The 112693-nt window shown below is 64.1% G+C and carries 106 protein-coding genes and 6 pseudogenes (2 of these 112 cut by a window edge); 66 read left to right on the top strand and 46 right to left on the bottom strand.

Annotated features, from left to right (window positions below):
- The 8 genes from ligD to EJ077_RS09475 all read left to right on the top strand — a co-directional run.
- On the top strand, window positions 1–117 hold the end of the coding sequence (gene ligD / locus EJ077_RS09440; RefSeq protein ID WP_208701430.1) for a DNA ligase D. It extends 2382 nt beyond the left edge of the window; only the last 117 of its 2499 coding nucleotides appear in the window; its start codon lies beyond the left edge, outside the window; it ends in the stop codon at window positions 115–117.
- A 157-nt stretch (window positions 118–274) separates the two neighbouring features.
- A complete protein-coding gene (locus EJ077_RS09445; RefSeq protein ID WP_208701432.1) occupies window positions 275–562 on the top strand; it encodes a GIY-YIG nuclease family protein in 288 nt (95 codons plus the stop codon).
- A gap of 354 nt (window positions 563–916) precedes the next feature.
- Window positions 917–1825: a Ku protein gene (locus tag EJ077_RS09450; protein WP_135916490.1), complete on the top strand. Its 909-nt coding sequence runs from the start codon at window positions 917–919 to the stop codon at window positions 1823–1825.
- The gene (locus EJ077_RS09455; RefSeq protein WP_208701434.1) at window positions 1822–2940 is read left to right on the top strand and encodes a tetratricopeptide repeat protein; all 1119 of its coding nucleotides are present in this window, start codon (window positions 1822–1824) and stop codon (window positions 2938–2940) included. The genes EJ077_RS09450 and EJ077_RS09455 overlap by 4 nt, the downstream gene beginning before the upstream one ends.
- A gap of 4 nt (window positions 2941–2944) precedes the next feature.
- Entirely contained in the window at window positions 2945–3646 is a 702-nt protein-coding gene (locus EJ077_RS09460; RefSeq protein WP_208701436.1) for a hypothetical protein, read from the top strand.
- A 90-nt stretch (window positions 3647–3736) separates the two neighbouring features.
- The gene (locus tag EJ077_RS09465) at window positions 3737–4390 is read left to right on the top strand and encodes an alpha/beta family hydrolase (RefSeq protein ID WP_208701438.1); all 654 of its coding nucleotides are present in this window, start codon (window positions 3737–3739) and stop codon (window positions 4388–4390) included.
- 173 nt (window positions 4391–4563) lie between these two features.
- Window positions 4564–5334 carry an exodeoxyribonuclease III gene (gene xth, locus EJ077_RS09470; protein WP_208701440.1) on the top strand — a complete coding sequence of 257 codons (771 nt, stop codon included), beginning with the start codon at window positions 4564–4566 and terminating at the stop codon, window positions 5332–5334.
- A gap of 147 nt (window positions 5335–5481) precedes the next feature.
- On the top strand, window positions 5482–6669 hold the full coding sequence (locus EJ077_RS09475) for a hypothetical protein (protein WP_208701442.1): 1188 nt from the start codon (window positions 5482–5484) through the stop codon (window positions 6667–6669).
- Here the strand turns inward: EJ077_RS09475 and EJ077_RS31585 are convergent, their stop codons facing one another.
- Window positions 6670–6771, bottom strand: coding sequence for a putative RiPP precursor (locus EJ077_RS31585; protein WP_210212161.1), 102 nt, complete (start codon window positions 6769–6771; stop codon window positions 6670–6672).
- Between the two features lie 319 nt (window positions 6772–7090).
- Between EJ077_RS31585 and EJ077_RS09480 the strand changes: the two genes are divergently transcribed.
- Window positions 7091–8596 (top strand): WD40 repeat domain-containing protein, encoded by a 1506-nt coding sequence (locus EJ077_RS09480; protein WP_208701444.1) that lies wholly within the window; start codon window positions 7091–7093, stop codon window positions 8594–8596.
- Window positions 8597–9273: 677 nt separating this feature from the next.
- On the opposite strand, the gene EJ077_RS09485 is transcribed toward EJ077_RS09480, so the two are convergent.
- Window positions 9274–10014 (bottom strand): sulfotransferase family protein, encoded by a 741-nt coding sequence (locus tag EJ077_RS09485; RefSeq protein WP_208701446.1) that lies wholly within the window; start codon window positions 10012–10014, stop codon window positions 9274–9276.
- 213 nt (window positions 10015–10227) lie between these two features.
- On the opposite strand from EJ077_RS09485, the gene EJ077_RS09490 reads away from it, so the two are divergent.
- Both EJ077_RS09490 and EJ077_RS09495 read left to right on the top strand, forming a co-directional pair.
- Window positions 10228–10473: an exopolysaccharide production repressor protein gene (locus EJ077_RS09490; RefSeq protein WP_208701448.1), complete on the top strand. Its 246-nt coding sequence runs from the start codon at window positions 10228–10230 to the stop codon at window positions 10471–10473.
- A 556-nt stretch (window positions 10474–11029) separates the two neighbouring features.
- Entirely contained in the window at window positions 11030–11329 is a 300-nt protein-coding gene (locus EJ077_RS09495) for a DUF1236 domain-containing protein (RefSeq protein ID WP_015316855.1), read from the top strand.
- A 76-nt stretch (window positions 11330–11405) separates the two neighbouring features.
- Here the strand turns inward: EJ077_RS09495 and yghU are convergent, their stop codons facing one another.
- Complete coding sequence (yghU, locus tag EJ077_RS09500) at window positions 11406–12272, bottom strand: glutathione-dependent disulfide-bond oxidoreductase (protein ID WP_208701450.1); 867 nt, start codon at window positions 12270–12272, stop codon at window positions 11406–11408.
- 176 nt (window positions 12273–12448) lie between these two features.
- Between yghU and EJ077_RS09505 the strand changes: the two genes are divergently transcribed.
- A complete protein-coding gene (locus EJ077_RS09505; RefSeq protein ID WP_208701452.1) occupies window positions 12449–13354 on the top strand; it encodes a S1C family serine protease in 906 nt (301 codons plus the stop codon).
- Window positions 13355–13376: 22 nt separating this feature from the next.
- Complete coding sequence (locus tag EJ077_RS09510) at window positions 13377–14345, top strand: LysR family transcriptional regulator (protein WP_208701454.1); 969 nt, start codon at window positions 13377–13379, stop codon at window positions 14343–14345.
- A 17-nt stretch (window positions 14346–14362) separates the two neighbouring features.
- On the opposite strand, the gene EJ077_RS09515 is transcribed toward EJ077_RS09510, so the two are convergent.
- On the bottom strand, window positions 14363–15091 hold the full coding sequence (locus EJ077_RS09515) for an SDR family oxidoreductase (RefSeq protein ID WP_208701456.1): 729 nt from the start codon (window positions 15089–15091) through the stop codon (window positions 14363–14365).
- A gap of 153 nt (window positions 15092–15244) precedes the next feature.
- Window positions 15245–15589 (bottom strand): VOC family protein, encoded by a 345-nt coding sequence (locus EJ077_RS09520; RefSeq protein WP_208701458.1) that lies wholly within the window; start codon window positions 15587–15589, stop codon window positions 15245–15247.
- 188 nt (window positions 15590–15777) lie between these two features.
- On the opposite strand from EJ077_RS09520, the gene EJ077_RS09525 reads away from it, so the two are divergent.
- Entirely contained in the window at window positions 15778–16377 is a 600-nt protein-coding gene (locus tag EJ077_RS09525; protein WP_208702956.1) for a YdeI/OmpD-associated family protein, read from the top strand.
- Here the strand turns inward: EJ077_RS09525 and EJ077_RS09530 are convergent.
- Complete coding sequence (locus tag EJ077_RS09530; RefSeq protein WP_208701460.1) at window positions 16356–17327, bottom strand: LysR family transcriptional regulator; 972 nt, start codon at window positions 17325–17327, stop codon at window positions 16356–16358. The genes EJ077_RS09525 and EJ077_RS09530 overlap by 22 nt on opposite strands.
- 126 nt (window positions 17328–17453) lie before the next feature.
- Here EJ077_RS09530 and EJ077_RS09535 point away from each other — a divergent pair.
- The 4 genes and pseudogenes from EJ077_RS09535 to EJ077_RS09550 all read left to right on the top strand — a co-directional run bounded on the left by EJ077_RS09535 (window position 17454) and on the right by EJ077_RS09550 (window position 20312).
- Window positions 17454–17932 (top strand): annotated as a pseudogene (locus EJ077_RS09535) (carboxymuconolactone decarboxylase family protein).
- Window positions 17933–17999: 67 nt separating this feature from the next.
- The gene (locus EJ077_RS09540; protein WP_208701462.1) at window positions 18000–18776 is read left to right on the top strand and encodes an SDR family oxidoreductase; all 777 of its coding nucleotides are present in this window, start codon (window positions 18000–18002) and stop codon (window positions 18774–18776) included.
- Window positions 18777–18813: 37 nt separating this feature from the next.
- The gene (locus EJ077_RS09545) at window positions 18814–19242 is read left to right on the top strand and encodes a cupin domain-containing protein (protein WP_208701464.1); all 429 of its coding nucleotides are present in this window, start codon (window positions 18814–18816) and stop codon (window positions 19240–19242) included.
- Window positions 19243–19310: 68 nt separating this feature from the next.
- Complete coding sequence (locus EJ077_RS09550; RefSeq protein ID WP_208701466.1) at window positions 19311–20312, top strand: mechanosensitive ion channel family protein; 1002 nt, start codon at window positions 19311–19313, stop codon at window positions 20310–20312.
- Window positions 20313–20315: 3 nt separating this feature from the next.
- Here EJ077_RS09550 and EJ077_RS09555 read toward each other — a convergent pair whose 3' ends face one another.
- The 4 genes from EJ077_RS09555 to EJ077_RS09570 all read right to left on the bottom strand — a co-directional run bounded on the left by EJ077_RS09555 (window position 20316) and on the right by EJ077_RS09570 (window position 22722).
- On the bottom strand, window positions 20316–20804 hold the full coding sequence (locus EJ077_RS09555) for an RrF2 family transcriptional regulator (protein ID WP_208701468.1): 489 nt from the start codon (window positions 20802–20804) through the stop codon (window positions 20316–20318).
- Between the two features lie 174 nt (window positions 20805–20978).
- Window positions 20979–21608 (bottom strand): glutathione S-transferase family protein, encoded by a 630-nt coding sequence (locus EJ077_RS09560; RefSeq protein ID WP_208701470.1) that lies wholly within the window; start codon window positions 21606–21608, stop codon window positions 20979–20981.
- Window positions 21609–21963: 355 nt separating this feature from the next.
- Window positions 21964–22275, bottom strand: a complete 312-nt coding sequence (locus EJ077_RS09565) for a hypothetical protein (protein ID WP_208701472.1) — start codon at window positions 22273–22275, stop codon at window positions 21964–21966.
- Between the two features lie 132 nt (window positions 22276–22407).
- Entirely contained in the window at window positions 22408–22722 is a 315-nt protein-coding gene (locus tag EJ077_RS09570) for an EthD family reductase (protein ID WP_208701474.1), read from the bottom strand.
- Between the two features lie 257 nt (window positions 22723–22979).
- Between EJ077_RS09570 and EJ077_RS09575 the strand changes: the two genes are divergently transcribed.
- Window positions 22980–24602, top strand: coding sequence for an ABC-F family ATP-binding cassette domain-containing protein (locus EJ077_RS09575; protein ID WP_208701476.1), 1623 nt, complete (start codon window positions 22980–22982; stop codon window positions 24600–24602).
- 59 nt (window positions 24603–24661) lie between these two features.
- On the opposite strand, the gene EJ077_RS09580 is transcribed toward EJ077_RS09575, so the two are convergent.
- A complete protein-coding gene (locus EJ077_RS09580) occupies window positions 24662–25102 on the bottom strand; it encodes a hypothetical protein (RefSeq protein ID WP_208701478.1) in 441 nt (146 codons plus the stop codon).
- Between the two features lie 326 nt (window positions 25103–25428).
- Here EJ077_RS09580 and EJ077_RS09585 point away from each other — a divergent pair, with 326 nt between their 5' ends.
- Window positions 25429–25794: a hypothetical protein gene (locus EJ077_RS09585; protein WP_208702957.1), complete on the top strand. Its 366-nt coding sequence runs from the start codon at window positions 25429–25431 to the stop codon at window positions 25792–25794.
- A 64-nt stretch (window positions 25795–25858) separates the two neighbouring features.
- Here EJ077_RS09585 and EJ077_RS09590 read toward each other — a convergent pair whose 3' ends face one another.
- On the bottom strand, window positions 25859–26563 hold the full coding sequence (locus EJ077_RS09590; protein ID WP_208701480.1) for a hypothetical protein: 705 nt from the start codon (window positions 26561–26563) through the stop codon (window positions 25859–25861).
- Between the two features lie 336 nt (window positions 26564–26899).
- On the opposite strand from EJ077_RS09590, the gene EJ077_RS09595 reads away from it, so the two are divergent.
- Window positions 26900–27880: a GlxA family transcriptional regulator gene (locus EJ077_RS09595; protein WP_208701482.1), complete on the top strand. Its 981-nt coding sequence runs from the start codon at window positions 26900–26902 to the stop codon at window positions 27878–27880.
- A gap of 24 nt (window positions 27881–27904) precedes the next feature.
- On the opposite strand, the gene EJ077_RS09600 is transcribed toward EJ077_RS09595, so the two are convergent.
- The 6 genes from EJ077_RS09600 to EJ077_RS09625 form a co-directional block, all read right to left on the bottom strand.
- Entirely contained in the window at window positions 27905–29059 is a 1155-nt protein-coding gene (locus EJ077_RS09600) for an ABC transporter ATP-binding protein (RefSeq protein WP_208701484.1), read from the bottom strand.
- Window positions 29052–30194, bottom strand: a complete 1143-nt coding sequence (locus EJ077_RS09605) for an ABC transporter substrate-binding protein (protein ID WP_127280705.1) — start codon at window positions 30192–30194, stop codon at window positions 29052–29054. The genes EJ077_RS09600 and EJ077_RS09605 overlap by 8 nt, the downstream gene beginning before the upstream one ends.
- The gene (locus EJ077_RS09610) at window positions 30191–31030 is read right to left on the bottom strand and encodes an ABC transporter permease (RefSeq protein WP_208701486.1); all 840 of its coding nucleotides are present in this window, start codon (window positions 31028–31030) and stop codon (window positions 30191–30193) included. Before EJ077_RS09610 ends, EJ077_RS09605 begins: the two co-directional genes overlap by 4 nt.
- A 13-nt stretch (window positions 31031–31043) precedes the next feature.
- On the bottom strand, window positions 31044–31922 hold the full coding sequence (locus EJ077_RS09615; RefSeq protein ID WP_208701487.1) for an ABC transporter permease: 879 nt from the start codon (window positions 31920–31922) through the stop codon (window positions 31044–31046).
- A 222-nt stretch (window positions 31923–32144) separates the two neighbouring features.
- Complete coding sequence (gene htpG / locus EJ077_RS09620) at window positions 32145–34037, bottom strand: molecular chaperone HtpG (RefSeq protein WP_208701489.1); 1893 nt, start codon at window positions 34035–34037, stop codon at window positions 32145–32147.
- Window positions 34038–34408: 371 nt separating this feature from the next.
- Entirely contained in the window at window positions 34409–35293 is an 885-nt protein-coding gene (locus EJ077_RS09625; RefSeq protein ID WP_208701491.1) for a hypothetical protein, read from the bottom strand.
- Window positions 35294–35468: 175 nt separating this feature from the next.
- On the opposite strand from EJ077_RS09625, the gene EJ077_RS09630 reads away from it, so the two are divergent.
- Complete coding sequence (locus EJ077_RS09630; protein WP_208702958.1) at window positions 35469–37490, top strand: ABC transporter ATP-binding protein/permease; 2022 nt, start codon at window positions 35469–35471, stop codon at window positions 37488–37490.
- Between the two features lie 40 nt (window positions 37491–37530).
- Here the strand turns inward: EJ077_RS09630 and EJ077_RS09635 are convergent, their stop codons facing one another.
- Together EJ077_RS09635 and EJ077_RS09640 are read right to left on the bottom strand one after the other, a co-directional pair.
- Window positions 37531–38253 (bottom strand): haloacid dehalogenase type II, encoded by a 723-nt coding sequence (locus EJ077_RS09635; protein ID WP_208701492.1) that lies wholly within the window; start codon window positions 38251–38253, stop codon window positions 37531–37533.
- A 48-nt stretch (window positions 38254–38301) separates the two neighbouring features.
- The gene (locus EJ077_RS09640; protein WP_208701495.1) at window positions 38302–39243 is read right to left on the bottom strand and encodes a DMT family transporter; all 942 of its coding nucleotides are present in this window, start codon (window positions 39241–39243) and stop codon (window positions 38302–38304) included.
- A gap of 210 nt (window positions 39244–39453) precedes the next feature.
- Between EJ077_RS09640 and EJ077_RS09645 the strand changes: the two genes are divergently transcribed.
- Window positions 39454–40344 (top strand): LysR family transcriptional regulator, encoded by an 891-nt coding sequence (locus EJ077_RS09645; RefSeq protein ID WP_208701497.1) that lies wholly within the window; start codon window positions 39454–39456, stop codon window positions 40342–40344.
- A gap of 165 nt (window positions 40345–40509) precedes the next feature.
- Here EJ077_RS09645 and EJ077_RS09650 read toward each other — a convergent pair whose 3' ends face one another.
- The 5 genes from EJ077_RS09650 to EJ077_RS09670 all read right to left on the bottom strand — a co-directional run bounded on the left by EJ077_RS09650 (window position 40510) and on the right by EJ077_RS09670 (window position 48517).
- On the bottom strand, window positions 40510–40917 hold the full coding sequence (locus EJ077_RS09650; RefSeq protein ID WP_208701499.1) for a response regulator: 408 nt from the start codon (window positions 40915–40917) through the stop codon (window positions 40510–40512).
- A complete protein-coding gene (locus EJ077_RS09655) occupies window positions 40910–44512 on the bottom strand; it encodes a CheR family methyltransferase (RefSeq protein WP_208701501.1) in 3603 nt (1200 codons plus the stop codon). The genes EJ077_RS09650 and EJ077_RS09655 overlap by 8 nt, the downstream gene beginning before the upstream one ends.
- Window positions 44466–45566 (bottom strand): chemotaxis protein CheB, encoded by a 1101-nt coding sequence (locus EJ077_RS09660; protein ID WP_208701503.1) that lies wholly within the window; start codon window positions 45564–45566, stop codon window positions 44466–44468. Before EJ077_RS09660 ends, EJ077_RS09655 begins: the two co-directional genes overlap by 47 nt.
- A 289-nt stretch (window positions 45567–45855) precedes the next feature.
- Window positions 45856–47514 (bottom strand): acyl-CoA synthetase, encoded by a 1659-nt coding sequence (locus EJ077_RS09665; RefSeq protein WP_208701505.1) that lies wholly within the window; start codon window positions 47512–47514, stop codon window positions 45856–45858.
- A 109-nt stretch (window positions 47515–47623) separates the two neighbouring features.
- Window positions 47624–48517, bottom strand: coding sequence for a LysR family transcriptional regulator (locus tag EJ077_RS09670; protein ID WP_208701507.1), 894 nt, complete (start codon window positions 48515–48517; stop codon window positions 47624–47626).
- A gap of 100 nt (window positions 48518–48617) precedes the next feature.
- Here EJ077_RS09670 and EJ077_RS09675 point away from each other — a divergent pair, with 100 nt between their 5' ends.
- Both EJ077_RS09675 and EJ077_RS09680 read left to right on the top strand, forming a co-directional pair.
- Window positions 48618–49391 carry an SDR family oxidoreductase gene (locus EJ077_RS09675; protein WP_208701509.1) on the top strand — a complete coding sequence of 258 codons (774 nt, stop codon included), beginning with the start codon at window positions 48618–48620 and terminating at the stop codon, window positions 49389–49391.
- A gap of 73 nt (window positions 49392–49464) precedes the next feature.
- A complete protein-coding gene (locus EJ077_RS09680) occupies window positions 49465–49677 on the top strand; it encodes a tautomerase family protein (protein WP_208701511.1) in 213 nt (70 codons plus the stop codon).
- Between the two features lie 394 nt (window positions 49678–50071).
- On the opposite strand, the gene EJ077_RS09685 is transcribed toward EJ077_RS09680, so the two are convergent.
- Window positions 50072–50986: a transcriptional regulator GcvA gene (locus EJ077_RS09685; RefSeq protein ID WP_208701513.1), complete on the bottom strand. Its 915-nt coding sequence runs from the start codon at window positions 50984–50986 to the stop codon at window positions 50072–50074.
- 214 nt (window positions 50987–51200) lie between these two features.
- Between EJ077_RS09685 and EJ077_RS09690 the strand changes: the two genes are divergently transcribed.
- The 3 genes from EJ077_RS09690 (at window position 51201) to EJ077_RS09700 (ending at window position 53551) form a co-directional block, all read left to right on the top strand.
- Window positions 51201–51398, top strand: a complete 198-nt coding sequence (locus EJ077_RS09690) for a DUF1127 domain-containing protein (protein WP_208701514.1) — start codon at window positions 51201–51203, stop codon at window positions 51396–51398.
- Window positions 51395–52291: an NmrA family NAD(P)-binding protein gene (locus EJ077_RS09695; protein WP_208701516.1), complete on the top strand. Its 897-nt coding sequence runs from the start codon at window positions 51395–51397 to the stop codon at window positions 52289–52291. Before EJ077_RS09690 ends, EJ077_RS09695 begins: the two co-directional genes overlap by 4 nt.
- A gap of 114 nt (window positions 52292–52405) precedes the next feature.
- A complete protein-coding gene (locus EJ077_RS09700; RefSeq protein ID WP_208701518.1) occupies window positions 52406–53551 on the top strand; it encodes a KamA family radical SAM protein in 1146 nt (381 codons plus the stop codon).
- Between the two features lie 307 nt (window positions 53552–53858).
- On the opposite strand, the gene EJ077_RS09705 is transcribed toward EJ077_RS09700, so the two are convergent.
- The 4 genes from EJ077_RS09705 to EJ077_RS09720 all read right to left on the bottom strand — a co-directional run bounded on the left by EJ077_RS09705 (window position 53859) and on the right by EJ077_RS09720 (window position 59698).
- Window positions 53859–54497, bottom strand: a complete 639-nt coding sequence (locus tag EJ077_RS09705; protein WP_208701520.1) for a 4'-phosphopantetheinyl transferase family protein — start codon at window positions 54495–54497, stop codon at window positions 53859–53861.
- Complete coding sequence (locus EJ077_RS09710; protein WP_245458697.1) at window positions 54494–54970, bottom strand: GNAT family N-acetyltransferase; 477 nt, start codon at window positions 54968–54970, stop codon at window positions 54494–54496. The genes EJ077_RS09705 and EJ077_RS09710 overlap by 4 nt, the downstream gene beginning before the upstream one ends.
- Window positions 54967–59085 carry a Pls/PosA family non-ribosomal peptide synthetase gene (locus EJ077_RS09715; protein WP_208701522.1) on the bottom strand — a complete coding sequence of 1373 codons (4119 nt, stop codon included), beginning with the start codon at window positions 59083–59085 and terminating at the stop codon, window positions 54967–54969. Before EJ077_RS09715 ends, EJ077_RS09710 begins: the two co-directional genes overlap by 4 nt.
- Before the next feature lie 202 nt (window positions 59086–59287).
- The gene (locus EJ077_RS09720) at window positions 59288–59698 is read right to left on the bottom strand and encodes a hypothetical protein (protein WP_208701524.1); all 411 of its coding nucleotides are present in this window, start codon (window positions 59696–59698) and stop codon (window positions 59288–59290) included.
- Between EJ077_RS09720 and EJ077_RS09725 the strand changes: the two genes are divergently transcribed.
- The 14 genes from EJ077_RS09725 to EJ077_RS09790 all read left to right on the top strand — a co-directional run bounded on the left by EJ077_RS09725 (window position 59691) and on the right by EJ077_RS09790 (window position 76370).
- A complete protein-coding gene (locus tag EJ077_RS09725) occupies window positions 59691–59936 on the top strand; it encodes a DUF680 domain-containing protein (RefSeq protein WP_208701526.1) in 246 nt (81 codons plus the stop codon). The genes EJ077_RS09720 and EJ077_RS09725 overlap by 8 nt on opposite strands.
- 91 nt (window positions 59937–60027) lie before the next feature.
- Window positions 60028–60999 (top strand): MBL fold metallo-hydrolase, encoded by a 972-nt coding sequence (locus EJ077_RS09730; protein ID WP_208701528.1) that lies wholly within the window; start codon window positions 60028–60030, stop codon window positions 60997–60999.
- Window positions 61000–61030: 31 nt separating this feature from the next.
- Window positions 61031–61510 carry a tetratricopeptide repeat protein gene (locus EJ077_RS09735; RefSeq protein WP_208701530.1) on the top strand — a complete coding sequence of 160 codons (480 nt, stop codon included), beginning with the start codon at window positions 61031–61033 and terminating at the stop codon, window positions 61508–61510.
- A gap of 331 nt (window positions 61511–61841) precedes the next feature.
- On the top strand, window positions 61842–62363 hold the full coding sequence (locus EJ077_RS09740) for a DoxX family protein (protein ID WP_208701532.1): 522 nt from the start codon (window positions 61842–61844) through the stop codon (window positions 62361–62363).
- Between the two features lie 105 nt (window positions 62364–62468).
- The gene (locus tag EJ077_RS09745; RefSeq protein WP_208701534.1) at window positions 62469–63065 is read left to right on the top strand and encodes a BA14K family protein; all 597 of its coding nucleotides are present in this window, start codon (window positions 62469–62471) and stop codon (window positions 63063–63065) included.
- A 118-nt stretch (window positions 63066–63183) separates the two neighbouring features.
- Entirely contained in the window at window positions 63184–63507 is a 324-nt protein-coding gene (locus tag EJ077_RS09750; RefSeq protein ID WP_208701536.1) for a DUF2934 domain-containing protein, read from the top strand.
- 204 nt (window positions 63508–63711) lie between these two features.
- Window positions 63712–63996 (top strand): PRC-barrel domain containing protein, encoded by a 285-nt coding sequence (locus EJ077_RS09755; RefSeq protein ID WP_208701538.1) that lies wholly within the window; start codon window positions 63712–63714, stop codon window positions 63994–63996.
- A 56-nt stretch (window positions 63997–64052) separates the two neighbouring features.
- Window positions 64053–64202, top strand: a complete 150-nt coding sequence (locus EJ077_RS09760) for a hypothetical protein (protein WP_023677295.1) — start codon at window positions 64053–64055, stop codon at window positions 64200–64202.
- Window positions 64203–64379: 177 nt separating this feature from the next.
- Complete coding sequence (locus EJ077_RS09765; RefSeq protein WP_208701540.1) at window positions 64380–70118, top strand: HAMP domain-containing protein; 5739 nt, start codon at window positions 64380–64382, stop codon at window positions 70116–70118.
- A gap of 12 nt (window positions 70119–70130) precedes the next feature.
- Complete coding sequence (locus EJ077_RS09770; RefSeq protein WP_245458698.1) at window positions 70131–72176, top strand: response regulator; 2046 nt, start codon at window positions 70131–70133, stop codon at window positions 72174–72176.
- A gap of 229 nt (window positions 72177–72405) precedes the next feature.
- On the top strand, window positions 72406–73251 hold the full coding sequence (minC, locus tag EJ077_RS09775) for a septum site-determining protein MinC (protein WP_208701544.1): 846 nt from the start codon (window positions 72406–72408) through the stop codon (window positions 73249–73251).
- A gap of 164 nt (window positions 73252–73415) precedes the next feature.
- Window positions 73416–74231, top strand: coding sequence for a septum site-determining protein MinD (minD, locus tag EJ077_RS09780; RefSeq protein WP_127870298.1), 816 nt, complete (start codon window positions 73416–73418; stop codon window positions 74229–74231).
- Entirely contained in the window at window positions 74228–74500 is a 273-nt protein-coding gene (gene minE, locus EJ077_RS09785) for a cell division topological specificity factor MinE (RefSeq protein WP_023774842.1), read from the top strand. The genes minD and minE overlap by 4 nt, the downstream gene beginning before the upstream one ends.
- Window positions 74501–74909: 409 nt before the next feature.
- Complete coding sequence (locus EJ077_RS09790; protein ID WP_208701546.1) at window positions 74910–76370, top strand: hypothetical protein; 1461 nt, start codon at window positions 74910–74912, stop codon at window positions 76368–76370.
- 83 nt (window positions 76371–76453) lie between these two features.
- On the opposite strand, the gene EJ077_RS09795 is transcribed toward EJ077_RS09790, so the two are convergent.
- Complete coding sequence (locus EJ077_RS09795) at window positions 76454–77695, bottom strand: ATP-binding protein (protein ID WP_208701548.1); 1242 nt, start codon at window positions 77693–77695, stop codon at window positions 76454–76456.
- Window positions 77692–78171 (bottom strand): annotated as a pseudogene (locus EJ077_RS09800) (winged helix-turn-helix domain-containing protein); the annotation flags it as partial. The gene EJ077_RS09795 and the pseudogene EJ077_RS09800, both read right to left, overlap by 4 nt.
- A gap of 2 nt (window positions 78172–78173) precedes the next feature.
- Here EJ077_RS09800 and EJ077_RS09805 point away from each other — a divergent pair.
- Window positions 78174–78722 (top strand): annotated as a pseudogene (locus tag EJ077_RS09805) (TolC family protein); the annotation flags it as partial.
- Between the two features lie 58 nt (window positions 78723–78780).
- Window positions 78781–79467 carry an aspartyl/asparaginyl beta-hydroxylase domain-containing protein gene (locus EJ077_RS09810; protein ID WP_208701550.1) on the top strand — a complete coding sequence of 229 codons (687 nt, stop codon included), beginning with the start codon at window positions 78781–78783 and terminating at the stop codon, window positions 79465–79467.
- A 134-nt stretch (window positions 79468–79601) separates the two neighbouring features.
- On the opposite strand, the gene EJ077_RS09815 is transcribed toward EJ077_RS09810, so the two are convergent.
- Window positions 79602–80129, bottom strand: a complete 528-nt coding sequence (locus tag EJ077_RS09815) for a DUF6428 family protein (protein ID WP_208701552.1) — start codon at window positions 80127–80129, stop codon at window positions 79602–79604.
- 42 nt (window positions 80130–80171) lie between these two features.
- Between EJ077_RS09815 and EJ077_RS09820 the strand changes: the two genes are divergently transcribed.
- From EJ077_RS09820 to EJ077_RS09850, 7 genes and pseudogenes are all read left to right on the top strand, one after another.
- Entirely contained in the window at window positions 80172–80525 is a 354-nt protein-coding gene (locus EJ077_RS09820; protein ID WP_208701554.1) for an ArsR/SmtB family transcription factor, read from the top strand.
- Window positions 80522–81229 carry an aquaporin gene (locus EJ077_RS09825; RefSeq protein WP_208701556.1) on the top strand — a complete coding sequence of 236 codons (708 nt, stop codon included), beginning with the start codon at window positions 80522–80524 and terminating at the stop codon, window positions 81227–81229. Before EJ077_RS09820 ends, EJ077_RS09825 begins: the two co-directional genes overlap by 4 nt.
- Entirely contained in the window at window positions 81226–81639 is a 414-nt protein-coding gene (gene arsC, locus EJ077_RS09830) for an arsenate reductase (glutaredoxin) (RefSeq protein ID WP_208701558.1), read from the top strand. The genes EJ077_RS09825 and arsC overlap by 4 nt, the downstream gene beginning before the upstream one ends.
- A pseudogene (gene arsK, locus EJ077_RS09835) lies at window positions 81626–82858 on the top strand (arsenite efflux MFS transporter ArsK). Before arsC ends, arsK begins: the two are co-directional and overlap by 14 nt.
- Before the next feature lie 143 nt (window positions 82859–83001).
- On the top strand, window positions 83002–83883 hold the full coding sequence (locus tag EJ077_RS09840) for an EamA family transporter (protein ID WP_210212162.1): 882 nt from the start codon (window positions 83002–83004) through the stop codon (window positions 83881–83883).
- A 96-nt stretch (window positions 83884–83979) separates the two neighbouring features.
- Complete coding sequence (locus tag EJ077_RS09845) at window positions 83980–85365, top strand: NfeD family protein (protein WP_208701560.1); 1386 nt, start codon at window positions 83980–83982, stop codon at window positions 85363–85365.
- Entirely contained in the window at window positions 85362–86123 is a 762-nt protein-coding gene (locus EJ077_RS09850) for a slipin family protein (RefSeq protein ID WP_208701562.1), read from the top strand. Before EJ077_RS09845 ends, EJ077_RS09850 begins: the two co-directional genes overlap by 4 nt.
- A 156-nt stretch (window positions 86124–86279) precedes the next feature.
- Here the strand turns inward: EJ077_RS09850 and EJ077_RS09855 are convergent, their stop codons facing one another.
- Window positions 86280–87209 carry a LysR family transcriptional regulator gene (locus EJ077_RS09855; protein WP_208701563.1) on the bottom strand — a complete coding sequence of 310 codons (930 nt, stop codon included), beginning with the start codon at window positions 87207–87209 and terminating at the stop codon, window positions 86280–86282.
- 97 nt (window positions 87210–87306) lie between these two features.
- Here EJ077_RS09855 and EJ077_RS32000 point away from each other — a divergent pair, with 97 nt between their 5' ends.
- Window positions 87307–87609, top strand: a complete 303-nt coding sequence (locus EJ077_RS32000; protein WP_245458699.1) for an alcohol dehydrogenase catalytic domain-containing protein — start codon at window positions 87307–87309, stop codon at window positions 87607–87609.
- A 5-nt stretch (window positions 87610–87614) separates the two neighbouring features.
- Window positions 87615–88316, top strand: a complete 702-nt coding sequence (locus tag EJ077_RS09860; RefSeq protein WP_245458700.1) for a zinc-dependent alcohol dehydrogenase family protein — start codon at window positions 87615–87617, stop codon at window positions 88314–88316.
- A 163-nt stretch (window positions 88317–88479) separates the two neighbouring features.
- Here the strand turns inward: EJ077_RS09860 and EJ077_RS09865 are convergent, their stop codons facing one another.
- Genes EJ077_RS09865 through EJ077_RS09875 form a run of 3 tightly spaced genes read right to left on the bottom strand, consistent with a single transcriptional unit; the run spans window position 88480 to window position 92248 of the window.
- A complete protein-coding gene (locus tag EJ077_RS09865; RefSeq protein WP_208701565.1) occupies window positions 88480–90789 on the bottom strand; it encodes a xanthine dehydrogenase family protein molybdopterin-binding subunit in 2310 nt (769 codons plus the stop codon).
- Window positions 90786–91769, bottom strand: a complete 984-nt coding sequence (locus tag EJ077_RS09870; protein WP_208701567.1) for an FAD binding domain-containing protein — start codon at window positions 91767–91769, stop codon at window positions 90786–90788. Before EJ077_RS09870 ends, EJ077_RS09865 begins: the two co-directional genes overlap by 4 nt.
- On the bottom strand, window positions 91766–92248 hold the full coding sequence (locus EJ077_RS09875; protein ID WP_208701569.1) for a (2Fe-2S)-binding protein: 483 nt from the start codon (window positions 92246–92248) through the stop codon (window positions 91766–91768). The genes EJ077_RS09870 and EJ077_RS09875 overlap by 4 nt, the downstream gene beginning before the upstream one ends.
- A 251-nt stretch (window positions 92249–92499) precedes the next feature.
- Here EJ077_RS09875 and EJ077_RS09880 point away from each other — a divergent pair, with 251 nt between their 5' ends.
- The 5 genes from EJ077_RS09880 (at window position 92500) to EJ077_RS09900 (ending at window position 98878) form a co-directional block, all read left to right on the top strand.
- Complete coding sequence (locus EJ077_RS09880) at window positions 92500–93117, top strand: TetR/AcrR family transcriptional regulator (RefSeq protein WP_208701571.1); 618 nt, start codon at window positions 92500–92502, stop codon at window positions 93115–93117.
- Window positions 93118–93744: 627 nt separating this feature from the next.
- A complete protein-coding gene (locus tag EJ077_RS09885; protein ID WP_208701573.1) occupies window positions 93745–94941 on the top strand; it encodes an acyltransferase family protein in 1197 nt (398 codons plus the stop codon).
- 2 nt (window positions 94942–94943) lie between these two features.
- Entirely contained in the window at window positions 94944–96047 is a 1104-nt protein-coding gene (locus EJ077_RS09890) for a glycosyltransferase family 2 protein (RefSeq protein WP_208701575.1), read from the top strand.
- An 8-nt stretch (window positions 96048–96055) separates the two neighbouring features.
- Window positions 96056–97084, top strand: a complete 1029-nt coding sequence (locus tag EJ077_RS09895) for a glycosyltransferase family 2 protein (RefSeq protein WP_208701577.1) — start codon at window positions 96056–96058, stop codon at window positions 97082–97084.
- Between the two features lie 6 nt (window positions 97085–97090).
- Window positions 97091–98878: an ABC transporter ATP-binding protein gene (locus tag EJ077_RS09900; protein ID WP_208702961.1), complete on the top strand. Its 1788-nt coding sequence runs from the start codon at window positions 97091–97093 to the stop codon at window positions 98876–98878.
- Window positions 98879–98933: 55 nt separating this feature from the next.
- Here the strand turns inward: EJ077_RS09900 and EJ077_RS09905 are convergent, their stop codons facing one another.
- Both EJ077_RS09905 and EJ077_RS09910 read right to left on the bottom strand, forming a co-directional pair.
- Window positions 98934–99191, bottom strand: coding sequence for a hypothetical protein (locus EJ077_RS09905; RefSeq protein WP_208701579.1), 258 nt, complete (start codon window positions 99189–99191; stop codon window positions 98934–98936).
- 100 nt (window positions 99192–99291) lie between these two features.
- Complete coding sequence (locus EJ077_RS09910) at window positions 99292–100035, bottom strand: DUF899 domain-containing protein (protein ID WP_208701581.1); 744 nt, start codon at window positions 100033–100035, stop codon at window positions 99292–99294.
- A 289-nt stretch (window positions 100036–100324) separates the two neighbouring features.
- On the opposite strand from EJ077_RS09910, the gene EJ077_RS09915 reads away from it, so the two are divergent.
- From EJ077_RS09915 to EJ077_RS09925, 3 genes are all read left to right on the top strand, one after another.
- Entirely contained in the window at window positions 100325–101545 is a 1221-nt protein-coding gene (locus EJ077_RS09915; RefSeq protein ID WP_208701583.1) for a helix-turn-helix domain-containing protein, read from the top strand.
- Window positions 101546–101581: 36 nt separating this feature from the next.
- Complete coding sequence (locus EJ077_RS09920) at window positions 101582–102214, top strand: DUF5074 domain-containing protein (protein ID WP_208701585.1); 633 nt, start codon at window positions 101582–101584, stop codon at window positions 102212–102214.
- Between the two features lie 102 nt (window positions 102215–102316).
- A complete protein-coding gene (locus EJ077_RS09925; RefSeq protein ID WP_208701586.1) occupies window positions 102317–103147 on the top strand; it encodes an aldo/keto reductase in 831 nt (276 codons plus the stop codon).
- An 82-nt stretch (window positions 103148–103229) separates the two neighbouring features.
- On the opposite strand, the gene EJ077_RS09930 is transcribed toward EJ077_RS09925, so the two are convergent.
- Together EJ077_RS09930 and EJ077_RS09935 are read right to left on the bottom strand one after the other, a co-directional pair.
- Entirely contained in the window at window positions 103230–103601 is a 372-nt protein-coding gene (locus EJ077_RS09930) for an endonuclease domain-containing protein (protein WP_208701588.1), read from the bottom strand.
- A 128-nt stretch (window positions 103602–103729) separates the two neighbouring features.
- Window positions 103730–104037, bottom strand: a pseudogene (locus EJ077_RS09935) (hypothetical protein).
- A 197-nt stretch (window positions 104038–104234) separates the two neighbouring features.
- Here EJ077_RS09935 and EJ077_RS09940 point away from each other — a divergent pair.
- The 5 genes and pseudogenes from EJ077_RS09940 to EJ077_RS09960 all read left to right on the top strand — a co-directional run bounded on the left by EJ077_RS09940 (window position 104235) and on the right by EJ077_RS09960 (window position 108687).
- Window positions 104235–104927 carry a glutathione S-transferase family protein gene (locus tag EJ077_RS09940; RefSeq protein WP_208701590.1) on the top strand — a complete coding sequence of 231 codons (693 nt, stop codon included), beginning with the start codon at window positions 104235–104237 and terminating at the stop codon, window positions 104925–104927.
- A gap of 333 nt (window positions 104928–105260) precedes the next feature.
- Window positions 105261–106762 (top strand): annotated as a pseudogene (locus EJ077_RS09945) (DUF87 domain-containing protein).
- A gap of 72 nt (window positions 106763–106834) precedes the next feature.
- Window positions 106835–107584 carry a hypothetical protein gene (locus tag EJ077_RS09950; protein WP_208701592.1) on the top strand — a complete coding sequence of 250 codons (750 nt, stop codon included), beginning with the start codon at window positions 106835–106837 and terminating at the stop codon, window positions 107582–107584.
- 498 nt (window positions 107585–108082) lie between these two features.
- On the top strand, window positions 108083–108304 hold the full coding sequence (locus EJ077_RS09955) for a hypothetical protein (protein ID WP_210212163.1): 222 nt from the start codon (window positions 108083–108085) through the stop codon (window positions 108302–108304).
- A gap of 74 nt (window positions 108305–108378) precedes the next feature.
- Window positions 108379–108687: a DUF1236 domain-containing protein gene (locus EJ077_RS09960; RefSeq protein ID WP_208701595.1), complete on the top strand. Its 309-nt coding sequence runs from the start codon at window positions 108379–108381 to the stop codon at window positions 108685–108687.
- Window positions 108688–108867: 180 nt separating this feature from the next.
- Here the strand turns inward: EJ077_RS09960 and EJ077_RS09965 are convergent, their stop codons facing one another.
- From EJ077_RS09965 to EJ077_RS09985, 5 genes are all read right to left on the bottom strand, one after another.
- Window positions 108868–109257, bottom strand: coding sequence for a nucleoside hydrolase (locus EJ077_RS09965; protein ID WP_245458701.1), 390 nt, complete (start codon window positions 109255–109257; stop codon window positions 108868–108870).
- Window positions 109258–109339: 82 nt separating this feature from the next.
- The gene (locus EJ077_RS09970; RefSeq protein ID WP_208701597.1) at window positions 109340–110224 is read right to left on the bottom strand and encodes a hypothetical protein; all 885 of its coding nucleotides are present in this window, start codon (window positions 110222–110224) and stop codon (window positions 109340–109342) included.
- A gap of 268 nt (window positions 110225–110492) precedes the next feature.
- Window positions 110493–111473, bottom strand: coding sequence for an ABC transporter permease (locus tag EJ077_RS09975; protein WP_208701599.1), 981 nt, complete (start codon window positions 111471–111473; stop codon window positions 110493–110495).
- Window positions 111470–112654 carry an ABC transporter permease gene (locus EJ077_RS09980; RefSeq protein WP_245458702.1) on the bottom strand — a complete coding sequence of 395 codons (1185 nt, stop codon included), beginning with the start codon at window positions 112652–112654 and terminating at the stop codon, window positions 111470–111472. Before EJ077_RS09980 ends, EJ077_RS09975 begins: the two co-directional genes overlap by 4 nt.
- Window positions 112651–112693, bottom strand: partial view of a sugar ABC transporter ATP-binding protein gene (locus tag EJ077_RS09985; RefSeq protein WP_245458703.1) — the 3' portion only. Its footprint extends 1439 nt past the window's final position; 43 of the gene's 1482 nt are visible here — the last part of the coding sequence; the start codon falls outside the window, past its right edge; it ends in the stop codon at window positions 112651–112653. Before EJ077_RS09985 ends, EJ077_RS09980 begins: the two co-directional genes overlap by 4 nt.

Raw genomic sequence — 112693 nt, forward strand, 5'->3', positions numbered from 1 at the left:
GATGCACCGCAGGATTTGAACTATGCCTCGCTGCCGGGGCTGCTGGAGACGTCGGGCGATCCGTGGGCGGAGATCGATGAGGCCGCCAGGGATTTGCCGGTGTTTGGCCATGTGTAAGCCGGAAGCGTCGGCGCAATCCCTACACTTCGTCATCCTAGGGCGAAGCAAGGAGCGAAGCGACGCGCGCAGACCCTAGGATCCATGCCGTGACATCAGTCATAAGATACAACCGTTCGGAGTGTTCATTGGCAATATCGCAAGGTGATATCGCAGTATGACCGGCTACGTCTATATGACCGCGAGCCAGAAAGGCGGCACCATCTACATAGGGGTTACCAACGACTTGGGCCGCCGAATGCCTGAGCACAAGGAAGGCAAAGGCTCACGTTTCACAAGCCGATACGGCGTGCAACGACTAGTCTGGTACGAGGAGCACTTCGACATTACTGATGCCATCCAACGCGAGAAATCGTTGAAGCGCTGGCCACGCCAATGGAAGGTTGAATTGATCGAGAAGGCCAATCCGGAATGGTTCGAGCTATTTCGCGGGACGGGTTGGTGAGTATTCTGCGCCGTTGCGAAGCTCAAGCGTCGCGGCATGGATCCTAGGGTCTTCGCGACGTCGCTTCGCGACTGCTCCGCCCTAGGATGACGAAGCACCAAGTCCTCTCAGTTCCATCTCCATCGACGCTGCCGACAATTTGAATTATTCTCTTCCTGTGACCCAAAACCCGCCGGAAGGTTTCGTCAGGGATTTGCCGGTATTGTGCGGGGTCGGTGTAGGATTTCCTCGGCGTCGATCGTCCTTCGGACGAAAAGCGCTGCAGAGAGCATGATCCCGAAAAGTGGGAACCGGTTTTCGGACAAGGTCATGCTCAAGCTAAAATGTCAGCGCATGGCCGCGTAGGAGTTCATCATGGCGCCCAGGGCAAGTTGGAAGGGTTACCTCAAGCTCAGTCTCGTCAGCTGTCCGGTGCGGCTATATCCCGCCACCAGCGCCAGCGAGCGCATCTCGTTCAACCAGCTGCACAAGAAGACCCATAACCGCATCAACATGAAGCCGGTCGATCCCGAACTGGGGCTCGTCGAGCGCGCGGATCTGGTCAAGGGCTACGAGTACGAGGACAAGCAGTACATCATCATCGATGACACCGACCTCGACGCGGTGCGCATCGAATCCAACCACACGATGAACATCGAGGCCTTCGTCGACGAGGACGAGGTCGACGTCATCTACCAGGACGCGCCCTATTACATGGCGCCGGACGGGGCCATGGCGGAAGAGACCTTCGCCGTGCTGCGCGAGGCCATGCGCAAATCCGGCAAGCTCGCCATCGCCCGGCTGGTGCTGTCCAGCCGCGAGCGCGTGGTGACGATCGGCGCGCGCGAGAACGGCATGTTCGTGTGTACGTTGAGGAACCCGAACGAAGTGCGTGGCACAGCTGAATATTTCGGCAACATTCCGGCCGGCAAGCCTGATCCGGAAATGCTGCAGCTTGCCGAAGCGCTGATCAAGCAGAAGGAAACCACCTTCGATCCGAAGAATTACGAGGACCGCTACGAGGTCGCGCTGATGGCGATGATCCGCGAGAAGCTGAAGGGCCACAAGCCTATCATCGCGGCGGCACCGGAGCGCGGCAACGTCATCAATTTGATGGATGCGCTGAAGGCCAGCCTGTCGCAGTCGAAGCCGCCGGCCAAGTCGAAGAGCAAGGCCGACGAGGTCGCCAAGCCCGCCGCCAAGAAGGCGGCCGCGGGCGGCGCTGCTCCTGAAAATCCGCTCAAGGCCAACCTGCTCAAGGCGGTCGGCAAGAGCAAGAAATGACCGCACCGGCCGTTGCGGGCACTGTCTTCGGCACGATCGGCGCGCTGGCGGCGTTTCCGCTCCGGCTCGCCGCGCGCGAGGTGGAGCGCCAGCACGGCCAGCTCAGGCGCGGCGTCACCCGGCGCACCACGCATGTCGTGTTCGGACGGGCCTTGTTGGCCAAGGCTGGGATGACGAAAAACGGCGATGCCGAGATTGAGCGCCGCTTCGGCGCCGAGCGCGCGGCCGGGCGCATGCTTCTCAGCGAGAACAGTTTCCTGCGGCTGCTCGGGCTGATGAAGGCGCCAGAGGCGTCTTCGCTGTCGCGCCAGTCGCTGATCGACCAGTCGAGGCTGTCCGGCGCCGATCTCGACCGGCTCAGTCTGTTCGATGCCTTTGAGCATGATGGCGAGCCCTATTCGTTCCGCGACCTGATCCTGGCGCGCAAATATGCCGGGCTGATCGCCGGCGGCGCGACATGGGGCGCGATCGCGCGCTCGGTGCATCGGTCCGGTCCGGTCGCCTCGCTCACCGCCAAGTCGCTCAATGTCGGCTCGGCATTTGGCCGGCCCGACGCGATCTACCTCGAAGGCGGCCAGAGCGAACTCGACGGACAATTGCTGTTCGATCTGGGAGCTGCGGCACAAGGCGACGACACGCTGGAGGAATTGTTCGCCGAGGCCGAAGCGACGGAAGAGGGCGGCGATCACGATGGCGCCGCCGCACTTTACCAACGCTGCCTCGCCATCGATCCAACCGACGCCATCGCCGCCTTCAACCGCGCCAATTGTTTGCGCGGTTCCGGGCGCGTGGCCGAAGCCGCGTACGATTATGCCAGGGCGATAAAACTCGACCCGGCCTTCGTCGAAGCCTGGTTCAACCTCGCGGGCCTGATGAGCGAGCAGGGCCGCGACGCCTCGGCGCGAAGGCATCTGCAGAAGGCGATCGCGCTCGACAGGACTTATGCCGACCCGGTGTTCAATTTGGCGCGGCTGGAGTTTGATGCCGGCAATTTGCTGGAGGCGCGGCGGCTCTGGGTACGGTATCTCGAACTCGATGCGGGGTCGGAATGGGCTGGGGTAGCGGCCAGGGGCGTGCAGTTCGTGGATATGCAACTGGCGCAGTCGACCGGGTAAGGGCGTGGTATTCGATTCAAAAACCATCCGGACAACGGTTGCCGAGGAGCTTCATACCCGTCTCGGACAAAAATGGTTCAAGCCAGGCAGCCCTAGGTTGGAGGTCGCATCAGCTGACAACCTTACGGACTTCAGTATCGAGTTCGATTGCTATGCGGAGCGCCGGTATGGGGAATATGACTCCTCGTTGGTGGCTGTGTTCAAGTGGAAGAAGTTCGCCAAATTATACAAGGACTTTGACCAGTGGTATGAAATCAAGGATCCGGGTTCGGCGCAGTTCAAGACGAAAAGTTCTCGGCAACAGAGCAAGCAATTTCTCCGGGTTTCGGTCGATCATGTTTACTCGAGTTTTTCAGCTCCTGGCCGACGGCCCTTCTGTGCCGTGGACGAGCAGGATGTGGATGGGTTCATAACCCAGTGTGCCGCCGACTTCGACGGCAAGGTCGGCGCATGGATCAGGCAATGGTTCACCTGGGCGTCGGCGCTAAATGTGATGGACGGCAACAAACAGTTGTGCGGCGCGTGGCGAGATGTCGCCTATTTCTGTTTGCTTGAGCAGGTTCATGGGCGTGCGGCTGCTTGCGCATGGATAGGCGGTGTTGATGCAACTGGCTGGCCAGAATATCTGGCTGCCCAGGTGGAATATCTGCAGTCGCAGGTTTGCGGCGAGGTCGTTGAACAGAAGGATCGCGATGGCGGCGCTTGAACACCCCTCATCCGACCTCGCTTCGCGAGGCCACCTTCTCCCACAAGGGGAGAAGGGGTCACCAACGCCGAGCCACCGGAGTTCTATTCCATGACAACCTTCCTCTTCGATGGCCACGACACCGCTCCCGTCACCATCCTGCTTGCGCATGGCGCCGGCGCCTCGATGGATTCTCCCTCGATGACCGCCACCGCCAAGGCACTTGCCGCCGTGGGTTTCCAGGTCGCGCGCTTCGAGTTCCACTACATGGCGGCGCGCCGCTACGGCCAGCGCAAGCCGCCGCCGCGCGCGGAGACGGTGAACCCGGAATACATCAAGGCGATCGCCGATCTCCGGGCCAAGGGCGTGACGGGCAAGCTCATCATCGGCGGCAAGTCGATGGGCGGGCGCGTCGCCTCGATGGTCGCCGACGAGATGTTCGCCAAGGGCGAGATATCGGGACTGGTCTGCCTTGGCTATCCCTTCCATCCGCCCGGCAAGCCTGAGCAATTGCGCACCAAACATCTCATTGGGCTGAAGACGCCGACGCTGATTTTTCAAGGCACGCGCGACGAGTTCGGCACGAAGGACGAGGTCGCGACCTACGGCCTTTCCGATGCGATCGAAGTGATCTGGCTGGAGGATGGCGACCATGATCTGAAGCCGCGCAAGAGCGTGTCGGGTTTCTCGACGGCGGATCATCTGAAGACGCTTGCCGAGAGGGTGAAGGCGTGGGTGGCGCAGCCCTCGGTTTCGTCATCCTAGGGCGAGGCAAGGAGCGAAGCGACGCGTGTCGACCCTAGGATCCATGCCGTGACCTTCGAGAGCCGCCACGGAGCAGAACTCCGGCCCGTCGCATTCTACGCCAGACGTCACGGCATGGATCCACGGGTCAAGCCCGAGGATGACGAAGTGCGGGGCGCCAGCGGCGTGCACCAATGAAGATCGCCTCGTTCAACATCAACAACATCAACAGCCGGCTGGACAACCTCCTCGCGTGGCTCGCCAGCGCAAAACCCGATGTCGTGTGCCTGCAGGAATTGAAGGCGCGCGACACGCAGTTTCCGCTGACAAGCCTCGCCAATGCCGGCTACGGCGCGGTGTGGAAGGGCGAGCCGACCTGGAACGGCGTTGCGATCCTGGCGCGCGGTGCCGAACCCGTGCTGACCCGCGACGCCTTGCCGGGCGACGATGCCGACCGCCAGAGCCGCTACATCGAGGCGGCGGTCAACGGCATTGTCATCGCCTGTCTCTATGCGCCGAACGGCAATCCGCAGCCGGGGCCGAAATTTCAGTACAAGCTCGCCTGGCACGCGCGGCTGGAGGCGCATGCGGCACAACTCTTCGACACCGGCCTGCCTGTGGTGCTGGCCGGCGACTACAACATCGTGCCCGAGCCGCGCGACATCTATGCCACACGCTCCTATGACGACAATGCGCTGGTGCAGCCGGAAAGCCGCGCCGCCTTCGCCGCGCTGCTCGACCAAGGTTGGACCGATGCGTTGCGCAAGAAATATCCGAAGGAGACGCTCTACACTTTTTGGGACTACCGCCGGAACCGCTGGCCGCGCGACGCGGGCTTGCGGCTCGATCATATCCTGTTGTCGAAGACGCTCGCGCGCCGGCTGAAGGGGGCGGGCATTGACCGAGAGGTGCGCGGGCAGGAGGGCGCCAGCGACCATGCGCCTGTCTGGGTGGAATTGGGGTGAGGAACTTCTCGCCCGCTGATCATCAGCGGCGCACGCAGCCCTTTTCCGCAGGTCATCTCTCGCGCTAAGCTGGCTGCCCAGCGAGGGGCCGGCTGATGCATTGCATTCGTGACAACGGCGAGCGGCCATCATCGAAGCCCGTCCGCCATGAGTGACCTCGGCCTCATCGGAATCCTTGTCGCGGCGCTCGCGATCATTGCCGCTGCCGTCATCCAGCTGTTGCGCAAAGCGCGTGTCCGCCGCCGCGCGCTGCGCCGGGCCGACCCTGCCAACGACTACGCCATTCGCACCGACTGGAGCCGCAGCACCGGCACGGTCAACTACTCGTCCTTCGTCTATTTCGATGTCGACCGCGACGGCCGCTACGGGGTGGCCGACCGGCCGATGGCCGGCATCATGGTGCGGCTGTTCGACGGGCAAGGCGGCTTCGTCGCGTCATCGAGGACCAACAATGCCGGCTACGCCAATTTCACCATGTCGGCGTCGGCGGTGACGGCCGCACTCCGCTTGCCCGGCGCCTATCGGTTCTCGGTTTCGGTGCCGCCGGGCTGGCGCTCGCCCAGCGCCAACGAGACGCAGTCGATGGAGTTCCATTTGGCGCCCGGCTCGCCCACCGGGCTGGTGTCGCCGGACCTGCCGCGACCGGTCGGGCTGGCGCCGGTGCGCAGCCTGGCCGGCAGGATGGCGGCAGGCGCCACCGCGACGCTGTCGGTGATGGCGAACGGGCAGGTGCTGGAGCGCCGGGCGCTGGCCCCGGCTCCGGCCTTCCGCTTCGAGCTTGCCGACGAGGCCGACATGGTGGTGATCAGCGGCGGCGGGCTCGACCGCCAGCTGGCGCTGTCACCTTATCCGGCCGATCTCGGTCTGCTTTCGCCACGAGCCCTGGCTGAAGGGGCAGTGCTGCGCACGATCGGCTTCGACGACGTCACCCAGCGCGGCTTCCGCAAGATCCCGTGCGGCCATGCGGGGCTGGAGTGGCGCAACCTGAACGCCATGGCGAAGGATCACACCAAGGACAGCGAGGGCTATGTCAACGGCAATGTCTCGGGCGACCACGTGGCCTATACGAGCAGCGGCTATCCGGCCGAGTTCAGCCGTGAGACGCCATTCGCCTTCCACTCCGTGCTGCTCAGTGTTGCCTGGCTAAAGGCGGAAGGGGAAACGGCGCTGATCGAAAGCTGGCTGGGAGAGCAGTTGGTCGCCAGCGATGAAGTGGTGCTGTCGGCGCTGACACCGCTCCACTACGCGCCGATGCTCGGGGAAGTCACTCGTGTCCGCCTTTCGGCAAGACACTCCTGGCAAATGGTCGTTGACGACCTCGTGCTGGCCGGCTGATTACTTCGCGATCGAGATCACAATCGGGCCGTTGGTCGAGGCCGTGATCGATTTCAGATTGCCCTTCCGGATCAGAATGGGCCGTTCGTAAATCTTCTTCATGATGCAAGCTCTCCACTATATCCCGGGTGGAGTGTGTCATAACCCGGCGGGCTGTCAATATTTCGCCGGGGATGGCTTAGTCCATATCGGCGGCCACCGTGGTAAATTGGACACTAGCCTTTATCGGCATCGTTTGATCGAACCGTAGATCGTGGCCGCGGCGGCGCGATCGGCCTCAAGCTGATTTTCTCGAGCAGGGCCTCCGCGGATCTTCTTCATACCGCAGTGTCTGCGTCCGTCTTCCGTGAGCACGGGCGGCATTTTGCGATGTGCCCATGACGCTGATAGTCTGGTCCAAGGACCTGCGAGGGGGAGCGCGATGAACAGGTTGGCTGACAGGGTGCTGGGGCTCGTCCTGGCGGTGGTCGCGGTCGCCTGTCTGGCTGCGGCCTATCCGCTGATCGATACCCTTGCCGGGCACGGCTTTGCCAGGTTGGACGCGGCCGCGCCGCGTCTGGCGGCCTATTCGGTGGCCGCACTTGCCTGTTTCATCGGTGCGCTGCTGTTCCTGGCGGGCCAGTTGCCCGGCCGGCCCGTGCATGCGGCCGGAGTGCCGCTGTTCGGCAGGGATGCCGAGGTGGAGCCGGCGGGCCGTCCGGGCCTCCGCCGGGCCTTCCTGGTGCTGCCGGTGCTTGTCGTGCTGGCGCTGCTCGGCGACAAGTTCGGCTCGTGGCGGCCGCATGAGGGTGGCCAGGATGTCGCCAGCGCGCCGCCCGTGGAATCCACGCCAAAGCCCGAGCCGCCAGCGCCGGCCCCGCCGCCGGTCGCGGCAAACCCACCGGCCGTACCGGTCCAACCAGCTCCGCCCGTGGTCGTGCCGCCTACGCCGGCGCCGGTCGCGCCAGCGCCGCCTGAGGTCGCGCTCGTTCCGCCGGCAACGGTTGCGCCGCCGCCGCCGGCACCACCGCCGCTGCCGACACTGCCCGAAGGTCATCGTGACGCCGTCGTCTGGCTGGCCGTGGCGCCGGACGGGCGTTCGATCATGAGCGCCAGCACCGACCACACGATCAAGCTCTGGGATATCGGCGGCAAGCACCTGATCCGCAATCTCGGCGTGCACAAGGACATGGCGCGCACCGCGCTCTACATGCCGGACGGCATCAGCGCGCTGACGGCCGGGGACGACGGCGAGATCGTGCAGCGACAACTGGCAGACGGCGCGGTGCTGCATGTCTTCCAATCCGGCCAGAACGGCGGCGTCAACAAGCTGGCGATCAGCCCGGACGGCAAGCGCGCCATCAGCGGGCACGACACCGGCAACGTCATCATCTGGGACCTCGTCAACGGGTCCGTGCAGCATGTGCTGACCGGCCATGACTGGTCGATCAGCGCGGTCGCCATCTCGCCCGATGGCAGGCAGGCCCTGTCGGGCAGCATCGACGGGACGCTGAAACTCTGGGACATCGAAAGTGGCAAGCAGCTGCGCAGCTGGCACGGCCATGAGCAAGGCACCTATGGCGCCGTGTTCACAGCCGACGGGCATCACCTGATCACCGGCAGCGGCGACCTGACGATCAAGGTCTGGGATCTCGACAGCGGCCGCGAGATGAAGCGCTTCGAGGGCCACGAGGGCACGGTCTACGCACTGGCGCTGTCGGCGGATGGCAAGCGCCTGCTGTCGGGCTCGCTCGACGGCACCGCAAGGCTGTGGGACATCGAGAGCGGCAACCAGATCGCCATGTTCGACAGCCAGACCGGGCCGATCTACGCGGTGGCCTTCGCCGCCGACGGCACGGTGCTGACCGGCGGCTACGACCGCACCATCAGGGATTGGCCGGCTACCGGGGGCGACGGCGTCGTGCTGTTTGCGGGTGCGCCTGAGTGAGTGGAGATGTTGCGCCCGGGCAGCCGGAATTCTGAACGCGCCGAGCGCCTGGCCGACACGGACGAGGGGGCGCATTGTTGGGGTGTGCTCGGCGCCCGCGTCAGCCAGGGCGGCTCGTACCGCCGCAACGACACCATCGCACATCGCATGACGGCCGAAACTTCCGCGAAAGCGGAATAGGCAGGGGTTGAAAGGTCCGGCATCCTGACTGGGCATGGTCGGCCAACACCCGACGGGCGTCGACGAGAGACAACCTCTGCGCCTTGCAGCATCGGCCCGGCAACGCCGCAAGGTGCTGACGCCTCTGAAGTGACGGACATGGCGCGTTACCGCGCCGTGAATCGAACCGTGCGGTTTTCCTTCTAGGACCAAGGTCTTGGGCGATGCGCGCAAAGGTCCGAGGGGCCTTGTTCGGTTCCGGCAATGTCCATTGGACGTTCCGCTATTTTATCCAATCGATATATATGATCCTGCCTCGACGCCAGGTCGAGAAGGGGCAAAAACCTGCTCGGACGGCCATCGACCGATGACCGCCCGGCAGGAAAAGCAAGCGCAAAATTGCCGCGAGAGCCGTTGCGAATCAGTGGAACGAAAGCCGCGTCGGTCGTTGAGGTCGTTTGTTTCGGCATCGAAAAACTCGACCCGCTCCATGCAGGCAGGCGCGCCTGGGCTTACGGTCAGCCCAGCCACCACCACAATGCCGCGATCACCACCGTGATGGCCGCTACCGTCAGCCCCAGCATGATGTAGGAGCCCTTGATGATGTCGCGGATGATCTTCTTGATCGTTTCGCGGTCGTTCAGATTGGGGAAGGGGTCGTTCGGTTGCGCCACGTCGAGGAAATGGCAGAGCGGGCCCCAGCCTTCGCTGACCTTGAACACCAGCAGCTTTTCCGGCGGCACGGCCGCCTTCACTTCGTCGACATAGGCGTTATAGCGGGCTACCGCCTTGTCGCGGTCGCCCATGACGCCGGCCAGCGTGCGGCCCCAGATGAGCTTGCGCGACATGTCGCCGAACTTGCGGCCGAACGGGGTGAGCCATTCCAGGATCTTGAACTGCCACAGGTTCTCGGTGAAGTAGATCGTGTCGATCGTGCTTTCGTACCACGCCTCGGCGCCGCGTGGGTGCAATGTCAGCAGCACCTTGGCGTCGGGGTAGGCCACCATCAGTTCGCGCCACACGCAGCAGCCGGGGTTGTCGACCGTGGCGGTGTAATTGGCGAATACCTTGTCCCAGTCCTGCTGGGAGCCGGGCGGGCTGTTGGCCACCTTGCGCCAGAAATCGAGATGGCCTGTGTTGGCCTTGTTCATGATCACTTCCTGCATGTGGTAGCAGGGCAGGCCAAGCTTGTTCAGCGCGGCGAAGGTCGACCATGTGCCGGTGCGGCCGAAACCGGCCCCGATCAATTTGAGCGTCATTCCCCATCCCTCACCGGACTTCTTTTTCCCGATTACCCGGTCCGTGAGCATCAAACTGCTCCTGCCGGCGCCGGCGCGCAACAAAATTCTAGGCGGATGCCGGCGGCCACCGCATACTTGCGTAGTTGCTAAAATAATGAAAGCCTGTGTGCGGGTGCGGAGATTTGGCAGGGAGTCGCCGGGGCTGGGACGGTTCGGCGATCTTGAAGGTTGATGTATTTTGGGCCATTCCTCGTCGGGATGTCGGCGACCACGACCCTTGTCGCGGTCTGGACCTATATGGCTACCGGTTCCTTCTGGGAGGCGCTTGCCTGGACAGTGATGGTTCTGGTTGTCCTGCAGGTCGGCTATTTCGTGCTCGTCCTGGGGCTTATCTACAGGCGCGCACAGGACGTCGTGACAAGCCAGGACGGAGTCAACCAGGTGCCGCCGCTACATCGGGACGGCGTCCGCTTGTAACGAAGAGCCTTGGCTTCGGCCAGGATGACGCTCCCCGCAACGCATTCCTTGGCCAGGAGGATCTCTCAGGGCTTTGCTGATCAGTTTATCGAGCGTAGGCCCACCCTCTGCCAAAACGCGGCGGCCAGGTGGAACGAAGCAGCGATGCGTGCGTTTTCCTGCCGCGGCCGGCGAGGCGCCACCTCCACCGGTCGGTTGAAGGCCCGCTCTGCTCCCGGCAGGGTGGGCCTTTTTTGGAAGGCGAGGTAAAGCAGGGGAACGGCACCCCCTCGCCAGACGTTAGCTGTTACCAAGGTGGGGACGCGGAGCGAATAACCCGACCAAGACATGGCAGGCTGCTTTGCCTCGCAAAGCGTTATTTCTGCCATCCCAGAAACTCGAAGAACTTTTTGGGAATGCGAAGCATATCCGCGTTGATAGTTTCGATTAAATATCTAACAAATTGTGGCATATTGTTGGTCGAATGCCACATTCATTTCACATATAGGGATGGAACCTCCGAGTTGCGTGAGAGTTTTTGCTTGAGGCGGAGCAATTACGAATCATGGAGGTTGTCATGAAACATTATCTTACGAGTGCCGCGGCTGCCATCGTCCTGCTGGGCGGCGTCGGCGCGGCTTTGGCGGACACCATCGTGGTCCAGCCGGAACAGGAAACGGTCGTTCGCGAATACATCAAGAAGGAGCCGCTGGCGTCGGTGAACTTGTTGGGTGTTGAACTCAAGCTCGGCTCGTCGGTACCGGACAAGGTCGAACTGCGTGAAGTTCCCAACGTCAAGTACCGCGTCGCGGTGATTAACGATCAGACCGTGCTGGTGGACCCAGACACCCGTCAGATCGTTGAAGTTCTTCACTGATCCGTCTCAAGTAAATAGCCCATCATCGATTCAACTCGGTGATGGGCTTTTTACGTCGGGCAAGCTACCCCTGAATCTACTCGGCGGCCAGCTTGTCCTGCGTCCTGGTGTCGAAGTCGCTGGCATCATGGCGTTCGTGCAACTGCATGGCCGGTTCGCCGAAGGCGCGATTGACCATGCGGCCGCGCTTTACCGCGGGGCGTTCATCGATCGCCTTCGCCCAGCGCTGCACGTTCTTGTAATCCTGGACCGACAGGAAATCGCCGGAATCATTGTACATCCTGCCGAGCGCCAGCCCGCCATACCAGGGCCAGACCGCCATGTCGGCGACGGTGTAATCCTTGCCGCCGAGATATTCGGTCTCGGCCAGCCGGCGATCGAGAACGTCCATCTGACGCTTCACCTCCATCGAGAAGCGGTCGATGGCATATTCGAACTTTTCCGGCGCATAGGCATAGAAATGGCCGAAGCCGCCACCGAGATAGGGGGCCGAACCCATCTGCCAGAACAACCAGGACAGGACTTCGGCGCGGGCCGGCTGTTCGGCCGGCAGGAACGCGCCGAACTTTTCGGCGAGATAGACCAGGATCGAGCCGGATTCGAAGACGCGCACCGGGGTCTTGCCGCTGTGGTCCATCAGCGCGGGAATCTTGGAATTGGGATTGACCTCGACAAAGCCGCTGCCGAACTGGTCGCCATCGTTGATACGGATCAGCCACGCGTCGTATTCGGCGCCCTTGTGGCCAAGCGCCAGAAGCTCTTCCAGCATCACCGTCACCTTGACGCCGTTCGGCGTCGCCAGCGAATAGAGCTGCAGCGGATGCCTGCCGACGGGCAAATCCTTGTCATGTGTCGGACCGGCGATCGGGCGGTTGATGCTGGCAAAGGTGCCACCATTGGCCTTGTTCCAGGTCCAAACTTTCGGCGGGGTGTAGTCGGTCATGCGGGGCCTCGAATGGTGGGGAGGATGGCAGGTCACCCATAACTAGGGCTGCGGAGAAGGAAGTTCAACTTGTGTTGAACTATTGTCAATGCGGAGCGCGACGCCCCCTTGCAGCATCTCGACCGTGGCATACCTATAGAAGAAGCCGTCAGGCATTCGCATCGCAGGACAAAATCATGACCATCAATCCCAATCCGCGCTCCGTCGTTGCCGTGCGGGCGACCGTTCCGGAGGATGCCTTCACGGCCGGCGCTCTCGGCACGCTCAGGGAAGGCAGCGGCGTCGTCATCAGGGATGACGGTCTGGTGCTGACCATCGGCTATCTCATCACCGAGGCCGATGAGGTTTGGCTGACCGCTCATGACGGCCGCGTCATCCCCGCGCACGCGCTGGCCTACGACCAGGAATCGGGCTTCGGCCTCGTCCAGGCGCTGGCGCCGACCGGTCTGCCGGCGGTGGCGCTGGGCGATGCCGGCAAGGCCAGGATCGGCGACGCGGTGGTGCTTGCCGACGGCATCGGCCGGGCGGTCGAGGCCAAGATCGTCACCAAGCAGGAATTCGCCGGCTACTGGGAGTATCTGCTCGAGGAGGCGATCTTCATCGCGCCGGCGCATCCGTCCTGGGGCGGCGCGCCCTTGTTCAGCGCCGATGGCGCGTTGCTCGGCATCGGCTCGCTGCGCCTGCAGATGAGCCGCGCCGGCGAGGTTGCCGATATCAACATGGTGGTGCCGATCGACCTCTTGCCGCCGATCCTCGACGATCTGCTGACGCGGGGCCAGGTGGCCAAGCCGCCGCGCCCGTGGCTCGGCGCGCTGTCGGCTGAAAGCGACGGCAAGGTGGTGGTGATGAGCGTGACCGACGGTGGCCCGGCGGCCAAGGCCGGCCTGCGCGAAGGCGACGTCATCTCCGAGGTCCGCGACGGCGCAGTCGACGGGCTCGCCGATTTCTATCGCAAACTGTGGGACAGCGGCTCGGCGGGCGCCGAAATCCCGATGCGGGTGGTGCGCGACGGCCGCGAAACCTGGCTGCGCATCAAGTCCGCCGACCGCGGCAGTTTCCTGAAGAAGCCGCAGCTGCAGTAGACCGGGCGATCTCGGCCAGACGATGCATCCAAGACTGCTCAGGACCTTCCTCGCGGTGGCGCGCAGCCGCAATATCACGCGCGCCGCCGAGACGGTTCATCTCGCCCAATCGAGTGTCAGCGACCAGATCCAGTCGCTGGAGGCCGAACTTGGCGCTGCCTTGTTCACGCGCCCGAAATCAGGCCTGGAACTGACGCCGGCGGGGCTGGCCCTGAAGCCCATCGCCGAAGAACTGCTGCGGCTCGACGGCGAGGCGCGAGCAGCAGTTCAGGCGGCATCTGGGCAGACCAGCGGCGCACTGACCATCGGCGCGCTGGAGACGATCGCCTCGGCCCGGCTGGCGCCCTGGCTGCCGGGGTTCCAGGCCAGTCATCCCGAAATCACCGTGCGGATGAAGGTGGCCGACAGCGGCACGCTGCTGCGCCAGCTGGAGGAGGGCGACATCGACGTCGCCTTCTGTTTCGATCGCCGCGACGTTTCGAACGGCGGCGCCGATCAACGCTTCGCCAGGCGCACGATAGCGGCCGAACCGCTGGCGCTTGTCGCCGCGCCGGGGCAGAGCGGGGTTCCGCGCGATTTGGCTGCGTTGGCAGCCAGGCGTTTCGTGGCAACGGAGCCTGGATGCATCTATCGGCACATATTCGACACCGCCTTTGCCGAAGCGGGCATCGGCGCGCCGGAACTCGCCGCCGAAGTCGGCAGCATCGGCGCCATTGCGCGGCTGGTGGCGGCCGGCTCGGGGCTGGGGTTCGTTCCGCGTCTCGCGGTCAGCGACGCGCTGGCGCGTGGTGATCTCACCGAACTGACATGGCCCGGTGAGATGCGAACGGCGCCGCTGACGATGATCTGGCGGCGCCGGCGCGTCCAGACGCCGGCACTCCGACAATTGCTCGCCGCCGCGCACGAAACGCTGGTGCCCGAACGCTCGCGGGCTGATTCAGGTCTTGAATCGGAGAACCGCCCCAAGGTCTTGTTTCCAAACAATTCCTGAAGAGGCGGCGCTTCCGTCTAGACCAGGCGATGCCCGCCCTCGACATGCAGCGTCGTTCCCGTCGTAAAACCATTGCCCATCAGGAAGAAAATCGCGTCGGCGATATCGTCGGGCCGACCGACCCTGCCGACGGGCAGCCGCTCGGCCATCGCCGCAAGCATCTCGGCTTTCCTGTCGCCGGCGACCTGCGCCCAGATCCCGGTGTCGACCCAGCCGGGCGAGACGGCGTTGACGCGGATTGGCGCGAGTTCTATCGCCAGCGCCCGCACCAGCCCTTCGAGCGCGGCATTGACGGCGGCGACGACCGAGCCGCGCGCGGCCGGCCGGTAGGCGGCGATGCCGGAGACGAAGCTCATCGAGCCGCTTACCGCAAGCCGAGGCCCACCGTGCTTGGCGAGCAGCAGCGGGCCGAAGAGCTTGCTGTCGACCACGTGTTGCGCCGCTTTGAGATCGAGTTCCGGCAGCAGCCTATAGGCGCCTTCGATGTCGGCGGCGGTGCTGACGATATGGTCGAGGCCGCCGATCACCGCAAACAACGCCGCGACCTGGTCTTCTCGCGTGATGTCGACAGCTTCAATGTGGAGGCCTGCGGGATTACCCAGCGCCTCGCGGGCCTGCCGCAGCCTGTCCTCGCCGCGCCCGGCGATGATGACTTCAGCGCCAGCCTCGACGCAACGCCTGGCCAGGGCCAGGCCCATGCCGGAGCCGCCGCCGGCGATCAGGATTTTCTGGTTCGAAAGCCGCATTTTGCTCTGCCTTTGCTGGATTGAGACAACGGCAGGGCATTGGCAGGTCGATGCGGAAAGCGGAAACGGAAGAAACCGATGGTGTCATCGGAGATGCCGATGGTTGCAGAGGGAGAGCTTGAACGCCGTCCCTGGGACAAGCTGTTCCCGGCTCTATTCCCGCTCGGCGCTCGCGAACACCACCAGATTCCCGTCGGGATCGCGCATGCGCATGATCCAGAAATGGTCGGCCTTCTCGATCGGGCCGGGTTCGAGCCCCGCATCGACCAGTCTCTGCCGCTCGGGCGTCAGCGGCAGCACGCCGAGCGTCAGCGTCGAGGCGCCGGCCTTGTCCTTGTCCTCGAAGAGCTGCACCTCGGCGCTTTCGGTGAATTGCCACTCGGCCAATCCCGGCATCGGCCGGCGCAGCGGCGGCTTGCCGAAGAGTTTTTCGTACCAGCCAATGCTGGCCTCGAGGTCGGAGCAGCTGACATGGGCGAAAACGGTCTGCACGGCCATCGCGATCCTCCATGGCGATTGCACTCTTTCCGCAACGCGGCGATGGATGGTGCGTTCCATCGCCAAGCGATGGCGGGTTATGTTGCTGACGAAAACTGGCAGTGAACCATGCCATGATGCCGGGACTCGAAACGATGCCGGAGGCCGATGACCGTGACGCCAGCGAAGATAGCAAGGCAGACCCGCTGATGGCGCCGGTCAAGGTCGATCCCGACAAGGTCCGGGAATTCCCCGACGCGGCCAGTTTTTACGCCTGGCTCGGCCAGCACCACGCCACGCAAACCGAAGTGTGGATCAAGGTGCACAAGGTGGGGTCGGGCCTGAAGTCGATCACGCCGAAGGAAGCGATCGACGTCGTGCTGTGCTTCGGCTGGATCGACGCGGTGCGCAAGGGGTTGGACGAGAACAGTTTTCTCCAGCGCTACACACCGCGCGGCAAAAAGAGCATCTGGAGCAAGATCAACGTCGACAATGTCGCGCGGCTCGTCGAGGAGGGCCGCATGACCGCGCATGGGCTGAGAGAGGTCGAGGCCGCCAAGGCCGACGGGCGCTGGGCGCGCGCCTATGGCAGCGGCAAGGAGATGAAAATCCCCGACGATTTGCAAGCGGCGATCGACGCCGAGCCGGCGGCGAAGGCGATGCTGGAAAAACTCAGCGCGAAGAACCGCTTCTCGCTTGCCTTCCGCACCCACAACATGAAGACCGAGGCTGGCCGCAAGAAGAAGATCGAAACCTTCGTGGCGATGCTGAAGCGCGGCGAGACGATCTATCCGCAAGGCAAGAAGTAGGGGTCCTCGGGCGCGGGAATGCGGGTCGATGGCTCGGACGGCAAGGGTGCTGACGACGCCATGAAGATATCGCCGCGGACGGCCTGGACAAGAAAGTCGAGGACTGTCGTCACACGCAACGGTATATTCCGGCGGGATGGGTAGACGACGTTGATCGGCAGGCGCGTCGGCGAAAAATCCGGCATCAGCTTGACCAGCCTGCCTGCTTCGATGTCCGCCCCGACCAGAATGTGGGAGAGCACCGCAAGCCCGGCTCCTCCCAGTGTCGCGCGATGGACGGCCATCGAATTGTTGGCGACCAAACGGGACTCAATGCGCAGGACAACGTCGTCCGCTCCGCGTGAGAACGACCATGAACGGCCGTCGCCGGCACGGCTGTAGCAAATGCAAGAGTGATCCTTGATGTCTTGCGGCGTTCGCGGTGAGTCGCGTCCCTTGAGATAGCCTGGCGAGGCCACCAGAAAGGCTGTCGTCCAGCCGATCCGGCGGCACATCAGGCTGCTGTCACCGGCTGGCCCGAGGCGCACTTCGAGATCGATCGCATTGGCGATGAGGTCGGAAGGCTCGTCCCGAAAGATCAGCTCGACATCCAGCGCCGGATGGCTCTCCAACAGCCCCGCGAGGCGGTCGCCGATGAACAAGCCGAGCGGCGTGGGCAGGCTCAGCCGCACTTTTCCAGAGACGGTTGCCGTTTCGGCGCCGCTGGCCTGGCCGAGCGCTTCGACCGCTTCGAGGACGCGTAGCGCCATAGGCAACATCTGTTCACCCTCCGCCGTCAAGGCGAGCGCGCTCGTCGTGCGGTGCAGAAGGCGCGTCTTGAGATGGGCTTCCAGCGCGGAGACCTGCCGCGATACTGCCGGCTGCGTCAGATCGAGGTCGACCGCAGCCGCTGAGAAGGATTTTGTCTGCGCCACCCGCATGAACGTTCTCAACGCCGATACGACGTCCATCCTCGCCCTCATACTTTTCGACATAAGCCTTATGTCCGCATCCTAGGCGGATGGCGCTTTACTGTCCAGATATTACGGATATTTGTTGTCCTTAAGGACATAAGATATCCTCAAAAAGGAGAGACCATGACACAACGCCTCAACGCCGCCCAGCAATCGCCTGAACTGTTCAAGAAGCTCCTCGATTTCAGCATGGCCGAGGCACATAGCGCCATCGAGGAGAAGACCCGCGACCTCGTCCACGTCAGGGCATCCCAGATCAATGGCTGCGCCTTCTGCCTCGACATGCATGTGAAGGAAGCCACGATCCACGGCGAGAGCGAGTTGCGCCTCCATCATCTCGCCGTCTGGCGGGAATCGCCGCTTTTCGTTCCTCGTGAGCGGGCCGCCCTTGCCTGGACCGAAGCCGTCACCAGGCTCGCCGAAGGCGGTATCCCGGACGAACTCTATGAGCGCGTGCGCGGGCAGCTTTCGGAAAGGAGATCTCCGACCTGACCTTCTCGGTCATGGCCATCAACGCCTGGAACCGTGTCAGCGTCGCCTTCAAGACCGTGCCAGGCTCCGCGGACAAGCTCTACGGCCTCGACAAGGCTGGCCTGAACTAAAACCCTTCCTTTCGGCTCACCATCAATCGATGCGGCGCGAGATCGCGGCCGCAAAACGGAGACCATCATGAAAATCATCATCATCGGGGGCACCGGCCTCATCGGTTCCAAGACCACTGAACGCTTGCGCAAGCAGGGCAGCGAGGTGATCGCGGCCGCGCCGAACACCGGCGTCAACACCATCACCGGCGAAGGCCTGCGGGAGGCACTCCAAGGCGCCGAAGTGGTGATCGACCTCGCCAACTCCCCTTCCTTCGAGGACAAGGCGTCGATGGACTTCTTCACGACGTCAGGCCGCAACCTGCTCGCCGCCGGCAAGGCTGCGGGCGTCAGGCACCATATCGCGCTCTCGGTTGTGGGCACCGAACGCCTGCAGGACTGCGGCTATTTCCGCGCCAAGCTTGTCCAGGAAAATCTGATCAAGGCATCCGGCATTCCCTACACCATCGTTCATTCGACGCAATTCATGGAGTTCCTGGCCGGCATCGCCAAGTCGGGCACGGTTGGCGAGGCCGTGCGCCTGTCGCCGGCCTATGTACAGCCCATCGCGTCCGACGACGTCGCCGATGTGATGGCCGGAGTCGCGCTCGCCGCGCCCATCAACGGCATGATCGAGATCTCGGGGCCTGACCGTGTGCGGATGAGCGAACTCGTCGCTCGCTACCTCAAGGCTGTCGGCGATCCTCGCGAGGTCGTGGCCGATCCGGAGGCGCTCTACTTCGGCGCGAGGCTGAACGACACTTCGCTGGTCTCCGACAACAATCCGCGCCTTGGCCACATCACGTTCGAGCAGTGGTTCGCCGCCTCGGCGCGGAAATCACCGCCGGCAAACGCGGCGGCCTAGGCCCGGGATACCGCTCAATGGAAAAAGGAGTTTTCAAATGATCAAGTCAATCGTCGCCGCCCTCGTCGTGACGGCAGCCCTGGCCGGCCCGGCCGGCGCCACGCAAGCCCCTCGCACTGGCGAGAAGGCGGCCAAGGTCACCCTTGTCTATGAGCACGAACTGCCGAATGTTCCGGGCAAGAGCATCAAGGGCATCCTCGTCGAATATGGCCCCGGCGGCTACTCGCCGGCGCACACCCATCCGAGCTCGGCCTTCATCTATGCGACGGTTCTGGAAGGCTCGATCCGCAGCCAGGTCAATGACGACCCTGTCAAGGTCTACAAGGCCGGCGAGAGCTTTTCGGAGATGCCGGGCGATCGCCACAGCGTGAGCGAAAACGGCAGCAAGACGAAAACCGCAAAGCTGCTGGCGGTCTTCGTGGTCGATACCGCGCAGAAGGAACTGACCTATCCGGTCAAGAAGTAGGCGCAAGGGGCCGGACGCCATTCCTGGCGTCCGGCCCTGCCAGCAAATTCAATCCTGTCGGAGAGCCCATGTTCGGCGATCATCTGGCTCTGGTCCTGATCAACCTTCTGGGGCTCGTCGGCATTGCCGTGTGGTATTTCCAGGGCCGTGGGCGGCCTATGGCGCGCCTGATCGTCCAAATCCTGTTCTTCGCCGGCATGACGGCGGTGCTTGGCTTCAGCGATATCCTGCCGCATTGGATGGGCGAGGCGGATCTACAAGGCTCCGGCGCGTATCTGGCGAAATCGGCGCGCGTCCTCTGGTGGACGCATCTTGCCTGGACGCTTGTCGGCTTTGTGCGCCTTTACATCGTCCTGGAGCACCGGCCGCAAGAGGCGCGCCTGCTCCAGGACCTTGTCGTCGCCGCCATCTATCTCGGCGTGGCGCTGTCGATAACAGGCTTCGTCTTTGGCGCTCCCATCGGCACGTTGGCGGCAACGTCGGGCGTGGTTGCGATCATTGTCGGGCTTGCGCTGCAGAACACGCTTGGCGACGTCTTCTCCGGTATTGCGCTGACGCTGGGCCGACCCTTCACGCTTGGCGACTGGATCATGCTGGGCGACGGCACGGAAGGACGTGTCGTCGAGACAACTTGGCGTTCCACGCATCTGCTTACGGGTGCGAACAATATCGTCGTCCTCCCAAACAGCGTGTTGGCGAAGCTGAGCCTGACCAATCTCAGCCGTCCCGACGAGACGCAGCAAATGACCCTGGCCTTGCGGCTTGCTGCCACGCACGCGCCGCACGTCATCGAGGAGGCCATGCATGCGGCTCTGCGGAACTGCCGACGGATCGTCAAGGAGCCGGCACCGCTTGTCGCGCTCAAGGAGATCGACGCGGCGGCCATCGGGATGGACCTGCTGTTTTGCGTCGCCGGTCCGGGCGACCGGTTGCTTGCGAGGAATGAGGTGATCGACCTTGTCCATCGCCATTGCGAGGCGAATGGCCTGTCGTTTGCGATGTCGCCCCAAAGCTATGCCATCATGCTGCCGGCGAGGGCGGGCCAGCCGCAGGCAAGGATCATGCGTTAATGCTCACCCGGCGCGCTCCAGCACCCATTCGAAGCTGTTCTTCCAGAGCTCCGCCGGAATCTCCTGCGCCAGCGCTTCGGTGAGGTCGGAAAGCCTGACACCGCGCAATTTTGCCCGCCAGGCTTCGTCGGCTTCCCACATGATGCGCGACACCGCGCAAGGGCCGCTTTCACAATAGCCCTGAGGGCGGCATGGGTTGTTTGCACGGATGTTGCTGCACACAAATGTCCGCGCCTTGCCCTCCACCGCCTCCACGATGTCCAGGAAGGTCAGTTCGGCCGGTGCCCGTGCCAGCCGGTATCCACCCGATGGGCCGAGCGTCGTATGGACGAGGCCTGCCTGCGACAGGCTTTGCAACGCCTTGGAAAGATATTCCTTGGGAACGCCGTGGAATTCGGCAAGCGCCTTTGTGGAGAGATAGCGTCCCTCGGGCAGACCGGCGAGAATGGCGCAGCAGTGCAATGCCCATTCGACTTGGCTTTTCAGGATCATCCACGGGTTCCGGGGTCGACGCCGACCAACTCTATTAAGGATATGAAATATCCCTATTCTGCCATGGTGTAAACAGACAGGTTCTGGCGGCAGGATTCAGCCGTTGTCGTCTCAGGGCGGCTTGTTGGCGCGATAAGCGCAACGGCGCTATCCCAAGGGCTGGAAGTACAGAGCCTAGGCGCCGGAATGCGGGTCGATGCCGTAGGGATGGACGGGGTAGCCCTGGCCGATGGCGTCGGCCACGCGGTCGGCCCACGCGGCGAACGCCGGATAGTCCGCGAGCGAAAAGCCGCAATCCCCGGCGCGGTGGCTGTAGGCATAGACGGCGATGTCGGCGATGCTGAAGTCGGCGCCGGCGAGGAACGGCGTCTCGCCAAGGCTGCGGTTCAGGGCGGCGAGCGTGCGGGCTCCGGCTTCGCGTTTGCCGGCAACCATGGCCTGGTTGCGTTCGAGCCGCCCGGTCAAGGTCCAGAAGCGCAGCGAGCCGATGACCGGCTCGACATTGTACTGTTCGAAGAAGAGCCACTGCATGACCTTGGCGCGCCGGTAGCGGTCAGCCGGCAGCAGGGGCGTGCCTTCCGAGAGGAAGGTGAGGATCGCATTGGATTCGGCGATGGCGCTGCCGTCCTCGAGCTGAAGCACCGGAACCGCGCCTGCCGGGTTGAGCGCCAGGAAAGCATCGGTATGGCTCTCACCCTCGAAAATCGAGACGATGCGCGTGTCGTAAGGGATCTTCAGCAGCCCGAGCAAGACCCGGACTTTCCAGCCATTTTGCGATGGCAGATAATCGTGAAGCGTAAGCATGGCGGACCCTCGTGATGGATCAACGATCGCATGGAGCCCTGCCTGCGGACACCCGATTCCTGCGCAACCATCTTATGCGCCTCGGGTGACGGCAGGACCGCCGCGGCGAGGGCAGGACCGCCGCGGCGAGGGCAGGATGCGGCGGATCGTTCCCTTCAACAGGAGGCGAAGATGAGGATCGCAATTCTGGGCGCTGGCATGATCGGCGGCACGGTTGGGCGGCTGTGGGCGCAATTGGGCAGGTGCGGGCTACGCTCGGCATCGCATGGCAGCGTTCAGCGTCTGAATCGGGAAATTGTGCCAACCGATTGTTTTTGCACCTTTCATGACGGGTTTTCAAGGATGATGGCTGCCGTCACTGGTTGAGGTCGACCGGTGTCACACCAAGCAGCTTCAGGGCGTTGGCGTAGGCCCGGATGCCTTGCGCCTGCTTGCTCTCGGCACAGAACCGGTTCGCCTTGTCCTGCAGTGCCGTTGCCTGCGCGATCTGGCTTGCACTGGCGCCGGGTTCGGCCTTGGTCCGGATGGCTCCGTCGAGTTGAAGACCGAGCCGGCTGCAATATTCGCTCCGGGTGACCGCCGCCTCCGCGCCCGATTGTGCGACCGCGAGCAGGGCAAGCGACATCCCTGCCAGGGCACCCATCCATCCGGCCGAACGTCGTTGCATTGCAGGCGAGATCCCGTTGCGTTGTCTGGCGGCCGGTGTCCGGCCGCTACGGGGAGGTTATCGCAGACGATCTTTTCGCCAGTTTTTCCCGGATGTTGAATCTTGTTTCTGGAGTGTGTCTGGAAGCCGGGCTCAGACTTCGTCGGCATCGAACAACAGTATCGTCAGGTCGTCGTCGCTCGGCGCCATTATCCGCCGGTCGGCGGCACAGGCGACGCCGACTTCGCTGGCGAAGGAGGCGCGCATGTCATCGAGACTGTCGAAATACAATGTTCCCACCAGATAAGGCATCTCGCCCGCCGTGAGCTTGACGATCGGCCGCCTGCTGACATCGTAGCGCCGCAGGCCGGGAAGCTTCTTGGCCAGCGGTATGTGAACATCGAAATAGTGCCGGTCGAAGGCGGCCGGATCTGCCGGGGTTTTGTAGATCACGAGCATCTTGGCCATTGCTATGGTTCCTGTCCTGTTGGTGTTGCTGGTCGGGCCGTGCGGGCCGCCGCGCCAAAGTCGTTCGACGAGGGTGGATTTCGACAAGCCGAATGATTTTTGCCTGCGCGGCTGGAAAGCCGACCTTGGGCGGCCTACCGGTGCGCCGCCGTTCGCGCATACCCGCTGCGGCGCTTCTGCCTCTTCCCCCGGCACCGTCATTCGCGTAAGGGCGCGGGCAAATCCCTCCCAGTCGGCTTGAGCCTCCCGGAACTGTCATGATCAGACTTGAAAACATCGGCAAGCAGAATGGCCGTCAGCTTGTCTTCATCGAGGCGTCGGCCTCCCTGCAGAAAGGCGAGAAGATCGGCCTCGTCGGTCCCAACGGCGCCGGCAAGACCACGCTGTTTCGCATGATCACCGGCCAGGAGCAGCCCGACGAGGGCCAGGTGCAGGTCGATCGCGGCGTCACCATCGGCTATTTCAGCCAGGATGTCGGCGACATGGCGGGCCACAGCGCCGTCGCCGAAGTGATGAACGGCGCCGGACCGGTGAGCGACGTGGCGGCCGAGATGGCGGAGCTCGAGGCCGCCATGGCCGACCCCGACCAGGCCGACCACATGGACGAGATCATCGAAAAATATGGCGAGGCGCAGCATCGCTTCGAGGAGCTCGACGGCTATGCGCTGGACGGACGCGCCCGCGAAGTGCTCGACGGTCTCGGCTTCAGCCAGGAGATGATGGACGGCGATGTCGGCAAGCTGTCGGGCGGCTGGAAGATGCGCGTGGCGCTGGCCCGCATCCTTTTGATGCGGCCCGACGTCATGCTGCTCGACGAACCCTCCAACCATCTCGACCTCGAAAGCCTGATATGGCTGGAGCAGTTCCTGAAGGGCTATGACGGCGCGCTGCTGATGACCTCGCACGACCGCGAGTTCATGAACCGCATCGTCAACAAGATCGTCGAGATCGATGCAGGCTCGCTCACCGCCTATTCCGGCAATTATGAATTCTACCAGCAGCAGCGGGCGATCGCCGACAAGCAGCAGCAGGCGCAGTTCGAGCGCCAGCAGGCGATGCTGGCCAAGGAGATCGCCTTCATCGAGCGCTTCAAGGCGCGCGCTTCCCATGCCGCGCAGGTGCAGAGCCGGGTGAAGAAGCTCGACAAGATCGACCGCGTCGAGCCGCCCAAGCGCCGCCAGGCGGTGAATTTCGAGTTCCAGCCGGCGCCGCGCTGCGGCGAGGATGTCGTGACCTTGAAGAACGTGCACAAGGCCTATGGCAGCCGCACCATCTATGAAGGGCTCGATTTTCAGGTCCGCCGCCGCGAACGCTGGTGCATTATGGGGGTCAATGGTGCGGGGAAATCGACGCTGTTGAAGCTGGTGGCCGGCGCCTCCGATCCCGACACGGGCACGGTAGCGCGGGGACCGAGCGTGAAAATGGGTTATTTCGCCCAGCACGCCATGGAACTCCTGGAAGGCGAGCGCACCGTGTTCCAGACGCTGGAAGACAATTTTCCGCAGGCCGGCCAGGCGCCGCTTCGGGCACTTGCCGGCTGTTTCGGATTTTTCGGCGACGAGATCGAGAAGAAATGCCGGGTGCTGTCGGGCGGCGAGAAGGCGCGGCTGGTGATGGCGCTGATGCTGTTCGACCCGCCCAACCTCCTGGTGCTCGACGAGCCGACCAACCACCTCGACATCACCACCAAGCAGATGCTGATCGAGGCGCTGTCGCAGTATGAAGGCACCATGCTGTTCGTCTCGCACGACCGGCACTTTTTGGCCGCGCTTTCGAACCGCGTGCTGGAGCTGACGCCCGAAGGCATCCACACCTATGGCGGCGGCTACACCGAATATGTCGAGCGCACCGGACAGGAAGCGCCGGGCCTGCGGAGCTGATTCGAGTTCGGTAGACGCGCGTCGCATGACCCCATGCGACGCGCGTCTGAAATGATGGCCTATCTCAGCGAGATGGCCAGCCCGCTCAGGTCAGCGTTGACCTGCAGGCCTACCTGTTTGCCCGTGAGTTCGAGCTGGGCGCCCTTGTCGTTTGTCATCACGATCACCTGGGCGCCTTTGCCGAGCGTGCCGCCGCCGCCGGCCGCGCCGTATACGCCGGTCACGTCCCGGGCGCGCCTGATGTGGCGCACGGTGCCGCGGAAATAGGTCTTGGAGACGCCGAAGGCGAGGCCGCCCGAGACGCCGCCGATCGAGATGGGATAGCTTTTACCATGGAAGGTGAACGTCCCTTCGCCGCCGGAGCCGCCGACGAAGAACGCCGCCTTGTAGACGGAGAAACGGATCGTGCCGCTGTCGGCATGCGCGGCGCTGGCCAAGCTGACGCCCGCGGTGGCGATGGCGGCAACGGCGATTGAACGAAATCCGGACGAAATTTTCATGACGAGAGCTCCTCAAAGATCGCCGCTTATCCATCGGCCTGGTACGACGCATATCAAAGTCTAAGCAGAACAGTCTTGCCCCGGCTTTGGTTCCAAGCACAACTTTCCGTTTCGATCCAATCGCGGCTTTTGGATGACTGACGACGGAGGACCGTTTCTGGCGCAAACCAGACATCGTGTCCGAACACATTTTCGCTATCGACACGCAGCGGTCGATTTTCGTAAAGGGCGGATGGCGGTGTTGGCCAGCGACCTGCCCATCGGGCCATGTCCTTGTGGGATGAGAGTTCCGTGTGCTGTCCACAAAGGTTGGGAAAGGCTTCGGGATGAGAATTGCGATGGGGCTTGCAATGTCCGCATTGGCCGCGACGATGGCTGGATGCGCGACCTCTCCGGTCGACTATGGAGCCTCGCTTTCGCAGCAGGACCAGAAATGGGCGACGCCGCAATGCCAGCAAGCCCGGGCGGCGGCTTCGGACTACGCGGTCCGCGAAAAAACGCATCCGGGCTGGGAATTCATCGCCCTTGGCCCCTACGGGCTGGGAATCATAGCGGCCACCAAAGAGGCCGAGCAGAAGCAGCGAAAGCGGTTCGCCCGCGACGTGCATCTGCAATGTTCGAGCCTACCGCTGCCGAAGGAATTGCAGGGTGATTTGGGGCCTGCCGGCCCAGACAAGGCGAAATATCCATAACCGGGAACGAGTGCGGATGCGATCCTTGACGAAAAACCGCTACACGGTTTTTCCCGGGGCTGCTCTAACGTAGCAATCCTTCCGCCTCGAACGTGTCCCAGCCTTCGAGCTTTGGCGCATCGTCCGTTCCCGAATTTCTGGTCTTGCGGGCGTTGCCGCTCCGCTTCCCGGCTCGCGTCAGTGCGGCCTTGCCGGCCGCGCGCCTTCTGTTCTCGGACGCGTCCTTCGCATCCTCCTCCCGCCAGGCGGTCGCCAGGTCACGGTCGAGAATGTCCTCGATGTGCCGAGGATCGAAGACGTGGAAGGTCACGGCCTTGGATCGCCCGCGCATCTTTACGGTGCGCGTGCCGATGCTTTTCAGGCGACCATCCCTGAGCCATTTGTGGCGCTCGCGCGAGGAAATGGTGAGAATGTCCTCGGCCTCTCGCGGTAGCACGGCCAGCGCCTCGATCCCCTCCAGCGTCCTGGAAATGGTTGCCGAGGCGGCCTGGAACGCATCAGCGTCGGCTTGCAGCATGCGCAACACGAGGCGGCCTGTCTCGGCCTTGGCGAACTTCCTCACGGTCCAAGGCAGCCTGGCCCGAACCTCGCGTTCGATCCCCTTCAGGCGCATGGAAGAGCCAAGCGTCGCCGATGGCGGCAGCGGCCATTCGGCGACGATTGACGCGGTGCCCGTGCCTTGCTCGGCCGTGCGATCAGGGGCGGTGGCAATTTTTGCCGCGATGCCGCTCAGGATCTTCCGAAGGGAACCGCGCTTCTTGTCTGCCATGTCTGGTTTTCGCTCATCGGGTGCCTTCGTGGAAGGACAGATCGCACTGCGGACAACCGAAATCAGGCTCAAACAGTTCCCTGGGCATGCGCATTCCCAAGGCCCTGATCACACTTCTCCTCGTCCCATCGACGCCCGATCGACCCTTGGAATGCACTTGGTCCGAGTCGGCGGGCGGTCCTATTAACTCGAGGCCGTGTGTTGGGGGGGCGCCCCTGGATTGCGCGGCCAGCGATAAGCAAGAAATCCGGTGCCGCTTTTGGCAAACACATCGTCCGCTGTTCCAGGATAATGTGCTGGCAGAATAAGCTTGAGACAAGGCGGCTTCGAACAACAATGGCCAGGCGGTTTGCATTTCTCTTGGTTCGCGACTTCACCCTGTCGCCGCTGTCGCTGTTCATCGACACGCTGCGGCTGGCGGGCGATGAGGGTGATCGCAGTCGCAGGATAGAGTTCGACTGGGAGATCGTCGGCGAACGCGGTCTGCCCATCCGGGCAAGCTGCGGCGTCGAATTGCTGCCGACCGGGGGGATCGGCAATCCGGAGGATTTCGACAATGTCGTCGTGGTCGGCGGGCTGCTCGACACCAACCGCAGCCTGAGTTCCGAGAAGGAGACGTTCCTGTTGCGGGCCGCCAGCAAAGGGGTGCCGCTGACGGCGCTCTGCACGGGCAGCTTCGTGCTCGCGCGCTACGGCCTGCTCGATGGCTATAGCGCTGCCGTCAGCTGGTTCCACATCAAGGATTTCCGCAGCCGGTTTCCGGAGGTGAACGCTCATGCCGACAGCCTGTTTACCGTCGACCGGGGCCGCTCGACATGCGCCGGTGGCACCGGCGCCGCCGACCTTGCGGGCCACTTCGTGTCCCAGTTCATCGGCCAGAAGGCGGCCGAAAAGGCCGCCAAGATCCTCGTCCTCGACCGGATCAGAAGCAGCAGGGACGTGCAGCCCGTGGGCGACCTGTTTCCGGGTGCGTCGAGCCGGGCGGTGAAGCGCGCTTTGCTGTTGATGGAGAGCAACCTCCAGGAGACGCTGTCGGTCGCCGAGATCGCAAGCCGCCTGAACTGCTCGCGGCGCCAGCTCGAACGGCTCTTCGGATCGGAACTGGGCATCGGCCCGATGGCCGCCTATCTGGCGCTCAGGGTGCATCATGCGAAGTCGCTGCTGGAAGGCAGCGACCTGCAGATCGGCGACATCGCCTACCGCTGCGGCTTCACCAATGCCGGCCATTTCAGCCGCGTGTTCCGCCAGCAGACCGGCGTCACGCCGACGCATCTCAGGCATCCAAACCGCATGCCCGGCGGAGCCATGATACAATGAAGCCGACGACGTGACGTGCGGCGCCTAGGAAATCCGCCGCCCGCTGTCGTCGAGCAGAACGCAGCCCTCCGGGTCGAATCCGAGGTCGATCGTCTCGCCTTCGCGAAGCACGCGGCCAGTGATTGGCGCGTTGGCGCGGAGGCTGGTCTTGCCGCCGATGTCGATCTCGTAGATAGCGCTGCCGCCCAGATACGAGGCCGAGACGACGCGGCCAGTGAGCCGGTTGACGCCAGTTCCAGCACCGACCGAAAATTTCTGCGGCCGCACCACGACCGTGACCTTGCTGCCGTCGCCGAGCGGCCTTGGGCAAGCCACGTTGATCGTCTGGCCGGTGCCGAGGAGCACCGCCTGGCCGGACCTGCTCACGGTCCCGGCAAGCATGTTGGCCTTGCCGAGGAAGTCGGCGACGAAGGCGGTGGCCGGCGTCTCATAGACCTGCTCCGGAGTGCCGATCTGCTCCACCGCGCCGGCGTTCATCACCACGATGCGATCCGACATGGAGAGCGCTTCCTCCTGGTCGTGCGTGACGAAGATGGCGGTGATGCCGGTTTCCTTCTGGATCTTCTTGATCTCGACGCGCATCTCCTCTCGCATGTTGGCGTCCAGCGCCGATAGCGGCTCGTCCAGCAGCAGCACCTGCGGCTCGAAGACGATGGCGCGAGCCAGTGCGATGCGCTGCTGCTGCCCGCCCGACAGCTGCGACGGCAGCTTCTTCTCGCTGCCCGGCAGCCGCACCATCTCCAGCGCCTTGCCGACCTTGCGGACGATCTCGGGCTTCGGCACGTTGCGGTATTTCAGGCCGAAGGCCACGTTGTCGAACACGTTCTTGTGCGGGAACAGCGCGTAGCTCTGGAAGACCAGCCCGATGTTGCGCTTGTAGATCGGGATGTCATCGACCCGCCGCCCGTCGATCATGATCTGGCCGCCCGAAATGTCGACCAGGCCGGCGATGGAGCGCAGGATCGTGGTCTTGCCGCAGCCCGAGGGCCCGAGCAGGGTGACGAAGCTGCCTTTGCGGATCGAGAGCGAGAAATCGCGCACCGCGACGAACTTGCCGTAGGCGATGTCGATGTCGCGGAACTCGACCGCCGGGCTATCTGCCTCGGCGGCCACGCTCGCGCCGGCTGCCCCGGCCAGGACAGGCCGGGGATGGAATGTCGTGTCCTGGCTGTCAGGCACCTTTCGAGATCCTGTTCCACTGCTTGGTCCAGGCGTCCTCGTTGGTCGCCCAGTAGGTCGGATCGGCGAAGGTCAGCGACTTCATCGTGCCCGTCTTGTCGAACGCCGGCAGCTTCTCGATCTTCTCGGTCAGCTTGACCTTGTTCGGGTCGAGCGACGGCGGATAGCTCTGGCCCTCGGCTACCGCGATCGAGGTCGCCGGGTCGAGCATGAAGTTGATGAGCTCCTCGCACTCGGCCATCGGCGAGCCCTTCAGGATCAGCATGTCCTCCATCCAGGCATAGGAGCCGGCCGGATCGAGATAGCCGATCGGATGGCCCTGGTCCTGCAGCGCGGCGACGCGGCCCGACCAGGCATCGGTCACCACGATCTCGCCCTTGGAAAGCAGGTCCATCAGCTCCGCGCCGGAACTCCAGAACTTCTTGGCGAGGTCGCGCGTCTCGCGCACCTTGGCCCAGATGGCGTCCATGTCCTTGAGGTTGTTGGGATCCTGCCCGGTGGCGAGTGCCGCGTACCAGACCCGCGTCGTCATGTCGGAATAGCCGCCGACCTTACCGGCATATTTCTTGTCGAGCAGCAGTGCCGCACCCTTTTCCTTGGCTTCCTCCGGCGAGATCACCTTGGTGTTGTAGGCGATACCCGTCGTGCCGTAGTCGTAGGGCACGGCCGAAAGCTTTGGCGTCAGCTTGCGGAACGGCTCGATCATCGGCTGCAGCACATTGGCCATGTTGGGAATGTTGGCCTCGTTGATCTCCGAGGTCAGGCCGGCGTTCACATATTTGATGTAGTAATTCACGCCGGAGGAATGGATGACCTGGTAGTCGCCGGGCTTGGCGGTCTTGATCTTGGTAATGATCTCGTCCTCGTCACCGAACGTGCCCTGGACCACCTTGATCTTGGTCTTGGTCGTGTAGGGCTGGAAGGCGAACTTGTCGATCGCGTCCTGCACCGTGCCGCCCCAGCCGTCGAAGCGAACCTCCTGGACCGCGGCGAGCGCCCGGCCCATCCACGGCATGGAGAGGCCCGCCGAAGCTGCCGCGGCGGCGGTCAGCGTCAGGAAAGTGCGGCGGCTCAAATCGCCATTGGCATATCGGTCGTGCAGCCGTTCCAGCCGCTTTGTGGTGGTGAGTTTCATTGTGTTTCCTCCTTTGGTTCGCCACGTCTTCTCAGTTTTGTCAGGCTTTGCAGGATCAGGCCGCCGATCAACGGGATGCCGACGGTCACCAGGATCATCACGGTGCCGAGCGCGTTGATTTCCGGGCTGATCGAGATCTTGAGCATGGAAAGGATCTGGGTGGGCATGGTCTCGACGCCGGCCGGCCGCCAGAACAGGCTGGCCGAAGTGTTGTCGAACGAGATGGTGAAGGCGAGCAGCGCGCCGCCGACCACGGCCGGGATGAGCAACGGCAGCGTGATCTCGCGGAAGGACGAGAAGCGCGAGGCGCCAAGCGACAGTGCCGCCTCCTCATAGACGCGTCGGATGCCGATCATGCGCGCCTGCGCGATCAGCACGACATAGGGCACGGCAAGCAGGATATGACCGAGCACCAGCAGCAGCATGGTTCTCGGCTGGTCGACGGCCTTGATCAGCACCAGCAGGCCGACGCCGAGGATTGTTTCGGGCACCAGCGCCGGCAGGATCACCAGCGTGCTCAGCGCCTGCTTGCCGCGAAATTCGAAGCGCACCAGGGCAAACGCCGTGGTGACGCCGATGGCGGTGGTGACGAGGGCGGTAACCAATGCGATCCACAAGGACGTGCGGAATGCGGCCAGCACCGCCTCGTTGGCCATCAGCTTGCCGTACCATTGCAGGCTGAAGCCGGTCATCGGGAAGCCGCCGAACATCGAGGCGTTGAACGACAGGATCACTGTCGCCACGATCGGCGCGAACATGAAGATGTAGACGCAGATCGTGACGAAGCCGGTCAGCCGCCAGGCCCATCTGCCTTCCTGCTTGCGCTGCGCTTTCATTCGCCCAATTCCATCATCCGCCAAGCCCTTTGACGATCTGCGACATACCCATGTAGCGCGTGTAGACGGCGGCGAAGAAGCCGAGCACGACGAACAGCACGATCGAAAGCGTGGCGCCCATCGGCCAGTTCAGCTCGCCCATGATGGTGTCGTAGATGAGGTTGCCGAACAGCGCGTCGCGGCCTGAACCGAGAAGCTGCGGCGTCACATAGCTGCCGGCGGCCAGCACGAAGCAGAGCAGCAGGCCCGCCGCCAGGCCGGGCAGCGACAGCGGCAGCGTGACCTCGCGGAACGCCTGCGCGCTCGTGCAGCCCATCGAGCGGGCCGCCGAAATCAACGTGCGATCAATGCTCTCCAGGCTGACGTAAACGTTGAGGATCATGTAGGGCAGCAGGAAATGCAGCATGCCCAGGATGACCGCGCCCTCGTTATAGAGCATCGGCAGCGGCTCGTTGATGATGCCCAATTTCAGCAGCGCGACGTTGATGACGCCCTGTTCGCCCAGGATGTTGATCCAGGAAAAGGTGCGGATGGTGAAGCTGATCCAGAACGGCACGATCAGCAAAAGCAAGAGCAGCCATTTGTGCTTGAAGGTCGTGGCCCAGATGAAATAGGCGGGGAAATAGCCAAGCACCCCGCAGAGCAGCGCCGTGATCGCGCCGACCCGCAGCGTCTTCACAAGGAAGCCGGAATAATAGCTGTCGGTGAGGAATTCGTGCCAGTTCGCTGTCGTCAGCGCGCTCGTTTCCACGCCGGCGGTGACGAAGGTGAAGAAGGTGTAGCCGGCCATCACGGCGATCGGCAGCACCAGGAAGAAGATCAGCAGCAGGAGCACCGGTGCGACCAGCATCCAGGCCAGCCGTGGATCATACAATGTCCATCGTCGTTTCATGAGCACCCGGACGTCCGCGCCTTCTTGGAAGCGCTTAATTTGTTCCCGGCGCCAAGATTGGGTGATTGCAAGCGCGATGTCTACACCAGGCGATTGAGCCAGTGGACTTCAGCCCGTCGCCTGCTGCGAGATACATCGAAATTGTCGGTGGACGGGGTCGCTGCGCAACCCCGTCTTGCAACCTCGATCGACACCACGTCGAGGAAGGCTGGTCGGCGCGCCTCAGCCCTTGGAAATACCCCGCGCGATCAGGCGGGCAAGGCGCTCGGAAAACGCCCTGGCGTCCGCCGGCTTGTCGCCGTCGAGCACGCGCGCCTCGTCGTAGAGAAGATGGGCGGCATCGTCCTTGAAGGCCTGCTCGTCGTCGCCGAGGCTGGCGAGCGCCAGGACGCGCTCGTGGCGGGGGTTGATCTCGAGGATCGGTTTGGCCGTCTTGTCGAGGCGTCCGGCGGCGTTGAGCAGCCGCTCGAACTGCCGGTCCGGGCCATGTTCGGGCGCCACGAGGCAGACCGCGCTTTCGGTCAGGCGGTCGGAAGGCTTGACGTCCGACACGGCGTCGCCAAGCGCCGCCTTGACGAAGGCCAGGAAGCCATCGACTTCGGGCGTAGCCGCCGTGTCCGGCCTCTTCGCCTCATCGAGCAAGGGTATCTCGGAAAGTTCGGCCACGCCCTGCGTCACCGACTTGAACGGCTTGCCGTCGAAGTCCGGCGCCATCGACGTCCAGAAACTGTCGACCGGGTCGGTGAGCAGCAGCACCTCGATGCCGCGCGCCTTGAAACCTTCGAGTTGCGGCGAGGCTTCGAGCCGGGCGCGGTCGTCGCCCGCCATGAAGAAGATTGCCTTCTGGCCTTCCTTCATCGCCGAGACATAGTCGGCAAGGCCGCGCCAGCCTTCGCCCGAGGCCGTCGAGCGGAAGCGGGCAAGCTTCAGGAGCTGCTCGCGCCGCTCATGGTCCTCGTACAGCCCTTCCTTCAGGACGACGCCGAAGTTTTCCCAGATTTTCGCATAAGCTTCGGCCTCGTTCTCCGCCAGCTTCGAGAGATCGCCGAGTACGTGGTTGGTCAGACCCTTGCGGATCGCGGCCAGCAGCGGGCTTTCCTGGATCATCTCGCGCGAGACGTTGAGCGGCAGGTCGGCGGAATCGACCAGCCCGCGCATGAAGCGCAGATAGCGCGGCAACAAATCGGCATCGTCGGTGATGAAGACGCGGCGCACATAGAGCTTGATGCGGCCTTTGCGGTCCTGGTCGAAGAGATCGAAGGGACGCGAGCCGGGCACGAAGGCGAGCACCGAGTATTCCTGCCGGCCCTCGGCGCGGAAATGGATGGTGGCGGCCGGCTCGTCATACTGGCCGGCGAGGCTGCGGTAGAAATCGGTATATTCCTCGGGCTTGATCTCGCTCTTCGGCCTGACCCAAAGGGCCGTGCCATCGGCGATGTCGCGAGGCTCGGCGCCGGGTTTCTCGATGAGCGTGATCGGCACGGGCACGTGGCCCGACTGCGATTTCGCCAGCTGCTCGAGCCGGTAGGAGCCGGTATAGGACACAGCGTCGTCCATCAGATGCAGCACGACGCGGGTGCCGCGCCTGGGAGCGGCTTCGAGCGGGGCGGGCGCGATCTCGTAGGAACCCTTGCCATCGGACGACCAGCGCCAGGCCTCGTCGCTTCCCGCCATGCGGCTGATGACGTCGACGCGGGTCGCCACCATGAAGGCGGAGTAGAAGCCGACGCCGAACTGGCCGATGAGCTGCGTGTCTTCGCTGGCATTGCCGGCGCCGACGCGCTCGATGAAGGCGCGCGTGCCCGAGCGCGCGATCGTGCCCAGCGCCTCCGTCATGTCGTCGCGGCTCATGCCGATGCCGTTGTCCTCGACGGTGATCTCCTTGCTGTCGGGATCGGCAGAAATCGAGATGCGCGGCTTGGGATCATCGGCCAGCAATTCCGGATGACTGACGGCCTCGAAGCGCAGCTTCTCGCAGGCGTCGGCGGCGTTGGAAATCAGTTCGCGCAGGAAGACGTCCTTATCGGAATAGACCGAGTGCACCATCATGTGCAGCAGCCGCGAAACATCCGCCTCGAATGCCTTGGTTTCCGTCGCTTTTGTGTCTGTCGTCATTCCAAGTTTCCCACACTGTTCATCCGCCCGCCGCGCCGGGGCGCGTTCAGGACTTCCTTTCAACCATTTTTTGCGGTGCTGGCAACTGCGTTCAGCAGGGCCAGCGCGCCGACGATATGGTGGTGGCGTGCCGGGGCAACAAGAGGGCGCTGGCGCTGACGCTGCCAATCTCCCCCTTGTGGGGGAGATGCCCGGCAGGGCAGAGGGGGGCGCTGTCCCGCCGACTTAACCTATTTGCTGGACTCAGCGGTGGGCGCTCCTTCCAAAGGGTACAGCAATCCGACGCTATCAGACGTCAGCGGGCAGCGCCCCCTCTGGCCTGCCGGCCATCTCCCCCACAGGTGGGGAGATTGGCAGCGTCCGCGCCGCGCTTACTTCCCCGCCATATGGTCGGCAAGCGCCTGCGCCTGGGCAAGCAGTGCGGGGAAGACGGGGTTGTCAGGCAGGCTCTTGCCCATGCAGGCGCGGAAGTCGCTGTCGCCTTTTGCCCAGGCGGCGTCGGCGGCATCGGATGTGTTTTCGTCGCTGTCGCCGGCGGCCTGCTTGACCAGTTTCTGGGCGGCGGCGTCGGCGGCGGTCCAGACCGCGTCGCAGGCGGCGATCTTCGGGACAGGGGGTGTCGCGGGCGCCTCGGCGATCATGACGCTGTTGCCCTTGACCAGCGTGACGACGACCTCCTGGTCGTAGTTCGGCCCGACATCCTGTGCCCAGCCGCCGAGGCGGGCGATCGCCATGTCGGCGCCGTCAGGGGTCTTCAGCTTGAAGTCGAGCGTGCCGGTGAAAGCGGCGTCGCTGCCGATGGCCTGGGTGTAGAAGGCATCGAGCTTCAGCGCCGCGTCGAAGCTGGTGGGCAGTTTGAGATCGGCGTCGGTCTCGGCGGCGCGTGATTGCAGCCAGCGCTCGACCAGACCGCGCGTCGACGCCACGATGCTGGGGCCATCCTCGGTGCCATGGCGCAGCCCGTCCAGCATGCCGAAGCCGACATCGGAGGAACTGAGGCTTTCGATGTTGATCTTGCCGGCCGCCGGAAAATCCTTGACCGTGAAAGGTCCCAGAAGCGTGGAAAGGCGCTGTTCGAGATCGGCGCGCGCCTTGTCATTGGCCGCATCGAGCGTTTCCACGGGAGCGTTGGCGCTTTCCATCGCGGCGATGGCCGATATCGCCTTGTCGCGCGCGGCGATGTAGTCGTCCTCCGGCGACGCCGCATAGGCCGCACCGCTCGCCAGCGCCACTACCAAAGTCCAGACCAGACGCATCGCGGAACCTCCGTTTTTACAAGCTCTTCGCGTGGCTTGGTGGCGATTGTGCGGCGGTGAAGTCATGGCGAGGCGTTGCCGATATCGGGGACGCCGGATCAGCTTTGGCGCCGCCGGCAACCGCCATATCAGGAAGACGATGAAACCTTCCGATATCCAGGCCGTTATGGCGGTTGTGGCAGATATCAAATCCAAACCGAAGCCGGTCGGCGGCGCCAAACCAAACGGTGCCAGGAAGCCCCGCCAGCGGGAGGCCCCCGATGTCGAAGCCGCTTCCGAGGTCGTCGGCGAGCCCGCACCGCCACCGGAGGCGGTGGAACCTGATCCGCAACTGAGCCCCGAACAGGCCGAGCAGGCGCGCAAGAAATACCTGCTGAAGCGGTTCTGGATCAGCGCGCGCGGCTATTGGAGCCGGCGCGGCGACAAGCTCGCCTGGCCGTGCACGATCGGGCTCCTGATCCTGATCTGCGTCAATGTCGGCTTCCAGTACGGCATCAATGTCTGGAACCGCTCGATCTTCGACGCCATCGAACAGCGCAATGCCCCGACAGTCTATTTCCTGAGCGCCGTGTTCGTGCCGCTGGTGCTTGGCAGCGTCAGCCTCGTCGTCGCGCAAGTTTATCTGCGCATGACGATCCAGCGCCGCTGGCGCTCCTGGCTCACCACGTCGGTCATAGGCCGCTGGCTCGCCAACGGCCGCTATTACCAGCTCAATCTCGTCGGCGGCGACCACCAGAATCCGGAAGCGCGCATCGCCGAGGATCTGCGGATCGCCACCGAATCGCCGGTGGATTTCATCTCCGGCGTCATCAACGCCTTCCTGGCCGCCTCGACCTTCATCGTCGTGCTGTGGACGATCGGCGGCGCGCTGACGCTGCCGATCGGCGGGTCGACCGTCACCATTCCAGGCTTCCTCGTCATCACCGCGGTCATCTACGCCGCCATCACCTCCACCTCGATGGTGGTCATCGGCCGGCATTTCGTCGAACTCTCCGAGCAGAAGAACCAGGCGGAAGCGGAATTTCGCTACACGCTGACGCGCGTGCGCGAAAACGGCGAGAGCATCGCCTTGCTCGGCGGCGAGGAGGAGGAGCGCAGCGGCATCGACAGGACCTTCGCCGGCGTGCTGAAGCGGTGGGCGATGCTTGCCGGCCAGCACATGCGCACGGCGCTGGTCTCGCAGGGGTCGAGCCTGTTCGCGCCGGTGGTGCCGGTGCTTTTGTGCGCGCCAAAATTCCTCGACGGATCGATGTCGCTTGGTCAGGTCATGCAGGCGGCGTCTGCCTTTGCCATCGTGCAGGGCGCGTTCGGATGGCTGGTCGACAACTACCCGCGTCTTGCCGACTGGAACGCCTCGGCACGGCGCATCGCCTCGCTGATGATGTCGCTCGACGGGCTCGAACGCGCGGAAGAGAGCGACGCGCTCGGACGCATCAATCGCGGCGAGACCAAGGACGACACGATGCTGAGCCTCAACAACCTGTCCGTGTCGCTCGATGACGGCACCGCCGTGGTCAAGGAAACCGAGGTGGTGATCCAGCCGGGCGAGCGGCTGCTGGTGGCCGGCGAATCCGGCTCGGGCAAGAGCACGCTGGTGCGGGCGATAGCGGGCCTGTGGCCGTGGGGCGGCGGCAGCGTCGATTTCCACCCCGGCAAGCGCATGTTCATGCTGCCGCAGCGTCCCTACATTCCCTCCGGCACGCTGCGCCGGGCAGCGGCCTATCCCGGCGCCGCCGAGGACTGGACGGTTCCCCAGATCAAGGCCGCCCTCGACAAGGTCGGGCTCGGTCATCTCGGCGACAAGATCGACGAAGACGCGCCATGGGACCAGACCCTGTCGGGCGGCGAGAAGCAGCGGCTGGCCTTCGCACGACTCCTCCTGCACGCGCCCGACATCATCGTGCTGGACGAGGCGACGGCGGCACTCGACGAGAAGAGCCAGGAAAAGATGATGGAAACCATCATCCGCGAATTGCCCGATGTCACCATCGTCAGCGTGGCGCACCGGGCCGAACTGGAGGCTTTTCATAGCCGCAAGATCACGCTCGAGCGGCGCAAGGGCGGCGCCAAGCTCGTCAGCGATATCGATCTCCTCCCGCGCAAGCGCAGGGGCTTGCTCGGCCGCGCCCTGTGGGGTTCCGGCGCCTTGGCCGAGAAGTCGCTCGAGCGCGGCGGCATCCCCCATAAAAAGAACTGAAGACGTCCGGCGCGTTCTTGCTCCCGCTGCGGATGGCTAGTCAGGCGCGCAATTCTTGCCTATGCGCCTTCACCAGGTCGGCCATGCTGTCGAAGCGGAAGTCCACCTTCGGCATGTCGCCGGGATGCATCGTGGCGCCAAAACCCTGATCGGCGTGCCGGCGCTGGATCCAGCATGATTTAAGGCCGAGGCCATTGGTCACGGCATGGTCATGGAACAGGCTTTCGGCCGTGTGCAGGACCTCCTTGTCGCCGATCCCGAGCGTCGCCAGCTTTTCCAGCATATAGTCGAAATTCCGGGGTGACGGCTTGTAGGAGCCGATATCCTCCGCCGTGTAGACCGCGTCGAAATCGACGCCGAGTTTCCTGTTGCTGAAGGAGAAGCTCGTATTGTCGACATTGGAGAGGATGGCCAGCTTGTAGTGCCGCTTGAGGTATTGCAGGGCGGGGGCGGTGTCGGCAAAGGCCGGCCAGTCCTTCACGCTCTGGCCATAGGCGATGCATTCCTCCGGCGTGGCCACGACGCCCCATTCCTCGGCGAGCCGCTTGTAAACGACAGCCAGAAGGTCGCAGTAGCGTTTCTGCGGTGTCCAGTTCTGCTGGCTGGATTCATGCCTTGCATGCGCCTGCAGGATGTCGTCGCGGCTCAAGGCGCGGCCCGCCCGCTGGGTCAGCGGCTTCAGGGCTTCGATCATGCCGGATTCCCAATCTATGAGCGTGCCATAGCAGTCGAAGGTCAGGGCCTTGAAATCTGTCAGCTTCATGGGCTTCACTCCCTTGGGGTCGATGGTTGGCGTTTGCGCGGATCGCGATCAATCGGCCGATTGCCCGACGGGCTGCCCGACCGGGCGCGGACCTGCCTTCGATACCGTGCCGCGTGACGACGTCAGCCAGACGCCGAACAACGTCACCGCAAGGCCGAGGACCATCGCCAATGAAAGCGGCTCGCCGAAGAGCAGCCAGGCCCAGAGCATCGTCACCGGCGGGCTGAGATAGATGACGCTGCTGACCTGCGCGGCGCTGTAGAGGCGCAGGCTCGCATAGTAGACGCCGTAGCAGAAGAAGGTCGAAAACAGCACCAGCCAGGCGATGCCGAACTCGAAACGGCCATCGAGCGGCGGCATCAGCCCGCCATTCCATTCGGCGCAAGCGGCAAAGAAGATCGCCGCCGTCAGGCATTGGAGGCACAGGCTCTGGTGGATGGGCATGTTGATGGTACCCATCCGCTTCTGCAGCACGGTCGCCAGGGCAAAGACCATCATGGAAGCGATGGTCACCATGTATGCCCAGGCCGGCGCTGTCCCGAGGCTGAGGCTGTTCAGCGAGACGATCAGCACGCCGGCCACCCCGAGCGCCGTTCCGGTCCATTGCCTCGATGTCAGCCGATGGCCCAGCACGGGCTGCGAAAGCGCCGCGATCGCGAGGGGAACGAGGTCCGAGATCAACGCGACGAGGCCGGTCGGCACGCGCTGGCCGATGGCAAGCGCGAAGCCGCCGAGATAGAGGAACATCATCGCCACGCCGAACGCCATCTGCCGCATCAGGGCGCCTGCGTCGATGCGCGGCCCGACCATGAGCGCGAAGGGCAGAAGGACCAGTCCCGACATCAAGGTCCGCCAGAACAGGACCAGCATGACATCGGCGCTCTCGCTGGCGTAGCGGATGCCGACAAAACCGGAACTCCAGCTGACGACCAGCGCGGCCGCCAGGAGCGGCCAGACCAGGCGGTGGGGCTGATGTTTTGGGAGCGTCATGCGGTCTCTTCGTTGAAGCGGCGGCGGCGGGCGCCAAGCGGATCACTGCCAATCCCGGATGGGGACTTATGGCGGCGCGCATGCGCCTTTGCACATGACAAATTTCGATGCACCCATGAAATAGCCACGAAATCTGGCATACCTATTTGCCTGAGAACCGGTTCCGGGCCAGGACCTGGAGCGTTGGTTTCGATTCGAACGAGGATTGTCATGGCTGGAGTGATGAGCCGCCGCCTGGATGTCGATGCCTTGCGGGCGATGGTGGCGATCGAGAAACATGGCGGCGTCACGCGGGCGGCCGAGATGCTGGGCCTGTCGCAGTCGGCCGTCAGCCACAAGATCAGGCGGCTGGAGTTGAGCCTCGACTGCGACATCCTCAGCCGCAAGGCGAATGCGCCGATGTTCACCAGTTCAGGGCAGGATCTGCTGGGCTATGCGCGGCGCATCCTGGGCATCCATGACGAGGCGATCCTCAGCCTGTCGAAGAGCACGTTGCAAGGCAAGATCGCGCTGGGGATGACCGAGGATACGACCTGCACCGACCTTTCGCGCATCCTTGGCCGGTTTCGCCGGCTCTACCCCGAAGTGAGCGTGCGCACACAAGTGCGGATGAGCCTGGCCTTGCAGAAGCTGCTTACCGAGGGGGCGCTCGACGCGGCCATCATCCAGGTGTTCCAGCACGAGGTCCGCCCCACCGACATCCTGCTCTTTCGCGAGAGCCTGCATTGGGTGAAGTCGCCCGAGCTCATCCTGGCGAAAGGCGACCCGGTGCCGTTCCTGTCCTTCGACGACAACTGCTTCTATCGCCGCTGGGGCCTCGATCTCGGCCAGGACGAGGGAACGGTGTTCGAGATCGTCTTCGAATGTTCGAGTGCCGCCGGCATCATCGCCGGCGTGACCTCCGGGCTCGGCGTCGCGCTGCTCAGCCAGCGGCATCTGCAACCCGGCATGGAGATCGTCGACAAGACGTTCCCCAAGCCTCCGGACCTCGCCTACGTCATCCGCCGCGCCCGCAACGCCCGCAATCCGGCGCTGGAGACGCTGGTGCGGGAGATAGAGGCCGAGGTGCGGCGCCAGGGGACACTGCAGATCGTGGGGTGAGGGGGGCTTTGCGACTCAGCGGAATCTCGTTCTTTCCGTCTATGCGCGCTTGCCGATGCTAAATGTCTGCTTTGCGCCTCAACTTCAACTGTTCGGCCAGCGTGGGCGATCTCCTGGAAGCCGCCGTTATGGGGTCAGCAAAAATCCGGACAAATTGGGATCAACCTACGATCCCGCTTGGGGATCTCCGTTAGGCCTGGCACCCGCACGGAATTTTGCCACAGCCTCGGTTAGCGCCTGCGAGTCTACCGGCTTGGATAGCCTCGGAGCGTGCTGTAACGCATCAGGAAACACTGTCGTGCTGTCATAACCCGTCAGGAAAACGAATGGGATACCTCGCGAGGCAAGCAACTCTGCAATGGGAAAGCTTCGTTCGCCACGTAGATTTACGTCGAGCACCGCACCATCGAGAGTGATGCCGTCGATCTGTTGCAGGGCCTGTTCGACGGAAGCTGCGGGACCAATTACGGCGCATCCCGAATCGGTCAACTGGTCGGAAAGATCAAGCGCGAGCAAGAATGCGTCCTCGACGACGAGGACCTGAAGACCGCTTAACGGAGCTTTCTCATTCATGCATTGCCTGGAGCGGCGGGCGGACTTCCAGTTGCGGCAGCGGCAAATCAAGGACGCACACCAGACCGGACGGCTTGAATTGCAAGTCTACAGTTCCGCCCAACTCGTACTGCAAACTCTGCTGGATGAAAGTGGTTCCAAAATTTTTCTTGGCAGGTTGACTAAGGCTCGGGCCGCCGGTCTCCTCCCAGAGAATTGTCACCCGGTCATGCTTCTGTTCGGGCCAAGAAACCTCGATCCGGCCGCTCTCGACAGAAAAAGCGCCGTACTTGGCAGCATTGCTCGCAAGCTCGAAGAAAACCAAGCCCAGCGTCGCCGCCGCACTCGCATTCAGGCGGATCCTGCGACCATGGATAAGGACATGACGACGTTCCGCGCCGCTATATGGCGAAAGCGTCGCGCGTATCAGTTCCTCAAGATCGGCCCCTTCCCAATTGTGCGAAGACAGGAACTCATGCGTGCGGGCCATTGCCTGTAGCCGTTCCTGGAAGGACGTCGAGAAATCGCTCATCGAACTCGACGATCGGATCATGCGCGAAGTCAGCGCGGTGATCGTCGCGAGGATGTTCTTCACGCGGTGCTGCAGTTCATGCAGCAGCCGCTCTTGGCTGCGCTCCGCCTTTTTGTGGTTGGATATGTCGATCAGCGCTGCGATGGCGCCACGCACTTTGCCGGTTTCATCGAACAGCGGATTGGCCGACATCGTGACGTCGATGCTGCCGCCGTCGGCTCTCGCGATGCGCGCTTCGTAGCCGGGTATGGCCTTGCCTGTGCGCATCGCCATCAGCAGGGGCTGATCGTTCGCGTCGACCGTGGCCCCATTGAGAACCAGGGGTAAGGCGGCCGGCATGGGAATGAGCTTGTCGGCGGTGGCGTGCCCGCCGGCAAGCTCGACCGCGTGGCGATTACCACGGATTTCCTCGCCATTGCCGTCCTCAGCGATGAAGATGCCCACCGGCACCAGGTCGAGCAAGGTTTCCAAGCTCTCGACCCGGTTGCGCAGATCGTGCGAGAGCGCGCCGATCCTTTCCTCCGCCTTCGCGATCTGGGTCACGTCGACGAAGGTGACAACCACGCCGGCAATGACATTGTCCACTGTCCGGTAGGGCAGCACGCGCATGATGTAGCGCCTGCCGCTTTCGGCGCCCTCGACCTGCCGCTCGATCGTGCCCAGCCGGTGCAATACCTGCTCCATGTCGGCCTGCAGACCGTCGGCGGGAAAGCGCGGGCGCACATGCGCCAGCGGCCGGCCGACATCGCTTTCGACCAGTCGGAACAGATCGCGCGCAGTCGGCGTGAAGCTCTTGATACAGAGGTCGCGGTCCAGGAACACGGTCGCGATCTGGGTGCTTTCAAGAAGGTTCGCCATGTCGTTGTTGGCACGGCTCAACTCGTCGACGCGGATGTTAAGTTCGGCGTTGACGGTTTGCAGTTCCTCGTTGATCGACTGCAACTCCTCCTTGGAGGTCTCGAGCTCCTCGTTGGATGATTGCAATTCTTCATTGATGGAGGACAATTCCTCGTTGGAGGATTTCAGCTCCTCGTTGGAAGATTCCAGTTCCTCCGTCGTGATCTGAAGCCGCTCTTTGGTCTCCCTCAACTCTTTTTCGAGTTGGCTGACATTGGCGCTTTCGACATCGTCGGTTGTGTGGATTGGCTCGCTTTCGGACTCCGGCTTGATGCTGCCAACATCGCGGAACACCAACATATAGAGCGGATCCGCTCCGCTTTCGGCAGGCAGCGGCTGCACAACCAGGCTGATGGTCTGGCGTCCGCCATTGGTGCCAATGCTGATCTTGTTCTGGACGGCGGCCTGCCCGGTGCTGACGGCCTTGTGGAGGGCGGCCCGCAAATCCATTCGCATTCCCCGCCGGGCCAGGGCGAAGACATTGTTATCGGGAGCGCCGGCTGCGAGTTCCAGATATTTCCCCGTTCCGCCCGAGCTGTGCATCAACTCGCCGGCCGCGTTGATGACCACATAGGCCGGAGCATAACGGTCGAGAAGCAGCCGTTCAGCCATCTCCTGCAAGCTGCTGGTCGGCGCCCTGAGACGCGTGTGTGGCGCGGCCTGGCGTGCCGCCGCTGCGAGCGGGAATTCAGGCAGCCTCTGAGCCAAAACGCCGCCACGCTTCTGGAACAGACGGCTCGGCTTGTCGATGGTCGCAAACAGTCGCGCGTGACGGGTGACGTTCTCGGAGGAGCCAAGGAAGAGATAGCCGTTGTTGCGCAACGCGTAATGGAAGATCGGCACGATCTTTTCCTGCAGTTCCGGCCCCATATAGATGAGCAGATTGCGGCACGCGAGCAGATCGAGCTTGGAGAAGGGTGGATCGCGCAGCAGATTGTGCGAGGAAAACAGGCAGGCTTCGCGAAGATCGGATGCGACTCGGTAGGTACCATCCTCCCGTGAAAAGAACTCTTTCAGCCGCTTCGGGGTGATATCGGTGGCGATCGTCGCGGGATAGCGCCCGGCGCGGGCAACTTCCAGCGCGCGCTCGTCGATGTCGGTGGCGAAGATTTGCAGGTTAGGCGACGCCGCGCCGCGCGGTGCGTTTTCCTTGAGCAGCATTGCGATCGAATAGGCCTCTTCGCCGGTGGCGCAGCCAGGCACCCAGACCCTGATCGTCTCGTCCGGCTTGCGCCCTTCGAAAAGCTTGGGGATGACCAGACGCTCAAGTGCATCGAACGCCTGTGGATCGCGGAAAAAGCTGGTCACGCCGATCAACAGGTCCTGGAACAGGAGGTCGACCTGCTGCGGCTCTTCGCGCAGCCGCTCATAGAACGCGGTTGGGTCGTCGATCTGCAGCACCTGCATGCGGCGCTGGATGCGCCTTAGGATGGTGTTGTCCTTGTAGCCGCTGAAATCGTGGCCGGTGCGCATGCGAAGCAGCGCGGCGATCCGCGACAACTGTTCCCCGACATCTCGCTTGTGGCGGTCCCGCTCGCCCTCGGTGCGGCTGGAGTGGCGGAAATAGCTGACCAGCTTATCGGCCATTTCCTCCGCCGGCAGCACCATGTCGACGAGACCGCTCTGGACGGCGCTGCGCATCATGCCGTCATATTCGGCGCTTTCCTGCGCCAGCGTGAGCCCGCCGCGCTCCTTGATCGCTCTCAGCCCGATGGTTCCGTCGCTGCCCGTGCCGGACAGGATGACCCCGGCTGCATGCTCCCCCTGCTCCAGCGCCAGAGACGTAAAGAAGTCGTCGATCGGCGTTCGTCTTGCGCGCGTGGGCGCCATCTTGGCGACGTGGAAACGGTGCTTTCCCACGGTCACGGAGACACCCGGCGGAATGACGTAGATCTTGTTTCGCTCGATCTCGATCCCCTCGGCCGCCGGTTGCGTCTCGATCGAGGTGCAGCGTTGGATGATGCTTGCCAACACGCTCTCATGCTCGGCGTCGAGATGCTGGATCACCACATAGGCAAAGCCGCTGTCAGCGGGGACTTCCGGGAAGAATTTCTGGAGCGCCCCGATGCCGCCCGCCGATGCGCCGATGCCGACGATGGGGAAAGACCCATTGGCAGGCGCTACTGTGCGGTCGCCCGGATTAGTCTGTGGTTTTCTCGCCGTTACCTTCTTCGGTGACTGCGCCATTGTCTGTTGCCCGCCTACTTTCAAGGATACGCTCGATTACCCTGGCATCCGCCTCGTATTCCCTGGCCCGTTTGCCCAGTTGCGTGGCGAGTGCGGAGCGGTTCCGCGTCCTTTCGCGCTCGGCCATGCGCCGCGTAAATTCGGCCCGCTGCTGATGCGATCGCAGTAGGCTCCACAAAATCTCGTCGGCCTCGACCGCCTGCGCCTCCATCATCGCGTCCGGCGTGAACGCGTGTCCTGTATGGCACCGATAGCGAACCATGTCACCATCTTCGATTTCCCACAGCGGCCCGTGGCATTCAGGGCATATAAATACCGACAATTCGCCAAGGCGATCTTCATCCTTCATCGTCGAATGCTCCTGCGCGGCGACCGCCGCCTCCAGCCTGACGCCGGGCGGAGCGGGATGGGTTTCACCCGCTGGCTCGGTCGCCAATCTTCCCAGCAAACCGCCCAGTTCTGCTGCTGGCAGGCAGTGATCGACATCGACATAGTGCAATGCATTTTGCACCATGGCTGGCACAAGCGTGTCCTTCGGATTCTGGACGACGGCCAACCCGCCTACGGCCTTGATGGCCCTCAGCCCAGCGGTGCCGTCGGAAAGAGAGCCTGATAGCAGCACGCCGATGACGCTGGCGCCATAGCTAAGGGCGGCCGAGCGGAAAAGCGGATCGATTGCAGGCCGGGCGAGATTCTCACGCGGGCCGCGCCGCAGCATCATGTGATCGTCATGCAGCAGGAGATGGAAGCCGGGCGGAGCCACATAAATGTGCCCGGTCTCAAAAGACGCGCCATTTTTGGCAACCGATGCCTTCAGGCGGCCCGCGCGATCGAGAATCCCCGCCAGATAGCTCGTCTCACCGACATGGAGAACGACAAACACCGCAGCCGACATATCGGCGGGAAGGTCGCTGACGATTTGCTTTAACGGCTCCAATCCGCCAGCGGATGCACCGATAACCACCACAAACCGGTTGGTTTTCGCGGATCGCGGGCGCTCCTGGCTCATCAGATTTGCGTCAGCGGTTGGAATAGCATTGCGATCCTCAGTCATGCAGCACCCAAGGTCGTTCCAATCAACAATGGATGAGGCGAGACTTATGTTCCGCTGTCCGCGGTATCGGTGATTGGCGATTGCTGCCGCGCGGGCGTGTAGATGTGCCTTTATGAGAGGTGCAGAGGCACAGACTCGTTGCAAAGCTGGTTCGTGGACTGACGTCCGCCTTTTCCTTTTTCGGCGACCATCAGCTGACATTCGGCTTTCGGCCAATTCAAGACATTGCATAGTTTCGCCAAGCGCCTGCAATCGGCGCACAACTGGCTCCTATCCTTTCCGTCCCCCGTCACCCCATCCTCTTCTCCACCTCGGCCTTTCTCAGCAAAAACCGCTGGATCTTGCCGCTCGGCGTCTTCGGCAATTCCGTCACGAACTCCACCTCGCGCGGATAGGCGTGGGCCGAGAGGCGTTTGCGGACATGCTGGGCGAGTTCTTCGGCCAGCTCCGGGCTGCCCTTGTAGGCAAGGGCCAGGATGACGAAGGCCTTGACGATTTCGGTGCGCTGCGGGTCGGGCACGCCGATGACCGCGGTCTCGGTGACGGCGGGGTGTTCGATCAGCGCGCTTTCGACGTCGAAGGGGCCGATGCGGTAGCCGGACGAGGTGATGACGTCGTCGGCGCGGCCGATGAAGGAGACCGAACCGTCCGGCTCATATTCCACCGTGTCGCCGGTGCGGTAGTAGCCACCTGAAATGGCCGGGGTTTCGGCCTGGTGGTAGCCGCCGAACCAGCGCAGCGGCGAGTTGGCGATGTCGACGGCGAGCACGCCCGGCTGGTTGGGGCCGAGCTCGTTGCCGGCCTCGTCCAGCACCACCATGCGGTAGCCCGGCATGGCAAAGCCGGCGGAGCCGGCGCGGACGGGATGCGCCAGCCCGTGATGGTTGTTGACCATCATGCCGTTCTCGGTCTGGCCATAATGGTCGTGGATCGGCGCCTCAAGGTGGGCGTCGAACCAGCGGATCACTTCCGGGTTGAGCGGCTCGCCGGCGCTGCTCACCACACGCAGCCGGCCTTTCACGCGCGCGGCGGCGTCGGGGCCTTCGGCGAGCAGCAGGCGGAAGGCGGTGGGCGAGCCGGCAAGGCTGGTGACGCCGAGCCGCTCGATGACGTCATAGGTGCTTTTGGCGGTGAAGGCGCCTTCGTTGAAGGTGGTGGCGATGCCGAGCAGCAGGGGGCCGGTGATGGCGTAATAGAGGCCGTAGGCCCAGCCTGGATCGGCGATGTTCCAGAAGATGTCGTCGGGCCGCAGGCCGATCGCATCGCGCATATAGGCGCCGAAGGCCAGCAACGCGCCGAGCGGCACCGGCACGCCCTTGGGCAGGCCCGTCGTTCCGGAAGTTGACATCATCATGAACAGGTCTTCGCCCCGGCGCATCACCGGCTCGCAGGCCGGCGAAGCGGCGGCAAGCGCTGCGCGGAAATCGATATCGCCCTGACGCAAGGCCTCGCCCGCACCGAGGATGGTGGCGATGTGCGGAGGGTTCGCGACCTCGTCGAGCTTGCCGCGATTGGCCGGATTGGTCACCACCAGCCTGGCGCCGCTGTAGCGGAGGCGATGCTCGATCGCCTTTGGGCCGAAGGCGGTGAATAAAGGCTGGTAGACCGCGCCAATGCGCCAGACGCCGAGGATCAGCGCCACCAGTTCGGGGATGCGCGGCAGCATGCCGGCCACGACATCGCCGGGGCCGACGCCCACTCCCTTCAGCAGATTGCCGACACGTCCGGACATGTCTTCGAGATCCTCGAAGGTGAATTCGCTGAGCTCGCCACTGGCGGAGATCGCCCGCAGCGCCAACCGGTCCTGGCCGGTGTGGCGGCCGCAGCATTCGACATAGGCGTTGATGCCGGTCGCCGGATCGCCTTGCAGCCTGGCAACCTCGGTCTCGATGCGAAAGCCGGCGACGGCGTCTTCATAGCGCGGCAAGCCGGCTTGTGTCGTGGTCATGAAAATCCTCCCTGGCGGTGCGCCATCTCCCCATGGCGCGCTGTCGCGGCGACAATGGCATCAGATGGCGCCGATCGGCAACGATGGATGCAGCCCCGCATCCTTCGCCCTACAAGTTCGCCTCGGCGAAGATGCGCGCCGCCCAGTCGAGGAAGACGCGCAGGCGCGGCGAAAGCTGCCGGTTCTGCGAATAGAGCGCCGACAGCAGTGTCGGCGATGGCGGGTATTCGGCCAACACCTCGACCAGTGTGCCGTCGGCCAAATCCTTCTCGAAGCGATAGCGCGGCGCCTGGATGAGGCCGAGGCCGAGCCGCGCGAGGTCGGCGGCGGTATCGGAATTGTTGGCGGCGACGCGGCCGGGCAGCCGGACCTCGCGGGTCTTGCCGGCGACGGTGAATTCGAAGGGCAGCACTTCGCCGGTGCGCGAGGAGACGAAGCCGATCGCCTGATGGCCGTCCAGCGCGTCGGGGGAGACGGGCGTGCCATGACGAGAAAGATAGGCGGGGCTGGCGCAGGTCATCTCGCGGATCATGCCAAGGCGGCGCATGATCATGCCGCTGTCCGGCGGCTCGCCGACGCGGATGACGCAGTCGACACCCTCGCGCACGAGGTCGACCAGCCGGTCGCTCTGGCCGATCTGCAGGTCGATCCGGGGAAAGCGGCCGAGGAATTCCGGCAGGCGCGGCAGCAGGAAGGTGCGGGTGAGCAGCGTGCTGGCATCGATGCGCAGCAGGCCGAAGGGCTCGGCGTTGCGGAAGGCGGCCTCGGCATCCTCGATCTCGGCCAGGATGGACAGGCAGCGGCGGTAATAGGCCTCGCCGTCCTGCGTGGCGTTCACCTGCCGCGTCGTGCGCTCCAGCAGCCGCGCGCCGAGATGCTCCTCCAGCCGACGGATCGCTTCCGTCGCTGTCGAGCGCGGCAGGCCGAGATCGGCGGCGGCGGCGGTGAAGCTGCGCCGCTCCAGCACGCGAACGAAGAGCCGCATCGTGTCCAGACGATCCATGATCTTTGTTCGCAGTTTCCGAATAGTGATGTCAAGAGGTGGCTGATTATCCGAAGTTGGCGCGGCCTATATCCGTCTCACACAACAAGGAGAGACTTCCATGACATCCAGCCAGACAAGTACGGGCAACCAAACAAGCACGGGCCAAGCCAAAGCGGCGATCGTGACCGGCGCCTCGAAGGGCATCGGCGCGGCGATCGCGCGGCGGCTTGCGCGTGATGGCGTTGCCGTCGTCGTCAACTATGCGCGGGGACAAGCGGAGGCCGAAGCGGTGGTGGGGGCCATCGAAGCCGATGGCGGCAAGGCGATCGCCGTGCAGGCCGACATCGCCGATCCCACGGGCATCGCCGGCCTTTTCGACGCCGGCGAGAAGGCCTTCGGCGGCATCGATATCCTGGTCAACAATGCCGGCATCATGAAGCTTTCGCCGATCGCGCAGGCCGATGACGCCTTCTTCGATACCCAAATCGCGATCAATCTCGGCGGCGTGTTCCGCGGCATGCGCGAAGGCGCGCGGCGGCTGCGCGACGGCGGCCGCATCGTCAATTTCTCCAGCAGCGTCGTCGGCCTCTACCAGCCGGGCTACGGCGTCTATGCCGCCACCAAGGCGGCAGTCGAGGCGATGACGCATATCCTGGCCAAGGAGCTTGGCGCGCGCCGCATCACCGTCAACGCGGTGGCGCCCGGGCCGGTCGAGACGGCGCTGTTCACGGATGGCAAGAGCGCGGCGCAGATCGAGGCCATCGGAAAAATGATCCCGCTCGGCAGGCTCGGCCAGCCCGACGACATTGCCGGCGTGGTGTCGTTCCTGGCCGGGCCGGACAGTGGCTGGGTCAACGGGCAAATCATCCGCGCCAATGGCGGCGTGATCTGAGGAGGCCGCTGCTGTCTGCCGACCTGCTCCATCCCAAACCCTGAAACCAACCTCCAGAAACAAGGAAAAGACCATGCCATTCGCCAATATCAAGATGCCGCGGGCCGCACTTTCCAAGGCGCAGAAGGAAGACCTCATCCATCGCATGACAGCCATGTTCGTCGACTTCTTCGGCGAGGGCGTGCGGCCCTACACGATGGTGCTGGTGGAGGAAGTCGCCGACGGCGGCTATGGCCGCGCCGACGAGGTGTTCATCGTGCCGGAAGCTTTTCGCGCCGAGGAATAGGCCTTCGAACGCGATACCCGTCATATGACGACTGGTCGCCGCGAACGCCAACGTACACTCTGTCCGCGGGGCCTTTCAATGCATGTCGGTTCCCGAAAACCGATGCCCCCTTTGGGGCGGCGTGCATTAGCGGCGGGGGCCAGGTGGGCAGCCCCGAGTTGTCCACCTGTCTCGCTTCGTTCGTCGCTGGAGCCTGCCCAGTCGATGGAACCGGATGCGCTCAGGTGGCTTCGGGCGCCTGGGAGTCGTTGGAGCTGCTCACCTGTGCCGTTACGGCCGACAATTTCTGGTGCTTGGTCAGCACCGGTTTGAAATAGGCTCTTTTCATCGAAGGTCCCCGCCTGGTGTATGGAACATTGGCATGCGAATGCCTGCCGGAGTCAACAGCTTGGGCTCAGGGGTCATTCTTGGGCACGCCGACCCAGTCGGCCGCGATCTCGGCGAACAGCCAGTCGCGGAACGCCCTGACCTTTTTCTGCCGCAGCGCGCCTTCGGGGTAGACGACGTAGTAGCTGGCCGCTGATTTCAGCGCGAGGTCGAAGGGTCGCACCAGCCGCCCGGCCGCGAGGTCGGCCGAGACCAGCGCGCTGCGGCCGAGCAGCACGCCTTCGCCGTGCACCGCCGCCTCGACGGCGAAGGTGGCGGAATCGAAGCGCACGCCGCGTTTGGGGTCGATGCCTTCGACGCCGGCCTGTTCAAGCCATGTCGCCCAGTCGATGCGGAAGGCGTCGTGAATCAGCTTGTGATGCCTCAAATCCGTGGGATGCCGCAGCGGGTGCTCGCCTTGCAGCAGTTCCGGGCTGCAGACGGGGAAGACCTCCTCGTCGGCGAGGAATTCCGCCGTCACGCCGGTATAGCCGCCGCGGCCGTAGCGGATGGATATGTCGATGCCATCGCTGACGAAATCGGCCAGCACGCCCGAGGTCGCCAGCCGCACGTCGATGTCGGGATTGGCGCGATGGAAGCGGTGCAGCCTCGGCACCAGCCAGCGGCCGGCGAAACCGTCCGACGTGCTGACGTTCAGGATGCGCGTCGAGCGGTCTGGCGTGGCCGCGATGGTGGCGGCGGCGATCTGGTCGAGCGCCTTGCCGACCTCTGCCGCATAGGCCGCGCCGACAGCGGTCAGGCGCACTGAGCGCGTGCCGCGATCGAAGAGCTGGATGCCCAGCCTGTCCTCGATGTTGCGGATGGCGCGGCTGACGGCGCCGTGGGTGAGGTTGAGCTCTTCCGCCGCCTTGGAGAAGCTCAAATGCCTGGCGGCCGCGTCGAAAGCGGGCAAGGCGGTGAGGGGCGGCAATCTGCGCGGCATGAGTTCGACCTGTGAGCGTTGCTCACAAATCCTGCACAAAGAGTCGTTTGTCGTCCAGCCTGAAACCGCCCAATATTCAGGCGTACCAAGCATCCACGCCGGGCTACCGGCTTATCGATGCGCTGAATTGACCAGACAAGTGTGAGCGATCGTCATGCTCGCCCGGTGGGCGACATCGGCATTCTTGCGCTTGGCGATACACAGGAGACGAACAATGAACTCGACCCTTGGATCCATCACTGCCGTGGTGAGCGGCCTTGCCGTGCGAAGCGCGGCAGCGTTCGAGCGCCGCCGCACGCTGCGCAAGGTTACCCGGCTTTCCGACCGCCGTTTGCATGACATCGGCCTCGAACGCGACTGGGACGGTTCCATTCTTGCTCACGGAATTCCGGGCAATGGGAGGGCGATATGACCAGCACGTTGATCATCGGCGCGACCGGGCTTCTCGGCAGCGAGATGGCGAAGGCCAGCGCGCGCAATGGCGACAGCTTGCATGTGCTGGTCCGGCCGGCAACATCAGGCAATGGAGAGCGGATGCGCCCGCTGAAGGAGCTCGGCGCCACGGTGCATGTCGGCGATCTCGACGACTATGACAGCCTTCTGCGCGCCGTCGGCAAGGTCGATCGCGTCATCAGCTCGGTGCATGTCGGCTCGGCCAGCGAAATGACGCTGGTGCGCGCCGTCAGGGATGCCGGGGTCTCGCGCTATGTGCCGTCCGCCGGCTTCGGCCTCGACTTTGCCGCCGCCGCACCCGGCTCGATCGAACCGCTCGATCTCAAGCGGGCCGTCTTCGACGCGGTCCGGGAGGCCGATCTGCCCTATACGGTGATCTACACCAACGGCTTCTTCTCGACCTGGGTGGCGACGCTGGGCGACCTGACGCGCTTCGGCTCCTCGCCGCTGCCGCCCGACGAGGTGACGCTCTATGGCGACGGCAATGTGCCGGCGACATTTGTCAGCGAGAAGGATATCGCCGCCGTCACGATGCGCGCTCTGGAGGATCCCAACGCTGTTCGCGGCGAAATCCGCATCGCGCAGAACAAGATCACGCAAGCCGAGATGATCGACCTGTGGCGCCGGGTGAGCGACCGCTCGCCGCGCGTCAAGCAGATGAGCGCCGGGGAGTTGGAGGCGATGATCGCGGCGGTTCCCGGCCTTGGATTGCTGCGCGCATTCTGGATCCGTGGCGAGACCGCGCTCGAGACGGCCACTCCGGAAGCGGGGACGCTCTATCCGGAGCTGAAGTTCGAGACGATTGAAAGCACTTTTGTGGCGATGGCCGGCGCGGGTGGGGGGAGGTTGTGAAGGTTAGGGTTCTTGGCAAAGTCGACACTCTACGGCGGGCGTGGTTGGCTTCCCCAGTGGTTGACCCGACAGCCCATCCAGCCGATAGGTCCGCGCGAACAGCCCGAGACCGCAATGACCGACCTCAAAGATACCACCCGCGCGACCGCCCCCGAGGCGACCTGGCAGGACGATGTCCGCGCCGGTGTGCACCATGTGCGTGACCTCTCCTCCCTGCCGCTCTCGCCGGCCGAACGCGAAGCCGCGCAAGCTGCCGCCGCGCTGCACAAGGTGCGCGCGCCAAAAAGCTATCTCGATCTGATCGACTGGAACGATCCGGCCGACCCGATCCGGGCGCAGGTGATCCCGTCGCCTGGGGAATTGGAGGAGGCGGAGGGCGAACTGGGCGATCCGATCGCCGATCACGAATTCAGCCCGGCGCCGCGCCTCACGCATCGCCATGCCGACCGGGTGCTGTTGTTCCCGACCTATCAATGCGCGGTCTATTGCCGGTTCTGCTTCCGCAAGGAATCGCTGACGTCGATCGGCCGTGGCTATACGCGCGAGGCGCTGGAGCCGGCGCTGGCCTATATAGCGGATCATCCCGAAATCTGTGAGGTGATCCTGACCGGCGGCGATCCGCTGTCGCTGCCGGATAACGCACTGGCCGAAATCCGTGCCCGGATTGGAGCGATTCCCCATGTGCGGCTGTTGCGCATCCACACGCGCGTGCCGGTGGCGCTGCCTTCGCGCATCACGCCAGGGCTGGTCGCGGCGCTGCAAGGCCGGCTGATGGTGACGGTGGTCACCCATTTCAACCACGCGCGCGAGATCACCGATGCCACCGAAGCGGCCTGCCGCACCTTGCGACAGGCCGGCTTCGTGCTGCTCAACCAGAGCGTTCTGCTCAAGGGCGTCAACGATACGGTCGAAGCGCTGGAAGAGCTCTGCCGCGAGCTGATGTACCGGCTGGGGATAAAACCCTATTACCTGCACCATGGTGACCTCGCGCGCGGCATGGCGCACCGGCGCACGACGATCGCGCAGGGCCAGGCGCTGGTGGAAGCGCTGCGCGCGCGCCTGTCGGGCATCTGCAATCCCATTTATGTGCTGGATCTACCGGAAGGCGGCGGCAAGGTGCCGCTCGGACCTTGCCATGTCGAGGCACAGGACGGGGAAAGCTGGCGCATACGCGGGCTGGATGGGAAGGTGAGGGACTATCGGGAGGTGGTCAGCGTTCGGGAAGAACGGCCCTCGAAGAATCCGGCTGCCGGCTCATGACGCCAGGATGTTACTCCTGCTTGCGTCATAGCAACTGTTCATAATGGCCAGCGTCTGCGCCGCCCCTCACCTGCCTGCCGGCATCCTCTCCCGTATAGTGACGGGGAGAGGGGCGCTACCGTCGCCGATTTCGCCAATCTCAAGCGTTGCAGGAAAACCACCGGCGTTGCGGCCGGTCCTCTCTCCCCGTCACTATACGGGGAGAGATGTCCGGCAGGACAGTGAGGGGCGGCGCTGACGCCAAAGATTGCCGCATTCGGCCGGAAACTCATGATGTCGTAACGCAGCAGGAATAGTCGGGCTGACCCTAAACCCCATCACCGTCGACAAACGCCAGCACGACCACGCGCGGGGCAACGCAGTATGCGAGCCGCGCCTTGCGGCCGGTCCTCGTCGTCGCGTGGCCGGTCTCCAAGTTCACGGCGATGTCCTCATAGCCCAGCACCTCGCGGTCCAGCGGATAGGCAGCCTTGTAGACCGCTTCCTTGGCGGCGAAGAGGATGCGGCCGGCAAGCTGCCGGTCGGTCGCGCCCGTCCGGTCGGCGGGCATGGCGACGAGGGCGGAAATCTCATCGGGCAGGGGCAGCGCCGGTTCGACATCGATGCCGAGCGAGCCGACGCCGGCAACAGGCGCAACCGCCGCCACGGCCATATCGTCGTCATGGGCGAGCGAGCCCGTTATCCCTTCGGGCCAGGCGGGCGCACCGGAAGGCGTGCGTAAGAGGGCGAAACCGTCGAAGCCGATATCCGCCAGCAGCCGGTGCGCGATCCAGCGCGCCGCGCCGCTGGCCCGCCGCATGGCCGGCTGGCGGGCGGAGATGGAACGCGCTTCCTCGGGCAACAGATGGGTCTCGTCGCCTTCACGGATGATCCGGCAGCCGGTGCGGACCCCGGCCGGGGCCATGGCGGCCATGGCGCGTGCCAGGGCGATTTCCTCGGGCGTCATCGGTCGCCGGGCGGCAGGACGAGATCGGCGATCATTTCACCGTCCTCGTCGAGCCCTTCCTCGACGAAACCGGCGGCGCGATAAAGCCGCCGCGCCGCCTCGTTCTCCGGTTCGTAGCAGATCGACACGTGCCTAACGTGGCCGAGCCCTTGGATTTCCTCCAGCACCGCCAGCAGCGCGGCCTTGCCATAGCCCCGGCCTTGCCAGGCGCGGTCGACCATGAAGCGGTAGATGCGGGCCTCGTCATCGTCGCGTGGCGCCTCGTACATCAGGAATCCGACAAGCTGATCCCCGGCCATCACCGCGCGCGGCCGCGCGGCCCGATCGGACCGGGCTTCGCGGAGCGAATCCGCATTGCCAGCGACGAAGTCCATCTGCTCCGGAGCCAGTCGCAGGGCCGTGACCAGGGCGCGATTGGCCGGGGTCACCGGGACGATACGGATGTCCACGGTGCCAGGCACGCGGTCCGTCAAGACGCCGATGCTCCGGAGCCCTCGCTGACTGGCTCGACGAACCGGTGCAGCTTGGCCGGGTTGCCGCGCCAGATGGAGTTGGGCTCCAGCTCCTCGCCCTTCATCACGAAGGAATCGGCATCGACCATCGATCCCTTGCCCATCACGACGCCGTAATGGACGAAGGCGGACGGCCCGAGCGTGCAGCCATCGCCGATGCGGATGAAGTCGGACTTGAAGGCGCCTTCCTCCAGCGAATGGGCCTGGATGACGCAGCCTTCGTTGAGCGTGACGTCGTCGCCGATCTCCACCAGCGAGCGCTCGGTCAAATTGGCGCCGCCGTCATAGACGCGCTTGCCCACCTTGACGCCCAGCATGCGCAGGATCATCGGCCGGAACGGCGTGCCGGCGAACAGGCGCACGATGGGCGAATCCGCCAGCTTCCAGTGGCGTTCGTGGCGCCAGAAGGTGACGTCGTAGATCGTCGTTATCTGCGGCTGCAGCTTGCGAAAACCAAGGCTTGCCCGCTCGACGAAGATGTAGAACGGAATGGTGATGGCCGAGGTCAAAAGCACCGCCACGAAGAGCGCGATTTCCGCCCATTCGGTGTAGTAGTTCAGTGCCCGGTCCCAGATCGCCAGCGTGGCGAACAGCATGACCCATTGCGTCGCGATGAACAGCAGGATCGTCACCAGATTGTGACGGTTCTTGTGCGGGATGCGCTTCAGCCGGTCTTCCTCGTCGATACCGGCGATGAGTTCCTTGTCGCGGTTCACCATGCGCGGGATTTCAAAGGGCGGCGAGCCCAGAAGGCCGACATTCTCGCGCAACGGCCCGTCGATCGGGACCATCACCTTGGTGCCGAGCAGGACGTTGTCGCCCGTGCGTCCGTCCGGCGGATAGTAGATGTTGTTGCCGAGATAGTTGCGCTCGCCGATCCGCGTCGGCTCGAGCCGGAACGCGGAAGCGGACTTGTGCATGTTGATCATGAAAAGCCCGTCCGACACCATGGTCTGGGTGCCGATCTCGCACAGGAGCGGGTTTTCGTGCTGCTGGTTGGAGCCGAAATTGGAGCCGGTCTGCACCACCTTGTTGAGGTTCCAGCCGATGGCGCTCATGTAATGGACGATGGCCGAGCTGTCGCCGAACAGCAGCCCGAGCACGCGGGAGTTGCTCGAGAACTCGGCAACCGTCTGCAGCCAGTAGCGGAAGCCGTAAAGCGTGTAGGTGCGGCCGGGTTTCAGGATCAGGCTGAACAGGCGCGGCACCAGCGTCGCGGCGAGGAAGGCGACGGCGATGTAGCCGAAAAGCGTGACTGTGGTGCCGATCGCCACAAGGCCGATCGTCTCCTGATAGTCGTCGCCGACATTCTCCCAATAGCTGTGGAACAGAAGCGGCAGCGGGGTGATGATGGCAAACAGCCCTATCAGCTGCACGGCTTCGTAGAGGAAGCGCCGGACACGGGGAGGATTGACGTTGCGCACCTTGCAATAGTCCGCCGTGGTCGGCACCGCCGGCGAGCCATGCCAGTGTTCGCCGTCGGGGATGCGTTGTCCGCGCTGCAGCGAGGAGGAATGGCCGAGCTGGCCGCCATCGCCGATCGCGGTGTCGATGTCGAGCGTGCAGCCGACGCCCACGAAGGCGTCGCGGCCGATGGTCAGCGGCCCGGTGTGGATATAGCCGGCCTGGGCGCGATAGCCGAGGATCAGCGATTCCTTGCGCAGGATGGTTCGGTCGCCGATCGAAATCAGGTCCGTGCACACGGGCACGGCACGGGATTCGATGACCACGTTCTTGCCGATCCTGGTTCCCAGAAGCTGCAGGTAAAGGCTGTAGAGCGGGCTGCCGCGGAACAGCACGACGGGCGCCGTGCGGATCAAGGTTTTCACCACCCAGAAGCGATAGTAACGCAGGCCCCAGATCGGAAACGCTTCCGCCTTCCAGCGACCGACGAGCACCCATTTGGTGGCAACGGCAAAGCCCGACATGCCGAAGAACACGCCGGCCGAGAGCACCACGCACCTGATGTAGAGCTGCAGCGGTTCGTCGAGCGCGTCATAGACCCAGTTGAGGCCGTCATTGATCGCCCACAGCGCCACGTAGCTGTAGAGCGCGTAAAACAGCAACTGCGCCGCGCCGCAGGTCCAGTAGACGAGATTGGACGCCTGGCGGGTGAGAACGGGGTCGTTGGTGGCCGTCGTCAGCTCTTCCGCCACGCTCAGGTGCTTGGCCAGGCGCGCCACGGTCGGATAGAGATAGATGTCGCGCATCGACGTCGTCGCCCATTCCTTGCGGGTGCGCACGCGGGCGCAGAAATGCGCCATGAGCAGCGAGTTGGCGCCAAGATCGTCGAAGAAATTGTCCTCGATCGACACGTCGTCGAACTTCAGCACGGCGCATAGCGCGTCGGCCAGGAAGCGCTCGTCGTCATTGCCGGGCGCCACCATGGCGCGGTCGGCCGAAAGCCGGACGCTGGTCGGCTTGGGAAGCTGGCGAAGGTCGACCTTGTTGGAGACCGTCATCGGGATCGCCGGCAGTTCCTCCAGGTAGGAGGGCACCATGTAATCCGGCAGCCGCCGCTTCATCGTCTGGGCAATGTCGGCGCGCGAGAGCGCCGGCTGGCCGGCCTTGGGCGCGTAATAGGCAACGAGCTCGACGCGGCCGGGCTCGATCTCCCAGGTGGTGACGGCGGCCTGCGCGATCTCCGGCTGGTCGAGCAGCACGGCCTCGATCTCGCCGAGTTCGATGCGGTAGCCGCGGATCTTGACCTGGGTGTCGATGCGCCCGGCATATTCGATCTCGCCGGCGTCGTTGATCCGGCCAAGGTCGCCGGTGCGGTAGATGCGCTTCGACGGGTTGTTCGGCAGGCCGAGGAAGTCGGCGATGAACTTCTGTTCGGTCAGGTCCGGCCGGTTGAGATAGCCGACCGCCAGCCCGATGCCGGCAATGCCGATCTCGCCCAGTTCACCAGGCTCGGCGAGCTGCGGCAGCGAAGGGTCGAGAATGACGATCGAATAGGTGGGCAGCGGCGCGCCGATAGTCACCGGCCGGTCCGGCGTCAGCGCCCCCATGGTTGCCGTGACGGTCGCCTCTGTCGGGCCATACGTGTTGAGGATCTGCCGGCCGGGCTTCGACCAGCGCACCACCAGATTGTGCGGGCAGGCCTCGCCGCCCACCAGGAGCGTGCGCAGGCTTGGCACATCCGATGTCATGGACGACAGAAGCGTCGGGCTGCAGGCCATGCAGGTGATGTCGTGATGGCGCAGGAAATCGGCGAGCTCTTCGCCCACCAATGGCATCTGGCCCGGTGCCGGGACGACCGTCGCGCCGGCGACGAACGGCACCCAGATCTCTTCGGAGGAAAAGTCGAAGGCGATGGTCATGCCCTGGTAGACGCGATCGCCCGGCCGGTAGCCGTAGGACGCGGCCGCGACGCGGATGAAGTTGACGAAGCTCTGGTGGCGGATGGCCACGCCCTTCGGCCTGCCGGTCGTGCCCGACGTATAGAGGATGTAGCAGATGTCTTCGATTGCATTGGCGGCCGATGCCTTGTGCGGCTTCAGCGGCGCGTTGGACTGGGCCGATATTTCGGCAGCGGCGCTGTCGATCAACAGATGCGGAACCGGCAACTCGCCGGCCCGCGATGCATAGGTGGCGATGGTGACGACCAGGCTGACGCTGGCGTCCTCGATGATGAGCGCCATGCGCTCCTGCGGAAAGGCGGTGGCCAGCGGCACGAAGGCGGCGCCCGCCTTCACCACGGCGAGCAGGGCGACATAGGTTTCCGCGGACCGGTCGAGGATGAGCCCGACGCGGTCGCCCGGCCGCACGCCGCGCTTGACCAGCAGGCGGGCGAACTGGTTGGCTCTGCTGTCCAGCTCCCGGTAGGTCCAGGTGCGGCCCTCGGAGATCACCGCCGGCAGCGTGGCAAATGTTTCGGCGAGTTGCTCGAAGACCTTGTCGAGCCGCTCGTCCGGCTGACCCGCCCGGGCAAAATCGGCGCCTGCCAGGACCTGGCGGCGCGCGTCGAGGGCAATTTCCGCAAGTGCATGGACGCTGTCGGGGCTGGTCCCGGGCTCTCCGCCCGACCTTGCCGCTTCCCTGTCCAATTCGGCGATATCGATACCGTGGTCCATTTCCAAACTTTCTCGTCCTGGCCAAGCCGTCACGGGCACATCTCGGTCATGCCGCCGCGCCGGCAGGCATTGTCGGCTGTGCCGCCGCTGCAATTTGATCGTTGTTGATGGAGGTGGAATGACCGAAGCTTCCAAAACGGAAGATTCCGGAATTCCGACCGGCGATCGCTGACCGCCGGGTCCCTCTTTGGCCGCGCGGTTATCACGGAATCGGCCGCTCCGTCTTCACATGTTCGGGAGCATGGATACGGGGCGTCGCCGGGGCGCGGCCTGTGGCGAGCGACATGCCGGGCAGGGCACCCATCGATCCGTGAAAACCTCGTTGCATTGCCCGTAACCCAACCCCGTGCACCTGTGCGGCGGCCAGATTTCCGGCCGTTGAGGGATTGATATGCCATCCGATCTTTTCGCCAGTTTTTCTGAACTGTTGAATCTTGTTTCTGGATTGTGTCTGGGCGGGCTCGCGCATGCCCGCAACCGCCGGTTTTCCGGCCTTTTGAAAAAATCTTTCGACGCCCGGGAATAAAGCGCGGCGCTTCCGGGTCTTGTCATCAGCGGGGCCAATCGGCCCGCGACGCGAAGAAACGAAACAAGGATTTTGCGAAATGACCAAGCTCGCTCTCAGCGTGGCCGCGATGTTGCTTGCCTCGAGTTCCGCCTTTGCCGGCAGCGACCATGGCGCCAACAATTCCAACCAGCCGGCTGCTCCGGTCGACACCAACGCGACGGCTTCGATCCCTTACACGGCACGTCCCCATGGCGTCGACACCAAGGTGACGACCGGGCCGAAGCAGGGGTCAGTGCAGGACATGATCAACCGGCACAATGACGACGGCATCTGGGGCAACTGAGCGCGCTCCGGTCTTCGAACATCCCCAGGGGCTTGGCCCTGCGTCATTCCAAGCCGTGCCTTTAGCCACCACTCAACAGAGGAGAACCACCATGTTCAGCATGACACGCCGCACACTGCTCGGAACCGCCACTGCCGCCGCTGCCTTCGGCCTGGCCGGCAAGCTTGAATTCACCCGCCCCGCTTTCGCGCAGACGCCGGTGGAGCCGACCATCGGCTTCTACAAATACACGGTCGGCGACATCGAGGTCACCGCCATCTATGACGGCATCTGGAAGAAGCCGCACGACCCGGCCTTCATTAGGGATGTCTCGGTAGACGACACCAAGGCCGCACTCGCCAAGGCGGGTCTGACCACCGACTTCATGCCCATTCCGCTGACCGTCGTGGTGCTCAAGATGGGGGGCAAGCTGATCATGATGGATGCGGGCTCCGGCGTCGGCCAGTGGCAGGCCAACGCCACGCATCTGCCGGCCAACATGGCCGCCGCCGGCATCGACTACAAGGCGATCGATACCATCATGATCTCGCATTTCCACCCCGACCATGTCTGGGGCCTGATGGAGAAGGGCACCAACACGCCGGTGTTCCCCAATGCCGAGCTGATCGTCAACGCCACCGAATACAACTGGTGGACCGACCCGAGCCGGCTGGCCAAGCTGCCCGAGGGCCGCAAGCCGGCGGGCAAGCGCATCGCCGAAAACTTCCCGAAATGGAAGAACTGGAAGCTGGTCGAGGACGGCGCCGAGGTGGCGCCCGGCATCCAGATCATCGCGGCGCCCGGCCACACGCCTGGCCACTCGGTGTATCTCGCAAACTCCGGCAAGGAGCAGCTGATGATCTCGGCCGACACCATGTATGTGCCGGCTTTGCTGGCGCCGCATCCGGAATGGCAGGGCGCTTACGACCAGGATGGACCCACCGCAATCACCACGCGCCACAAGATCATCGACCGGGTGATCGCGGACAACATCCGCATTTCCGGTTCGCACTTCCCGTTCCCGGGCACCGGCGTCTTCGTCAAGGACGGCAATGCCTATGGCTTCACTCCCGGTCAAGTTTGAACGGGTAACGCAAACCCATGCGAGAAAGACAATGAAACAATCCTATCTGGGCAAGCACGCCCTCTACGGCCTGCTCGGCGCCATCGCCGTGCTGACCGTCGTTCCCGTCGCCACGATCATGCCGGCCTATGCGGTCGACGACATCGAGGGCGCCGACGCGCCCGACCTCACCGCCGTCAAGGCCAAGATCGACGCCAAGGACTACAAGGGCGCGCTGGCGGATTTGCGTGATCTCGCGCAGGACAACCAGCAGGCCGACGTCTACAATCTGCTTGGCTTCACGCTGCGCAAGACCGGCGACACCACCACCGCGCTGACCTACTACAACAAGGCGCTGGAGCTGAAGCCCGACCACAAGGCCGCCCGCGAATATCTGGGCGAGCTCTATGTCGAGACCGGCGACATGGCCAAGGCTCAGGAGCAACTGGCCTCGCTGCAGAAGCTGTGCCCCGCCGGCTGCGACGAGCTTGCCGATTTGCAGAAGGCCATCGACACCAAGGTGACGAAGTGAGTTCCCCTCACCCGGATTGCCAAGACCGAATCGCAAAGAGCAATTCGGGGCAATCCGACCTCTCCCCTAGGGGAGAGGAGGGCGAGGGCGCCGGCGTCCGCCTCTTCTCCCCTCGGGGAGAAGGTGGCCGCGAAGCGGCCGGATGAGGGGGCCTTGGCGCCAACCCATCCCCCGTCATCAAAGTTCGGGCGCTCGTGGCTGGCGCCCATTGCCGGAGCCGGCGCCTCTCCCTCGAGCCGGCTCCGGCCCTTTCAAGCCTCACACATTTCTCGCGCGCGATCCCCACGCGCCCGACGGCGCCTGCACGGTGTCAAGACATTGGAGCCCGACCATGACCCTGAACGAACGCGCCGCGAAGCTCACCGGCCTCGCCACCAGACTGCATCTGCAGGACGGGGCGCTGCTTGCCGGCCGCCTGCTTTTGTCCCTCATCTTCCTGCATGAGGGCGCCACGCTCGCCGCCCATTTCGAGGGCGCCGCCAAGGCCATGGCGGCCCTTGGCGTCGGCCTGCCGCTGTTCATCGCCACCGTGGCGCTGCAACTGGGGGCGGGGCTTTCCGTCGCGACAGGCCTGCTGACGCGGCTGGGCGCCATCGGGCTCGCCCTGTTTTGCCTTGCCACGGCCATGCTGTTTCACACCAACTTCGCCAGCCAGAACGAACTGCTGCATTTCGAAAAGGATCTTGCCATTGCGGGCGGCATGTTCGTGCTGGCCGCTGCCGGCGCCGGCAGGGTCTCGCTGGACTGGCTGTTGGCCGGCTATCTCAGGCAGCGCCAGCGCGACAAGGAGATGGTGGCGGCGCTGCTGGCGGTCGAGAACCAGTTTTCCGTGGAGGTGCGACTGCCGGTTTGAGGAGAAACCCAGCCCGCGCGCCCCGCCTACGCACGCTTGCACGCACTGTGCTGGAACCAGGCTCGATGCTCCGCATTCTATAAGCAGGGGCTCAAGGAGCGTGACGTGAAAGCGATTTTGGCACTGGTGGGCGGCTTTGTTTTGACCCTTGCGGTCTTCGGCAGCGGGCTGGGCTTTGCCGCTTGGCTGCTTGCCGCCAAGTCACCGCATGAGGCAAGGCGGACCGTCAGCGTCGCGGAGTTGTGGACCAGGGACGCGCAGCCGGTGAACAAGACGGCGCAGAACCTAGAACGCCTGCCGGCCGACCAGCCCGCGGCGCCCGACATCGCCCCCAGAGAGCAGGCGCCCGACCCGACCGCGACCAGCTCGATCGCGCCTTCGGCTGGAGCGGCCGAACTGCCGGGGCCGCATGTCAAATGGTGCGCCAGCCATTACCGCTCCTACCATCCCGACGACAACACCTACATGTCCTATAGCGGGCGGATGCGCCCCTGCGTCTCGCCCTATCTCGACGCTGGCGCCGAGCAGGGCGTGCAGCCTACGGCCGAAGTCAGCTATGTCGCGGGGGACGCCGCTTCGGCCGAGACGACGGGGCTTTCGGCCGACCATGTCGATTCCTGCTTCAGCCGCTATCGTTCCTACCGGCCCGAAGACAACAGCTACCAGCCCTATTCCGGCGGACCCAGGCGCCAGTGCGAGTAGCGCCAGTTGCCGGGTAAGCCTGGCTGAAGGGCGGGGCTTGTGATCCCGACTATCACGCAAATTTTTGGATCGTTCGCACCGGCGCGGCGTTCATCCCTCACACCAAGGGAGAACTGACATGAACGACGACCGCGACGACAAAATCCGCGACCGCGCCTACGAGATCTGGCAGCGCGAAGGCGGCGGCCATGGCGACCATGACCGGCACTGGCGCCAGGCTGAGATGGAGATCGACAGGGAAGCCGCCCTGCCGCTGACGGCCGACGATGCGCTGCCGCAGACAAGCGAGATCGCCGGCACCGACGTGCTGACAGTGGAGGAACTGGCGATCCGCGCGGGCATTTCGGGCGATGAGGCGCAGGCGCTGATCGACAGGCTCGGCACCGACCGCGCCGCGATCGAGCAGGCCGCGCGCAGCCTCAAGGCGAAGCACGGGCGCTGAACGCGAGGCCTTTCGAAACAATGCGTTGGCGCGGCCCGATGAGAAGATGATTCATCGAGCCGGCGGCGCGAACCCATGACTGCCGAAGTCGGTGTTCTCGTGGAGCGCTATCCTCCGTCATCTGTCCCCCGTCATCCCAGACAATGTCGGAACCCTTGGCCGTCTCGCAGGTTCCTCCTGCCCACCCAACAGGAGATGCAGGCCATGGACCACACCCACCACATCAGGCTGACCGCCGCCGAACTGACCCCGGATGCGCTCGAAGGCGCCACCATCTACGGCCCCGGCGACGAGAAGATCGGCTCGGTCGACCATGTGCATGCCGGCCAGGTCGTCATCGATGTCGGCGGCTTCCTCGGCATCGGCGCCAAGCCCGTGGCCGTGCTGGCCAACGAACTCAATTTCATGCGAGACGAGGATGGCGACATCCACGCCGTGACCAGCTGGACCAAGGACCAGCTGAAACAAATGCCCGAGCACCGCGACTGACAACAGCAAGGGCTCGGCGTCGGCCGGGCCCTTCGTCTTTTCCAAGGGAGAGACCGATGATCAGGAAGCTGAAAGACGGAAAATACCGGCTTTATTCAAGGAAGAAGGACGAGAAGACGGGGAAGCGGCGGAATTTGGGGACGTTCGATACGCGGGAAGCGGCGGAGAAGCACGAAAGGGAGGTTCAGTATTTTAAACGGCATTGAGGGGATGCTAATGCGTGCCTCGGTCTCGTTACTGCAATTGGTGGTGGACAAGAAGCGCTATGGCCAAAGCGTTGCGACGCCGCCAAGCGGCGTGAAACTCGTGTGGAACAAAATAAGCATCCGCGCGTTTGGGCTTTCGGGTTGGTCTGGCCATGGGGTCCGCGTGGGGAGGGGTTTTTGGGCGTATCTCGGTTACCAAAGGAACATCTGGATTCTCGGCAAATACTCAGCGCCCTCAAGGCATTTCGAAACGGAGATTTTTCCGTCCGCATCGAAAACGTCTATGACGGGCTGAGTGGCGAAATCGCAGATACGTTCAACCAAATTGTCGAACTCAATGACCAGGTGACGCGTGAATTCGCGCGGCTCAGCCGGGTGGTCGGCAAAGATGGGCGCATAAGCGAGCGCGGCCATGTCAGGAACGCCAAAGGCAGCTGGGAATCCAGTGTTCGGTCGGTCAACGACCTGATCGAGGACATGGTGCAGCCGACCGCCGAGGTTGCCCGGGTCATCGGCGCCGTTGCCAAGGGCGATCTGTCCCAGACCATGATGGTGGAGATCGACGGGAGGCCGCTGCGCGGCGAATTCCTGCGGATCGGCAAAATCGTCAACACAATGGTCGAGCAACTCGCCTCGTTCACTTCGGAGGTGACGCGAGTGGCGCGCGAGGTCGGCACCGAGGGCAAACTTGGTGGACAGGCGCGGGTCAAGGGCGTGGCAGGCACCTGGAAGGACCTGACCGACAATGTGAACGCGATGGCGACCAATCTGACGAGCCAGGTGCGCAACATCGCGGAGGTGACTACGGCCGTCGCGTCGGGTGACTTGTCAAAGAAGATCACAGTCGACGTGAAGGGCGAGATTCTGGAGCTGAAGTCGACCATCAACACCATGGTCGACCAGCTCAACTCGTTTGCCGGCGAGGTGACGCGCGTTGCGCGCGAAGTCGGCACCGAGGGTAAACTCGGCGGCCAAGCCCGCGTCGAGGGCGTGGGTGGCACCTGGAAGGACCTGACGGACAGCGTGAACCTTATGGCCGCCAACTTGACCGGCCAGGTCCGCAATATCGCCGATGTGACGACTGCGGTGGCGCTCGGCGACCTGTCGAAGAAGATCACCGTCGACGTGAAGGGCGAGATTCTGGAGTTGAAGTCCACCATCAATACGATGGTCGACCAGCTCAACTCGTTTGCCGGCGAGGTGACGCGCGTTGCGCGCGAGGTCGGGACGGAGGGAAAGCTCGGCGGCCAGGCGCAGGTGCGGGGTGTCGCCGGAACCTGGAAAGATTTGACCGACAACGTCAATTCAATGGCGGCCAACCTGACCGGCCAGGTGCGCAACATCGCCGAAGTGACCACCGCGGTGGCTCTGGGCGATCTGTCGAAGAAGATCACGGTCGACGTGAAGGGCGAGATCCTGGAACTAAAGAACACCATCAACACGATGGTGGATCAGCTGAATTCCTTCGCCTCGGAGGTGACGCGTGTCGCACGCGAAGTCGGCACCGAGGGAAAGCTGGGCGGCCAGGCAGAAGTGCGAGGGGTCGGAGGCACCTGGAAGGACCTGACCGACAACGTCAATCTGATGGCGGCCAATCTCACCGGCCAAGTGCGCAACATTGCCGATGTGACCACGGCCGTTGCGCGCGGGGATCTTTCCAAGAAGATCACGGTCGACGTGAAGGGCGAAATCCTGGAGCTCAAGAACACCGTCAACACGATGGTGGACCAGCTCAACTCATTCGCCTCCGAAGTCACGCGCGTCGCCCGCGAAGTGGGCTCCGAGGGAAAACTCGGCGGTCAGGCCCATGTCGAGGGGGTCGGCGGCACCTGGAAGGACCTGACCGACAACGTCAATGCCATGGCCGGCAACCTGACCGTGCAGTTGCGCGACGTCTCCAAGGTCGCGACCGCGATCGCGACCGGGGATCTCACCCAGAAAATCACGGTCGATGCATTGGGAGAGATTCTGCAGATCAAGGATGTCATCAACACGATGGTGGACCAGCTGAACTCCTTCGCATCAGAGGTGACGCGCGTCGCTCGCGAAGTGGGGTCGGACGGTAAGCTTGGCGGTCAGGCACAAGTACGCGGTGGCGCCGGCACGTGGAAGGACCTGACGGACAATGTCAACGCCATGGCTGCCAACCTGACGGGCCAGGTTCGCAACATTGCGGAAGTGACGACCGCTGTCGCGCTGGGCGACCTGTCGAAAAAGATCACGGTCGACGTTCGCGGCGAAATTCTCGAACTCAAGGACACCATCAACACGATGGTCGATCAGCTCAACTCGTTCGCCTCGGAAGTGACGCGTGTCGCGCGTGAAGTCGGTACCGAGGGTAAGCTTGGCGGCCAGGCACAGGTGCGCGGTGTCGCAGGCACCTGGAAGGACCTGACCGACAACGTCAATTCGATGGCCGAGAATCTTACCGGCCAGGTCCGCAACATCGCCGATGTGACGACCGCGGTGGCGCGAGGCGATCTGTCGAAGAAGATTACCGTCGACGTCAAGGGCGAGATCCTTGAGCTGAAGTCCACCATCAACACCATGGTCGACCAGCTCAACTCCTTTGCCGGCGAAGTGACGCGTGTCGCGCGCGAGGTCGGCACCGAGGGCAAGCTCGGCGGCCAGGCACAGGTCGAGGGCGTGGCCGGGACATGGAAGGACCTGACCGACAACGTCAACCTCATGGCGACCAACCTGACCAACCAGGTGCGTGGCATCGCTGATGTCGTGACCGCGGTGGCGCAAGGAAATCTCAAGCGCAAGCTCGCCGTGGATGCCAAGGGCGAGATCGCGTCCCTGGCGGACACCATCAACGGCATGATCGAAACGCTTGCGACCTTCGCCGATCAGGTGACCAACGTCGCACGCGAGGTCGGTATCGAAGGCAAGCTCGGCGGCCAGGCCAGGGTGCCGGGCGCCGCCGGCCTGTGGCGCGACCTGACCGACAACGTCAATCAGCTGGCAGCGAACCTGACCACCCAGGTGCGGGCCATCGCCGAGGTGTCGACCGCGGTCACCAAGGGTGATCTTACCCGTTCCATCAGCGTCCAGGCTTCCGGGGAGGTCGCCGCGCTTAAGGACAACATCAACGAGATGATCCGCAACCTGAAGGATCAGACGCTCAAGAATGCCGAGCAGGATTGGCTGAAAACCAACCTCGCGCGGTTCTCGCGCATGCTCCAGGGCGAGCGCGATCTGGCCACGGTGTCGCGCATGATCATCTCGGAGCTCGCGCCGCTCGTGAACGCGCAGTATGGCCTTTTCTACGTGACCAATCGCGACGAGGAAGAATCCTACCTGGAACTGGCCGCGTCGTACGCCGCCGAGGGCAAAGCCGCGATCCGCCAGCGTGTGGACTTCCGGGAAGGTCTGATCGGTCAAAGCGCAGCCGACAAACGGGCGATCATGCTCGACGATGTACCCTCGAGCTTCCTGCGTATCACCTCGGGCCTCGGCGAAGCACCGCCGGCCAGCGCTATCGTCCTGCCGGCATTATTCGAGGAAGAGGTGAAGGCGGTTATCGAACTCGCTTCGTTCAGTCGCTTCAGCGACACGCATCGCCTGTTCCTCGAGCAATTGATGGAGTCGGTCGGTATTGTGCTCAACACGATCGCCGCGACCATGCGCACGGAAGGGCTTCTCAAGCAGTCACAGCTTTTGACGTCCGAACTGCAGTCGCGTCAGACCGAGCTCACCAAGAAACAGGAAGAGCTTCACGCCACCAACGAGGAATTGCAGGAGAAGGCGCAGCTCCTCGAAAATGAGAAAAAACAGGTCGAGAACAAGAATCTCGAGATCGAAATGGCCAGACGGGCACTCGAGGAAAAGGCCGAACAGCTGGCGCTGACGTCCAAGTACAAGTCCGAATTCCTGGCGAATATGAGCCACGAACTGAGAACCCCGCTGAATTCGCTGTTGATCCTGTCCAACTTGCTCGCGACCAACCAGCAGGGCAATTTGAACGACAAGCAGATCGAATTCGCGCGGACGATCAACTCTGCGGGGACGGATCTGCTCAGCCTCATCAATGACATCCTGGATCTTTCGAAGATCGAATCCGGCACGGTTTCGATCGAGCTCAACGACATGCCGCTCGCCCATCTGCGTCAGCATATGGAGCGAACCTTCCGGCAACTCGCGGCGGACAAGGGACTGCGGTTTACGATCAACATCGATCAGACTCTGCCCGAAACGGTCCGTACAGACGAAAAACGGCTTCAGCAGATCGTCCTCAATCTCTTGTCCAACGCGTTCAAGTTTACGTCCCAAGGCGATGTGACGCTCAGCATCCATGCCGAGCGGACCGGCCGTGGGAACGGCGCGACAGCACTACCCAAGGCGCTGGCAATATCCGTCACCGACACTGGCATCGGCATTCCGGAGGACAAGCAAAAGCTGATCTTCGAGGCGTTTCAACAGGCCGACGGGACCACCAGCCGCAAATATGGCGGCACTGGCCTCGGCCTCTCGATCAGCCGGGAAATCGCCCGCCTGCTCGGCGGCGAGTTGCGTGTCGAAAGCCAGCCTGGAACGGGATCGACCTTCACGCTTGTCATACCCTTCGATGGCCCGCGCAGCAGCAGTCTTGCACCGCAGATCGAGCTTTCGCCGGCTGCCGGGCCCGTTGCGGCTACCAGCACGGCGGGAACGCCAGAGCTCGCCGACGATCGTGATTCGATCGGCCCTTCTGACAGGGTGGTGCTGATCGTGGAGGACGACCCCACTTTTGGCGGGCTGCTGCTTGGTCTTGCTCGATCGGCTGGGTTGAAAGGCGTGCTTTCCACGGCGGGCTCTGGAACGCTGGCTCTTACACGCAAGCTCATGCCCGATGCGATCACCCTCGATCTTGGCCTTTCGGACATTGATGGCTGGGTCCTTTTTGACCTTTTGCGGCACGATCCGAAGACCAGGAACATCCCCATCCACGTTATCTCCGGCGCCGAGGACATAGAGCTTCTCACGCGCCGAGGCGCCGCAAGCGTTTCCAGCAAGCCGGTGTCCGCTGGCGAGCTTACGCGTGTCTTTGACGACATTCAGTCGAGGACGCTCAGGATACAACGCAAGGTGCTGGTCGCCGATCCAGATCCCGAGCGTCGTCTGGCGTTGGTCGAAGCCATTCGCGATGGCGTCACCTCGGTCACCGCGCTGAGCCGCGTTGCGGCTAACGCGGACGGAGGTGATATTGCGGGTTATGACGCTGTCGTGTTCGGATTTGGCCGTTCGGCCAAGGACAACGCCCAGATGCTCGACGAAATCATGTCTCAGTTCGGCGAATTCGTCCCGCGCCTGCTGTTCTTCACGCCACATCCAGATGCCTTTCAGCAGCAGGTCGCCTTGCATCCACCCCTCAGCGATGTTCCGCGTGCCGACAACTTTGCCCAACTTGGGCTATTGATGTCCGCGGCCCTTCCAGGCGACAGGCCCGACAAGGAACTCCTAGCGTCCGAACAACTCGACAACGCCGATCTGGCCGGGGCTAGGGTTTTGATCGTCGACGATGACATTCGCAACATCTATTCGCTGACCAGCGTACTGGAGACCTACGATATCGAGGTGCAGCATGCCGAGCGGGGGCGGGACGGCATAGCCATGCTTGAGGAGGCACCGGACGTCGACGTCGCCTTGATCGATATCATGATGCCCGAGATGGACGGGTACGAGACAATGCGCAGGATCCGCTCACAGCCGAAGATCGCGCACATTCCGCTGATTTCGGTCACAGCCAAAGCGATGAAAGGAGATCGCCAGAAATGTCTGGACGCCGGCGCATCCGACTACATCGCCAAACCCGTTGATCTTGATCTGCTCCTCGCCCTGCTGCGGGTTTGGGTCGGCCGCTCGCGCTCGCGCGCGGGGCCATTCAAGGCAGACGATGATGACCGGATTCTGGTTACGCCTCGGCAGCTTTAGCAGATGGCCGCGATGGAAGCAGAAAGCAGCGAACCGTTCGAAAACCTGGGGCCGGTTCGCGTTCTCGCTGTCGACGACGACGCGCGAAATCTGCTTGCCATAGAGCAGGCACTTGCCGGGGTAGGGCAAGTGATTTGCGCCCAGTCCGGCGACGAGGCGTTGCGCTTTCTGCTCAAGGACGACTTCGCGGTCATTCTGCTGGATGTGCTGATGCCCGGTCTCGACGGTTACGAAACCGCTTCGCTGATCCGGAGGCGCGAACGTTCGAACAACACGCCGATCATCTTCCTGACCGCCATCAACAAGGAAGAAGCGCATATGTTGCGCGGCTATGATGCCGGCGCGGTGGATTACCTGTTCAAGCCATTCGACCCTGTGATGCTGCGGTCCAAGGTTATGGTTTTCGTCGATCTCTATGAGAAGACGAGAGAAATCGAACGGAACGCTGCTCGGGAGCAACTGCTGCTTGAACGCGCGCTGAAGGCGACGTCCGACAAACTCAATGCCGAACGCGCGCTGCGGCATTCCGAAGCCCGGCAGGAGACGATCCTCACTTCGCTCCCGATTTGCTTTCACGCCCGCGCGGCGGAGGCGCCATACGCTGCGAGCTATGTTTCCAAAGGGGTCGAGCGGCTAACGGGATTTTCTCCGGACCGTTTCATGGCGGATCCCGATTTCGGCATCGGCCGGGTCCATCCCGCTGATCGGGACGCAGTGACAAGATCGCTTTCGGCTGCCCACGAGACAGGCTCTTATGCTTGCGAGTTCCGCTGGCGATGCGCCAATGAGGAATACCGGATATTCTTCGACCAGGGTGTGGTCGCCAGGAATGGCGCCGGGCTCGAACTGCTGGGTACCATGCAGGACATTACCGAGCAGCGTCATCTGGAAGGCCAATTGCTGCAATCGCAGCGGCTCGATGCAATCGGCAAGCTGACCGGCGGACTTGCCCACGATTTCAACAACCTGCTTGCGGCGATCCTCTCCGGGCTGAGCCTGCTCGAAAGGCAAGTGAGGCTCGACGGCAAGGCGGCCCAGGTTCTCGACATGACGCGCCGCTCCGCTTCTCAGGGCAAGGATCTCATCCAGCGCATGCTCGCCTTTTCGAGGCGCCAGGAATTGAAGCCGGTTGCCGTGCGCATGTCCAGCCTGGGAGACACGATGACCGGTCTGGTGGCGCCGATCCTGGGTGGTTTGGTGCGCTTCGACTGGCATGTTGGTGACGACATATGGCCGGTGCATGCGGATCCGGCACAGCTCGAGCTTGCCTTGATGAACCTGGTCTTCAATGCCCGCGACGCGATGCCTTCGGGCGGGACAATCTCCGTCAGGGCCGACAATCGCAGCATTGGCCACACCGGCCAGGGGCTTGGCGCGGGCGACTATGTCAGGCTTGCGGTCGAGGACACCGGGACAGGTATCGCCGCGGATATGATCAGCAAAGTGATCGAGCCGTTCTTCACGACAAAGCCGATCGGCAAGGGTACGGGCCTTGGCCTCAGCACTGTCTATGGTTTCGCCAAGCAGTCTGGGGGCACGCTCAGGATAGACAGCGAAGTTGGCCGCGGCACCACCATGGAGCTTTGGTTGCCCCGCTCACGCGGGACGCAAGACGCCGCCAGGGACGAGCCCGTTTTCGAAGCCAGTGCCGTCACGAATTCCGGCGCGGGTCTCCCGGCGACGATCGAGGAACAGTTGCCGACTGTTCTGCTCGTCGACGACAGTCAGTCCCTGCGTGAGTTGACGGCGATGTCGCTGCGGCAATCAGGTTTCGACGTGACGGCGTTTTCCGGCGGCGCCCAGGCTCTGGCCGCCATTGAAAAGGAACCGGAGCGCTTCGACGTCATCGTAACCGACTTCGCCATGCCGCTCATTTCGGGCATCGACGTCATCCGCTTCGCCCGAAGCCTGCGCGCGGATTGGCCAGCGCTTATCATCACGGGCTACGCCGATGGCGAGAAGATCTCGGATCGCCCTCCCGACGTGGCGTTGATAAGCAAACCTTTCGAAGACGCCCATTTGGTTGCTGCCATTCGATCGGCTTCGCGTCGCCGCTGATACCCTGCTTCATGGGCAGCCGCGCCGTGTTCGATTATTCTTTTCCGCATTCTGCAGGCTGGCAGTTCGCCTGTAGCCGTAACTGGACATCAGCTTGTCGTCGGCCGTATCCGCAGGGCGCTTAGCCGACCTACCAATTTCTCGCACCAGCTGCCGAGTTGCGCACTCCGTTAACCATTCGTTAACCATTAGCCCCTAGCGTTTACCTCTCAGTAAGGATTCGCTGGCCGTGACCTTTGCCGCCCCCGTCGAAACAAAATCCATTCGCTTCCGCGCCCGTTCGTTCGTGGCGTTCACGCTCACCCCGGAGGCGCCGATCGGGGCCTGGCTGGAGGGGCTGGATCATTGGATCGGCAATTCGCCGGGCTATTTTGCCGGGCGGCCGGTGGTGCTCGATCTCAATGTGCTGAAGCCCGAGGTCGCCGACATCGCGCTGCTGGTGGCTTCGCTCGGCGCGCGCGGCATCCGGGTCTATGCGATCGAGCTCGAAGGGGCTTCGCTCGGGCTTGACCTGCCGCCGCTGCTCTCCGGTGCCAAGGAGGCGACTTCGGACGGCCTGCTTTCCGGCCGCAAGGGCAAGGCGGAGGCCGTGGAAGAAGCCGGCAGACTGGAAACGGTGTTTTCGGATCGCGGCAAGGACGCCGGCAAGCCCGACGAGGGCAAGGCCGCCGAAATCAAGGCCGAGGCCGGCAAGGGCAAGGCAGCGAAGGCTGGACAGGACGCCGGCGCGACTGACGCGGTGCAGGCCGGCACGCTGATGGTCAAGTCGCCGATCCGCTCGGGCCAGTCGATCTTCCATCCGCATGGCGATGTCATCGTGCTGGGCTCGGTGGCGTCCGGCTCGGAGATCATCGCGGCGGGCTCGATCCATGTCTATGGCACGCTGCGCGGCCGCGCCATCGCCGGCTCGCAGGGCAACCGGTCGGCGCGAATCTTCTGCCGCAGGAACGAGGCGGAGCTGATCTCGGTCGACGGCTGGTACACGACGGCGGAAGAGATGGAAGGCGTCTCGCGCGGCAAGGCCGTGCAGGCCTTCCTCGAAGGCGACATGCTCGCCGTCGTGCCGCTGAACTAGGGCCGAGGGATGCTGGCGCCCGGCTTCACGCTTCCGGCCCGGACAGGCGCCGAGGCACCGCGCGCAAGCTTCGGACCGGTTTGGCATGGCATGATGGCAGGCTCTGACAACAGCCGTGCGGCGCACGGCACAACAAACGACAATAGGCAACGGAGGCTTTTTCCATGGGCAAGGTAGTGGTCGTCACATCGGGCAAGGGGGGCGTCGGCAAGACCACCTCGACGGCCGCGCTGGGTGCCGCGGTCGCCAAGACCGGCAAGAAGGTGGCGCTGGTCGATTTCGACGTCGGCCTGCGCAATCTCGACCTGATCATGGGCGCCGAGCGGCGCGTCGTGTTCGACCTCGTCAACGTCATCCAGGGCACGGCCAAGCTGTCGCAGGCGCTCATCCGCGACAAGCGCGTCGACACGCTGTTCCTGCTGCCGGCCTCGCAGACGCGCGACAAGGACGCGCTGACGGAGGATGGCGTCGGCGAGGTGATCGACAAGCTGCGTTCGGTGTTCGACTATGTCTTCTGCGACAGCCCGGCCGGCATCGAGCGCGGCGCGCAACTCGCCATGCGCTTCGCCGACGAGGCGGTCATCGTCACCAATCCGGAAGTGTCGTCGGTGCGCGATTCCGACCGCATCATCGGCCTGCTCGACGCCCGCACCATGCGCGCCGAACAGGGCGAGCAGATCGCCAAGCACGTGCTGGTCACCCGCTATGACGCGGCGCGCGCCGCGCGCGGAGAAATGCTGTCGATCGACGATGTGCTGGAAATCCTGTCGGTGCCGCTGCTCGGCATCATCCCGGAAAGCCAGGATGTGCTGAGGGCTTCCAACCTCGGTTCGCCGGTGACGCTGTCGGAACCGCTCAACAACGCAGCCAAGGCCTATCTCGAAGCGGCAAGGCGGCTGGAAGGCGAAGATTTGCCGGTGGTCGTGCCCTTCGAACGCAAGGGTTTCCTCGACCGTCTGCTCGGAAGGAGGGCCGCATGAGCATCCTCGACCTCTTCAAGCGGCGCACCAGCGCGCCGGTGGCGCGCGAGCGGCTGCAGGTGCTGCTCGCCTATGAGCGCCGTAGCCGTGGCCAGCCCGATCTCGTCTCCATCCTGCGCGAGGAGATCATGGCTGTGATCGCCAAGCACGTGCAGATCGACCAGGACTACCTCCAGGTCTCGATGGACCGCGGCGAGACCATGTCGACGCTGGAAATCGACATCCAGATCCCCAACAAGAGCGCCGTGCCGCTGGCCATGGCGGGGTGAGTTAGCACGACTGGTTCCTCGCCCCCACGTGAGTGGGGGAGGTGCCTCGCGCAGCGAGGCGGACAGGGGCTGCGCGGCGCTGGCAGGTTCCCTCTACCATTTCAAGGCCGCGCCATCCCCCACTCCGTCTCGGGCTTCGCCCGAGCCGCCTTGCCGGGCGAGCCACGAGTCTCGCCCGTCCTTCGGCCCCTCATTTCATGGCGGCGAGGAATTCCGGCCCGGCGGTGTCCCGGCCGCTCCCCAGTACGCCTTCCACCGACATAGGCACTGGCTGCCCGGCATCCAGATAGCCAATGTGCTTAGTTCACGTTCGCTAACAGGGGCTTCCCCTGCGGAACAGGCGGGAGTAAGGATATATATTAGCAAATTGTTAAATATTCGGTTGAGTATGCGTAAAGGGGAGTTCGCGATGAACTTCAAGAACCTGATCAAGCGTGCTGAAGACGTGGATAACGCACTCCAGGAGTTGCAGGACGATCTGGCGGACGCCCTGGATGCCAGCCTCGACAGCGAATACCAGACGCCAACGGGCGACGATGTCCCCGAAGCCGCGTCAGCCGCCGACGCCTCGCCACCCCAGGCAGACGCGGCGCCTGCGGATGCGGACCTTGCGTGTGGGACGGGCAGCGCCGACACCGCCGAAACCACGCCACGACTGACACCCCATACCCAGACCCGGCTGGCGGCGTTGAATGCCTTCGAGGGGATGTTCCACGACGCCAGGGACTATCTGGATGAGATCAACGGCAAATTGTCGGAAATCTCGACCTCGCATCATCTGACGCGCGAATTCCTCAACATCCTCCATACCGACATTCTTCGCGCCAACGAGCTGGAGCTCGCAAATGCCGGCCTGATCGCGGAGCAGAGAACGCTGTCGGAAAAACTGCACGACACGGCGGCGAAGCTGCGCGAGCGGGACGGCGCGTGCGAATTGCTGCAGCAGCGCGAGACAAGCCTGGTCCAGGACCGCGAGACGCTTCGCACAACGCTTGCTGCGGTAAGGCTCGAACTCGCGGAGGCGGCCAATGCCAGCGCCAAGCGCGACGCGGAATTCGGCGATATCGCCAACCGGCTGACGGCCAGGACGGTCGAGGCCAACCGGCGCTTGCGCGAGAGCAAGATGCTGCGGGAAAAGCATGTCACCCTGTCGGCCGAGCTCGACAAGGTGCTGAAGCGGGAGACCCAGGCGCGCCACAGGCTGGACGAGCTTTCGACAATCCACGCCAGCGAAGCGGCGCGGCTCGCCGAACTGCTGGCCGCGCTCGCAAAGAGCGAGAAAGAGGAGATGCGGCTGCAGAAGTCGCTCGAGGCCACACAGGCGAAGCTGGCGGAAAAGACCGAATCGGCCAGCATGATGGAAGGCGACTGGGAAGCCGAACGGGCTCGCGGCCAGACGGAAGTGCGCGGGTTGCGTTCCGAGATACAAGACCTGGAATCGCGGCTGGAGCGGGCCTCGAACGAGAACAGCGCGGCCGCCGCCGAGATCGCCAGGCTCAAGACCGAGCTGGACGACACAGTGGCCGAAAAGAAGATCGCCGAGGAAAGATTGTCCGCGCTCGCCAATGAGAACGAAACCGACAAGCTGAACCTCTCGAAAGCCAACGCCAATCTTTCGCAACTCGCGCTGCAACAGGCATCCGAGGACATACAACGGGATGTCCAGCGGCAGGAATGCGAGGACCTGCGGGCCGAAATCGCATCGCTCAATGCCCGGATCAAGGAGTTGCTGCCCTACGAGCGGCTCCACAAGGCCACCAACGCCAGATCGCGCGAGGGCGAGGTGGTCGAGATCGCCGCCGTGGTGGCCGAGAAAGCCCGTGCAGCGGGCAGGCGGTCCATCCGCAGGAATCTGCGCGCCACGTCCTAGCGCGCTTCGCATGCGGGGGTTGCGGCCCCATTGCTTGGCGGCATCCCGCTTTGGGCCGCCTTCCACCATGCGGCACCGGGCAATTACACCGCCGCGAACACCACGGTCTGCGCCAACCCGCCACCCTGGCGGTTCTCCAGCGTCACGGTGCCGCCGTAGCGCTCGATGATTTCCTTGGCGATGGCGAGACCGAGGCCGGCGCCGGGAATGAATTGCTGGCGGCCGGGGTCGACGCGGAAGAAGGGCTCGAAGGCCTTGTTGATGAGGTCGGGCGGAATGCCCGGGCCGACATCCGATATGGAGAGCACGGCGCGCCTTTCGGAGAGGTCGAGCGCGACCGTGCAGGCCTTGCCGTGGGTGGCGGCATTGACGATCAGGTTGCGCAGCGCGCGGCGCAGGCCGAGCGCGCCGGCGCGCACCGAAACCTTGTCGAGATGGCCGATGGCGACCGAATGGCCGAGCGTGGCCAACTCGGCCGATATGTCGCGCACCATCTTTTCCAGGTCCAGCGGCTCGACGGCATCCTGGTTGACCTCTTCGCGCACCAGGCGGATGGCGCTGTCGGCGATGCGGTCGAGCTCGTCGAGGTCGTGCAGCCACTTGTCGCGGTCCTCGTCGAGGAATTCGGCGCGCAGCCGCATGCGCGTCATCGGCGTGCGCAGGTCATGGCCGGCGGCGGCCACCAGCCGCATGCGGCTCTCCATGGCGGTTTTCAGCCGCGACGAGAGCTGGTTCAGGGCGTGCGCCGTCGCCTTGACCTCGGCCGAGCCCACCTCCGGCACCGGCGCCAGCACGCCGTCCGAACCGATCTTGGAGACGGTAGCCTCCAGCATTTCGAGCGGTCGGATCAGCACCGCGGTGAAATAGACCGAGACGGCGGTGGCGCCGGCCACGATCAGCGAGATCCAGCCGGCGAGCACCAGCCATTCGCGCCTGGGCGGATCGATATGGGCAATTTCCAGGATCGCCCAACGGCTGTCTGGCAGGCGCATCGAGGCGCGCTGGCCGGGTTCATCCGGTTTGTCGCTGACGACGGCCAGGGCGTCGAAGCCGCGACGGCGCAGCAGATCATTGAGCATCGCCGTCTCCTGCCGGTCCACCTTGCCGTCGGCCGGCCGGTCGCTGAATTGTACCCGCAGCACGTCGGGTATGGGCCCGGGCAGCAGCCGCACCACGAGCTCCATCTGCTGGGCAACCCAGGGCACGACGAGTTCCGGCGGCGGTCCGCCGCCGCGCACGCTGATGACGGCGGCGGTCGCCAGGCCGACGACGCCGACGATAGAGGCGACCAGCAGCAGGATGAGGCGCCGGCGCAGCGAGTTCACGCCTGCGCCTCCACCGTCTCGACGCGCGCGGTGAACTGGTAGCCGCCATTGCGCACGGTCTTGAACAGCGGGCCGTCGCCGGTGTCGGTGAACTTGCGGCGCAGCCGGCTCATCAGCACGTCGACCGAGCGTTCGAGCGGGTCGCGCTCGCGGCCTTGCGTGAGATCAAGCAGCTGGTCGCGCGACAGCAGCCGGCCGGGGCGGTCGAGGAACACCTGCAACAGGTCGAATTCGGCGCCGGTGAGGTCGACGGCCGCGCCTTGCGCATCCGTCACCTTGCGGGTGTCGGGCTTCAGCCTGTAGCTGGGGAAGCGGTAGGCGCGGGGCGGCGGCGCGGGTGCCACTTCCTCCGGCGTCGAGCGCCTCAGCACGGCGCGGATGCGGGCGGTGAGCTCGCGCGGGTTGAACGGCTTGCCGAGATAGTCGTCGGCGCCGAGCTCCAGCCCGATGATGCGGTCGACATCCTCCTTCAGCGCCGGCCCGCTATCCCTTAGTCAGCCTGACGGGAAACATCAGCACGGCGGCTCTCAATCTCGGCGACCTCGGCAAGAATTCGTCGATCGGCTGGTCCTTTGGGCCGGCGCTCAGCGTGCCGCTGTTCAACGCCGGCCAGTTGCAGGCGGCCGCCGACGTTGCCCGCGCGCAGCGCGACCAGTATTTCATCGCCTACCGGTCTTCGGTGCTGACCGCGCTCGAGGATGTCGAGAATGCGCTCGTTGCGCTGGCGCAGGAGCGCATCCGCATCGGCAAGCTCGCCGCGTCGGCGAAATCCTATGGCGATGCGGCGCGGCTGGAAGGCACGCTCTACAAGGCGGGCGAGACCAGTCTTCTCGACGTGCTCGACGCGCAGCGCTCGCTCTACTCGGCCGAGGATTCGCTACTGCAGAGCCGCGTCCTTTTGGCGACCAACTACATCGCCCTCAACAAGGCGCTCGGCGGCGGCTGGGACGGCGCGGTCGATACCGCCAAGCCCGAGATCGTCGACGTCAAGACCGGGCCGCGGCTGGCGAAGGTGGCGGCGCGGTGAACAAAACGTGTAATCCGAACTATTGGTTGTCCGTTTATAGTGTCGTCGAGGCCATGAGATGTCAGCCATCTACGATCTTGCGTCAGGCGTGGTCCGGCGTGTCTATGAAAGGCGCATAGACGCGCCGGCTATCCTTGATGCCGCCACCGATTTTCCGAACGCGGCGAAATTCATCGCCGCCTGGCGTGGCATACGCGACGAAGCGCTCGCGGTGCGGCTGGGCGGGGCGCCGCGCTTCCACGACATCATGGTGGAGCAGGCCGAGATCTCGGCCAATGACGGCCTCGACTGGCGCATGTTCGTGCTCAAGGCCTACGACATCGGGGTTCTCGAGAACCTGGCGCGGATGCCGGTTCTGAGCCAGTTGCTCGCCGAGTGCCCCGAAGTCAAATCGGCGGCCATCTCGTTCCTGGCGCCACGCAAACACATTCCTAGTCATGGCGGACCGTTTCGCGGCATCATGCGCTTTCATCTCGGCCTAGTCATTCCGCGGCAGGCCGATGGCCGCCCCGCGACCATCATGATGATCAATCATCAGGAGAAGCGGATCACGGATGGCGAAGGCATGCTATGGGACGACACCTTCCCGCACGAAGTGATGAACAACGCCGACGAGGCGCGCATTGCGCTGCTGCTCGACGTCTGGCGTCCGAGAATGCCGCTGGACATGGAAATCCTGTCCCGGCTCATCGTGCGGGGCGTGCAGGCGGGGATGCGCCACAGGGGCGTGTCCTTCTCCGGCTGAACCCGGCGGCGCGGCTGCTCTATCCATGGCCAGGAGAAGCGACAGCGATGTCGATCCGGTGACGGTGATCAGGGAAGGCGGGCCATTCTGTTGCCTTGGCGAGTTGCCGGGCGGGCGACTTATCGGCAGCAAGGCTATGCCGAGGCGGAAGGCCCGCAACAGGCCTTGGCTTTTCTCTCTTCCTCGAGCCAACGGTCGCGCGGCTTGCAGCTTGCCGGCCGCGGCGAAAGGTCGACATGCACCGCGCCGTCAACCAGCCGGGGAAGGGCGGCCCGATAAAGCGCGATCGGGCGCGCGCCGTCGCTGACCTCGAAGGTCAGCCGGGCGGAAGGGTCGAGATCGACATGCTCCGTCACCTTGCGGATGATCGCCGAGAATTTTCCGGCCGGCATATGCGTGCGGTCCTCGTCGATGTCCCAGAGCTGCACGAAGATCTCGGCCCAGGATTCGGGATTGGCGCCGCAGTCCAGCGCGGCGAATGTGCCGGCCTTCACCTCGGTGACATGGTAGCCGGGTTTCACCGGCCGGCCATCATGGAAAAACACCAGCTGCCTGTCCTTGTGGCCGGCCAGAAAGTCCAGCAAGCCAGCGATGGTGATGTCATCGGGATCACCGGCGATGGCGGGAGTGGGTTCAATTTCCCGATTGTCAGAGGCGAGCATGTGCGGTAGTCCTTGTTTCAACATTTATAGGATTGTTGAAATATGGATGAACGTCAAGCCCTGTCCGCCTTCGCGGCCCTTTCGCAAGAGACGCGTCTGCGCGTCCTGCGGCATCTGGTGATCGCGGGTCCGAATGGTATTGCCGCGGGCGCCATCGCCGAGAAGGTCGAGGTCTCGGCGTCGAATGTGAGCTTCCACCTGAAGGAGCTTGAACGGGCAGGGCTGGTAAGCGTGCGCCGTGATTCCCGGTCCATGGTCTACAGCGCCGAGTATGAAGCGCTGAGCGGACTGATCCGCTTCCTGATGGAGGATTGCTGCTCCGGAAAGCCGGAAATCTGCGCGCCAGCGCTGGCGCCGGGCTGCTGCGCGGCCGATGAGAAAGAGGCGGTCCAATGAGTGCCGCTCGCCAGTTCGACCTGCCGCGCCGTCTGGTCGCGGAAAGCCTTGGCACGGCGCTGCTGGTGGCCACCGTCGTCGGTTCAGGAATCATCGCGCGGTCGCTGACGACCGACGGCGCACTGGCACTTCTCTGCAACGCGCTGCCAACCGGTGCGAGCCTGGTCGTGCTGATCACAATCCTCGGCCCGATATCCGGTGCCCATTTCAATCCGGCCGTGTCGCTCGCCCTGACGTTTTTGCGCCGGCTGTCGGCCGGCGACTGCGCCTTGTATATGCTGACCCAGCTTGCCGGCGGCATTGCCGGCACGGCGATCGCGCATCTGATGTTCGGCCTGGCGCCGCTGGCGCTGTCGACGCATGGCCGCACCGGCGCCGCGCAATGGCTTTCGGAGGGCGCCGCTACCTTCGGCCTGCTCGCCGTCATCCTGGCCGGCCTGCGCTTCGAACGCGCGGCCGTGCCCTGGCTGGTCGGCCTCTATATCACTGCCGCCTACTGGTTCACCGCATCGACTTCCTTCGCCAATCCCGCGGTCGCGGTGGCGAGGGCATTCACGGACACGTATTCCGGAATCAGCCCGGCAAGTCTTCCCGGCTTCATCGCCGCCGAGTTCGCCGGCGCCGGCTTCGCGCTGGCGTTGATGACGTGGCTGCTGCAGCCGCAATCCGAAATCCAACCTCTTGCCGTCGAGGCCGCGCCATGACCGTCACCATCTACCACAATCCCGACTGCGGCACCTCGCGCAACACGCTTGCCATGATCAGGGCGAGCGGCGAGGAGCCGGTGGTCATCGAATATCTGAAACAACCACTCAGCCGGGACCGCCTGCGCCAGCTTATCGCCGCCATGGGAATTACGGTGCGCGCCTTGCTGCGCGAAAAGGGCACGCCCTATGCCGAGCTTGGCTTGGCTGATCCCAAATGGAGCGACGAGCAGCTGCTCGATGCCATGCTGAGGCATCCGATCGTGATCAACCGGCCGATCGTCGAGACGCCAAAGGGGACGCGGCTGTGCCGACCGTCCGAGCTTGTGCTCGACCTGCTTGACCATCCGGCGACCCACTTCACCAAGGAAGATGGCGAGGTGGTAACCGGTGACCGTGGCATCAAGTAACCAGGGCCTTTCCGACCTCGATGCCTCGGAACGCGCGCCGATAGCCGCAATTGCCGCCCTTGGGGTCACCCAGATCATCGGCTACGGCACGCTCTATTACAGCTTCAGCATCCTCGCAGCCGACATGGCCAGGGATTTGGGGTGGCCAACCGAATGAATTTTTGGTGCGCTTTCGGCCGCCTTGCTGATCGGCGGCCTGACCGCGCCCTGGCTGGGGCGCTGGATCGACGGCTTCGGCGCCGGAAAAATCATGACCGCCGGCTCGTTGCTGGCAGCCGTGGCGCTCGCCGCCTGTGCAGGCGCTCCCAACGCCGTGGCCTTCGTGGCGGCGCTGATCGTCCTCGAAGTGGCATCGAACCTGGTGCAGTACGGCGCCGCCTTCGCGCTGCTGGTGCAGATCAGGCCGCATGCCGCGCAACGCAGCATTACCTATCTCACCCTCATCGCCGGCTTCGCATCGACCGTGTTCTGGCCGATCACGTCGGCCTTGCACGCACATATGCGGTGGCAGAGCGTCTATCTTGTCTTCGCCGGGCTGAACCTGCTTGTCTGCCTTCCGCTGCACGCCTGGCTCTCGCATGGGCTTGCCAAGGGCAGGCGTTCGGCAACCGCGCCGCCACGGCATATCAAGGGATCGCTTCCCGCCTCGGCGCGGCCGCTCGGCCTTGCGCTGATGGTCATTGCCTTCTCGCTGCAGAACCTGATCGCCGCCGCCGTGCTGGTGCACATGGTGCCGCTGCTTTCCGGGCTTGGCCTCGGCGCGACCGCCGCCATCGTGGGAACGCTGTTCGGGCCGTCGCAAGTCTTGAGCCGTTTCATCAACATGGTCTTCGGCGGCAAGCTGTCGCCCTTGATGCTCGCCATTATCTCGGCCAGCCTGATGACAATCGGTGTGGTCGTGCTGGATAGCACCGCGCCTTCCATCGCCGGCGCGATGGCGTTCGCCGTCATCTTCGGCATGGGCAACGGGCTTTTTAGCATTGTCACCGGCTCGCTGCCGCTCACATTGTTCGGCAGCGAGGGCTACGGCCGGCTGCAGGGCCGGGTGATGTCGGCCCGGCTGATCGTCGCCGCCATCGCGCCCTTTGCCCTGGCACTCGCCATCGTGCATATCGGCATTGCCTGGTCGCTCGCGGCGATGGCGCTTCTGGGCGGTGCCGCGCTGCTGGTGCTGGCGGCGATCCCGAGAAAGACCGAGGCGCGCGGTGACCGGGTGTGATGTCCGACGCGTTGCCCGCCGGTTTATGCCATCTGGCCGTGCCCCCATCGAGGCATCCGCGCTGTCTCACGACAGGCGGGCCGGTTTGCCCTATCTCCCATGCCGTCGGCCTTCGCGCCTGCCGGCATGGAGGATGAACCAAAGTGACATCAATGCCGGTTGCCAGCCGCGAGGCAGCACCCTTGCCGGTCGCGGCGCTGATGGGTGCCATGGTGTCGATCCAGATCGGCGCCACCTTCGCCAAGACGCTGTTCCCGGTGATCGGCGCGCAAGGCACGACGACGCTGAGACTGGTCATCGGCGCGCTGATGCTGATCGCCGTGCTGCGGCCCTGGCAGATGCGGCCCTCGCGCGCCACTCTGCCGTGGCTTGTCGCCTATGGCGTGACGCTCTGCGCGCTCAACCTTCTGTTCTATGCAGCGCTCGCCAGGATCCCGCTCGGCGTCGCCGTGGCGCTGGAGTTTTCCGGTCCGCTGCTGGTGGCGACGCTGACCTCGCGGCGTGCCAGCGACTTTGCCTGGATCGCGCTGGCGGTCGCCGGCATCGTGCTGCTGTCGCCCTTCATCCACTCGCTGCAGCCGCTTGATCCGGTAGGCGTGATGCTGGCGCTGGCCGCCGGCGGTTTCTGGGCGCTCTATATCGTGCTGGCGCAGAAGGCGGGCGCCGAGCTCGGCACCCGCACCACCGCCTATGGCATGGCCATCGCCGCCGTGCTGGTGCTGCCCTTCGGCATAGCCGAGGCGGGAAGCGGCCTGCTCGCGCCGTCGATCCTGGTCAGCGCGCTGCTCGTCGGCCTGTTCTCCAGCGCGCTGCCGTTCTTCCTGGAGATGGTGGCGCTGACCCGCATGCCGGCCCGCATCTACGGCACGCTGACCTGCCTGGAACCGGGGCTCGGCGCGCTGGCCGGGTTTCTGTTCCTGCGGGAAAGCCTGACCATGGCGCAACTGGCCGGCATCGCCGCCGTGATCGTGGCCGCCGCCGGCACGGCGCTGACCTCGAAGCCGCCGGTGCCTTCACCGGAGTAGGGGGGCCGTCTCTTCGGCCGTCGCCGATCCGCGACGTCGGCTCCCTCATGGACTTCGCAAAAATACAACCCATATTGAGTCCATGGAGCTTTGAGCGTGACCTTCGCGCGGGTGGCCCTTCTTGCCGCGGCCTTCGTCGTCGCGGCTGTTCTTTGTCCCTTCCCCTCAGCCGGGAGCGAAAGGGTGGCGTTGAGCGTCGCCATTGACGGCGCCATCGGGCCGGCAAGCAGCAGGCAGCTCAAGGAAGCGCTCGATGCCGCGGCCAGGCGGGACGCGGCAGTCCTCATCCTGCAGCTCGACACGCCGGGCGGGCTGGTCACTTCGATGCGCGAGATGATCGCCGATATCTTGGCGTCGCCGGTGCCTGTCATCGGCTATGTCGCGCCGGCCGGCGGCCATGCGGCGAGCGCCGGCACCTATATCCTCTACGCCACCCATGTCGCTGCCATGGCGCCCGGCACCAATCTGGGTGCGGCGACGCCGGTGGAGATTGGCGGCTTGCCGTCGCTTCCGGGCGACGAGAAGGGCAATCAGAAAGGCCAGGGCGACCAGAAGGAAGCCGGCGGCCGGCCGGCCGGTGACGCGATGATGGCCAAGGTGACCAATGACGCCGTCGCCCTGATCCGCTCGCTGGGGGAACTGCGCGGCCGCAACGGCGACTGGGGCGAGAAGGCCGTGCGCGAAGCGGCGAGCCTGTCGGCCAATGCGGCATTGCAGGAGCATGTGATCGATTTCGTCGCCCGCGATACCACCGAGCTCTTGCTGCTGGCCGATGGGCGCACCGTCGATGTGGCCGGCAAGAAAGTGGTGCTGGCGACGAAGGGACTGCCGGTCGAGACGCTGGAGCCGGGCTGGTTCATCCAGCTGCTTTCCGTCATCACCGATCCGAACACCGCCGTCATCCTGATGCTGGTCGGCGTCTATGGCATCGTCTTCGAGTTCACCAGCCCGGGGGCCGTGGCGCCCGGCGTTATCGGCACCATCTGTCTCCTGCTCGGCCTCTATGCGCTCGATCTCCTGCCGATCAACTATACCGGGCTTGCCCTGATGCTGCTCGGCGTCGTTTTCCTCATCATCGAGGCTTTCAATCCCACCGTCGTGCTCGGGTTCGGCGGCGTGGCCGCCTTTCTGTTCGGTGCCGCCATGCTGCTGCGGGTCGAGGGGCCGGGCTTTGCCTTGTCATGGGCGATCATCGGTCCCGCCGGCGCGCTGACCCTTGGATTGGCGCTGCTGAGCGGCACCTATCTCTGGGCGGCGCGCCGGAATCCTCCGCGCGTCGGCGGCGAAGCGATGCGCGGCCAGCCGGCCGAGATCCTCGACTGGCAGGGCGGCGAGGGCCATGTGCTGGCCTTGGGCGAGCGCTGGCGGGCGAAGGCCGATGAACCCGTCGCGGCCGGCGACAGCGTCGAGGTGACCGACATCAGCGATCTCGTGCTGACCGTGCGGCGGCGCGACGCGGGAAGGAATGGAGCAAGGCAATGAACATCGGTTATGTGGCCTACCTGCTGCTTGCGGTTCTTGTGGTTATCTTCCTGTCCGCAGCCATCCGCATCCTGCGGGAATATCAGCGCGGCGTGGTCTTCACGCTCGGCCGCTTCACCGGGGTCAAGGGGCCTGGCCTCATCCTCCTCGTTCCCTTCGTCCAGCAGATGGTGAAGGTCGACCTGCGCGTGGTGGTTCAGGACGTGCCGCCGCAGGACGTGATTTCGCGCGACAACGTCTCGGTGAAGGTCAACGCCGTGCTCTATTTCCGCATCGTCGACGCCGAGCGGGCGGTCATTCAGGTCGAGGACTATATGGCCGCCACCAACCAGCTGGCGCAGACCACGCTGCGATCGGTGCTCGGCAAGCACGAGCTCGACGAGATGCTGGCCGAGCGCGACAGGCTCAACAGCGACATCCAGGAAATCCTCGACCAGCGCACCGATGCGTGGGGCATCAAGGTGTCCAATGTCGAGATCAAGCATGTCGACCTCAACGAGAACATGGTCCGCGCCATCGCCAAGCAGGCCGAGGCCGAGCGGCTGCGGCGCGCCAAGGTGATCAATGCCGAAGGCGAACAGCAGGCGGCGGCGAAACTGGTCGAGGCGGGCCGCATGCTGGCTGCCGAGCCGCAGGCCATGCAGCTGCGCTATTTCGAGGCCTTGCACGACATAGCCGGCGAGCGCTCGTCCACCGTCGTGTTCCCTCTGCCGGTGGATTTGCTCAGCCAGTTCCTGAAGCACGGGAAGAGCGCGTAATCTCCCCCTCGAGGGGGAGATGTCGCCGAAGGCGACAGAGGGGGTCCGTACGTCCTGACGCGACCTCTTATCGCCGGCGGAGGGCCGGCGCTCCACGCGAGAGGACCCCCTCTGGCCTGCCGGCCATCTCCCCCTCAAGGGGGGAGCCAGCACCCTTCACCGCCGCCACGGCGGCTCCGGCGCGAAGCGCTTGCCGATCCAGTCGGCGAAGGCGCGGGTCTTGGCGGCTTTTCCCTTGGCCGAGGGCGTGACGACATAGACAGCACCTTCGTCCGCCAGCGTCCACTCCTCCAGCACGGGCACCAGCCGTCCGTCGGCGAGTTCGCGGCCGACCAGCCAGTCGGTGCTCATCATCAGGCCAACGCCTTGCACTGCGGCCTGGACCAGCACCTCGGCATCGTCGGTGACCAACGGCCCCGAAACCTCGACGCGCGCGCGCCGGCCCTCGCGGTCGGTCATCTCCCAGGCCGGAAAGGTCTGGAAGCCCGAGAAGCCCAGGCAGGAATGGTCGAGCAGCGCTTGCGGTGTGTCCGGCCGGCCCCTGCGGGCGAGATAGGAGGGAGCGGCGCAGAGCAGCCGGCGCCGCGTCGCCACCTTGCGCGCCACCAGGCGCGAATCCTCCAGCGCGCCGAGCCGCACGGCGACATCGAAATTCTCGGCGACCAGATCGGCGAAGCGATTGGAGAATTCGGCCTCGATGCGGACATCGGGAAATTCGGCAAGGAATTGAGGCAGCAGCGGCCCGATCCACATGCGTCCGAACGTGCCGGGCAGCGCCAGCCTGAGCACGCCGCGCGGGCCGCCCCCGGCATGCGCGGACGCGACGGCCTCGGCCTCGTCGACGGATGCGAGGATGGCGCGCACACGCACCAGGAATTCAGCGCCCGCTTCGGTCAGCGACACGCTGCGCGTCGTGCGCGAGAGCAGCCTCACCCCCAGCCGCGTCTCCAGCGATTGAAGGCGCCGCGACAGGATGGTCGCGTCGCGCCCGATTCGCGCCGCCGCCCTGGTGAAGGAGCGCGCCTCGGCGATGGCCGCGAAGGCCGCCATCTCGGCAAGGGCCGCGGGTTCGTAAGATTGCTGCACTATTCACAGTTCTCAATTGCAGAAAACGAGGATTATCCAGAGATAACGCAGCAAATAGGCTCACTCAATCCATTAATCGTTCCACCGGAGTGAAACCATGAGAGCCATCGAACTCAGCCAGCCCAGGCTGGACGCCTTCCGCGCCGCCACCGTTGCAACCCCCGAACCGCAGCGCGGCGAGGTGCTGATCCGCCAGCGTGCGGCGAGCCTCAATTTCGTCGATGTGGCGGTGGCGAGCGGCAACTATCCCGGACCGAGCTTCCCGCTCATCCCCGTCGCCGACGGCGCCGGCGAGATCGTCGCGCTGGGCGAGGGCGTTACGAGGCTCGCCATCGGCGATCGCGTCGTCGCGCATGCCAAGCCGCGCTGGATCGGGGGGCGCCGCGGCCTTACGAGATGACGCACATGCGCGGTGTTTCGCTGCCCGGGTCGCTGGCGGAATATGTCGCGCTGCCGGCCAATTCGCTGGTGCCGGTCCCGGCGCATCTCTCCTTCGAGGCGGCGTCGACGCTGCCGATCGCCGGCACCACCGCCTGGAACGCCATTCGCGCCGCCAATGTCGGTCCGGGCTCGGTCGTCGTGCTGCTTGGCACTGGCGGCGTCTCGATCTTCACCCTGCAGCTGGCGAAAGCCGCCGGCGCCACCGTCATCATCACCTCGTCGTCGGACGAAAAGCTGGAGCGGGCAAAGGCGCTCGGCGCCGATCATCTCATCAACTATCGCGCGACATCAGACTGGGACGGCAAGGTGCTGGAACTGACCGACGGCCTTGGCGCCGATCTTGTCGTCGAGACCGGCGGCACCGCCACCTTCGCCCGCGCCGTCAACGCCACCGCGCCCGGTGGCACGCTGTTCACCATCGGCTTCGTCACCGGTGCCGAAGCCACGATCAACCTGCTGCCGATCATCATCAAGGCGTTGAAGGTGGTCGGCAACAACACCGGATCGGTGTCCGATCTTTTCGACGCCGCCCGGGCCATCGGCGCGGCCCGGATCGAGCCGGTGGTCGACAAGGTGTTTTCACCCGATCAAGCGACCGAAGCCTACACCCACATGGCTGCCGGCGGCCTGCATTTCGGCAAGCTGGCGTTCGCATTGGAATGGTAGGGAAAGTGATCTTCCCCTCGAGGGGGAGATGGCCGGCAGGCCAGAGGGGGTCGGTTCGACTGGGCGCGACTTTCTTGCGACGATCGGAGGTTAGCGCTTCACGCGAGACGACCCCCTCTGTCGCCTTCGGCGACATCTCCCCCTCAAGGGGGAGATTACGCGCTCAGATCAGCTTCTCCAGCGTGATCGGCAGATCCCTGATCCGCTTTCCCGTCGCGTGGAACACCGCGTTGGCAATGGCCGGCGCCATGCCGACGATCGCCAGTTCGCCGACGCCCTTGCCGCCGAGCACCGAGGAATGCAGGTCGGGGATGCCGACCGAAATCACCTCGATGTCGGGGATGTCGGCATTGGTGGGGACGAGATAGTCCGCGAGGTTGTTGTTGACGATGCGGCCGTGGCGGCGGTCGACGATGCCTTCTTCGAGCAGCGCCTGGCCGATGCCCATGATGATGCCGCCCTTCCATTGGCTTTCGGCCAGCTTCGGATTGTAGAGCCGGCCCGAATCCAGCGCCGAGACCACGCGCGACACGCGCACCGTGCCGAAATCCTCGTCGACCCGCACCTCGACGAAATGCGCGCACCAGGAGTGGCGGGAATAGTCGCCCTCGGTGTGCGGCAGCGCCATGGCGATGGTGGTGTAGTTCTTGTAGCGGTCTTCGGCGGTCGAATTGGCCGGCATGGTGTCGCCCGTCGCCTCGATGCGGTCGCGGCCGACGCTTTTGAGCAGTTCGGCGATCGAGACATCGGGGCCATCGCCGCGTGGCGCGGTGATGCGGCCTTTGGCGACGACCAGAGTGTTGGCCTGCAGCGCGTTGAAGGGCGAGCGTGGATCACTGATCGCCAGACCGATCAGTTGGTCGAGCGCCGAGGTCGCCGCCTTGTAGACCGCGCCGGTCATCACGCCGGCCAGCCGTGAGCCGCCGGAGACGCCGGCACGGGCAAAGCGGGAGTCGCCCAGTTTCACCACGACGTCGTCGGCGGACACGCCAACCGTCTCGGCGGCGGTCTGCGCCAGGATGGTGTAGGTGCCCTGGCCCATGTCGATCGAGGAGCTCTCGACCTCAACCGAGCCGTCGGCCAGGATGCGCACGACCGCCTCGCCATAGGCGCGCCGCACCGGATAGGTGCCGGCGGCCACGCCCCAGCCGATCAGATGGTTGCCGTCGCGCATCGAGCGTGGCTCGGGCGTGCGCCTGGCCCAGCCGAAGCGCTCGGCGCCTGCCGCAAACGCCTCGCGCAACTGCCTGGTCGACCAGGCTTTTTTGGCATGCGGATCCTGCTCGGCGTAGTTGCGCAGCCGGATCTCCAGCGGATCGATGCCGACCTCGTAGGCGAGTTCGTCGATGGCGCTCTCGATGCCGAAGGCCGACGGGTTTTCGCCCGGCGCGCGCATGGCGCCCGGCACCACCGAATTCACCCGCACGACATTCTGCCTGGAGGAGAAGTTCGGCGTCGCGTACATGATCGAGGTGACCGAGCCCAGCGGCTCGACCCACATGCCGTCGATGGATGTTTCGTTGACGCCGCGATGCACGATCGACTGAATCATGCCGTCATGGTCGGCGCCGATCGTCACCGTCTGGCGGGTCGCGGCGCGGCCGCCATAGCCGGTGAAGGTCTGCGCCCGCGTCATCACCAGCCGCACCGGCCGGCCAAGCATTTTGGCGGCACTTGCGGCCACCGCGCCATGGCTCAGCGCCAGCGCCTTGGAGCCGAAGCCGCCACCGACATAGGGCGACACCAGCCGTACATTCTCGAACGGCACGGCGAACCATTCGGCATAGGTGCGCGCCATGCCGTCCAGCCACTGGCTCGGTTCCCACACGGTGAGATGGTCGCCCTCCCAGCGGGCGATCAGGCCATGCGGCTCCATCGGCGCCTGGTATTCGCGCGGTGTGTTGTAGGCGGCGCAGATTCGCACCGGGGCGGAGGCGAAGGCGGCGGACGCGTCGCCCCATTCCTTGGTCATGGCGTCGATCGTAATGCCGTCGCCGGCCTTGCCGTCGCTGAGGTCGACGATGGAAGGCGTCTCGTCGTAGCTGACCTTGACCATCGCCGCGGCGGCCACGGCCTGCTCGAAGGTCTCGGCGACGACGGCGGCGACATGCTGGCCAGAGAAGGTGATGTCGCGCGCCAGCGGGCAGTAGGGTTTGTCGGGCGGCGGCGTGCCGAACCAGTCCGAGGCGGTTTTCAGGCTGATGATGGTGTCTGGCGTCAGCACCTTGAGTACGCCCGGCGCCGCCTCGGCCGCCTTGCTGTCGATGGCGCGCACCTTGCCGGATGCGATGGTGCTTTCGACCAGCACGGCATAGGCGAGCCCTTCGAGCTGCTGCTCGACGGCGTATTTGGCCGCACCCGTGATCTTGGCCGGGCCATCGACGCGCGACAACCGGCCGCCGACCGCGTCCGCGCCGCCGTCGGACGCATCGCCCCGTTTCGATTCACCAACTCGGATGTTGTGAACGGTCATGCCGTTTCTCCCATCTTGAGAATAGCCCGTGCGACGACGCGCGGCGCGAGCTCGATCTTGTAGTGGTTGGCGCCATGGTCGACAGCGCCTTCGACGGCGAGCAGGCTGGCGGCGCGAACAGCTTCCGGCTCCAGCACCTTGCCTTTCAAGACTTCTTCCACGGCCCTTGCCCGCCAGGGTTTGGTGGCGACGCCACCGAGCGCCACACGCAGGTCGCGGATGGTGCGTCCGTCAGCTTCCAGTTCGAGCCCGACGGCGGCACTGGCGGCGGCGAACTCGTAGGACTGCCGGTCGCGGACCTTCAGATAGGTCGAACGCCGGACGGCCGCGGAAGAGGGGATTTCGATGGCGGTGATCATTTCGCCCGGCTCGATCGCGTGCTCCTTGTCCGGCGTCGTGCCGGGCAGCAGGAAAAAGTCATCGACGAGGATGCGCCGATCGCCGAGATGAACGACCGCATCGAAAGCGACCAGCGCCGTGGCGAGGTCGCCGGGATACATGGCGATGCAGGCCTCGCTGGTGCCAAGCACGGCATGGCCCTTGGTAACGCCTCCGATCGCCGAACAGCCGCTGCCCGGTTCGCGCTTGTTGCAAGCGGCAAAGTTCGAGGGATCGCGGAAATAGGGACAGCGCGTGCGCTGCATCAGATTGCCGCCGATGGTCGCCATGTTGCGGATCTGCGCCGAAGCCGCTTGCCACAGCGCCTCAGAGATGGCGGGGAAGCGGCTCTTGATGTCCGCGTGGTCGGCGACATGGCCCATCCTGGCGAGCGCGCCGATGATGGCGCCGCGTTCGTCGATCTCGATCCGGTCCAGCCCCACGAGATGGGTGATGTCGACCAGCGTGTCTGGTTCGGCGACGCCGCATTTGGCGAGGTCGATCAGCGTCGTGCCGCCGGCGAGCAGCATGGCGCCGGGGAGCGCGGCCGCCTGGCGGGCGGCGTCGGACGAGGTGGCGCGAAGATAGGAAAAATCCCTCATGACGCGGCCTCCAGCGCTGCCTGGCGCACGGCAGCGACGATGTGCGGATAAGCGCCGCAGCGGCAGAGATTGCCGGCCATGTATTCGCGGATCTCCTCATCCGATCCGGCATGGCCCTCGCGGATGCAGGCCACCGCCGACATGATCTGGCCTGATGTGCAATAGCCGCATTGGAAGGCGTCCTGTTCGAGGAAGGCAGCCTGCACGGGATGCAGTTCGCCCTCCCGTGCAAGCCCCTCTATGGTGGTGATGGTGCGGCCTTCGGCCTGGGCTGCCAGCGTCAGGCAGGCCAGCACGCGCTCGCCGTCGACATGGACGGTGCAGGCACCGCACTGGCCGTGGTCGCAGCCCTTCTTGGTGCCGGTCAGGCCGAGCCTGTCACGCAAGGCATCGAGCAGCGTGACACGCGGTTCGAGCTGCAACTCGTGATGCCGTCCGTTGATATCGAGATGGACAGGGATTGTGGTCTTGCTGGTCATGAGGCGTCTGGCTCCAGTTGCTTGACGCTGAGGGGAATGATCTGGCGCTTTGAAAGGGAGGGGCAAGGTCAGGCCACAGCCAATCCGCCGCGGGTGAGTAAGCTGACAGCTTGCGGCTTTGAAAGACGTGACATACCGGGCTCCCTGATTATATGATAAAGGTGCTCCACTAAAACGGAGGCGCCTCCGTTTATTTACGTGGGGGCTGGCCAGGCATGGTTCAAGCCCCCATATCCCTGGTGGAGAAAAAATTGGCTTTTGAGCCCGTCACAACTGTCGACCAAAAATCCGCCGGCGCCGACAAGCCACTGCGCGCGGATGCGCAACGCAACCGCGACCGGCTGGTCGAGGTGGCGGCATCGGTCTTCGCCGAGCGCGGCATCGATGCCTCGCTGGAGGAGATCGCGCGCCGCGCCGGTGTCGGCATCGGCACGCTCTACCGGCATTTCCCGACGCGCGAGCATCTGGTCGAAGTGGTCTACCGCCGCGAAGTGGAGGGGTTGTGCGCGGCGGCCGGCGAGCTTGCGGCAAAGCATCCTTCGGATGTCGCGCTGGAAGAATGGATGCGCCGCTTCGTCGACTATATCGCCACCAAGCGCGGCCTGGCGACCAGCCTGCGGATCCTTCTTACCACCAATTCGACGCTGTTTTCCGACACGTCGGGCAAGGTTTCCCAGGCCTTGCGGCAACTGGTGGATGCGGCGGTCGCCGACGGCACCATCCGCGACGACGTCGATGCCTCCGACGTGCTGCACGCGCTGGGCGGCATCTATTCGGCGCCCGACACAGCTGAGTGGCGCGACCGCTCGCGCCGGCTGGTCAAGCTGTTGATGGATGGGTTGCGGTTCGGAGCTGTAAAGGCGGGATGAAGAGGCGCCTGGACTACACCAGACGCGCCAGTCCGGCTTTCGATCCCGAACGGTGATCGGTTATGCTGCGCTGCAAAAGACTAATTATTTCATATAATTCTCTGCGTCTAATTTGTTATAAATCGCATATTTAAAATATAATTTTCCATGATTTAAAGGGAAATTTGGATGTTTCTTCCCGGATGCAACCGGAAATATGTGTTGTTTTACCCGGACAACCTCATTCGCTTCGCACGATTAACGGCCATTTTGGCCTTAGCGGCAAAATCAGGGCGGTTTGTAGTCATTTCCTAGCCCTCCAATCACAAAACTATTTCAGTACGGTAAATCTTTTGTGTTGCGCCGCACCATTGCGTGGAAGCACTCATTGGCCAACTGGAAACGCGCGGCGAAGGGTTCCGTCAAGTTGACCAACTTGAGCTTTCCGCTGGCAGACGTCGGATATCGGACCCGTCCCGGGCGGGCTCGTGGAGCGCGGATTTGGCACTGTCGGCGCCTTGGCGAACATGAGCGGCGGCAAGGACGCGGATCGTCCGTTGCGAACCACTCTTTTGACTCTCGAGGCCGGGAATCCGTGATGATAAGCCGCCAGCCTCATCGGAGATGTTCCGCCGGCGGAAGCGGCTGATGGGAAACTCTCGCGATACCCAGCTGGACGGATTGAGGGCCATCGCCGTCACGATGGTGCTGTATTCCCATTTCTTCGCGGCGGGAGGCTCTTCTTTCTGGGGCCACATCGGCGTGCGGCTGTTCTTCGTGCTGAGCGGCTTTCTCATCACGCGCCTTCTCCTGGAAGCGCGTTCGGCGGCTGAATTTGAAGCCGCGCCCGCGCTGAGATCCTTCTACATCAGGCGGGCATTGCGAATATTCCCGCCCTATTTCGCCGTGCTGGGCGTCGTCTGGATGGTTGACCTGGAGCATTCCAGGGGATCGCTGATCTGGCATGCGCTTTACCTGTCGAATTTCTGGTACGCGCTGCGCAACGATTGGTCGCCCTGGCTGCTCTGCCATTTCTGGAGCCTGAGCATCGAGGAGCAGTTCTATATCGCCTGGCCGCTGGTCGTCTTGCTGGCGCCACGCCGGCGCCTCGAGGCGATCTGCATCGGCGTCATTGTGCTGTCATTGTCGTATCGCTTTTACTGGCCGATCACTGGCACCCCCGCGCTCGCGCGCGATCTGCTTCCGCCGGCGTCCATGGACGCGCTCGCGTCGGGTGCGTGGCTTGCCGTCTACCGAACCAGGGCTACGGTCTTGCCACAGTGGCTACGGCTTGGCTGGCCGGCGTTCGCGGTCGCGTTTTTCGCCCTGCAGTGGTTTGCTCCGGCGCCGCCGGACACTGTCCAGGAATGGGCCCGCTGGCTGCTGTCGCAAGTCCTCCCGCTCGGGCCTCTCGTGATGATCGTCGCGAGTTGCTCTCGAGGCCATCGCGGGTACCGCGGCTGGCTCCTCGAACTGCCGCCGCTCACCGCCCTTGGCCGCGTCAGCTATGGCGTTTATCTGTACCACCCCATACTCCTGTCGTTGGCCGTCAAGTCCCAGCCGTGGATCCCCATCAACGTCTCGGAGCAGGGGGCGGGTCGGTTCCTGGTTGCAGGAACGGCCACCCTCATCCTGGCCTCGGTATCGTGGCTGGTTTTCGAAAAGCCGCTCAACAGCCTCAAGCGCTACTTTCCCTATGTTGCGGCCGGAGCAGGCACGCGCATCCGGGCACGCGCCGACACGACCGACGCCGGATGGCCCAGAGGCGCGGCAGGGGCTTATCCCGGTGGATTGCTCGACGGCCGCGAGGCGGCAGGCGATCTACAACGAACGGATCGGAGCTGACCATGGCCGCTCCCCTGGTGTCCGTTCTGCTGCCAGTCTACAACGCGGGACCCTATCTCAGCACCGCGCTCGGCAGCATCCTGCGGCAGGACCACGATCGCCTGGAGGTCATTGCGATCGACGACGGCTCGACGGACAACTCCCTGCAAATCCTGCAGCGGCACCGGCAGGCCGACAACCGGATCTCCATCATCTCCCGGGAAAACCGGGGGCTTATCGCAACCCTCAACGAGGGGCTGGCTGTCGCTCGGGGTGACCTTGTCGCCAGGATGGACGCGGACGATATTGCCTATCCGTCACGCCTGTCGCGCCAGGTGGCGCTGTTCGACCGGCAGCCCGATCTCGGTCTGTGTGGCGCCGGTTTCGATACCTTGCTTCGCAACCGCGTCGCCAAGGGTACACCCGATCCGGTATTCCGGTTCGGCCAGCTCCGCATATTGTCGATGTTCTTCACGATATTCATGCATTCCACGGTTGTATACAACCGGAAAGTCATAAAAGACGACGTTCTATTCTACGACCCAAAATACAAACACGCCGAGGATTTCGACCTCTTCAGGCGGCTTGCCGATCGTTATCCGGCGGCGATGATCCCCGAAAACCTGATCGTCTACCGTATCCATGACGGGAGCGTAACGAGCAGGCACAGGAAGGAGATGCGCCGGACACATCTGACGATCGTGGCCGAGAACCTCGAGCGGGAAGGCCTGGCACAGGACACACGCGATCTGCGCGATATCGGCGAGGCCGTTTCGACCGACACGGTTCGCCGGGCCGCGGCGTTCATTCTTGCACTCGAGGCGAGGATCTCCGCGCTGCCGACGGAAACGCGGCCGAGCTTTGCGGCCGGCGCGTTGAACCTGTTCTATTTCCTCTACCAACTCATAGGCGACGAAATGCAACCTCCGCTGACGCACGAATTCCTGACGCGGACCGCGAAATGGAATTTCATTCGGCGCCGCGAAAAGTACGCGTTGCGTCTCGGCGCCTACGCGCCATGGTTCAGTCTTGTCTCGATGTCGGCCGGCCGTCAGGCGGACGCCGTGGCGCGGTACCTGAAATCCGCGCCTGCGGCGGCGGTCCTGGCGTCCCATCAGTTGAGCTAGCGGCAGGGATGATCGTCAAAGCCCGCCCACCCACGCAGCGCAATCGCCAGACGGAGCTTGTCCCCGTCGATTCCCGGCCCGAGCGATCGCCGCCGGCGGTCAGCTTCATCATATGCACGCGCAACCGTGTCGCCGTGCTCGAGGCTTGCATCAGGTCGGTCCAAAGCGCGTGCCGCGCCCATGCCGCTTTCGCGGCCGAACTGGTGGTTGTCGACAATGGTTCGGTCGACCGCACGCCGGAGCGCCTGGCCGGCATCGCCGAAATATCCGATATCCCGTTCACAACCGTGCGCGAGCCGCGCCCCGGATTGGCCGCCGCCCGCAACGCCGGAGTGGCGCGCGCGCGCGGCCGCGTGCTGGTCTTCGTCGATGATGATTGCGAGGTCGATGGCGATTATCTCCGCGATCTTGAACGGCACTATGCTTCCGGCGAACAATGGCTCATCCGTGGCGGCTGCGTCGAACTCGGCGATCCCCGGGATTTGCCGTTCACGATCAAGCGCTCGCGGGTGCGCGAGCGGCTCACCCCCGATGTTCATCCGGGCGGTTTCGTGCTTGGCTGCAACATGGTGATGCACCGCGATGTCGCGGCCCGTATCGGTCATTTCGACGAACGGTTCGGCGCCGGCGGCCCGCTGCGGTCAGCGGAAGATACGGATTACCTTGTTCGAGCGATGCTGCTCGGCATTCCGGTCGAATATGTGCCCGATATGACAGTTTTCCATCATCATGGCCGGCGAGACCGTAAATCGATCGAAAAGCTCCACCGCGACTACAGCTTCGGCAATGGCGCCCTTTGCCTGAAACATGCCCGCCATGCGCCCTGGCTGCTTCGCCATTTCTATTGGGCCACGAGAGGGGCTTTGCGGGAGTTGGCGGGTGGTCCCCGGTTCGACCGCGAACTCCAGCTGTCGCATTGGCCGATCGTCATCATGAATCTGACCGGCGCGGCCAGATTTGCGCTTCTTTTGCTGGCGAGATGGCCGGAAGAAGTGCAAGTGCCGCAGGATCGGCAGGCAGATGCCCAGGCGAGGTGACAGGCCATAATGCGATTTTTGCCGCCAAGCTTGCCGATGCTGGGCCGCGCGCTCGGAAGGAAGCAGTTGCGACTGCTTCCTTCCGTGGTGGTTCTTGGTCTTGTCGGCGCCGCCCTCGAAGGGTTCGGCATAGGCTTGATCATCCCCTTGCTGGGCATAATCATGGGACACGCGGATGCGGCCGGAATGGCCGGCTTCTCCGCCGTCTTTCAGTATTTCGGATCGGGTCTGGACGAGCGCGACCGGCTGATCGTCATTTCGGTCGCGATCCTCGGCTCGATCGTGCTGAAGAACGTTTTCGCATTCGCGAACACGCTGCTGACCACCTTCATTTACGGCAAGGCAAGCCATTCGATCCGCAGCGCGCTGTCGGAGCAGCTCCTCAGGATAGGTTACCCATTCTTCCTGCAGCAAAGTCCCGGACGGCTGCTCAACATCATCTCGAACGAATCCTGGCGGGCATCGGATGCGATCCAGATCATGCTGTCGGCCATCGTCAGCGCATCGGCGGCCATCATCCTGCTGGCATTTCTGCTCCTGCTGTCGTGGCAGATGACACTGTTGGTCACATTGGGCCTGGCTCTCGTCCAGGTCGTCCACGCCGTTCTCTCGGCCAATCTGAAAGCGCCCAGCCGCAGCGTCGCCTCCCGCAACAGCGATCTCGCATCGCAGATGCTCCACCTTGTCCATGCTGGGCGCCTGATCCGTATCTTCGGACAGGAGAGCCGCGAGCAGGTGGTGTTCGACCAGGCATCGGACGCGGTTCGCCGGGCTGCTTTCGTGCTGCTTACCCGGCAGGGGGCATTGCCGCCGCTGACCGAGGTTCTCCATGCGATGCTGTTCCTTGCGGTGGTGATCGGCGCATGGTTCGCCGATGTGAGCTTCCCGCTGATCGTCGCATTCGTCATCCTGCTCTACCGGCTACAGCCGCATATGCGGGCTTTGCAAATGTCGTGGAGCCAGCTGCAAGGCTTGAGCGGGTCGCTCGAAGAGGTCGATTGGATGCTGGATCCGGCGGACAAGCCCAAGCCTCCGCAAGGCGACGGGCCATTCCACGGTCTGCGGCAAGGGATCAGTTTCGACGACGTGGCATTTACTTATTCCGGCGCGGACGCACGCGCGGCGGCGCTGCATTCGGCGACTTTCGATATCCGAAGCGGCCGCTCGACGGCGCTCATCGGCCGGTCGGGCGCGGGCAAGACGACGATCGTCAATCTTCTGTGCCGCTTTGTCGAGCCGAGCTCCGGTGGGATTTTTGTCGATGGGTCGCCGCTCGACCAGATCGACCCCAGCCAGTGGCGAAGGCACGTCGCGCTTGCCAGCCAGGAGCTGGAACTGGTGGACGGCACCATTTTCGAGAATATAACCTACGGCCAGGACGGGGCCACGAGCGGCGATGCCGAGCATGCCGCGAGACTGGCCGAAGCGCATGAATTCATTGAACATCTGCCGCAGGGCTACAACACCGTCGTCGGCTACAGGGGTGTCAATCTGTCAGCGGGACAAAGGCAGCGGATCGCCTTGGCGAGGGCACTGGTGCGCGATCCCGATCTCCTCATCCTGGACGAAGCCACGAATGCCGTGGACGGACTGTCGGAAGCGGCGATCGTCGAGACGTTGAAGTCGAGAGCCGGCCGCCGCACGACCCTCGTGATCAGCCATCACCACAGCACCATCTCGTTCTGCGACGACGTGGTGATCCTGAGCGGCGGCCGTGTGAAGAAGCAGGCCCCTTTCGCGGCCTTGGCGTCGCTCAGCATGGATGAGCTTTACCAGCATGAACCGACCCTCTGACAGGGTCCGAGGCCTGTCTCTCTCCGGCCTGTGTCGGGTTGCAGGATGGCGGCCGCTACCGGGCCCGCCGGCCGGAAACCACCCGCAGCCAGGGCGTCAGATGGAAGGCGCTCATCAGGAGATACATTGCCGGCATGCCGGTAAGAGGTGAGGCGCCCATGCACAGCATGGTGGCGGCACTGCCCTGAAGACAGGAGACCAGCGCCATCAGGGCGAAGGTCGGCGCCGCGGCGAGGCACAGCCAGTCGGCGATGCCGGGGGTAGCGGTGTTTTTGGGGGTCGCGCTTCCGGTGCCAGAATGAATGTCGCTCATGGTCTTTTCCCTTGATGGTTGGCAAGGTTCCTCTCCCCCAATCCGCGAGGGAGAGGAAACCAGGCAGGATGGGGCGTGCCACCCTTCCCGCCAAGCGCCGCTACTCGCCCTTGTCGCGGAACGCGGCCTCGCCGGCGGCGGATACCTCGGCCCATTTCTTGTCGGCCCCAGCTTCGTAATTGTCGTGCCAGTTCCACCAGCTGTAGAGCGGGGTCTGCGGATAACCCTCGGGCGAGTCCTCCCAGGTCTCCTGGCGGCCGAGCGGGGTGACGTCGAGATAGCTCCAGACGGTACCCAATGCCTCATCGCCGCGGTTGTTGATGAAATAGGTGCGGAAGATGCGGTCGCCATCATGAATGAACACGTTGTGGCCGTGCCACTCGTCGACGCCGAAGTCTTTGTCGAAGCTGTCGGTGATGGTGTACCAGGGCATCTCCCAGCCCATCCGCTGCTTCAGCCGCGCAATGTCGGCCTGTGGGGCGCGCGAAGCGTAGGCGAGCGTGGTGTTGCGGGCGTTGAGATGGGCGAGGTGACCGACCTGGTCGGCGCCGAGCGAGCAGCCGCGGCAAGCGTGATCGGGCCAGCCATAGACGCCGGGCTCGAAGAAGGCGCGGTAGACGATCAACTGGCGGCGGCCTTCGAACAAGTCGAGCAGGCTGACCTTGCCGTCGGGGCCTTCGAAAACATAGGCCTTGTCCACTTCCGTCCACGGCATGCGCCGGCGTTCGGCCGACAGCGCATCCCTGGCGCGCATCGTCGCCTTCTCCTTCACCAACATCTCTTTTTGAGCGGCTTCCCAGTCTTGCCGTGAAACGATCGGTGGGGTCTTCATCGTCATGGTCATTGGTCTTCTCCTTTGCCAGTCGTGGCGTCGTTGCGGTGTGGTGTTGCCTGGGGATGTCGGGGCGTTGCGGGCGCGGCGGGATCCGAGAGTTCCGGCCCGGCGCAGCAGGGGTGGCGTCCGGCGTGCTTGGCCGTATCATTCGCCGCGTCGAGGTCGAGATTGGTGGAGGCAGGCATTTTGGTTCTCCTTGCGTGCCGTCCCTGCCGGCATGGCTTGCTGGTTGACGGTACTGACTTAAGGTAGGGCGGTGCTTCGCCGAGGTGGGAGTTACAAGTGTGACGGGATTTGAATGGACTCGCTGATCACCGCCGCGGCGCTTGCGCTGGCGGCCGGCGATCCGCTCGGCGCGCTTGACCGCGTTGCGCTGCGCGAGGACGCCCCGGCGCTGGCGCTGCGCGGCATCGCCATGGCGCAACTCGGCGATTTCGATCGCGCCAAGCTCCTGTTGCGGCGGGCCGCGCGCGCCTTCAGCCCGAAAGAGGCCGTCGCGCGTGCCCGATGCGTCGTCGCCGAGGCCGAGATCGCGCTGGTCTCGCGTGATCTCGGCTGGCCGGCCAAGGCGCTCGACGCGGCCCGCACGGCGCTGGAAAAGCACGGCGACCGGCTGAACGCTGCGCATGCCGGCCACCTCAAGGTGCGGCGGCTGCTTCTGATCGGCCGCCTCGACGAGGCCGAACATGTGCTGGCCGGGCTCGACCCGGCGCCGCTTCCCCCGGCGGCAAGGGCCGCGCACGAGTTGGCCGTCGCCGGCATCGCCATGCGGCGGCTCAGGACCCGGCCGGCGCGCGCGGCGTTGGAATGGGCGCGCCATGCCGCCCGCAAGGCCGGCATTCCCGGTCTCATCGCGGAGGTCGAGAGCGCAAGCCAGGCACTGGAGACGCCCGCGGCGCGGCTGATCGAGCAAGGGAGCGAGCGGCCGCTGCTGCTCGAGGAGGTCGAGGCGTTGCAGGGATCGCCTGATCTGGTCGTCGATGCCTTCCGCTATGCCGTGCGCAGCGGCGGTGTCACGATCTCGCTGGCGAGCCGGCCGGTGCTGTTCTCGCTGGCACGCACGCTGGCCGAAGCCTGGCCCGGCGACGTGTCGCGGGGGGACCTCGTGGCGCGGGCCTTCGGCGGCAAGCATGCCGACGAATCGCATCGCGCCCGCCTGCGCGTCGAGATCGGGCGGCTGCGCGCCGAGGTTGCCACGTTGACGGATATCAGCGCCACCAAGCGCGGCTTCACGCTGGCGCCACGCCGGGCGCGCGCGGTGATGGTGCTGGCGCGGCCGATCGAGGAACGGCACGCGGCCGTGCTCGCTTTGCTCGCCGATGGCGAGGCGTGGTCGAGTTCGGCCCTGGCGCTGGCGCTCGGAACCGGCCAGCGCAGCGTGCAGCGAGCGCTCGAGCCGCTTGCCGAGGCCGGCAAGGTGCAGTCGTTCGGCCATGGCCGGGCGCGCCGCTGGATGACGCCGCCGGTGGCCGGTTTCACGACCACCTTGTTACTCCCGGCGCCGCTGCCGAACGGGTAGGAATGGATCATTCCATCATCTTATGAGGGCAAGGGCATGAAACATTCAGCGGCCGAAATCTTGCAGGAATACGGACCCTTTCCCGGTGTGGAGACGGTGGGCGGCGTAAGCTTCGACGGCAAGAGCGTGTGGTTCGCCTCGGGCGACAGGCTGAATGCCTTCGATCCGCAAACCGGCAAGCCTGTGCGCACGATCGACGTCGCGGCGCATGCCGGCACCGCCTATGACGGAAGGCATCTCTACCAGATCACCAACGACCGCATCCTGAAGATCGACCCGGATAGCGGCGAGATCCTGACCACCATTCCAGCGCCTGGAGGCGGCCGCGATTCCGGGCTGACCTGGGCCGAGGGGACGCTCTGGGTCGGGCAGTATCGCGACCGCAAGATCCACCAGATCGATCCCGAGACCGGGGCAGTGCTGCGCACCATCGAATCCAACCGCTTCGTCACCGGAGTAACCTGGGTGGAAGGCGAGATGTGGCATGCGACCTGGGAAGGCGACGAGAGCGATCTCAGGCGCATCGACCCGCAGACGGGCAAGGTACTGGAGAAGCTCGACATGCCCACGGGCATGGGCATTTCGGGGCTCGAATCCGACGGTGGCGAGCGCCTGTTCTGCGGCGGCGGCAATGTCGGCGTGGTGAGGGCGGTGCGCCGGCCGAAGTGAAGGGACACAGATTTTCCGCCGGCGAATTTTCCCCCGGCGACTGGCCGTTGCGCGATGTCGAGCCTAGATAGGCTGGACCATTCCCCGCAAAAGGACCAGACCATGCCCGAACAGATCACGTTGAACGACGGCGCCGCCATTCCCCAGCTTGGCCTTGGCGTGTGGCAGGTCGATCACGACATCACCGCGCAAGTGGTGGGCTGGGCGATCGGGGCCGGCTACCGGCTGATCGATACGGCCGAGGGTTATCAGAACGAGGAAGGTGTCGGCGAGGCGATCCGCGCGGCCGGCGTGCCGGCAGCAGAGCTGTTCATCACCTCGAAGCTGCGCAACGGCGCCCACCAGCGCGATGCGGCGCTTCGTGCCTTCGACGACACGATGAAGAAGCTCGGCGTCGAGCAGCTCGACCTGTTCCTGATCCACTGGCCGGTGCCCAGCCAGGACAAATATGTCGAGGCGTGGAAGACGCTCGTCGAGCTGAAGCTGGCCGGCCGCATCAAGTCGATCGGCGTCTCGAATTTCAATCCTGATCATCTGGAGCGCATCATCGGCGAGACGGGCGTGGTTCCCGTCGTCAACCAGGTGGAACTGCATCCGCGCTTCCAGCAGCGCGCGCTCAGGGAATTCCATGCCAAACACGACATCCATACGGAAAGCTGGAGCCCGCTGGGCAGCGGCAAGCTGCTCGGCGACCCGACCATTGCAGGCATTGCCAAGAAGCATGGGAAATCCGCCGCTCAGACCATGATCCGCTGGCATCTTCAGCAAGGGCTGATCGTCATCCCGAAGTCGGCCCGCCAGGATCGTATCGCCGCCAATCTCGACGTCTTCGATTTCGAACTGGACGCGCAGGACCTGAAGACGATCGCGGGCATGGATTCGGCCGACGGCCGCGGCGGTCCGAACCCGGCGACGGCGGCGTTCTTGTTTTAAAGCTGGCGTCGAAGCTGCCAATCTCCCCCCTCGTGGGGGAGATGCCCGGCAGGGCAGAGGGGGGCGCTGTCCCGCCAGCCTTTCATTCGATACCACCCAAACCCGCCATGATGACAATATGCTGGCAGACATTGTCGATGTCGCGGATGACATCGTCATTCCAAAACCGGAGCACGGTCCAGCCGTCCTGCTCCAGACGCTTCGTCCTGACAGTGTCGTTCACTGCAAGATCTGCATCACCATGCTGCGATCCATCGAGTTCGACGACGAGCTTCTTCTGCGGGCACGCAAAGTCGGCGATATAGCCGGCAATCGGAAATTGTCTTCGAAAGCCAAGCACCATCAGCCGATGCGCGCGAAGTTCATTCCAGAGCTTCAACTCCGCGTCGGTCATGACCTTGCGCATCGATCGAGCATTCGCTCGGTTCTGTGGCGGCAATGGCGTATGAGGCATGGCAGTTTCGATTGTGATTGAGGTTGGCGCTCTACGGCGCCCCCCTCTGTCCTGCCGGACATCTCCCCCACGAGGGGGGAGATTGGCGGTTTCGGCGATTTCGCCAATCGCAGAGGGGAGGAAGAGCGCTAAATCCCCGAGCCGTCCAGTTGCTGCGCGTCGTCGCCTTCCCAGGGCGCCGGCATCGAGGCGCCCCGGCTGAGATTGGCCGAGGGCATCGGCATCCAGCATTTCAGCTCCGGCTCGGCATATTCGACGACGCGGCCAGGCGAGGAATCGGAGGCGCGCCAGCCTTCCTCACCGAATTGATCGGCGCGTGACCAGTAGGCAAGGTCGACTTCCGCCGGCCCTGTTCGGATGGGCGGACCGTAACGAGGATCCGGCTGCCGTCTTTCGGCGCGTTCGACATGTGGCGCCAGCGATCGGGCTCATCCATCGTTCTTCCTCCTGCCTTGCTGCGGGATGAAGTGTCGCCTCGCCATCGGAGACGGTCAACCCAAACTTTGCGCGACCCTCCTGTTTCGATGGGTTGCTCGTTCCGCCCGCTCCCGTGGGATGTATGATTTGTCGGATTGCGCCAGCCGCATCCGTCCTTGATCTGACGATGGTCGCCGGGGACAAGGAGAGGCATTCATGAGTGACAGGGTCGAGGCGATGCCGGCTGGGGTGGAAACAAAACTGTTCTTCAGCCGCAATCCCAATCCGCGCCTGGCGGTCGCGGTGGCGCGTCATCTCGGGGCGAGGCTGACCTTCGAATTCGCATCGCCGTTCGCGCCAGGGCAAGCGGAGCGGTTCCGGCCGCTCAATCCCAATCTTTCCCTGCCCATACTTGTGTGGCCCGGCGGCAGCCTGTGGGAGGCCGACGCCATTGCCTGCCGGTTGTCGCGCGACATGTGTTCGGATTTCTGGCGCAGCGGTGAGGATGAGCCCGACATGATCCGCTGGCTGAGTTGGGGCAAGGAGAATTTCGCGCGGGCCTGCGACATGGTGCATTTCGAGCGCGGCACCAAGCAGCGCTATGGGCTGGGCCCAATCGATCATCAGTTGGTCGAGGAGGGGCTGAAGCTTTTTCAAGCGACGGCGGCGATCCTGGAGGCAACGCTTGTCGGCAGGCAATGGCTGGTCGGCAACTCGGTCTCCTATGCCGACTTCCGCATGGCGACGTTCCTGCCGTTCAACGACGTCGCCGGGCTGCCGCTCGGTGATTATCCCGCTCTTGCCCGCTGGTACAGCCGGCTCGAAGCCGTCGAAGCCTGGCGCGATCCCTTCAAGGGACTGGCCGCACCGCACTTGCCGCCGGTGCCACCGCAGGATGCGATGAGGTGACGGACAGAACTGACGACCGGCGCATACACAGAGGAACTTGAAGACGCCGGCCGCCATTTGGGGCGTTGGGTGCATCACGTTGGGGCACCATGCAGGGTCAGGTTAGGCGGATGCCTGGTGCCCGCAATCGGAACGCCGGCCCATGGTGAACAGAGGGTTACTATCCACAGGCCCGAGGCAGTAACCGGCAGGCGATGCGCGGTTTCCGGCCGTCCATCGTGGCCACGTCATCGTTGTCTCGGCTGTGCGCAACGCGAATCGCGTGGCCTGCGCGGCTCGACGGGCCGCGATCGGGTTGATAAGCCCGTCTGCGAAGGAGCCGATGAGTCTGGCATGACCGTTGCGATCGAGATGGGACACACGACGGCGGGCGCCCCGGCGAAGCTCGATCTCGAGGAACTGCTGGCGACCCGCCTTCTGGTGCAGGGCAATTCGGGCTCCGGCAAGTCGCATCTGTTGCGACGGCTCTTGGAGCAGAGCGCGCCCTGGGTGCAGCAGACCATCATCGACCCGAAGGCGACTTCGTTTCGCTGGGCGAGCGTTACGGCCATCTGGTGATCGATGCCGAGGAGCACACCGAGCGCGGCCTGCAGGCGGCCGGCGAGCGGGCGCGCATCCACCGCGTCTCGACAGTGCTCAACCTGGAAGGGCTCGATGCCGAGAACCAGATGCGGCGCGCCGCCGCTTTCCTCGGCGGGCTGTTCGAGGTCGCGCGCGACCATTGGTACCCGATGCTGGTGGTGGTCGACGAGGCGCAGCTTTTCGCGCCGGCGGTGGCCGGCGAGGTTTCCGACGAGGCGCGAAAACTCTCGCTCGGCGCCATGACCAATCTGATGTGCCGTGGCCGCAAGCGCGGGCTTGCCGGCATCATCGCCACGCAGCGGCTGGCCAAGCTCGCCAAGAACGTCGCGGCGGAAGCCTCCAACTTCCTCATGGGCCGCACCTTCCTCGACATCGACATGGCGCGCGCCGCCGATCTGCTCGGCATGGAGCGCCGGCAGGCGGAAGCCTTTCGCGACCTGGACCGCGGACAGTTCATGGCGCTGGGGCCGGCGCTGTCGCGGCGGCCGCTCGGCCTGCGCATCGGTCCGACCGACACCAGCCCGCGCAACGGCACGCCCAGGCTGATGCCGCTGCCGGAGGCGGCGCTCGAGGATGCCCGAGCCATCATCCTGGCCGCCCCGCCGCCCGAGACGATGCGCGCGCCGCGCCGGGTGGCGTCGCCGGATCTGCTCGAGCAGCTGATGGCGGCAAAGGCGGCGCCGCGCGACATTCGGCCCGAACCGGCGGAGCCCGCGCCCAGCGCCGAGGATCTGGCCGAACGGCGCGAGCGGATGGACCGCATTCTGCGCGCGATCCTGGCCGAACCCGATGCGGGATTTCGCGTCATCGGCGTTCTCTACCAGGAATTCGTGGTGCGCTGTCGCATCGAGGGGCTGGCTTCGGTCATACCCGATCTGCAGGAATTTCGCCGCATGCTGACGCGCGCCCGTGCCGGGGTGGGGTCGGACATGGCCGAGGATGGCGCGTGGCGTGATGTCTCGGTGCGCGCCTCGCTGCTGCCGGAGGACATGCAGGGCGTGTTCATGATGATCGCGCGCGCGGCGAAGGAGGGCTGGCCGTGCCCGAGCGATGGCGCGATCGCCCGCGCCTATGGTTCGCACTCCATGCGCCGGGCCAGGCGGCTGCTGACCTATATCGAGGAGCAGGGCCTCATCGTCTGCCAGCTCGACGGCACGGGAAAGCGCACGGTGACGCTGGTCGAACTCGCCTGGGCCACCGCGCCGGGCGACCCCAACGCCGAGGCGACGGAGCAGGGCAGTCTGGCGCTGTGAGGGCCGATGACTAGCCCAGCTCCCGGTGGATCGCTGACGCAGCCCGGTGGCAATGCCGCGCGGATCCGGGTCATGGGGACGCCGCGATCGGGCACGAATCTCGCCAAGTATTTGATCGAAACCCACCTCGGCATGCCGGTCTCCTTCGACCAGGGCTTTTGGAAGCACGGGGTCTTTCCGGCTCTCATGAAGGGGCGCGCGCTGCAATATGGAGACCTGCCCATCATCGTGATGAGCAAGGACCCCATTACCCAGCTTCTGTCATGGTTCCGTTTCTCCCGGAACGACAGCATCTTCAGGCCGGCCAAATATCTCGGTCCGTTCCTGAACCAGCCGTTCGAAATCAGGCAGGATTTCACGCAACCCAAGATGGAGTACAGGTTCCGCACGCCGGCTGACTACTGGAACCAGTTCTACTTCGCCATGGAAGCGCTTCGCCGCACCGGCGCGCCGGTGCATTTCGTCAGCTACGAACAGCTCGTTTCCACGCCGGCCCTGTGCCTGAGTTCCATTTCCGGTTTTCTCGATCTTTCCCCGCCTTTCGACGCCGGCACCGCGGTGACAATCCCGCGGCACGCGATCGGCGCAAGCAACGACATCGACCGGCCTTCGGACCCAGCCGTCAACCAGGGCCCGTTCGATCCTGCCCGGGCGGATCTGGCAGCCGCGTTGGCCAGGATCGGCTGGCGCAATGCGCACAGAATCCTGCGCGACGTCGACGACGACGTGCTTGAGGCAACGGGCCGGGCCGGATTTCGCATGACCTGCAGGCAGGCGATCAGTCCCGCCGCGATATTGAGGTCATTCATCGGCTTCTGGTGAGGCCAACACAGCGCGAGACGCCGCCCTTACTGGACGGTGATGACACCGTCCACCGCTCGCCATTCCGATGGGGTGGTGGGCGATGTGGAGGGAGTGAAACGGTCCCTCCAAGTGCCCGGCGCGCGGCACGACGCAATAGTCATAACTTCGGTGGAACGCTCTCGGCCATTGGAGGTTGGTAGCCGTCGATTGCTTTACTGGACTGGTAAACGGAGAGCACCCGCCCCGGTTAACGCCGGGGCAGGTTCTTTTTCAGTCTAGGCTTCTCCGGATGGACCGTGGCGTGCGGTACAGGTCACTGGGCTTGCCGCGCTCTCGAAACATCCGGAAGCCTAGGTCTATTTGCGCGCGCGCGCGCTGAGCGTGCGGGCAACACATTGGGCTGCGCCATAAGACTTCAGTCGGACCATTTCCTGGACCTAAGCCTTGCCGGGGAACGCAATGCAGCGGAAGTCGTTGCTAATCGGTGACAACTCAAGAATAGGAGAGGAGAAAGTCATGGCTGACGGCCCAACTGTTGTTAATTCTGGAGGTGGCGGCGGCACTGCGGTCGCTATTGTTCTTGCTATCATCGCTATCGTGGTCCTGCTGATATTTACCGGTGTCATCAATATCCATGGCGGCGGGAAGGACATCAACGTGAAGGTTGAAGCGCCAAAGGTGGAAGTCCCGGCCACTTCAGCGCCAGCGAAGCCCGCAGCACCGGCCAATGGCGGCTGATGTGGCGGCAGTAGAAGCCAGAACAGTTCTGGCGTTCGAAACTGCTTCTCAGTTACAACAAAGAAGGACTTATCATGAAAAGATATCTTGTCGGCGCAGTCGCCGCTGTCGCCTTTGTGGGTGGAATTGGTGTTTCCTTCGCGGAAGACGTCATAGTCCTCAAGCCTGAGCAGCAGACGGTTGTTCGCGAATACATCCACAAGCAAAAGCTCGCATCCGTCAGCCTGCTCGGTGTCGAACTCAACGTCGGCTCCGCTCTTCCCGACACCGTCGAGCTTCACACAATCGACGTCCCCGACGTCAGGTACAAATATACCGTCGTCGGAGATCATGCGGTTCTGGTGGACCCCGATACACGCAGGGTCGTGCAGATCATCGAGTGATGCCGGTAGTTCGACCTGGATCGGCACGAGGCAACCCGCCGTCGCCGCAAATGGCACGGCGGGTTCATTATTGGGGGCCACTTCATCCCCTGTGAACATCGCCGAGACCCGCTCGGGGGGGTGATCTTCAACCGCGAATAGCCGGCTTTTAGTTGCCCAGGTCGCCCTGGCAACGCGGCGTCATGCCTTGCCGCGGGTCAGTCGCTCGAGCGCGTCGATGATCAGGTCGCAGAATTTCGGATGGTCGAGCTTCATCGCCACGGTATGGCGGAAATCGACCTGCTCGCTCGCCGTGCCGCCGAAATGGTGCATGCCGCCCATCTTCTCGAAATTGCAGACCGTCATGCCCTTGGTCCACCGGCCGGCGATTTCGACGCGGATATCGGCCTTCTCGGTGGTGAAGACGCTTCCGTCGATCATGGCCGCGACGCAGCACGCGTCATGGACGGCGGGATACTCGATCTGCAGAAGGCCCCCATGCGTGGTCGCAATGAACTTCCAGATGTCGAGGACGAACTTGGCGATCGGGCCGCCGGGCGCCACCATCGGGCAGTTGGAAGGCAGCTCCACTTCTTTCGATATTGTTCCGGCGTCAGGCCATAGACCCAGCGATCAGTTGGGTGCCGTCAAGACGCCGGCGCCTCGGACAAGCTCAGCCGGTGAATGCCTTGAACGTGTCCTTGGAGGTCAGCAACACCTCGCCCTCGAGCGAAATCGAGAAATCGCCCAGCTGGTACTGGCCTTGGTGGTTCTTGAGCAGGATGTCGCCAGTCACCTTGTTGGGGCCACCCTCGATGCCTTTGACTATCCTGGCGACGTAGCGCAGATTGCTCTTGGCAAAGAGCATATCGCTCCTGGCCAGTTGCTGCGCGAGAAGCTGGCGTTTCGGGTCGTCGCCGATGCCTTGCAGGCGCTTTTCAATGGCCTCGGGGGTGACACTCGCCAAGGCGGTGTTCAAAGCTGGCAGTGCCTTCTGCAGGCTGAACAGGGCATCCGAAGTCATCCTGCCGGCATCACCGTAGGTCAGGCTCTGGTTGCTGATCGCCTTGTTGGCCTGCGCCTGCGGGCTGCGGTCGGCAGCGGCCTCCATCTCGTCCTGGACGGCCCACATATAGTCATATTCTCCCATCGCCATCACCGTTTCCGGTGTCTCGCCCGTGGGGATGAAGTTGCGCGCAACGGTGGAATCTTCGTGTCGGCGGTCTGCCTCGACCATCGAGCCGATGAAGCGTGTATACTCCGCTTGGAGTTCGTCAAAGTTGGCTACGCCCGCGCGCAAATAAGGGTCTTGTGCCGTCGTGGTGGACGTTGCACTGATGGGTGAAGACGCCTGCGCCCCAGCGGCCTGGCCAAAGCTGCCGAACGGATCGTATTCGGTGTCGTCCTCATCACCTGTTGCACCCGGACGAATGACAGGAGGCTCGGTCCGCAGCGCCGTGCCTGCTTTCGCGAACGCGGGCTGGTTGGCGCCTGCAAAGCCGCTCTTGGCCGACATCAGCTTCTGTATCGTAACGGTGAAATCCGGCATGATCTGCATCGAGCAAGCTCTCGGGTTTCACATGCCTTGTGCATGCGTTTCACAGAATGAAGCATAGGCGGTTAAACAATGGTTCAAAGTGAACGCTGGCCGAAAACAAATAGTGGTGTCCAATGCATCACGCCAATACATATCAACAAGGACTAATATAGTTGGCAAAAATACGGAAGCGGCGAGCTTCTCAAAATCGATTCCTTCGCCGCTTATCTCTTGTGCGCAGGCACTGGATTGCTTCATGATCCAAAACGGTGGCCTTCGCGGGATCCTTTCACCGCTCCTCGACGATCCGCAAATACGCCGCCGTGACGAACAGCACGATCAACCCGAACAAGATCCTTCTAGCGCCCTCCGGCATCTGCAGGATGGTCAAGAGCGTCGTCAGCACGGTGAGGATCAGCGCGCCGATGATGGTGCCGGTGTAGCCCCCGCGGCCGCCGAAGATGGAGGTGCCGCCGATGACGGCCGCCGCCACCGAGGGCAGCACCAGCGGTTCGGCGAGCGACAGGGAAGGGGCCTTGATCAGGCCGATATAGAGCAGGCCGGTGATGCCGGCGAGCACGCTGGAGGTAACGTAGAGCGCTGATATGACCTGCCAGTATTGCACGCCCGACAGACGCGTCGCGCGCTCATTGTCGCCGACGGCGTAGAGGAGGCGGCCGAAGCCGGTGCGGGCGAGCGTGAAGACGATCAGCGCCGCCAGCGGCACGAAGAGCAGCAGCGCGTTGGGGAAGCCAAAAGTGACGCCGGTGCCGAGCCAGGCGAGGAAGTCGGGGATCTTGGCCCCCGACGCGATCACCGTGCGCTGGTAGACCTGCAGGCAGCCGGTGCCGATCAGGCTGGTGCCAAGCGTCATGATCAGCGGGTGGACGCGGAAGACACCGACGCCGATGCCGTTGACGAGGCCGATCAGCACCGCCGGCATCATCGCCAGCAGGAACGCCACCGCCGGGTCCTGGCTGACGATCTGCGTCGCCATGATGAAGGCGCTCATCGTCGCCACCGTGCCGACCGACAGGTCGATGCCGCCGGTCAGCATGGTCATGGTCTGGCAGCCGGCAAGGATCGCCAGCGGAATGGCGAATTTGATGGTGTTGGCGATCCAGCGCTCGTTGACGATGCCGGGACGCAGGATCTGCAGGATCACCACCAGGATGACGAGCAGGATGATCAGTGGGACGAGCGGCCGGTCGGCCATGAAGCGTTTTAGGCGGCGGCCGAAGGGGACGGGGGTGATCGCGGTGGTGCTCATGGGGTGGCTCGCGATTGGGGTGGCGCGGCGCTTCTCTGCCTTCTCCCCTTGTGGGAGAAGGTGGATTGGCGCGCAGCGCCGAGACGGATGAGGGGTGTGTGACAGAATGAGGCGTTTGCGTTCCCTGGAACACCCCTCATCCGACCTCGCTTCGCGAGGCCACCTTCCCCCACAAGGGGGAAGGAAGAAGCGCGTGCCGATGCCAGCCTATCATTGCCGCCCCCCATCGTGATGAAAGCCCCGAACATCACGACCGCCACCATGATGGCGCCTTCGATGATGGCGGTGACGTTGGGGTCGATGGCGAGCAAGGTGAGGTCCGTGCGCACCAGGCGCAGCACGAAGACGGCGACGATGGGACCGAGCAGGCCGCCCTTGCCGCCGCCGAGCGCCACGCCGCCCAGCACCACGGCGGCGACGCTGGCGAGCAGATAGGGGCCGGGAATGGGGGCGCCGATGCCGGTGCTCATGGTCAGCGCCAGCCCGCCCATGGCCGCGAACAGCCCGGACAGCGCGTAGGCGATGACCCTTGTGCGGGCGACAGGCACGCCGCTGCGGAACGCCGCCAGCTCGCTCGATCCGATGGCGTAGATGGAAAGGCCGAGGCGCGAGCGCCGGAGCGGGATCCAGATGACGCAAAGGCAGATGACCAGCACCAGCAGCGCCTTGGGCAGCCAGGCGTCGATGGTGTCCGGCAGGCCCGGTATCGGCACGGTGCCCGAGATCATCGCCTTCAGCCATTCGGCGGCGCTGCCGCCCGGCGCGCCGAGTACCAACAGGGCCGCCCCTTGCAGCACGAACAGCATGGCGAGCGTAACGACAATGTCGGGCACCCGGGTGACGACGATGAGCAGACCGTTGAGCGCGCCCAGCACAAAACCCATGGCGAGCACGAAAGGCACCACGAACAGCGCGTATTCCTCGGAGGCGCCCGCCATCATCGAGGCGGCGGTGACGCTGGTCAGCGCCATCATGGCGGCGACCGAGAGGTCGATGCCGCCGGCGATGACGACGACGGTCTGGGCCGCGACGGCAAAGGCGTAAGGCAGCACCGCCCGCGCCAGCGAGCCGAAATCGCCGCTGCCATAACCGGGCTGGATCAGTTTGGTGACGATGAACAGAACGATGAGCAAGGCGAACAGGCCTGACACCCAGCCCTGGCGGCGCAGGAAATGGTTCATGGCTTCGCCTCCGGGGCATCGGAGGCGGTGGGGTCGGCC

Source organism: Mesorhizobium sp. M8A.F.Ca.ET.057.01.1.1 (assembly GCF_003952565.1).
In the GTDB taxonomy this organism is placed as follows: domain Bacteria; phylum Pseudomonadota; class Alphaproteobacteria; order Rhizobiales; family Rhizobiaceae; genus Mesorhizobium.

Bases quoted from the DNA above. Each gene is read 5' to 3' on its own strand.
- EJ077_RS09445 (WP_208701432.1), top strand. From the start codon at position 275: ATGACCGGCTACGTCTATATGACCGCGAGCCAGAAAGGCGGCACCATC.
- EJ077_RS09450 (WP_135916490.1), top strand. From the start codon at position 917: ATGGCGCCCAGGGCAAGTTGGAAGGGTTACCTCAAGCTCAGTCTCGTC.
- EJ077_RS09455 (WP_208701434.1), top strand. From the start codon at position 1,822: ATGACCGCACCGGCCGTTGCGGGCACTGTCTTCGGCACGATCGGCGCG.
- EJ077_RS09465 (WP_208701438.1), top strand. From the start codon at position 3,737: ATGACAACCTTCCTCTTCGATGGCCACGACACCGCTCCCGTCACCATC.
- xth (WP_208701440.1), top strand. From the start codon at position 4,564: ATGAAGATCGCCTCGTTCAACATCAACAACATCAACAGCCGGCTGGAC.
- EJ077_RS09475 (WP_208701442.1), top strand. From the start codon at position 5,482: ATGAGTGACCTCGGCCTCATCGGAATCCTTGTCGCGGCGCTCGCGATC.
- EJ077_RS31585 (WP_210212161.1), bottom strand. From the start codon at position 6,771: ATGAAGAAGATTTACGAACGGCCCATTCTGATCCGGAAGGGCAATCTG.
- EJ077_RS09480 (WP_208701444.1), top strand. From the start codon at position 7,091: ATGAACAGGTTGGCTGACAGGGTGCTGGGGCTCGTCCTGGCGGTGGTC.
- EJ077_RS09485 (WP_208701446.1), bottom strand. From the start codon at position 10,014: ATGACGCTCAAATTGATCGGGGCCGGTTTCGGCCGCACCGGCACATGG.
- EJ077_RS09490 (WP_208701448.1), top strand. From the start codon at position 10,228: ATGTATTTTGGGCCATTCCTCGTCGGGATGTCGGCGACCACGACCCTT.
- EJ077_RS09495 (WP_015316855.1), top strand. From the start codon at position 11,030: ATGAAACATTATCTTACGAGTGCCGCGGCTGCCATCGTCCTGCTGGGC.
- yghU (WP_208701450.1), bottom strand. From the start codon at position 12,272: ATGACCGACTACACCCCGCCGAAAGTTTGGACCTGGAACAAGGCCAAT.
- EJ077_RS09505 (WP_208701452.1), top strand. From the start codon at position 12,449: ATGACCATCAATCCCAATCCGCGCTCCGTCGTTGCCGTGCGGGCGACC.
- EJ077_RS09510 (WP_208701454.1), top strand. From the start codon at position 13,377: ATGCATCCAAGACTGCTCAGGACCTTCCTCGCGGTGGCGCGCAGCCGC.
- EJ077_RS09515 (WP_208701456.1), bottom strand. From the start codon at position 15,091: ATGCGGCTTTCGAACCAGAAAATCCTGATCGCCGGCGGCGGCTCCGGC.
- EJ077_RS09520 (WP_208701458.1), bottom strand. From the start codon at position 15,589: ATGGCCGTGCAGACCGTTTTCGCCCATGTCAGCTGCTCCGACCTCGAG.
- EJ077_RS09525 (WP_208702956.1), top strand. From the start codon at position 15,778: ATGGCGCCGGTCAAGGTCGATCCCGACAAGGTCCGGGAATTCCCCGAC.
- EJ077_RS09530 (WP_208701460.1), bottom strand. From the start codon at position 17,327: ATGGACGTCGTATCGGCGTTGAGAACGTTCATGCGGGTGGCGCAGACA.
- EJ077_RS09540 (WP_208701462.1), top strand. From the start codon at position 18,000: ATGAAAATCATCATCATCGGGGGCACCGGCCTCATCGGTTCCAAGACC.
- EJ077_RS09545 (WP_208701464.1), top strand. From the start codon at position 18,814: ATGATCAAGTCAATCGTCGCCGCCCTCGTCGTGACGGCAGCCCTGGCC.
- EJ077_RS09550 (WP_208701466.1), top strand. From the start codon at position 19,311: ATGTTCGGCGATCATCTGGCTCTGGTCCTGATCAACCTTCTGGGGCTC.
- EJ077_RS09555 (WP_208701468.1), bottom strand. From the start codon at position 20,804: ATGATCCTGAAAAGCCAAGTCGAATGGGCATTGCACTGCTGCGCCATT.
- EJ077_RS09560 (WP_208701470.1), bottom strand. From the start codon at position 21,608: ATGCTTACGCTTCACGATTATCTGCCATCGCAAAATGGCTGGAAAGTC.
- EJ077_RS09565 (WP_208701472.1), bottom strand. From the start codon at position 22,275: ATGCAACGACGTTCGGCCGGATGGATGGGTGCCCTGGCAGGGATGTCG.
- EJ077_RS09570 (WP_208701474.1), bottom strand. From the start codon at position 22,722: ATGGCCAAGATGCTCGTGATCTACAAAACCCCGGCAGATCCGGCCGCC.
- EJ077_RS09575 (WP_208701476.1), top strand. From the start codon at position 22,980: ATGATCAGACTTGAAAACATCGGCAAGCAGAATGGCCGTCAGCTTGTC.
- EJ077_RS09580 (WP_208701478.1), bottom strand. From the start codon at position 25,102: ATGAAAATTTCGTCCGGATTTCGTTCAATCGCCGTTGCCGCCATCGCC.
- EJ077_RS09585 (WP_208702957.1), top strand. From the start codon at position 25,429: ATGAGAATTGCGATGGGGCTTGCAATGTCCGCATTGGCCGCGACGATG.
- EJ077_RS09590 (WP_208701480.1), bottom strand. From the start codon at position 26,563: ATGGCAGACAAGAAGCGCGGTTCCCTTCGGAAGATCCTGAGCGGCATC.
- EJ077_RS09595 (WP_208701482.1), top strand. From the start codon at position 26,900: ATGGCCAGGCGGTTTGCATTTCTCTTGGTTCGCGACTTCACCCTGTCG.
- EJ077_RS09605 (WP_127280705.1), bottom strand. From the start codon at position 30,194: ATGAAACTCACCACCACAAAGCGGCTGGAACGGCTGCACGACCGATAT.
- EJ077_RS09610 (WP_208701486.1), bottom strand. From the start codon at position 31,030: ATGAAAGCGCAGCGCAAGCAGGAAGGCAGATGGGCCTGGCGGCTGACC.
- EJ077_RS09615 (WP_208701487.1), bottom strand. From the start codon at position 31,922: ATGAAACGACGATGGACATTGTATGATCCACGGCTGGCCTGGATGCTG.
- htpG (WP_208701489.1), bottom strand. From the start codon at position 34,037: ATGACGACAGACACAAAAGCGACGGAAACCAAGGCATTCGAGGCGGAT.
- EJ077_RS09625 (WP_208701491.1), bottom strand. From the start codon at position 35,293: ATGCGTCTGGTCTGGACTTTGGTAGTGGCGCTGGCGAGCGGTGCGGCC.
- EJ077_RS09635 (WP_208701492.1), bottom strand. From the start codon at position 38,253: ATGAAGCTGACAGATTTCAAGGCCCTGACCTTCGACTGCTATGGCACG.
- EJ077_RS09640 (WP_208701495.1), bottom strand. From the start codon at position 39,243: ATGACGCTCCCAAAACATCAGCCCCACCGCCTGGTCTGGCCGCTCCTG.
- EJ077_RS09645 (WP_208701497.1), top strand. From the start codon at position 39,454: ATGGCTGGAGTGATGAGCCGCCGCCTGGATGTCGATGCCTTGCGGGCG.
- EJ077_RS09650 (WP_208701499.1), bottom strand. From the start codon at position 40,917: ATGAATGAGAAAGCTCCGTTAAGCGGTCTTCAGGTCCTCGTCGTCGAG.
- EJ077_RS09655 (WP_208701501.1), bottom strand. From the start codon at position 44,512: ATGGCGCAGTCACCGAAGAAGGTAACGGCGAGAAAACCACAGACTAAT.
- EJ077_RS09660 (WP_208701503.1), bottom strand. From the start codon at position 45,566: ATGACTGAGGATCGCAATGCTATTCCAACCGCTGACGCAAATCTGATG.
- EJ077_RS09665 (WP_208701505.1), bottom strand. From the start codon at position 47,514: ATGACCACGACACAAGCCGGCTTGCCGCGCTATGAAGACGCCGTCGCC.
- EJ077_RS09670 (WP_208701507.1), bottom strand. From the start codon at position 48,517: ATGGATCGTCTGGACACGATGCGGCTCTTCGTTCGCGTGCTGGAGCGG.
- EJ077_RS09675 (WP_208701509.1), top strand. From the start codon at position 48,618: ATGACATCCAGCCAGACAAGTACGGGCAACCAAACAAGCACGGGCCAA.
- EJ077_RS09680 (WP_208701511.1), top strand. From the start codon at position 49,465: ATGCCATTCGCCAATATCAAGATGCCGCGGGCCGCACTTTCCAAGGCG.
- EJ077_RS09685 (WP_208701513.1), bottom strand. From the start codon at position 50,986: ATGCCGCGCAGATTGCCGCCCCTCACCGCCTTGCCCGCTTTCGACGCG.
- EJ077_RS09690 (WP_208701514.1), top strand. From the start codon at position 51,201: ATGAACTCGACCCTTGGATCCATCACTGCCGTGGTGAGCGGCCTTGCC.
- EJ077_RS09695 (WP_208701516.1), top strand. From the start codon at position 51,395: ATGACCAGCACGTTGATCATCGGCGCGACCGGGCTTCTCGGCAGCGAG.
- EJ077_RS09700 (WP_208701518.1), top strand. From the start codon at position 52,406: ATGACCGACCTCAAAGATACCACCCGCGCGACCGCCCCCGAGGCGACC.
- EJ077_RS09705 (WP_208701520.1), bottom strand. From the start codon at position 54,497: ATGACGCCCGAGGAAATCGCCCTGGCACGCGCCATGGCCGCCATGGCC.
- EJ077_RS09715 (WP_208701522.1), bottom strand. From the start codon at position 59,085: ATGGACCACGGTATCGATATCGCCGAATTGGACAGGGAAGCGGCAAGG.
- EJ077_RS09725 (WP_208701526.1), top strand. From the start codon at position 59,691: ATGACCAAGCTCGCTCTCAGCGTGGCCGCGATGTTGCTTGCCTCGAGT.
- EJ077_RS09730 (WP_208701528.1), top strand. From the start codon at position 60,028: ATGTTCAGCATGACACGCCGCACACTGCTCGGAACCGCCACTGCCGCC.
- EJ077_RS09735 (WP_208701530.1), top strand. From the start codon at position 61,031: ATGAAACAATCCTATCTGGGCAAGCACGCCCTCTACGGCCTGCTCGGC.
- EJ077_RS09740 (WP_208701532.1), top strand. From the start codon at position 61,842: ATGACCCTGAACGAACGCGCCGCGAAGCTCACCGGCCTCGCCACCAGA.
- EJ077_RS09750 (WP_208701536.1), top strand. From the start codon at position 63,184: ATGAACGACGACCGCGACGACAAAATCCGCGACCGCGCCTACGAGATC.
- EJ077_RS09755 (WP_208701538.1), top strand. From the start codon at position 63,712: ATGGACCACACCCACCACATCAGGCTGACCGCCGCCGAACTGACCCCG.
- EJ077_RS09760 (WP_023677295.1), top strand. From the start codon at position 64,053: ATGATCAGGAAGCTGAAAGACGGAAAATACCGGCTTTATTCAAGGAAG.
- EJ077_RS09770 (WP_245458698.1), top strand. From the start codon at position 70,131: ATGGAAGCAGAAAGCAGCGAACCGTTCGAAAACCTGGGGCCGGTTCGC.
- minD (WP_127870298.1), top strand. From the start codon at position 73,416: ATGGGCAAGGTAGTGGTCGTCACATCGGGCAAGGGGGGCGTCGGCAAG.
- minE (WP_023774842.1), top strand. From the start codon at position 74,228: ATGAGCATCCTCGACCTCTTCAAGCGGCGCACCAGCGCGCCGGTGGCG.
- EJ077_RS09790 (WP_208701546.1), top strand. From the start codon at position 74,910: ATGAACTTCAAGAACCTGATCAAGCGTGCTGAAGACGTGGATAACGCA.
- EJ077_RS09810 (WP_208701550.1), top strand. From the start codon at position 78,781: ATGTCAGCCATCTACGATCTTGCGTCAGGCGTGGTCCGGCGTGTCTAT.
- EJ077_RS09815 (WP_208701552.1), bottom strand. From the start codon at position 80,129: ATGCTCGCCTCTGACAATCGGGAAATTGAACCCACTCCCGCCATCGCC.
- EJ077_RS09820 (WP_208701554.1), top strand. From the start codon at position 80,172: ATGGATGAACGTCAAGCCCTGTCCGCCTTCGCGGCCCTTTCGCAAGAG.
- EJ077_RS09825 (WP_208701556.1), top strand. From the start codon at position 80,522: ATGAGTGCCGCTCGCCAGTTCGACCTGCCGCGCCGTCTGGTCGCGGAA.
- arsC (WP_208701558.1), top strand. From the start codon at position 81,226: ATGACCGTCACCATCTACCACAATCCCGACTGCGGCACCTCGCGCAAC.
- EJ077_RS09850 (WP_208701562.1), top strand. From the start codon at position 85,362: ATGAACATCGGTTATGTGGCCTACCTGCTGCTTGCGGTTCTTGTGGTT.
- EJ077_RS32000 (WP_245458699.1), top strand. From the start codon at position 87,307: ATGAGAGCCATCGAACTCAGCCAGCCCAGGCTGGACGCCTTCCGCGCC.
- EJ077_RS09860 (WP_245458700.1), top strand. From the start codon at position 87,615: ATGCGCGGTGTTTCGCTGCCCGGGTCGCTGGCGGAATATGTCGCGCTG.
- EJ077_RS09865 (WP_208701565.1), bottom strand. From the start codon at position 90,789: ATGACCGTTCACAACATCCGAGTTGGTGAATCGAAACGGGGCGATGCG.
- EJ077_RS09870 (WP_208701567.1), bottom strand. From the start codon at position 91,769: ATGAGGGATTTTTCCTATCTTCGCGCCACCTCGTCCGACGCCGCCCGC.
- EJ077_RS09875 (WP_208701569.1), bottom strand. From the start codon at position 92,248: ATGACCAGCAAGACCACAATCCCTGTCCATCTCGATATCAACGGACGG.
- EJ077_RS09885 (WP_208701573.1), top strand. From the start codon at position 93,745: ATGGGAAACTCTCGCGATACCCAGCTGGACGGATTGAGGGCCATCGCC.
- EJ077_RS09890 (WP_208701575.1), top strand. From the start codon at position 94,944: ATGGCCGCTCCCCTGGTGTCCGTTCTGCTGCCAGTCTACAACGCGGGA.
- EJ077_RS09895 (WP_208701577.1), top strand. From the start codon at position 96,056: ATGATCGTCAAAGCCCGCCCACCCACGCAGCGCAATCGCCAGACGGAG.
- EJ077_RS09905 (WP_208701579.1), bottom strand. From the start codon at position 99,191: ATGAGCGACATTCATTCTGGCACCGGAAGCGCGACCCCCAAAAACACC.
- EJ077_RS09910 (WP_208701581.1), bottom strand. From the start codon at position 100,035: ATGACCATGACGATGAAGACCCCACCGATCGTTTCACGGCAAGACTGG.
- EJ077_RS09915 (WP_208701583.1), top strand. From the start codon at position 100,325: ATGGACTCGCTGATCACCGCCGCGGCGCTTGCGCTGGCGGCCGGCGAT.
- EJ077_RS09920 (WP_208701585.1), top strand. From the start codon at position 101,582: ATGAAACATTCAGCGGCCGAAATCTTGCAGGAATACGGACCCTTTCCC.
- EJ077_RS09925 (WP_208701586.1), top strand. From the start codon at position 102,317: ATGCCCGAACAGATCACGTTGAACGACGGCGCCGCCATTCCCCAGCTT.
- EJ077_RS09930 (WP_208701588.1), bottom strand. From the start codon at position 103,601: ATGCCTCATACGCCATTGCCGCCACAGAACCGAGCGAATGCTCGATCG.
- EJ077_RS09940 (WP_208701590.1), top strand. From the start codon at position 104,235: ATGAGTGACAGGGTCGAGGCGATGCCGGCTGGGGTGGAAACAAAACTG.
- EJ077_RS09950 (WP_208701592.1), top strand. From the start codon at position 106,835: ATGGGGACGCCGCGATCGGGCACGAATCTCGCCAAGTATTTGATCGAA.
- EJ077_RS09955 (WP_210212163.1), top strand. From the start codon at position 108,083: ATGGCTGACGGCCCAACTGTTGTTAATTCTGGAGGTGGCGGCGGCACT.
- EJ077_RS09960 (WP_208701595.1), top strand. From the start codon at position 108,379: ATGAAAAGATATCTTGTCGGCGCAGTCGCCGCTGTCGCCTTTGTGGGT.
- EJ077_RS09970 (WP_208701597.1), bottom strand. From the start codon at position 110,224: ATGCAGATCATGCCGGATTTCACCGTTACGATACAGAAGCTGATGTCG.
- EJ077_RS09975 (WP_208701599.1), bottom strand. From the start codon at position 111,473: ATGAGCACCACCGCGATCACCCCCGTCCCCTTCGGCCGCCGCCTAAAA.
- EJ077_RS09980 (WP_245458702.1), bottom strand. From the start codon at position 112,654: ATGAACCATTTCCTGCGCCGCCAGGGCTGGGTGTCAGGCCTGTTCGCC.